Here is a 115343-nt window from a genome sequence, read left to right on the forward strand (position 1 = left end):
GTGGCGCCGGAGCCCGCCGAGGCGGAAGAGGCGGAGGCCGAGAGTGCCGCGCCCAAGGGCCGGACCCGTCGGCGTGCCACCCGTCGCGTGACCGCCCCGGTCGAGGCGCCCGCCGAGGCCGCCGCCGAAGCGGGCGCGCCCGAGGCCGCCGCGCCCGCCGAGACCGCGCCCGCCTCGTCCGCGGACAGCGCCGAGTCCGGCGAGGACGCCGCGCCGCGCCGTGCGCGCCGCCGGTCCACCCGCAAGGCCGCCACCGGTTTCGCCGCACCGGCGCAGACCGCCGCGGCGTCCGACGAGGCGGAGTCGCCCAAGCGCCCGTCGCGTCCCGCGGTCGCTGTGTTCCAGGCACCCGTGTTCGCCGAGCCCCAGTTCCAGACGCCCGAGCGGGCCGCGGCCGAGGCCGCCGCCGAGGCGGCCGGTGCCGAGCCGGCCAAGCCGGTCGAGGAGAGCGCGGAGGCACCGGAGGAGCAGTCCGCCGGATCGCGCCGCCGCCGCAAGCGCCGGGGTGCCGCCGCCGAGGAGGCCGCCGAGGAGCGGGCCACCGCCGCCGTCACCCAGGACGAGCCCCAGGCACCGGCCGACACCGAGTCCGAGCCGGAGGCCGAGCCGGAGCCCGAGTCCGACTCCGACTCCGACTCCGACGAGTCGGGCGAGGACCACGACGACGCCGAGGGCTACGAGGAGTCCGGCTCGCGCCGTCGCCGTCGCCGGGGCGGCCGTCGCCGCCGCCGGGGTGACGCCGCCGACGGCGACCTGACGGACGGCGAGGGCGAGCACACCGCCGCCGATCGGGCCGACCAGGACGCTTCGGACACCGCAGACGACTCGGAGGACGACGCCGAGGAGGGCGAGGAGGCCGCAGGCGAGAGCGGTTCCAGCAGCAGCCGTCGCCGTCGTCGCCGTCGCCGCCGGGCCGGGGACGGCTCCGGAGAGGCCGAGTCGTCCTCCTCCTCCGACGACCCCGAGCGCACCGTCGTCAAGGTCCGCGAGCCGCGGCCCGCGCGGGAGAAGAGCGAGCCGTCCGACGAGGTGCAGTCCATCAAGGGCTCCACCCGTCTGGAGGCCAAGAAGCAGCGCCGCCGAGAAGGCCGCGAGCAGGGCCGCCGGCGCGTGCCGATCATCACCGAGGCCGAGTTCCTGGCCCGCCGCGAGGCCGTCGAGCGCGTCATGGTCGTCCGCCAGCACGGCGAGCGCACCCAGATCGGCGTCCTTGAGGACGGGGTGCTCGTCGAGCACTACGTCAACAAGGAGCAGGCCACCTCGTACGTCGGCAACGTCTACCTCGGCAAGGTGCAGAACGTGCTGCCGTCGATGGAGGCCGCCTTCATCGACATCGGCAAGGGCCGCAACGCCGTCCTGTACGCGGGTGAGGTCAACTTCGAGGCGCTGGGCATGGCGAACGGCCCGCGCCGCATCGAGTCCGCCCTCAAGTCCGGCCAGCCGGTCCTGGTGCAGGTCACCAAGGACCCGATCGGTCACAAGGGCGCCCGCCTGACCAGCCAGGTCTCGCTGCCCGGCCGCTACCTGGTCTACGTGCCCGAGGGCTCGATGACCGGCATCAGCCGCAAGCTGCCCGACACCGAGCGGTCCCGGCTCAAGACGATCCTGAAGAAGATCGTCCCCGAGGACGCGGGTGTCATCGTGCGCACCGCCGCCGAGGGCGCCAGCGAGGACGAGCTGCGCCGCGACGTCGAGCGGCTCCAGGCGCAGTGGGAGGAGATCCAGAAGAAGGCGAAGAGCGGCGGCAGCTCCAACGCGCCCACGCTGCTCTACGGCGAGCCGGACATGACCGTCCGGGTCGTGCGCGACATCTTCAACGAGGACTTCTCCAAGGTCGTCGTCAGCGGTGACGACGCCTGGCAGACCATCCACGGCTACGTGTCCCACGTGGCGCCGGACCTCGCCGAGCGGCTGTCCAGGTGGACCAGTGAGGTCGACGTCTTCGCCACGTACCGGATCGACGAGCAGCTCGCCAAGGCGCTGGACCGCAAGGTCTGGCTGCCCAGCGGTGGTTCGCTGGTGATCGACCGGACCGAGGCGATGGTCGTCATCGACGTCAACACCGGCAAGTTCACCGGTCAGGGCGGCAACCTCGAGGAGACGGTCACCAGGAACAACCTGGAGGCGGCCGAGGAGATCGTGCGCCAGCTGCGCCTGCGCGACCTCGGCGGCATCATCGTCATCGACTTCATCGACATGGTCCTGGAGTCCAACCGGGACCTGGTGCTGCGGCGCCTGCTGGAGTGCCTGGGCCGGGACCGGACCAAGCACCAGGTCGCCGAGGTGACCTCGCTGGGTCTGGTGCAGATGACCCGCAAGCGGGTCGGCCAGGGCCTGCTGGAGTCGTTCTCGGAGACCTGCGTCCACTGCAACGGCCGCGGTGTCATCGTCCACCTCGACCAGCCGGCCTCCGCCGCGGGCGGCGGCGGTGGCAAGCGACGCAAGCGGGCCCGGGCCGGCGGCGAGCAGCCGCACGAGCACGAGGCCGCCGCCGGGGTCGAGACCGGCCCGACGGCGGAGCAGGAGGCGGACGCCGAGTCCGAGTCCGAGGTGGCCGCCGAGGTGGCCGAGCCGGTCGCCCTGCCGGCGCCCGACTTCAGCGCGGACGAGGAGCTGTACAGCAGCGCCGCCGAGGCCGAGGCCGCCGCCACGCGCGGTCGCGGTCGGCGTCGCGCCAGCCGTCGGGCGTCCGCTCCGGCGGGTGCCCCCAGGGGCGCGAAGGGCGAGGCCGAGAAGGCCGGTGCGGTCTCCGAGGCGCCGACGGCGCAGGACGTCACGGTGCAGGAGGAGGTCGAGCGTCCCGTGCGGCGCGAGCCCGCCGCCGAGGTGCTGGCCGAGCCCGCCGCCGTCGAGGACGCCGTCTCCGGCGCCCCCGCACCGGCTCCCGCCGAGACCGCGGCTGCCGTGTCGGAGGAGGCCGCGCCCAAGGGCCGTACCCGCCGCCGGGCCACCCGGAAGGTGTCCGCACCGGCCGGTTCGCCCGAGGGCGCCGAGGCCGCCGTGCTGACGGTCCCGGAGACCACGGTGTCGGAGCAGCCGGAGCAGCCGGAGCAGGCAGCGCAGGCCCCGGCCGCCGCCGAGGTGACCGAGAGCGCCGCCCCGGCCCGTCCGCGGCGCCGTGCGGTGCGCAAGCCCACCACGTCCACCGCGTCCGAGGAGGCGGCCGTCGTGGTCGTCCCGTCGGCCCCGGCGGAGGAAGCGGCCGGGCAGGCCGAGGAAGCGGCCGGGCAGGCCGGGGAGCAGACCGACGCCGAGGCCGCCCCGGCCAAGAAGGCGGCGGCCCGCAAGACGGCCAAGAAGGCGACGGCGAAGAAGGCCGCCACCAAGAAGACCGCGGCCAAGAAGACGACGACCGCGAAGAAGGCCACCGCCAAGAAGGCGGCCAAGACGACGACCGCCAAGAAGGCCACGGCCAAGAAGACGGCGTCGAAGAAGACGGCGGCGGCCGCCGAGCAGGCACCGTCGTCGGTCACGGCCGCCACCGACGAGGGCTGATCCGGCACCTGTCGCGAAACGTGTGGCCCCGCCCGGACGGAAACCGTCCGGCCGGGGCCACACGTTTCCCCGGCCGTCCTCGGGCGCATCATCAACGACAGCCGGGGCGTCCCGGCGAGGAGAGGAGACCACGTGCCGGTACTGACGAGGCTCATCCCCTCGCCGCTCGTCGTGGACGTCCGGCCGGACGCCCTGGACGATCTGGCGAGCGTCTTGGCGGACCAGCGGATCTCGCAGTCCGGGAAGCTGGCCGTGGCGATCAGCGACGGCTCGGGGGCGCGGCTGCGCCGGCGGCTGGAGCCGTCCCTGCCCGGCGCCGACTGGTTCGAGGTCGGCGGCGGCACGCTCGACGACGCGGTGCGGCTGGCCGACGGCATGAAGTCGGGGCGCTACGACGCGGTCGTCGGTCTCGGCGGCGGCAAGGTCATCGACTGCGCCAAGTTCGCCGCGGCCCGGGTGGGCCTGCCCATGGTCGCCGTGGCCACCAACCTGTCCCACGACGGCATCTGCTCCCCGGTGTCCATCCTCGACAACGACGCGGGCCGCGGCTCCTACGGTGTGCCGACGCCCATCGCGCTCGTCGTCGACCTCGCGGTGATCCGCGAGGCCCCGATCCGTTTCGTGCGCTCCGGGATCGGCGACGCCGTCTCCAACGTCTCCGCGGTCGCCGACTGGGAGCTGGCCCACCGGGTGAACGGCGAGAAGGTCGACGGCCTCGCCGCCGCCCTGGCCCGGCAGGCCGGGGAGGCCGTGCTGCGCCACCCGGGCGGCTGTGGGGACGACGCTTTCCTGACCGTGCTGACCGAGGGCCTGGTGCTGTCCGGCATCGCCATGACCATCGCCGGGCACACCCGCCCCTCGTCCGGCGCCTGCCACGAGATCAGCCACGCCCTCGACCTGCTCTACCCCCGGCGCGCCGCCAGCCACGGCGAGCAGGTGGGCATCGGCGCGGCCTTCGCGACGTATCTGCGCGGGGACCGGGAGGGTGCCCTGCTGATGGCCGGCACGCTGCGCCGGCACGGGCTGCCGGTGGTGGCCCGGGAGATCGGTTTCGAGGACGAGGAGTTCGTACGGGCGGTGGGGTTCGCGCCGCAGACCCGGCCGGGCCGGTACACGATCCTGGAGCACCTCGACCTGTCGCCCGCGCGGGCGGGGGAGGCGTACGCCGAGTACGTCGCGTACGTCGCGGCGTGACCGGCCGATCCCGGGGCTCCGGTCCGGCTCCCCGGTCCGGGGCTTTGGGGGCCAGTTTGACCCCTGTCGTGCCGCCCCGTAACCTTGACCGTCGGCGTGTCGACTGACGCGTCACATCCCCGTAAACCTCTTTCCTTCCGGATGCGGGCCCTCGTGGCCCCGGCCGGGAGAGGCTGTCCGTGTGTCACCGGGTGGCTGGACTGCGGGGGTGCCGTTCCGAGCGAGAGAGTGAGATCCGCGTGTACGCCATCGTGCGCAGCGGTGGTCGCCAGCACAAGGTTGCTGTCGGCGACATCGTTGAGGTTGACAAGATTTCCACCGCCCAGGTAGGCGACACGGTCGAGCTCTCGACCCTGCTCGTTGTTGACGGCGACGCTGTGACCAGCGACCCGTGGGTGCTGGCCGGCATCAAGGTCCAGGCCGAGGTCGTGGACCACCACAAGGGCCAGAAGATCGACATTCTGCGCTACAAGAACAAGACCGGCTACCGCCGTCGTCAGGGCCACCGCCAGCAGTACACGGCGATCAAGGTCACTGAGATCCCCGCGGCTGCGAAGTAAGGGACTGAGGAGACATGGCACACAAGAAGGGCGCATCGTCCACCCGGAACGGTCGCGACTCGAATGCCCAGCGGCTCGGCGTGAAGCGCTTCGGCGGTCAGGCCGTCAACGCGGGTGAGATCCTGGTCCGCCAGCGTGGCACCCACTTCCACCCGGGCGCCGGCGTCGGCCGTGGCGGCGACGACACGCTGTTCGCGCTGCAGGCCGGTGCGGTGCAGTTCGGCACCCACCGTGGCCGCAAGGTCGTGAACATCGTCCCGGTCGCCTGATCGGACACTTTCGCGAGGCGGGCCTCACTTCCCCGAGGGGAAGCGGGTCCGCCTTTCGCGTGTTACCCAAGAGACATTCCCGCAGTAGGCAGTAACTGGAGGCACATCCCATGACCACCTTCGTGGACCGCGTCGAACTGCACGTCGCCGCGGGTAACGGAGGCCACGGCTGTGCCTCCGTCCACCGTGAGAAGTTCAAGCCGCTCGGCGGCCCGGACGGCGGCAACGGCGGCCGGGGCGGCGACGTGATCCTCACCGTCGACCAGTCGGTGACCACACTCCTCGACTACCACCACTCGCCGCACCGCAAGGCCACCAACGGCAAGCCCGGCGAGGGCGGCAACCGCTCCGGCAAGGACGGCCAGGACCTGGTCCTGCCCGTGCCCGACGGCACCGTGGTCCTCGACGGCGCGGGCAACGTGCTGGCCGACCTGGTCGGCCACGGCACCTCCTACGTCGCCGCCCAGGGCGGCCGGGGCGGCCTCGGCAACGCGGCACTGGCCTCCGCGCGGCGCAAGGCGCCCGGCTTCGCGCTGCTCGGCGTGCCGGGCGACGTCCAGGACATCCACCTGGAGCTGAAGACCGTCGCCGACGTGGCTCTGGTCGGCTACCCGAGCGCCGGCAAGTCCTCGCTGATCTCCGTGCTGAGCGCGGCCAAGCCGAAGATCGCCGACTACCCCTTCACGACGCTCGTCCCCAACCTGGGCGTGGTGACGGCGGGCGAGACCGTGTACACCGTCGCGGACGTCCCCGGCCTCATCCCCGGCGCCAGCCAGGGCAAGGGCCTGGGCCTGGAGTTCCTGCGGCACGTGGAGCGGTGCAGCGTGCTGGTGCACGTCCTGGACACGGCGACGCTGGAGTCCGAGCGCGACCCGCTCTCCGACCTGGACGTCATCGAGGCCGAGCTGCGCGAGTACGGCGGCCTGGACAACCGGCCCCGGATCGTCGTCCTCAACAAGATCGACGTGCCCGACGGCAAGGACCTCGCCGAGATGGTCCGCCCGGACCTGGAGGCGCGCGGCTACCGCGTCTTCGAGGTGTCGGCCGTGGCCCACATGGGCCTGAAGGAGCTGTCCTTCGCGCTGGCCGAGCTGGTCGCCACGGCGCGCGCCGCCCGGCCCAAGGAGGAGGCCACCCGGATCGTCATCCGGCCCAAGGCCGTGGACGACGCGGGCTTCACCGTCACCCGCGAGGAGGACGGCCTGTTCCGGGTGCGCGGCGAGAAGCCCGAACGCTGGGTGCGCCAGACCGACTTCAACAACGACGAGGCCGTCGGCTACCTCTCCGACCGGCTCAACCGCCTCGGTGTGGAGGAGCGGTTGATGAAGGCGGGCGCCCGCGGCGGCGACGGCGTCGCCATCGGCCCCGAGGACAACGCAGTCGTCTTCGACTGGGAGCCCTCGGTCACGGCGGGCGCCGAGATGCTCGGCCGCCGCGGCGAGGACCACCGCTTCGAGGCGCCCCGCCCGGCCGCCCAGCGGCGCCGGGACCGGGACGCCGAACGGGACGAGGCCCAGCAGGAGTTCGACGGCTTCGAGCCGTTCTAGCCCGGCTTCCCGCTCCTCTCCCGCCCCTTTCCGTCCGCAGGGTTACACAGGTGTGTCAGGGCTGTGATCTGCTCTCCAACATCCCTGTGTACTTTGTGAGAAGGATGTGGCCGCACGTGTGCGGCCAGGGGCGGGGGAGCAGCCTGACCAGCCGCTCCCGGGAGCAGGGAGAAGCCGCAAAGTGAAGATCGCATTCCTCGTTCGGGACCTGTGTCACATGGGGGGCGTGGTCAGCGCCACGCAGAACCTCGCCGGGGCGCTGGCCGAGCGGCACGACGTCGAGATCGTGGCGCTGCGCAAGGTGCGCGACGAGTCGTACTTCCCGCTGGACCCGCGGGTCAGGGTCCGGGCGCTCACCGACATGCGGCCGCACTCCCCGGTGTCCGACGTGGACAATCCGCTGTCCGACAAGTTCCCGCTGATCTACCCGCTCAACGCCGGTGCCAAGACGCCGGTGGTGAGCCGGCTCGCGGAGCTGCGGCTGCTGGAGTACTTCGACACCACCGACGCCGACGTCGTCGTCAGCTCCAGCCCGCGCAACACGATCATGCTGGCGCAGGCGCCCGGTGACTTCCTGAAGGTCACCCAGGAGCACTCGATGCCCGCCATCTACGCCACGGACATCAAGCAGCGCCTCTTCCCGGCCTACCGGCACCTGGACGCCCTGACGGCGCTCACCCCGGAGGAGGTCGCCTCGCTCGCCCGGCAGGTGCCCGCGGTGCGCAACCGCCTGGCCGTGATGCCCAACTGCGTGCCCGCCTCCCCGATCCGCTCCAGCGGCACCAACAAGGTGGTGGTATCCGCCGGTCACCTGACGGACAACAAGAACCACGCCCTGCTGATCGAGGCCTTCGCCAAGGTCCACGCCGTCGCCCCCGAGTGGACCCTGCGCATCTACGGCCACGGTGCCGAGAAGAAGAAGCTGCGGGCCCGCATCGAGGAACTGGGACTGTCCAACAGCATCCTGCTGATGGGCCAGACCTCGCCCGTCACCCCCGAGTTCGGGAAGGCCTCGATCTTCGTCCTGCCCTCCAAGCGGGAGGCGTTCGGCAACGTCCTCGTGGAGGCGATGGCCGCCGGACTGCCCGTCGTCGCCACCGACGCCGACCACGGGCCGCGCAACATCCTCACCGACGGCGAGGACGGGCTGATCGTCCCGCGCGGCGACGTGGAGGCGATGGCCGACGCGATCCGGCGCCTGGTGAAGGACGACGAACTGCGCCTGAAGATGGCCGCCGCCGGCATCCGCAACGCCGAGCGCTTCCACGAGCGGGCCAGCCGCGAACGCTTCGAGGCCATCCTCGAGGAGGCCTTCGCCCGCAAGGAGCTGCCCCGCCACGCCACCGCCCGGGTCGACCGGGAGGGCTCGGTCCACGTCGCCGTGGGCACGCTGCCGCCGAGCGCCGGGCAGGCCGACCTCGTGCTGCGCAAGGGCGGGGCCGGCGGCGAGGAGCACCGCTTCCCGTTCTCCGCCGACGGCGACGCCGTCGTGCCCTGGGACGCCGGGGTGCCGCACGGCACCTGGGAGCTGGCCCTGGCCACGCGCGAGGGCGAGCGCGAGGTGGGGCTGACCACCGACGGCTACGGCTGTGACACCCGGGACCTGCTGGCCGTGGAACTGCCGCGCACGCAGGGGCCGTCCCTCGCGCTGCTGCTGCCGTACATGCACGAGGACGGCGGGCTGCGGCTGCGCAGCGCGCTGCGTGACGTCCACGCCGAGGTCGGCCCGGTCAGGGTGGACGAGCGGACCATCGCCGTACGCGCCGAAGTGTGGGGCGCGCGGCCCGCCGCGGGCGCCGTGGTGGAGGCCGTGCACCGCCGGGACAAGGAGCGGGTGCTGACCTTCCCGCTGCGCGACGAGGGCGACGGCTGGGTGGCCGTGGACGTGGACTGCGCCACCCTGGTGCGCGAGCACGGCGAGGACGACGAGGAGAAGGAAGTCATCTGGGACCTGTCGCTGCGCACCGCGCCCGACGCCCCCCGGGTGCCGCTGGCCAAGCTGGGCACCGACGTACTCCAGCCGATCAACGTGTTCACCTTCCCGCGCCCGGTGATCAGCGAGACCGTGGCCGCCCCGCCGACCGTGCTGACCCGCGCGGTGCGCAAGTCCCGCCGGGCGCTGGGCCAGACGCCCGCCCCGCTGCCGCCCACTCGCCGGCGTACCGAGCTGCGGCCGTACTTCACGGCAGCCTGCCAGCTCGCGGTGAAGACCGTGCGGCTCTGAGCGGGCCGGAGGCGAAAGGGGCGGGCCCGGAGGATCACGATCCTCCGGGCCCGCCCCTTTCGCCTCCGTGGCGGCGGGTCAGCCCTCCCGCGCCTGCTCGATCATCCGGTCCACGACCCGCGCGGACGCGTTGCCGTCGTCCAGGTCGCAGAACAGGTGGTGGAAGCGGTCGAAGCGCTCCTGGTACTCCGCCTGCACATGGTCGATGTCCCGGATCGCGTCGACCAGCTCCTTGGAGTTGTCGATCAGCGGACCGGGGGAGTCCTGCTCGAAGTCGAAGTAGAACCCGCGCAGCGTGTCCCGGTAGTGCTCCAGGTCGTACGTGAAGAACAGCATCGGCCGCTTCAGGTGCGCGTAGTCGAACATCACCGACGAGTAGTCCGTGATCATGATGTCCGCCGCGATGTAGAGGTCGACGATGTCCGGGTACTCCGAGGCGTCCCACACGAACCCGTTGCCCGCGCCCGGCACCGCGTCCACCACGTTGGAGTGGCGGCGGATCAGCAGCACGTGGTCGTCGCCGAGGCGGCGCTGGGCGTCCTCGAGGTCGATGCGCAGGTCGAACAGGTACTGCCCGGCGCTGTGCGACTGGTCGTCGCGCCAGGTCGGCGCGTACAGGACGACCTTCTTGCCGTCGGGCAGGCCGAGCGCCTTCTTCACCCGCGCCGTGATCGCGTCCCGGTCGGCGGAGTACAGGTAGTCGTTGCGGGGGTAGCCCGCCTCCTGGATCTCACCGTCGTAGGAGAACGCCCGCTTCAGGATCGGCGTGCTGAAGCGGTTGGAGGACACCAGCAGGCTCCACTGCTTGGCCTCCAGCGCCAGCTTCTCCTGGTAGCGCCGGTCGAAGTGCAGGGTGTCGATGTCGTGCCCGATCTTCTTCAGCATCGTGCCGTGCCAGGTCTGCACGATCGACTGGCCCGGCCGGCGCACGATCCAGTCGGGAAGGTGGCCGTTGGTGACGATGTAGCGGCTGGAGGCCAGTGCCTCGTACCACTCCTTGCCCCACATGCGGATCTTCTCGACCCCTTCCGGCAGGTTGACCTGGCCGTCACGGACCGCCCACAGGTGCTTCAGGTCCGAGCCGCGCCGCACCAGCTCCTCGTACATCGCGCGCGGGCTGTCCGAGAACTGCTTGCCGTTGTAGCTCAGGTAGAAGACCTGGTCCTTGAGCGGCTGCTGGAACAGCGGCTCGTAGACCGTCCGGCGCAGCTCCTTCTGGCGGTACGGACCGCGCTCCAGGTCGCTCAGCTCGGAACGGGCGTTCAGCTGCGGGAAGTCGCCCCAGCGGTTCTCCAGCCAGTAGCGGCGGCCGTTCAGTTCGGCCTGGACGGGGAACGAGTCCGCGGCCAGGCGGTCGGTCACGAAGGGGACGTCGGGCACGCCCTCCTCGTCGGGCCGCAGGAAGAGGTTCCAGCGGCCGGCCCGCAGCGGGACGTCGCCCGCGCCGCCGAGGCGGGAGGGGTCGAAGGACACCTCGAAGCGTCCGCCGTCGAGCCACCGGGTCTCGACGAAGCGCTCCTCGTAGCGGTTGCGCGGCTTGAGCAGGAAGCGGGAGCCGGACAGCCGCGGGTCGGCGTGGCCGGTGAGAGCGATCTTGCCGTCGCGCACCGTGGCCGTGTCGATCACGGCGCGGCGGGTGCGGCCGGAGAACTTCAGGAACCCGGTGTGGCCCGCCACGACGGCCAGCTCCACCAGGTGCGACTGGGTGCCGAGGGAGGTGGGCAGCGCGAACTCGGCGTCGGCCAGGCCCTCCTGCATCACGGTGCCGAAGCGGCGCTCCGCGCCCGTCGGCCCGGTCGCGACCAGCACCGTGGACCAGGTCCGCTTCTCCGGCTGCGCCTTCTCGTCGACGCCCTCGTGGAAGATCAGCGCCACGTCCGCGACCGGCACCTCGACCGAGAAGGCCTGGCCGGAGCCCGTGCGCTCCACGGTGACGGGGTACTCGAGGGTCTCGGCGCCCTTCTGGTTCTTGACCCGCAGGACCACCTGCTCGTCCGCCGCGAGGGGCTCGCGGATCTCACCGGTGACCTTGATCCGGTCGCCCTCCAGGGCGCGGCCGGTGATCAGGGCGCGGACCTTCTCGATCCGCAGCTTCAGCGCCCCGCGCTCCACGGAGGGCAGCATCCGGAAGTCCGGGCTCAGCCAGTGGTACGGCGGGAAGTTGCAGGCCGCGCCGCCGCTGGAGTGGACCGCGTGGCGCCGCACCAGACCGGAGGCGAAGATGCCCAGGCCCACGTGCCACACGGCCTCCTGCCACTCGCCGCCCTTGCGGAGCCGGGCGGGGTCGATGGTGACCTCCCAGCCGGCCCACTCGTAGTTGTAGCGGTCCTGGCCGGAGTCGGTGGTGACCTCGGGGCGCGGCAGGTTGCGGGCCGGCAGCAGGATGCGGCGGCGGGAGCGGTCCTTGCGCAGCTGGAGCACCTTGACCGAGGCCTTGCGCGTCGGCAGGTCGATCTTGTCGATCCAGGCGTTGCCGGACAGCACCAGCTTGCCGCCGGACCAGCTCACCTCCTGCAGCGGGGCGCGCATGTTGAGGTGCTGGTCGATGCGCAGCGCCCCCTTGGGCAGGTGCAGGTCCGCACCCTCCAGGGAGGGGAAGGAGGCGTACTTGCGGACCAGGCCGCTGACCTCGGGGGTCTCCCGGCGGCGCTGGCCGGCCAGCAGGGCGATCAGCTCCTCCATCTGGTGCTTGCGCACCAGCAGCCACTGCACGCGCAGCTCGGCCGGGAGGTCCATGACGACCTTGGGGTCGATGCTGTCGAGGAAGCGGTTCGCCGAGCGCAGGAACTCGGCCCGGTACTCCGCGTCGCCGTCCGGCACCACGTTGAGGAAGAGCCGCAGGTCGTCGCGGAGGACACGGGTGTCGTACTCGCGCTTGAGGCGGGCGTAGGTCTCGCCGGGCTGCTCGGCGAGGAAGGCGCTGATCTCCATCACGGAGGTGACCCGGTCGCGCACGCCCGCCGGGTCGGTGCGCCGCTGCGTGATCGACGGGGCGGACTCGCCCTCGCGCAGCCGCCAGTAGTAGCAGGGCTCCGAGATGACGTCGACGCTCTCGGCCAGGTAGTGGGCCCGCATGGTGACCGGGGTGTCCTCGTACAGCCGGCCCTCGGGGAAGGCGAAGCCGTGCTTCTCCCAGAAGGTGCGGCGGAAGACCTTGTTGCAGGCGATGCGGTCGGCGACGAGCTTGGCGTAGCGGGATATGTGAGTGCGCAGCCGGGCCTCGCCGGCCAGCATCCGCATCAGCGGCACCTGCCAGGACTTCTCGCCCTTGAGGTGGTAGACGTTCCCGGTGGCGAAGTCCGAGCCGCTCTCGTCGAGGCTGCCGACCATGAGGCGGTAGGCGTCCGGCGGGATCAGGTCGTCGCTGTCGACGAAGGTCAGGAACTCGGACTCGGGCGCGAGGTGGGTCATGCCCGTGTTGCGGGCGGCGCCGAGACCGCCGTTCTCCTTGCGTATGAGCTTGAAGCGCGGGTCGCGGGAGGCGTACTCCTCGGCGATGGCGGCGGAGCCGTCGGGTGAACCGTCGTCCACCATCAGGACCTCGAAGTCGCGGAAGGTCTGTGCCGCGAGCGAGTCGAGACAGGCGGGGAGGTAACGCTCCACGTCGTAGATGGGGACGATGACACTGAGCCGAGGGGCCATGGCTTGGTGGTCTCCTTTCGGGGTCAGGCCCGCTCGACCAGTTCGAGCGCCTGGGCGGGGGTCGGGGCGTGGTGGCGTTCGTCGAACGGGACGATGGGCGGCAGGCTCTCTTCACCGAGGAAGACGCGTCGCACCACCCGTTCGGCTGCGTGTCCGTCGTCGAATTCGCAGAAACGCCGGCGGAAGGTGTCCCGGCGCTCGGTCGTCTCCGGGCTGTCGTACGCGCCGGAGGCGAGCAGCCGCAGCAGCTCCGTCTGCGTGGTGGCCACCGCGCCGGGCGGTTCCTGGAGCAGGTCGAAGTAGGTGCCGCGCACCGCGGAGTAGACGTCCCAGTCGGGGACGTAGCTGATGATCGGGCGGTCGAGCACGGCGTAGTCGAACATCGCCGAGGAGTAGTCCGTGATCAGGGCGTCGGCCGCGAGGTACAGCTCCTCCACCCGGGGGTGCCCGGAGACGTCGATGACGCGGCCGGTGCGGCGCAGTTCGTTGACGTGCGGGGAGTTGCCGTAGAAGTAGTGGCCGCGCACCAGCAGGGTCACGTCGGGGCCGAGTTCGCGGGCGAACCTGCCGAGGTCCAGGGGCGGGGTGAAGCCAGGCTGGTACTCGCGGTGCGTCGGCATGTACAGGAACGCCTTGGTGCCGTCGGCCAGCCCGAGCGCGGCGCGGGCCGCGCGCACCTCCTCGGAGCCGGCGTTGACGAGGACGTCGTTGCGCGGGTAGCCGGTCTCCAGCGTGGTGTACGAGCAGGGGTAGACCCGCTCCCAGATCACGGTCGAGAACTGGTTGGCGCTGATGCTGTAGTCCCAGCGGTCGCACCGCTCCAGGAGCTTCTCGAAGTCCATGTCGGTGGAGGCCGGGTACTTCTGCTGGTCCAGGCCCATCGTCTTCAGCGGCGTGCCGTGGTGGGTCTGCACATGGACCTGGCCCTCGCGCTTGACCACGGAGTCCGCGAAGTTCACGTTGTTCACGAGGTACTTGGCGCGGGCCAGGGCCGCCCAGTACTCGCGCGAGCCCACGCGGACGACCTTCACGCCCTTGGGCACCCGGTCCGCGTTCTCCGCGCGGACCGCCCACACCCGGCGCATGTGCGGTGCCAGCCGGGCCAGTTCGGCGTCGATCGCGGCGGGGTTGCAGGAGACGCTGCGGTTCCAGTAAGCGGAGAACAGCACCAGGTTGTCGTCCAGCGGCAGCCTGAGCTGCGACTGGTAGAAGGCGCCCATCGCGCCGCGCTTGGAGCGGTTGAGCGCGGTGCGGGTGCGGGTCCTGACCCGCTGGCGGAACTTCACCGCGGCCAGGGCGCTCACCATGGTCGTGTAGGCGTCGCGCTCCAGCATCCCGTACTTGTGGCCGCGGCCGCCGCCGGGGCGGGTGAAGCCCTTGGGCACGCGGGCGCGGTAGTCGGCCGAGGCCCGGTGGAAGAACTCCGCGCGCGCGTCCTGCGGCAGGCGGCCCGGACGCTCCAGGATCGTCAGGTAGTGGTCGACCATCTTGCGGAACAACGGGCCGCGCCACTCGCCGAGTTCCTCGTGCGCGTCGAGGTAGTCGAAGACCCGCCGGTACTGGTCGAAGACGTCGAAGTGCTTGCGGCTGACCGTCTTGAGGATGTTTCCGCCCTCGCGCCGCTGCCGGTAGCGCACGCAGACCCGGTCGAGCACGGCGATCCGCTCGGCGCTGATCAGGGAGCAGAAGGTCCAGGGGGCGTCCTCGTAGTACCCGGGCGGGAAGGTGAGCCCGGTCCGGGTGACGAAGTCGCGCCGGTAGGCCTTGTTCCACACGATCTGGAGCAGGTCGAGCAACTGGGGGCGGTCGGCGAGGGAGAAGGCGTCCGGGCCCTCCTCCTTCAGCAGGTCGGCCCGCAGGTTCGGGCGGACCCGGCCGTCCCAGTAGGTGCGCGCGTAGTCGAAGATCAGGATCTCCGGGTCGCCCGTGGCCTCCAGCCGGTCCCGAATGGCCGACAAGGCACCGTCGGACAACGTGTCGTCACTGTCCAGGAACAACACGTAATCACCGGTGGCCTTTTCCAGTCCGGCGTTCCGCGCGCCGCCCAGGCCCACGTTTTCCGTGAGGTGAATCACATGAATCCGGGTGTCCCGTTTCGCGTACTCGTCGAGAATGGCCCCTGACCCGTCCGGCGAGCAGTCGTCGACCGCGATGATCTCGAAGTCCGTGCAGTCCTGCCCGAGTATGGAGTCAAGGCACTCGGGCAGATAGCCCTGCACCTTGTACACGGGGACAACGAGAGAGAGCTTGGGCATCCTTACAACCTGTTCCGAGAACTGACCACGGGACCGCGGGCTGGGACCGGAACGCGCTCCGGACACCGTTCGGGTCTGGAGCGCGCCGCCGCATCAGCGTAAAGGATTCACGCGGAGTTTCCGCGGGCACGGTAGCCGGACACCCGGTGCCCCGCCAGAGCGGGAAATGGCCGGACCGGCCGCCCGAATGGGCCGCGTGGAAGCGGCTGGAGAACTTCCTCACATTCGGTCTCCCTGTCCCCTTTACCGACTTGGGTCGGTTTTCGCCCCATGTGCCGGGCTCGATTTCCACCGGACCGAGGAAGCGGCCGGACACGGTGGCGCGGACCCGGGCCGGTGCCGTCGGCGACCGGCGGTGTGCCGGCCGCCCCTGCCGGAGGGGGTGATTCGTGACCATGCTGTGACAGGTGTGGCGCACACCACCAGCCGCGGACGAGGGCTCAGACGTGGCCGTGCGGCTCCGGGGCCGCGGCGGGGGCGGGGGCGGACGACCGGGCGGGTTCGCGGCGCGGGCCGGGGACGGGAAGCTCCGCGGCGAGCCGCTCCGCCATCCTGGCCCGGTGCCGGCCCGCCGCCGCGCACAGGTCCCGTACCGCTCCCGCGAAGCGCTCCTGGGACGGCGGCTCGGCCGGGCCCAGCAGCCGCAGGGCCAACGCGGCGCGCGCCCCGGCGAGTTCGTCCCGCTCCGGATGGCGCACCGACCTGAGGAGGGCCGGCACCCCGGACGCGTCCGGGGTCAGCACGGTCGCCGCCGTCACCGTCGGGAACGACTTGCGGAACACGTCCTCGGCCAGCGTGCTGGTGTTGGCGACCGCGTACGGCTTGCCGCTCGCCAGGAAGTCGCTGATCACGCTCGACACATCGCTGATCAGCAGGTCGGCCCGGTTGAAGCAGGCGTACAGCGACGGCCGGGCCTCCGTGACGACCTGGTGCTCCCACTCGGGCAGCGACGCCCAGTACGCCTCCTCCCACGCGGCCGCCGCCCGCCGCACCGCAGCGGCCCGTCCGGGCTCCGGCGCGGGCTGTCGCAGCATCCGCTCCGCCTGGTCCGCCGCCGGCCGGAAACCGGCCGCGGTGAGCCGGTCCAGCTCCGCCGCCCGCCGGGCCAGGCCGGTGGCCGCCGACGGGTCCGGCCGGGGCCCGCCCCGCTCCCGGTTCGCCGCCCGCACCAGCTCCCGGATGCGCAGGTCGGCGGCACCGGCCCGCGGGTCCACCGACCCGGTCAGCGGGTGCGGCTTGTACAGCAGCCGTACGCCCGGGTCCGCGAGCAGCGCCCGCACCAGGTTCTCCCCGGCCTCGACCACCGACGTGTTGCCGGGATTGCCGTCCCAGCCCTCCCAGGTCGGCGCGTACAGGACGGTCGTGAACGCCCCGGGCGCGGGCGGCCCCGCGTACGGCCGTACGGCGTCCAGCTGCGGGCGGCCGATCTCCACCACGTCCTTGTCCTCGACGCCGACCTCCGCCTGCGCGTACCGCTCGCGCGCCGCCGGACCCGCCACCCACACCTCGTCGTACGCCTTCGCGTACGGGTTGCACGAGGACAGCTTGTCGCTCTCCCCGTGGTTGACGAAGGCGTGCTTGATGGTCGGGATGCGCAGGACCTGAGAGGTCTTCCCGGAGTTGGAGGGGTGGAGCAGGACGCGGAGCGTCGAGTGCTCCAGGCGCATCAGCGTCGCCACCTTCGGCAGGCACACCACCGGAATGTCGGTGGCCGCGATCCGCTGCACCATGTGCCGCTCCCGCAGCACGATCACCGGCCGCCCGTCCAGCCGCGCCAGCGGCTCCAGCCACATGTTCGCCTGGTACGCCGAGGACGCCCCGCCCGAGAAGTACAGGCCGACCGTCGGCCGGTACCGGGTCAGCCACGCCTCGAACCAGTCGAGCACCTCCTGCTCGCCCGCGGGCCGGCGCCCCGGCAGCAGCCGCAGCAGCAGCGCGCCCAGACCCGTCAGCGCCAGCGCCAGGGACAGCGTGAGCCCGGCCGCCCCGTACGCCGGCGCGTCGGTCGCCACCGTCGTCAGCAGCCCGGCCGTCGCGGGCAGCCCGAAGGCCGCCAGCCGGGGCCCGGGGCGGCGCAGCAGGGCCGGAGGCGCCGGGGTCAGCCGCAGCGCGGACGCGTCGATGTTCCTCGTCACCACGGGCAGCGTCCGGGTGCGCCGGACCAGGACGGACACGGCCTGGATCGCCCAGTGCAGCGCGTAGAAGAAGAGCAGCCCGGCGACGAGCGGCGCGTACGCCCCCTCGCGGTGCTGTTCGCCCAGGCGCAGCAGGCCCACCACGAGCAGCAGGTCGCGCAGCACGTGGCGGACGGTGACGTCGGCGTGCGACTTGGCGAACAGCGACACCATGCCCCGCTGCCACCGGTACAGCGCCCCCTCGGCGGCCAGCGAACCGGCGCTCGCCACGAGCAGCAGCGGCACGTGTGGCAGCAGCGCGCCGAGGGCCTGGGCGGCGAAGGCGGCCGCCAGCACGCCCAGGACCAGCAGCCGCACGGCGGTCCGCCGCCCGGGCAGGCCGAGGCGGAGGCCACGGGAGCGCCGCGGCGGCCGGGGCGGGCGGGGGAGACGGCGGCGGGGCAGGGACAGGGGCACTGCGATCGCTCCAGGCTCGTCGCGCATCGGACAACCGGGTTAACGCGCGGTGACCGCCCGACGACACGCGCGTGTCGGCCCGGGGCCCCGACACGGCGCGGGCCCGGCGGTGTCCGAGCCCCCTGTCCGCACCGTGAACTCCGGTGCGGAGCGTGTTCGCCTTCGCGTAGATTGCCTGGCGAGCGCAGGGATCGGCGCGTGTCGACGGGAGAGGCGGACGGGCCGTGGCAGGGGCAAGGCCGGGGACAGGGCCGGGGGCAAGGCAGGCCGTGGGCGAGGCCCGCAGGATCGTCGTCAAGGTCGGTTCCTCCTCGCTGACCACCGCCGCGGGCGGCCTGGACGCCGACCGGGTCGACGCGCTCGTCGACGTGCTGGCCAAGGTGCGGGGGACCGACAAGGAGATCGTCCTCGTCTCCTCCGGCGCCATCGCCGCCGGGCTCTCCCCCCTCGGCCTGCGCCGCCGCCCGAGGGACCTGGCCCGCCAGCAGGCCGCCGCCAGCGTCGGCCAGGGGCTGCTGGTCGCCCGCTACACCGCGTCCTTCGCCCGCTACGGTGTCCGCGTCGGCCAGGTGCTGCTGACCAGCGACGACATGAGCCGCCGCGCCCACCACCGCAACGCCTCCCGCACCCTGGACAAGCTGCTGGCGATGGGCGCCTTCCCGATCGTCAACGAGAACGACACCGTCGCCACCGACGAGATCCGCTTCGGCGACAACGACCGCCTCGCCGCCCTCGTCGCCCACCTGGTCCGCGCCGACCTGCTGGTGCTGCTGTCCGACGTGGACGGGGTGTACGACGGCGACCCGAGCAGGCCCGGCACCTCGCGGCTGGTCGAGGTGCGGGACATGGCCGACCTCGCGGGCGTCGACATCGGCAGCGCGGGCAAGGCGGGGGTCGGCACCGGGGGCATGGTCACCAAGGTCGAGGCGGCCCGGATCGCCGCCGCCGCCGGCATCCCCGTGGTGCTGACCAGCGCGGTGCACGCGGCCGACGCCCTGACCGGCGGCGACACCGGCACCTACTTCCACGCCACCGGCCGGCGCTCCGCCGACCGGCTGCTGTGGCTCCAGCACGCCTCCACCCCGCAAGGGGCTCTCGTCCTCGACGACGGGGCGGTCCGCGCGGTCGTCGAGGGCCGCAAATCGCTGCTGCCGGCCGGGATCGCGGGCGTCGAGGGCGAGTTCGCCGCGGGCGACCCCGTCGAACTGCGGGACGGCACCGGCCGGGCGGTGGCCCGGGGCGTGGTCAACTTCGACGCCAAGGAGATGCCCCGGCTGATCGGCCGCTCCACCCGGGAACTGGCGCGCGAACTCGGACCCGCGTACGAACGTGAGGTCGTACACAGGGACGATCTGGTGATCCTGCACCCGTAATGGGTCGAAACGTCCCCGAATCGGCGGTGGACGTTCCGCAAAACCGCCCCGCGATCCCGCGCGGCCTGCTCAACTTTCCTCAGGGACAAGCCCGGCCGACCACCGGGCCGAGCCGTGTGCTGAAGGAGGCCGTCGTGAGCGGAGTACGCCCTGGGACGGCGGCACCCCGCGGTGGTACCGCCTCCCGCGGTGGCGCGGGCGCCCGCGGCGGCACGGGCGCGCGCTCCGGCGGCGCCCGGGGCGCGAACCGCGCGGGCGGCGAGGAGCGCGCCCTGACCAGCGTCGCGGCCGGGGACCGCTTCCGTGGCGAGGAGCCCGAGCACACCCCGCGCCTGTGGCACGTCACCCTCAGCGTCTCCGGAGCCCGCGCCCCGCTCACCGAGGTGCGCCGGGCGCTCGAACAGCTCGCGCACGACCACCCCTTCCTGCTGACCAGCCGGTACGCCGACGACCACGCGGAGATCCGCTACTGGGAGGAGGCCCGCGACCTGCACGACGCCGCCGCCGTCGCCCTGCGCCTGTGGGGCGAGCACCGGCAGACCGCGGGGCTGCCGCCCTGGGAGATCGTCGGCCTGGAGGTCATCGACCGGGCCACCTACCACCAGCGCATCGCCGCGGGGTACGGGCCCGCCCCGGCGACGCCCGTCGGGGTCCACCCGTTCTGACCCCTCTCCTGCCCCATCTCGCGGGGTGGAACGCCGGGCGACCGCCCCGACCGCGCGCACTACCCTTCCCCTCATGACCACGCTCTCGCCGTACGACTCGATGTCACCCGTCACCCGGGCCGCCTACCGGGCCAAGTCCGCCGCGGCCGACCTCGCGCCGCTGCCGCGGGCCGCCAAGGACGACGCGCTGCTCGGCGTCGCGGACGCGCTGGAGGTCCGTACGAGCGAGATCGTGGAGGCCAACGCCCAGGACGTGGCCAAGGCCCGCGCCGCCGGGACCAGCGAGGCCATCATCGACCGGCTCGTCCTGACCCCGGAGCGGGTCCGCGCCATCGCCTCCGACGTGCGCGACGTCGTCGCGCTGCCCGACCCGGTCGGCGAGGTCGTGCGCGGTTCCACCCTCCCCAACGGCATCGACCTGCGCCAGGTCCGGGTCCCGCTCGGCGTGGTCGGCATCATCTACGAGGGCCGGCCCAACGTCACGGTCGACGCCGCCGCGCTCTGCCTGAAGTCCGGCAACGCGGTGCTGCTGCGCGGCTCCTCCTCGGCCTACCAGTCGAACACCGCCCTGGTCCGGGTGGTCCGCGACGCCGTGGGCGGGGCCGGGCTGCCCGCCGACGCCGTGCAGCTGGTGCCCGGCGAGAGCCGCGAGAGCGTGCGCGAGCTGATGCGGGCCCGCGGCCTGGTCGACGTGCTCATCCCGCGCGGCGGCGCCTCGCTGATCAGCACGGTCGTCCAGGAGTCCACCGTCCCCGTCATCGAGACCGGCACCGGCAACTGCCACGTCTACGTCGACGCGCAGGCCGACCTCGACATGGCCGTCGACATCCTGATCAACTCCAAGGCCCAGCGCGTCAGCGTCTGCAACGCCGCCGAGACCCTCCTGGTCCACCAGGACATCGCCGCCGAGTTCCTGCCCCGCGCGCTGGCCGCGCTCGCCGAGGCCGGGGTCACCGTGCACGCCGACGAGCGGGTGATGGCCCACGCCAAGGACACCGGCGCGAACGTCGTCGAGGCGACGCCCGAGGACTGGGAGACCGAGTACCTGTCGTACGACATCGCCGCGGCCGTCGTCGACTCCCTGGACCGGGCCGTCGAGCACATCCGGCTGTGGACCTCCGGCCACACCGAGGCCATCGTGACCACCTCGCAGCAGGCCGCCCGGCGCTTCACCCAGCTGGTCGACTCCACCACGGTCGCGGTGAACACCTCCACCCGCTTCACCGACGGCGGCCAGTTCGGCTTCGGCGCCGAGATCGGCATCTCCACGCAGAAGCTGCACGCCCGGGGCCCCATGGGGCTGCCGGAGCTGACCAGCACGAAGTACATCGTCACCGGCGACGGGCACGTACGGCGCTGACGACGGGCGCGCGCCGGGCACACCCCGGGCACACCGCGGGCGCACCGATCGGGGCATCTCACCCACCGGATGAATTTCCCCGCCGTCTGCCCAAAACGACCCCCCAGGTCTACTCTGGACCCGTGCCGGAGGACGTGGGGGGCACGCCGTTCCCGGACGGCTGGGAGCCCGACGACGACCACGACCGCGGGGTGTCGGACGAAGAGTTCGCCTCCGTGGTCTTCGACGAGGCCTTCGTACGGGCGGCCGAGGTGCACGAGCCGTCCGCCGTCGAACGCCTCCTGGCCGCCGCGCAGGCCAGAGCCGAGGCCACCGAGGCGGAAGCGGCCCGCCGCGGCCGCAGCAGAGCCGAGGCCTACGACGACGGATACGGCGATTTCGGCCATGATCCCGACCTCGACGACCCGGACGACGACCGCGACCTCCTCGACCGCCCGTACGGCGCTCCTCCGGCCTCCGGCAAGCAGGTCCGCTGGCACCGCCCCGTCGCCTGGCTGCTCGCGCTGGCGATGGGCATCGGCATGGTGGCGCTGGCCTTCGTGGCCGTCTACCGGGGCGCGTCCTCGGGCGGCGGCACGCAGCGGGTGCCGCCCCCCGCCTCCACCAGCCCGGAGCGCGCCGCGGCCCCCTCGGCCTCCGCCGACTACTCCCAGCCCGCCGTGTCGGTGCTTCCGCGCAGCCCCTGACCTGCCCCAGGGGCGGTGCCAAGCTGTCCCAACTTGACCTGTGGCAGCGCGTTTACGCGACCTTCCGCAGACTCACTCTGAAGGTATGGCAGGGCTTGGCGGTCCGCCCGGAGGAGGAACGCCCGAGGGCGCTCCCGGAGGCGGAGAGGACGAGTACCGATCCGTCGTCTTCGACGAGTCGTTCGTGCGCGCTGCCCGGCTCCAGGAGTTCTCCGCCCAGGAGCGCATCACCGACCACGCTCCCGCCGTGCGCCGCCGGCCGCCCCTGCGCCGGGCCGGACTGTCCCGGCAGGCGCTGATCCTCGTCCTGCTGATCGCCGTCGCCTTCGGCACCGCCGTCTACATGGGTGTACGGCACCCCTACCAGAGCGCGGCCGGGCAGCGGGCCGCCGAGCCGGTGCGGATGACCGTCGTCCCGCTCGCCCCGCGGGACCGGGTGCCCGGCGCCGACGACGCCGCGTTCCTGTACGCGCACAGCCCCGCCGCGCACTTCAGGACCGCGGCCCAGGGCATCCCGGTGCCGGGAGCCCGGCGCACGGCGCACTTCTCCGAGGACCAGGTGTTCAGCGCGCTCACCACCGCGAAGGACTACATCGTCCGCTCGGCGCTCGACCCGGACGTGCTCGGCGGCAAGGAGGTCCGCTCGGTGCGGGTGCTGCTGGACCCGGACCAGCTCCGCCAGTTCGACGAGAGCTTCGAGAAACCCGCCTCGGACGGCCGGCACGCCCCCACCGGGTGGCTGATCCGCTTCGACCCGGCCCGGGCCGAGCTGGCCGACCCCGGAATCAGGGTGGACGGCAGCCTGCGCACCGTGGAGAGCAACGCGTCCACGCTGGAGGTCACCGCCGACCACACCATGGTGTACGCGCTGCGGCCGGCCGGCGACGCCCGCGCCGAGACGTCGCTGTTCACCGTCCGGCGCGAGCTGCACTTCCGCTTCGACCGGGACGCCCTGCGGCTGCACCAGACCCAGCTCGTCGCCTCCTACGTCCAGGCCGGGCCGCTGTCCTGCGCCGACGACTCGGCGAACCACCTCCGCCCGCTGCTGGCCGGGCAGAAGGCCGGGACCGGTGTCCCGGCCGGCACCGACCCGTACACCTCGGACGACGTCGCGGCGCTGTGCGGCAGCCTCGCGGCGGGCGCCCAGCCGAAGGTGTGAGCGGGACGGGGTCAGGCGCCGTCGCGCGGTGAGCCGTCCCGCGGAGACTCCGGGCCGCCGTCAGCGGGCCCCTGAGGCCCCCCGGGCGCCTCGGGCCCTTCGGGCCCCTCCGCCGGTCCGTCCCCGTCCCCGGGCTGCCTGGGCTGGGAGCCCGTGAAGCCGCCGAAGCCCCGGCGCATCCGGTCACCGAGGTCGCCGGCGCCGCCCGCGATGTCGTTGACCAGCTTCATCAGCGGGTCCTTGGAGCTGCGCACGTGCGTGGCGTAGTGGGACGCCGACTCCCGGAAGGAGTCCCGCACCGAGGTGTCCTTGTCCTCGTCGCGCCGCGGGTAGTGGCCGTCCATGGTCCGCTGGTACTCCCGGGACTCCGCCCACTTCTTCAGTTCGGCGGCCCGCACCGTGGTGAAGGGGTGCGAGCGGGGCAGCACGTTCAGGATCTTCAGCACCGAGTCGCGCAGGTCGCCGCCCGCCTCGTACTCCTCGGCCTGCTCCAGGAACGCGTCCACGTTCATCTCGTGCAGGTGGTTGCCGCCCGCGATCTTCATCAGGCCCCGCATGGAGGCCTGTAGGTCCTGGCCGACCAGCAGACCGGCGCGGTCGGCGGACAGCTCCGACTTGCGGAACCACTCGCGCAGCGCGGTCACTATCGCCATGATCGCCACGTTCCCCAGCGGGATCCAGGCGACCCGGACGGCCAGCGAGGTCAGGAAGAGCAGGATGGTCCGGTAGACCGCGTGCCCGGACAGGGCGTGCCCCACCTCGTGCCCGACGACCGCCCGCATCTCCTCCTCGTCGAGCAGCTCGACCAGGCCCGTGGTGACGACGATGATCGGCTCGTCCAGGCCGATGCACATCGCGTTCGGCACCGGGTCCTGGTTGACGTACATCGGCGGGACCTTCTCCAGGTCCAGGATGTAGCAGGCGTCGCGCAGCATGACGTTCAGATGGGCGAACTGCCGGTCCGAGACGCGCACCGAGTCGGACAGGAACAGCAGCCTCAGGCTCCGCTCGGGCAGCAGGCCGCTGAGCGCCTTGAAGACCGTGTCGAAACCGCTCAGCTTGCGCAGCGCCACCAGGGCACTGCGGTCGGCCGGATGCTCGTACGCACGCGAGGAGATCCCGGGGAAGCGCCTGCGCTGCCTGCTCGGCACGTGCTCGTGCCCGTTGTGGTGGCCGTCGGACATCTCTTCCCCCATGCGCGTATGTGTGACCTGGACGTACGGTCTTTGCGAACCCTTGTGCGGCCCTTTGCGCCCCCCGAGCCGGGCCCAGCCTAGGCGGAGATACCGTGGACGGGCAGTACGTCTAAGGAGTCCACGCCATGCAGCACATCCCCCACCCCGACTGGCTCGCCGGGGCCGCGACCGCCGCCGGGCAGCAGGGGCCGGGAAATCTGCTCCGGATCGTCCTGATCGTCATGGTGGTGGGCTGTGTGCTGACCGCGTGGTTCCTGCTGCGGGGGTACAAGCAGAAGGACGACTGAGGAGATCCGAAGGTTCCCCTGACCCGGCACGCCCGGTCGTCCCCCCGTCCCCAACGGCGGAGTCGGCGTGATCGCCCGCGGGGCGCCCGCATACGATGAGCGGACGTCTTGTCCCGCCCACACCGGATAGGTCCTGCCGAAGATGAGCCTTCCCCTCAGCGCCGCCCAGTTCGTCACCCTCGCCGCCGAGGGCGGCGAGGAGCACGGCGGCAACCACGAGAGCCTCAGCCCCTACGTCACCGGCATCGGCGCGTTCGTCATCCTGCTGCTCCTGCTGTGGATCACCACCCGGTTCAACCGCGACCGCTGAGCACGCGGCCGAGTGGGCGCGACCGGGGCGCTCCGGGCGGGCCGGTAGGGTCTGCACGCATGGGAGAGCACGACACGCCTACCGGCCCGGCGCACGCGCCGGCGCGCGGCACGCAGAACGCGGTGCCCGCCCGCGCCACCGGACCGGTCAACGGTCCGGGCGACGGACCGTCGGCGGGCAAGCGGCGCCTGGGCGTCATGGGCGGCACCTTCGACCCGATCCACCACGGCCACCTCGTGGCCGCCAGCGAGGTCGCCGCGCAGTTCCAGCTCGACGAGGTGGTGTTCGTGCCGACCGGGCAGCCGTGGCAGAAGAGCCACCGCGCGGTCTCCGCGGCCGAGGACCGCTATCTGATGACGGTCGTCGCGACCGTCGAGAACCCGCAGTTCTCCGTCAGCCGCATCGACATCGACCGCGGCGGCCCCACCTACACCGTCGACACCCTGCGCGACCTGCGCGCCCTCAACCCGGACGCGGACCTGTTCTTCATCACCGGGGCCGACGCCCTCGCCCAGATCCTCACCTGGCGCGACAGCGAGGAGCTGTTCTCCCTCGCCCACTTCATCGGCGTCACCCGGCCGGGGCACACCCTCACGGACGCCGGACTCCCCAAGGGCGGCGTCTCGCTCGTCGAGGTGCCCGCCCTCGCCATCTCCTCCACGGACTGCCGTGCGAGAGTCGCCAAGGGCGATCCCGTCTGGTACCTGGTGCCCGACGGAGTCGTGCGCTATATCGACAAACGCCACCTGTACCGCGGCGAGTGAGCCGAGAGGGGCACCGGTGAACGACGGATACGACCCGGGACACGGCGACGACCAGTACGAACTCGTCGGCTACGACGAGTACGGCCGCCCCGTGTACCGCCAGGCCCAGGGACAGGAGCAGGGCTACGCCCAGCCCGGCCACCAGCAGCAGTACGACCCGTACGCGCAGCAGCACGGACAGCAGGAACAGCAGTACGGGCAGCAGGGACAGCAGCAGTACGGGCAGCAGGGCTACGGCTACGACCCGTACGCCACGGGCACCCAGCAGCCCGTCCAGCAGCCTTTTCAGCAGCCCTACGACCCCTACGGCTCCCAGGGCGGCTACGACACCGGTCAGCAGCCGGCCCAGCCGCCCGCGCCCGACTACGGCGGCCACGGCGGCCGGCCCGCCGGCCCGCAGCCGCCGTACGACCCGTACGGCCGGGCCGCGACCAGCGGGCCGCAGGCACGGGTCGCCGAGCAGACCGCCCACATCCCGCAGCAGGCGGGCCCGCCCGAGCAGCGGGAGCGCACGGACCACGCCGAGGAGGCCGGACCCGGCGGGGACTACCGCACCGAGCAGTTCGCCTTCGTCGAGGAGCCGACCGGCGACTCCGAGGACGTCATCGACTGGATGAAGTTCACGGAGAACCGCACCGAGCGCCGCGAGGAGGCCCGGCGGCGTGCCCGCTCGCGCGTCGTCGCCCTGGTCATCGTCCTGGCCCTGGTCGCGGTCGGCGGCGTCGGCTACCTCTGGTACGCCGGGAAGCTGCCCGGACTCTCCTCCTCCGACGACAAGACGGGCGACACGGCGACGGCCGGCGCCCAGAAGCGCGACGTGATCGCCGTCCACCTGCACGACACCAAGGGCGGCGGCACCTCCACCGCGCTGCTCGTGAACAACACCACCACCAAGCAGGGCACCGCCGTGCTGGTGCCCAACGCGCTCGCGCTGACCGGCGACGACGGCAGCACCACCACGCTCGCCAAGTCCGTCGACGACGAGGGCCCCGACGCGACCCGCACCGCCCTCGACTCCGCCCTCGGCACCGACATCGAGGGCACCTGGCGCCTGGACACGCCCTACCTCCAGATCCTCGTCGACCTGGTCGGCAACGTCGACGTCGACACCGACGCCGACGTCCCCGACCCGGAGTCCAAGGACAAGGGCGCCGCGCCCCTCGTGCACAAGGGCGCGGGCCAGACCCTCAGCGGCAAGATGGCCGTCGCCTACGCCACCTACCGCGCCAAGGGCGAGGACGCCAACGCCCAGCTGCAACGGTTCGGGCAGGTCATGCAGGGTGTGCTGCGCAAGCTGTCCTCCGACCCGCAGGGCGCGACGACCACCGTCCAGACCCTCGGGATGATCCTCGACCCGCCGCTGACCGAGAAGGACCTCGGCTCCTTCCTCGCGGGGCTCTCCGACCGCGCCAAGGGCGGCGACTTCAAGACCGCGCTGCTGCCCGTCCAGGACGACGGCGGGCTCAGCGCCGAGGCCAGTGACAGCGTCGTCGAGGACGTCCTCGGCGGCACCGCCAAGAGCCCCGACAAGGACGCCGCCGTCAGCGTCTGGGTGCGCAACGCCACCGGCTCCGAGGACCGCACCGGCAAGGCCCGCGTCGTCCTCGTCAACGGCGGCTTCACCTACGTGTCGGGCGGCACCGCCTCCGGCACCGAGGCCACGTCGAAGGTCGTCTACGCCGAGGCCGCCGACAAGGAGAACGCCGTCCAGGTCGCCAAGACCCTGGGCCTGCCCACCGGCGCCGTCTCCCAGGGGAAGGTCTCCGCGAACGCGCGGGTCTCGGTGGTGCTCGGCCAGGACTACAAGCCGGCGTCGTAGGGGGACGTGGCGGCGGACACTCCGTCGCGCGGGCCCGTGTCGGCGGTCGTGAGACCCTTGAGGTCAACCGACCGCCGACCCGAAAGCCAGGCAGTGACCGCGACCGACCGCTCCATCGAACTCATCAACGCCGCCGCCCAGGCCGCGGCCGACAAGCTCGCGCACGACATCATCGCCTACGACGTCAGCGACGTACTGTCGATCACGGACGCCTTCCTGCTGGCCTCCGCGCCCAACGACCGCCAGGTCAAGTCGATCGTCGACGAGATCGAGGAGCGGCTGAACAAGGAGCTCGGCGCCAAGCCGGTGCGCCGCGAGGGCGACCGCGAGGCCCGCTGGGTCCTGCTCGACTACGTCGACATCGTCGTCCACGTCCAGCACAGCGAGGAGCGCGTCTTCTACGCCCTGGAGCGGCTGTGGAAGGACTGCCCCGAGCTGGAGCTGCCCGCCGACGCCAAGGAGACCCGCGGCAAGGCGGAGGAGCACGCGAAGCTCCAGGCCGCCGAGGAGGCGACGCGCACCGACGAGGACTGGCGATGAGCGCCACCGGCGAGGTGACGGCGGGCAGGCCGGGCCGCGGCCGCCGCGTCATCCTGTGGCGGCACGGCCAGACCGCGTGGAACGTGGAGCGCCGCTTCCAGGGCAGCACCGACGTCGAGCTGACCGAGACCGGCGTCGCCCAGGCCCGACGTGCGGCCGGGCTGCTCGTGCACCTGCGCCCCGACGCGATCGTCGCCTCCGACCTCGTGCGCGCCGCGGACACGGCCGCCGAGCTGTCCGTGCTCACCGGCCTCGAGGTGACCCTGGAGGAGGGCCTGCGGGAGACCTACGCGGGTGTCTGGCAGGGTCTGACCCATGAGGAGATCATCGCCCGGCACGGCGACGAGTACGCGGCCTGGAAGCGCGGCGAGCCCGTGCGCCGCGGCGGCGGCGAGCTGGAGACCGAGGTCGCCGACCGCGCCGCCCCCGTGGTGCTCCGGCACGCCGAGAAGCTCCCCGAGGACGGCACCCTGGTGGTGGTCAGCCACGGCGGCACGATCCGTACCACCATCGGCCGCCTGCTCGGCCTGGAACCGCACAGCTGGGAGAGCCTCGGCGGCCTGACCAACTGCTGCTGGTCGGTCCTCGGCGAGGGTGCCCGCGGCTGGCGCCTGCTGGAGCACAACGCCGGCACGCTGCCGGAACCGGTGATCGGCGACGACGTCTGAGCCGACGCCCGGGCCGCGGCCGGTGTGCACGGGACCCGGATTTCACTTTCCGGCAGGTCGCAGGCTAAAGTTCTTCTTGTTCGCCCCGCCGAGCGGAGCGGACGAAGTGAAGGACCATGCGGCCCGGGTCGCGTGGCACCAGGGGCTATAGCTCAGTTGGTAGAGCGCCTGCATGGCATGCAGGAGGTCAGGAGTTCAATTCTCCTTAGCTCCACAACCCACGGACGAATCCCGTCCCCTTCGGGGGGCGGGATTTTTCGTCTCCGCTCGCTTGAGCAACCTGCGTCCCACGGGCGTATACGTCGGTGGGACTCCGTGTCCGGACCGGTACTGAGGCGTCGCTGACCGGGTCGGCCGGGCCGTGGCAGAATCAAACGGCCGGAAGGGGACCGCGGCCCGACGGGAGGGAGTGGCGATGCCTGGGAGCATCCTCGAGGAGGTCGGTCACCTCCTCGGCGGAGCGGTGGCACGGAACACGGTCACCCGTCTCAGCTGCCCTTCCTGCGGTTCCGGTCATGTGGCCCAAGTCCTCGGCGACAACGGCGGGATCTCTTACGTGTGCACGGCCTGCGGCCACAGCTGGAGCTGATCGATGGGTGCACACAGGCGGAAGTGCGACTGGTGCGGCAGCGGCACGCCCATCGTGCGCGACATGGAGCCGGTCAACCCCGACTACCAGTACTGGTGCGAGGAATGCGCGCGGGCGCTGATCATAAAAGGCGACCCCATCGAGACGTACCGCGAGCTTGAGGGCGAGCCGATCTACGGCCGGCTCCTCGAGGAGCACTGCACGCTCAAACGCTTCTACTCGTTCGTGACCGCCTGAGGGCGAGGCGGGACCGCAAGAGGGTAAAACGGGCATAACGGAAACGATTTGGTGTTGTGCCCGGTGGACCGTGTAATGTTGGCGTCGCCGCCGGGGAGACCGGGCGGATGAAGGGCAAGGGGCTATAGCTCAGTTGGTAGAGCGCCTGCATGGCATGCAGGAGGTCAGGAGTTCAATTCTCCTTAGCTCCACAGGGAAACCCCCCGGATCGGCATCCGGGGGGTTTGTTCGTGTCTCAGCGGCCGAGCGCCCGGCGGCCGCGGCCCTGGGACAGCACCGGCAGGTTGCTGCGCGAGGACGGTGCCTGCCCGCGGGTGTCCTCCTCGATGCGCAGCGCCAGCGCCGGACAGCGGCGCACCGCGCGCACCGCCTTGGCCTCGGCGAAACGCGGCACCTCGGCCTGCGCGACGGTCGGGAAGCCGTCGGCGCCGAGCTGGAAGACCTCCGGCAGGATGTCCGCGCACAGCCCGTGGCCCCGGCACAGCGTCCAGTCGACGTAGATCTTCTGGCGGCTGGGGCCGTTGTCCTCCCCGCCGCCCGGGACGCCGGTCGGGTTCCGGCCGCCCTCGAAGAGCGGCAGCACGCCCTCCACGGGCCGTCCGCAGCCGTTGCCGAGGACATGGGCGGCCAGGTCGTCCGTGAACGCCGTGACGGTCGACTCCAGGAACATCGCCGAGCCGTCCGGGTGCGAGCAGGCACCGCGCCGCTTCACGTTCCTCGCGACCTGCTTGACCGCCTCCAGGGCGGCCGGGCCGCCGCCGTTGAGGATGTCCTCCAGGCCGCGCGCGGCGGCCGGCAGACCCAGGTAGCAGGGCCCGCACTGGCCGGCGCTCTCCTCGGCCAGCCACTGCGCCACCCGCAGCGACTCGCCGAGCGGGCAGGTGTCCTGACTGATCGGCAGGATCGCGCCCGCGCCGAGCGAGCCGCCCACCTGCTGAAGCGAGTTGCGGGAGACGATCGCCTCGTCGACGGTCGCCGCGTCGATCCACTTGCCGTGGTAGCCGCCGGTCAGCACGCCCTGCGGCACCGGCGGGGCGCCGGCCAGCTGGAGGACGTAGCGCAGCGGCACGCCCGTCGGGACCTCGATCACCATGGGGCGGGCCACCGCGCCGGAGACGGTGAGCATCACGGTGCCCGGCTCGTCGTACAGCCCCGTGTTGCCGTAGCGCTCGGGGCCGATGCGGGCGGCGATCGCCAGCTGGGCGAAGGTCTCGGCGTTGGACAGCAGGGTCGGCGCGCCGCCGACGCCGCTCCTGGAGGCGCTCACCTTGCGGCCGGGCGGGATCGCCGGACCGCCGTCGATGGAGCGGATCAGCGAGGCCGCCGCGCCGGTGACCATGCGCACCGGATTGCGCTGCACGCGCGCGCGGAGGGCGGACCGGCGGCCGTTGCTCAGCCCGCGTTCGGCGAGGGCGGCCTCCATGGAACGCTGCGTGGACTCGCGGGTGACCCCGATGACCAGCGTGCGGGCGCCCATGGCCTCGGCGCACAGCAGCGCGCCGTCCAGGATCAGGTGCGGGGCGCGGTTGATCAGCACCGTGTCCTTGCGGCAGGCCGGCTCGTCCTCGCTGCCGTTGACGACCACGACCGGGCGTACGCCGCGCTTGATCGCCGCCTCGGCGACCGAGCGCAGCTTCTTGTGGAAGGGGAAGCCCGCGCCGCCGCGGCCCTTCAGGCTGATGCGTTCGGAGAGCTGCGCGAGCTGCTCCCCGCCCATCGGTTCGAGCGGACCGTGCACCTTGAGGTGCATCGGCAGATCCAGGCGCTCGACAAGGTCGAAGCCCGACGTGAGCTGGGGAAGCCCGACCACGCGGACCTCTGGGACGTCGGGCAGGGCCTCGTTCAATTCAAGCCTCCGGAAGGCGTGTTCCAAGGTTCACCGGAACCCGGTGCGTCGAAGTCGTGGACCGACGACGGCACACCGGGGGTTGGTTCGGGGGCGGGACCGCTGTTGTACGTGTCGTCCGGGTAGTACGTGTCGTAGACCGCGTTCGTCTCACGGGTGTCGTACACGTCACTCGATCCGTAGCCCGAGGCGTACTGCGCGGAGTAGCTCGCGGAGGGGGCCGACGGGTCCGCCGTGCCGTAGACCGGGATGGTGTGTCCCGTGTCGTTGAGCGGGTCGTAGAGCGACGGAGGCGCCTCGCCGACCGGGGGCGGCGACGGTACGGGCCAGCTGCCCGAGGTGCTGCCGCTGCCGTCCACGACCGGCATCGCCTCGGTGGGCCGCAGGTCCGACGGCAGCGGGGCGGACGCGGCCGGGTCGGCCGTCAGCGGCCGCCGGCGCGTGCCCGAGGGGCCGGACACGGCGCGGTAGGCCGCCGCGAAGCCACCCGCGGGCTCGGGAGGAGCGAGGCGCTCCGCGGGCTCGTACAGCGGTGCGGACGGGGACGCGCCACGCGTGGGCGACGCCCCGGCGCGCTCGTAGCCCGGCAGGGCCGCGGTGTCCCTCGGCCGGCTCTCCGCCTGCTCCTCGCGGGCGGGCCGCTCCCCGGTCCCGAGGAGGCCGGCGATCCGGTCGGCGACCTTGCGCTTGACCGGCCGGGGCGCCGCGCGCAGCGCCAGGGCCGCCATGACGCCGACCACGGACAGGGCGTACAGGACCACGAAGACCGGCTTGGCCGCGCGACCCGCGTAGAGCCCGTGCAGCAGGGCCAGGCACCACGCCGGGTAGGCCAGCATGTGCATGGCCCGCCAGCGGGCCGCCACGGGGGCCGGGGAGGCGAAGCGGTTGCGCAGGGCTCCGGTGACCCCGACGAAGATCATGAGCATGCTGGCCAGGGTGCCGAAGCCGATGAGGACGGCCCGGCCGCCGAACGCCTCGTCGTCCGTGGCCAGGAGTCCGAACGGGAGGACCGCGGCGACCCAGGTGGTGTGGTCCAGGGCCAGCTTGACCACGATGTGCACCAGCAGGAAGACGACCGAGGCGACCGCGGTGGTCCGGTGCACCGCCTGGGCCAGGATCCGCTGCCGGGTGTCGAGGACGATCCGGTCCTGGGCGAGCAGACCCCAGATCACCGAGCAGCTGAGGAAGACGAGGGAGAGGACGCCGGCGCCGAAGTTCAGGAACTGGGCGAAGGTGTCGTCCATCGTGCTGTCGTTCGTCATGACGACGGACCTCCGCACGTCAGGGACGTGGCGGGAGGCGGCGGGCTGGTGCGGCGAGGGTGGATCGGGGGAGGGTTCATGGGGGCAACTCCGGAGCGGTTCGGGAAAGCGGTCCCGCTGCCGCACTCTAAGTGGCGCCATACCCGTGGGTAGGAGGTTTGAGTTATTGCGTTGTTATCAAATGACAGCGCGCTCGTGCTGGTGTCCCTTAGTGGTCGTTACGCGAAGTAACCTTTGACCTTGGTTCAGGGTCGGCTTCGGTTTCCGGATCCCGGCCCCCGGATTCCGGTCGCCGCGAGGCCGCCCCGGTCCCGTCGCGGCCCGCTCGACGACTGCGGTACCCTGACGCCATGCGTGCCGTACGCCTTCTGCTTAGCGAGCCGCGCTGATCAGTCCCGACCCCGGTCGTAGTCCGGTGGCCGGAATCGGCGCGGCGTCCCCTCCTGTGCGAGGGGATTTTTCATTTCCCGGCAATCGCAGCCGCTGGTCATGAATGTCGCAGCCGCTGGCAGAGACGATCGATGGAGCTTTGAGGATCATGAGCGAGACGAACCCCGCGGCGACCGCCCCCGTGACGGCGGACGCCGCGCCGCACCGCTACACGGCTGCCATGGCCGCCGAGATCGAGGCACGCTGGCAGGACTTCTGGGACGCCGAGGGGACGTACGCCGCGCCGAACCCCAAGGGCGACCTGGCGGGCGACCCGGAGCTGGTCGCCAAGCCCAAGAAGTTCATCATGGACATGTTCCCCTACCCGTCCGGCGCGGGCCTGCACGTCGGTCACCCCCTGGGCTACATCGCCACCGACGTCTTCGCCCGCTTCCAGCGGATGACCGGCCACAACGTCCTGCACACCCTGGGCTTCGACGCCTTCGGCCTGCCCGCCGAGCAGTACGCCGTGCAGACCGGCACGCACCCGCGCGTGTCCACCGAAGCCAACATGAAGAACATGCAGAGCCAGCTGCGCCGGCTGGGTCTGGGCCACGACAAGCGCCGGTCGTTCGCCACGATCGACCCCGAGTACTACAAGTGGACCCAGTGGATCTTCCTGCAGATCTTCAACTCCTGGTACGACGACGAGGCGGGGAAGGCCCGCCCGATCGCCGAGCTGGTCGCCCAGTTCGCCTCCGGTGAGCGGGCCGTCCCGGGTCACCCCGGGCGCGCGTGGAGCACCCTGAGCGAGGCCGAGCGCGCCGACGTCCTGGGCGGGTTCCGCCTGGCCTACGCCTCCGACGCGCCGGTCAACTGGTGCCCCGGACTGGGCACCGTGCTGGCCAACGAGGAGGTCACCGCCGACGGCCGCTCCGAGCGCGGCAACTTCCCCGTCTTCAAGTCCAAGCTGCGCCAGTGGAACATGCGCATCACCGCCTACGCCGACCGGCTGCTGGACGACCTGGACCAGCTGGACTGGCCCGAGGCCATCAAGCTGCAGCAGCGCAACTGGATCGGCCGCTCCGAGGGCGCCCGCGTCGACTTCCCCGTCGACGGCGAGCGCATCACCGTCTTCACCACCCGCCCCGACACCCTGTTCGGCGCGACCTACATGGTGCTGGCGCCCGAGCACCCGCTGGTGGAGAAGTTCACCCCGGACGCCTGGCCCGAGGGCACGCACGACGTGTGGACCGGCGGCCACGCCACCCCGACCGAGGCCGTGGCCGCGTACCGCGCGCAGGCCGCCTCGAAGTCCGACGTCGAGCGGCAGGCCGAGGCCAAGGACAAGACCGGCGTCTTCATCGGCGCGTACGCCACCAACCCGGTCAACGGCGAGCAGGTGCCGGTCTTCATCGCCGACTACGTGCTGATGGGATACGGCACCGGCGCGATCATGGCCGTCCCGGCGGGCGACCAGCGCGACTTCGAGTTCGCCCGCGCCTTCGAGCTGCCGATCCGCTGCATCGTCGAGCCGACCGACGGCCGCGGCACCGACACCTCGACGTGGGAGGACGCCTTCGCCTCCTACGACGCCAAGATCATCAACTCGTCCAGCACCGACTCCTCGGACGACGGCGTCTGCCTGGACGGCCTGTCCGTCGTCGAGGCCAAGGAGCGCATCACCGAGTGGCTGGAGCGCACCGGCGCCGGTGAGGGCACCGTCAACTTCCGCCTGCGCGACTGGCTGTTCAGCCGCCAGCGCTACTGGGGCGAGCCCTTCCCGATCGTCTACGACGAGGACGGCATCGCCCACCCCCTGCCCGAGTCGATGCTGCCGCTGGAGCTGCCCGAGGTCGAGGACTACTCCCCGCGCACCTTCGACCCGGACGACGCCGACACCGAGCCCGAGACCCCGCTGTCCCGCAACGAGGACTGGGTCAACGTCACCCTGGACCTGGGCGACGGACCGAAGAAGTACCGCCGCGAGACCAACACGATGCCCAACTGGGCCGGTTCCTGCTGGTACGAGCTGCGCTACCTGGACCCGCACAACAGCGAGCAGCTGGTCGACCCCGAGATCGAGCAGTACTGGATGGGCCCGCGCGAGGGCCTGCCGCACGGCGGCGTCGACCTGTACGTCGGCGGCGCCGAGCACGCCGTGCTGCACCTGCTGTACGCGCGCTTCTGGTCCAAGGTGCTGTTCGACCTGGGACACGTCTCCTCGGCCGAGCCGTTCCACAAGCTGTTCAACCAGGGCATGATCCAGGCCTACGTCTACCGGGACAGCCGCGGCATCGCCGTGCCGGCCGCCGAGGTGGAGGAGCGTGACGGCGCCTACTACTACCGGGGCGAGAAGGTCTCCCGGCTGCTGGGCAAGATGGGCAAGTCCCTGAAGAACGCCGTCACCCCCGACGAGATCTGCGCCGAGTACGGCGCCGACACGCTGCGCCTGTACGAGATGGCGATGGGCCCGCTGGACGTGTCCCGGCCGTGGGACACCCGCGCGGTGGTCGGCCAGTTCCGGCTGCTGCAGCGGCTGTGGCGCAACGTCGTCGACGAGAACACCGGCGAGCTGTCCGTGGCCGACGTCGCGGAGAGCGACATCGACGCCGACACCCTGCGCGCGCTGCACAAGGCCATCGACGGCGTGCGGCAGGACCTGGAGGGCATGCGGTTCAACACCGCCATCGCCAAGGTCACCGAGCTGAACAACCACCTGACCAAGGCCGGAGGCCCGGTCCCGCGGTCGGTCGCCGAGCGACTGGTGCTGCTGGTCGCGCCGCTGGCCCCGCACGTCGCCGAGGAGCTGTGGCGCAAGCTGGGGCACCAGTCCTCCGTCGTCCACCAGGACTTCCCGGTCGCCGACCCCGCCTACGTCGTCGACGAGACCGTGACCTGCGTCGTCCAGATCAAGGGCAAGGTCAAGGCGCGGCTGGAGGTCGCCCCCTCCATCTCCGAGGACGACCTGGAGAAGGCCGCGCTGGCCGACGAGAAGGTCGTGGCCGCACTGGGCGGTGCGGGGATCCGCAAGGTGATCGTGCGGGCGCCGAAGCTGGTGAACATCGTCCCCGCGTAGGCGTTGACCGGGGCGCCTCGGGCGACCCCTACGGGTCCGGTACGGGCAGGTTCGGGGTTCTTGCGGAACCCTGGGCCTGCCCGCTGCGTTTACCGTGGAAGAGCGGCGCGACCAGTGCCGTGGACCGCCGGTGCGCGGGCCGGACGCCCGAAGGAGGAGCCTCGTGGAAGCAGCGCTCACAGTGTTCGCCCTGCTCTTCCTGCTCGCCGTGGTGCTGGGCGTCTACGCCACGGTGAAGGCCGTCGGCGCCGCCAAGCGCAGTGTGGACCGCGGCATCACCCAGGCCCGGCGCACCGTCGAGGACCACACCCTGCGGGCCAAGTCCCTGGTGCAGGTGGGCCCGGCGGGCGAGCTGGCACAGCTGCGGCTGACCCTGCGCACCTCCATGCGGGCCACGCAGGACGCGCTGCACGCGCGCGTGGCCGAGGACGAGTCCCTCAAGGAGTCCCTCGCCCTCTTCGAGCGGCTCAGCGCGCACGGCTTCGAGCTGGACGGCGAGCTGCGGCGCCTGGAGTCCGAGCCGGACCGTGCCACCCTCGCCGAGCGCCTGCCCGGGCTGCGGGAGCGCACCGAGCGCATCACCCGGTCGGCGGACGCCCTGCGCTGGGCGGCCCGCGACCGCGCCCGCCGCTTCGCGGACGACGACCTCGACTCACTGAGCGCTCAGATCGACGTGGAGGCCGGCGCGCTGCGGCACTGGACGGAGACGGACCCCGGGCCGGGACTGGGGGCGGAGCCGACCACCGCGCCGGCCTCCTGGCCCGAGGCCCCGTCCGCCGACGCCTCGTCCACCGGGCAGACCTGGCCGGACGCTCCGGCGCAAGGACCGGCGCAGGAGCCCGCCCGCCCCGCCATCACCCCGCCCGCCGCGAGCCCCGTGTACCCGTGGCAGAAGAAGCCCCGCCCGGAGAGCACGACCTGAGCGGCCCCGCCGGCCCGGTCCGGCCCTGTGAACGCCCGGTCGTCGGGGCCGGACTGCCGTACGGGCACTACGCCAGGTAACCTCCAGCTCATGTCCCGCCATGTCGCTATCGTCACGGATTCAACGGCCTACCTTCCGGCCCGGACGATGGAGCGGCACGGCATCACCGCGGTACCCCTGACCGTCGTCCTGGGCGACCGGGCCCTGGAAGAGGGCACCGAGATCTCGACCCGCTCCCTGGCCCAGGCGCTGCAGAAACGGCGGCCGGTCACCACCTCGCGCCCCAGCCCCGAACTCTTCGCCGAGACCTACCGCAGGATCGCCGAGTCCGGCGCCGACGGCATCGTCTCCCTGCACCTGTCCGCCGAACTCTCCGGCACCCACGACGCGGCCGTCGTCGCGGCGCGTGAGGCCGCCGTCCCGGTCAGGGTCGTGGACACCGGGATGATCGCGATGGCCCTCGGCTTCTGCGCGCTCGCCGCCGCGGAGACGGCGGAGGCGGGCGGCACGGTCGACGAGGCCGTCACGGCCGCGGAGAAACGCGCCGCGGGCACCTCCGCCTACTTCTACGTCGACACCCTCGACTATCTGCGCCGCGGCGGCCGGATCGGGGCGGCCCAGGCGCTGTTCGGTTCCGCGCTCGCCGTGAAGCCGCTGCTCCAGCTGGCGGGGGGCCGCATCGAACCCCTGGAGAAGGTCCGGACGGCGTCCAAGGCCATCGCCCGGCTGGAGGAGATCGCCGCCGACCGGGCGGGCAGCGCTCCCGTCGACGTCGCCGTCCACCATCTCGCCGCCCCCGACCGGGCGTCGGCGCTGGCGGACCGCCTGCGGGACCGGGTGCCCGGGCTGGCCGACCTGCACGTGAGCGAGGTCGGCGCGGTGATCGGCGCGCACACGGGGCCGGGGCTGCTGGGGGTCGTGGTCTCGTCGCGGTGAGCGCGCGCGGGGGCGTGGCGAGTGGCGTGGCCGGGGCCCGGGATGCGTGTTGCCGGTCACCCGTGAGGGGGCCGGAGTTTTCCACAACCCGTGGGTAGTCCCCGGGAATCGCCCATGATCATCGCGAGGGCGTCGCGGTGCCCGATCCTCGTCGCATGGCTCTTCGATCACGCTCACGCACCACGTCCGCGACCAGTGGCCCGGGCCGCGCCCCGGCCTCCGACGGCCGTCTCGCCCACCGTCGCGCACCCGGCTCCCGCTCCCACGCCCGCCCCCGCTCCCACGCCCGGCACGGCCGCCGGCACCCGCCCCCCGAGGAGCTGCGGCGGAGGGCGGAGGCGCTGTTCGGGGAGCGCGCCGAGCAGGCCGGCCACGAGGATGTGCAGGACGGGCCGGGGAAGGGCCCACCGCCGCCCGGCCCCGTCGGCCCCGGCGGCACGGACACCGGCACGGGCGTGTCCGACGGCACCAGGACGACGTGGCGGGAGCGGACCTGGCAGGCGCTGCGGGAGCGGATGCCGCTGTGGCTGCAGACCCGGTGCGGGCTGGAGCGGCGCAGCGTGGCCGCGCTCTCGGTACTGCTCGTCGTCGCGGCGGTCTTCGCGGTGCAGCACTTCTGGTCCGGTCGCACCCAGCCGGTGGCGGCACCCGAGGTGGTGCGGGAGGCGGCGGCGTACCGGGAGGACAAGCCGGGGCCGACGGCCGGGGACCGTGCGACGACGGGCGAGCACGGGTCCACGGCCGCGTCGGCGACCACGGCCGGACCGGAGATCGTGGTGGACGTCGGCGGCAGGGTCCGCGAGCCGGGCGTCCACAGCCTCCCGGCCGGGTCACGCGTCGCGGACGCCCTGCGAGCCGCCGGCGGGGTGCGGCCCGGCACGAAGACCGACGGGCTCAACCGGGCCCGCTTCCTGGTGGACGGCGAACAGGTGATCGTCGGAGCGCCCGCACCCCCACCGGGAGCGGCCCCCGCTCCGGGTGGGCCGACGGGGGCGGCGGGGCCCGCGGCACCGGTCTCCCTCAACACGGCGACCACCGACCAGCTCGACACCCTCCCGGGCGTCGGCCCGGTCCTCGCCCAGCACATCATCGACTACCGCACCCAGCACGGCGGTTTCCGCTCGGTGGACGAACTGCGCGAGGTCAACGGCATCGGCGAGCGCCGCTTCGCCGACCTGCGGGACCTCGTGCGGCCATGAACACGGACGTGATGCGTGCGGACCGGCCGGACGGGCTGGGCGGGCTGCGAGGGCTGCGCGGGCCGGACGAGGTGGACCGGCCGGACGGGCACGACGGGTCGCATGAGCCCCGTGTCAGGCCCCCGCGCGCCGCCGTGCACGCCGCCTCCGGTCACCGGCTGGGCGCGGCCCACCCCCGGCAGGAGGGTCCCGCTGACCTGCGCCTGGTACCGCCCGCCCTGGCGGCGTGGGCGACGGCGGCACTGGTCCTGGACGTACCGACCGGCTGGACGGTGGGCGTGGTGACGGGCAGCCTCTTCCTGGCCGGGGCGCTGCTGCTGGTGTCGCCGCGCGGACGGTACCGCACACCGGCCGCCGCCGTGTTGCTCTGTGTCGCCGCGTCCGCCACCTCGGCCGCGCTGCACGGCGCGGACCCGCGCCGGGGACCCGTGCCGGAGCTGGCGCGGCGGTACGCCACCGTCACCGCGGAGGTGGAGGTCACGGCCGACCCCCGCCTCACCCGCCCGCGAGTCCGGGGCGACCGTGCCGTGCCGCCCACGGTGCTGATCGAGGCCGACGTGCGGCGGCTGGGCGAGGCGGGCGGGACGGCGGTGACGACCCGGACGCCGGTGCTCGTCCTCGTCGACGTCGGCGAGGGAGGGAAGCGGCCCCGCGCGCGGCCCGCACCCTCCCGCTGGCTGGAGCTCCTGCCGACCACGAGGCTCCGCGTCACCGCACGGCTGTCGCCGCCGAGGAAGGGCGGTGACCGGATCGCCGCGGTGCTGCGGGTACGGGCGGGCCGACAGCCGCCGGAGTCGCCGGCTGAGCCTTCGACGGCGCAACGGCTGGCGGGACGGTTGCGGGCCGGCCTGCGCGAGGCGACCGAGGATCTGTCGGCAGACGCACGGGCGCTGCTGCCGGGGCTGGTGGTGGGGGACACCTCGCGCGTCACGCCGGAGCTGGAGGAGGCGTTCAAGGAGACCGACCTGACCCACACGCTGGCCGTTTCGGGCGCCAACTTCACGATCGTGCTCGCGCTGCTCCTCGGACCGCCGGGCCTGGCCCAGCGCAGCGAGCGCCGGGGACTGGCGCCTCGCCTCGGCCTGCACCTGCGGACGACCGCGCTGCTCGGAGGGGGACTCGCGCTCGCCTTCGTCGTCGTGTGCCGGCCCGACCCGAGCGTGCTGCGGGCGGCGGCCTTCGGGTCCGTCGCCCTGCTCGCCCTGGCCACCGGACGCCGCAGATCACTCGTTCCGGCCCTGGCGACGGCGGTCCTGCTCCTGGTGCTCTACGACCCCTGGCTGGCCCGCAGTTACGGCTTCGTGCTCTCCGTGCTGGCCACGGGGGCGCTGCTCACGATCGCCCCACGATGGAGCGCGGCGTTGCGCCGGCGCCGGGTACCGCCCCGGCTCGCGGAGGCGCTGGCCGCCGCGGGCGCCGCGCAGGCCCTGTGCGCGCCGGTGGTCGTCGTGCTCTCGCAGCGGGTGAGCCTGGTGGGGGTGCCGTGCAACCTGTTGGCGGAGTTCGCGGTGGCCCCGGCCACGGTGCTCGGCTTCGCGGCGCTGGCGACGGCACCAGTGGCCCTGCCACCGGCCAAGGTCCTGGCCTGGTGCGGGGGCTGGCCTGCCGAGTGGATCGCGGGGATCGCCCGCACCGGGGCCGCGCTGCCCGGCGCGGGAGTGGACTGGCCGGGCGGCTGGGCCGGGGCGGCGCTGCTCGCCCTCGCCACGGTGGGCGTGCTGCTGGCCGGCCGGCGTCTGGTGCGGCACCCGTGGTGGTGCGGCGTCTGCGCCCTGCTGCTGATCCTCGTCGTGGTGCAGCCGCCCCCGCTGGCCCGGGTGATCAAGGGTTGGCCCCCGCCGGGCTGGCGGATGGTGATGTGCGACGTGGGCCAGGGCGACGCGCTGGTCCTCGCGGCGGGAGAGGGCACGGCCGTCGTCGTCGACGCGGGCCCCGACCCCGCCCTGGTCGACCACTGCCTGCGCACCCTCGGCATCACCCGCGTACCCCTCGTGCTGCTGACCCACCTGCACGCCGACCACGTGGCCGGGCTGCCCGGGGTGCTGCGGGGCCGTTCGGTGGGCGCGATCGAGACAACCGCCCTCGAAGAGCCCGAGGACCAGGCCGAGTTCGTCCACAGACAGGCAGCGGCCGGGCACATTCCCCTGCGGCACGCGGCCGCCGGAGAACAGCGGCGCTCCGGCCCACTGTCCTGGCAGGTGGTATGGCCCCCGCCGAGCCCACCGGCGACCGTGCCACCGGGCACGGAAGGCGGCCCCAACGACGCCAGCGTCACTCTCCTGGTCCGCACGGCCGGCCTGCGCCTGCTGCTCCTCGGCGACCTGGAGCCCCCGGCCCAGCGGGAGCTGGCCCGCTCCCCTGCGGCGGCGGAGCTTCAGGACGTGGACGTCCTGAAGGTGGCTCACCACGGCTCCGCCCACCAGGACTTCGCGTTCCTGCGGAAGGCCGCCCCCCGTCTGGCGCTCATCAGCTGCGGCGAGGACAACACGTACGGCCACCCGGCCCCCGGCACGGTGGCGGCGCTGCGTGCCCGGGGAGCGACGGTGCTGCGCACGGACCGGGACGGGGCGGTGGCCGTCGCCGGTACGGGGAAGGAGTTGCGGGTGGCGGGGGAGTGAGGACAGGAGGCGGTCGCCACCGCCACGAGCACGCCGTCCGCGTCGGCCGCGCCGGCCGCGCCGGTCCTCAGGGTGCCGCGGGGGATCCGGTATTGGCCGGATCGCGAGTGGTTCCCGTCCCCGCTGTGCTCGGGGAGGCGTAGCCCGGGCGGGCACCGGGAATTTCCAGACCAGCGCGGGAGACGCCACCGTGTCGTGCGGCCGACGCGTCCGGCCACGGTCGGTCACCCCTCGGACCGAAGGAGAAACCATGCCCCGAACCCCCAGGCCGGGTCACCCCGTTGTGCGCCGGTTCGGCGAGGACGATCCGCGGCGCGGCGTCCACCGACGCGGCCGGTCGCGGCCGGAGCGTGTGTGATGGCCACCCCCATGACCGCGGCCGGTTTCCTCAGGGCGCTGAGGGCGGAGGGCCTCACCGTCGTCGAGGTCGGCGACTGGCGCGACCACAACCGCAACCACAAGGGCGCCTGGGGCCCCGTCAACGGCGTGATGATCCACCACACCGTGACCCGGGGCAGCGCCGCCACCGTGGAGATCTGCCGCAAGGGCTACGCGAGCCTGCCCGGCCCCCTCTGCCACGGCGTCATCACCAAGGACGGCCGCGTGCACCTGGTCGGCTACGGCAGGGCCAACCACGCCGGTCTGGGCGACGACGACGTCCTGCGCGCCGTCGTCGCGGAGCAGGCCCTGCCGCGGGACAACGAGGCGAACACCGACGGCAACCGGCACTTCTACGGCTTCGAGTGCGAGAACCTCGGCGACGGCAAGGACCCCTGGCCCGCCGCGCAGCTGGACGCGATCGAGCGGGCCGCGGCGGCCGTGTGCCGCCACCACGGCTGGAGCGAGCGCTCGGTGATCGGCCACCTCGAGTGGCAGCCCGGAAAGATCGATCCGCGCGGGTTCACGATGGCGTCGATGCGCGCCCGGGTCGAAGAACGCCTCAGTCACCCCGCCGGCTGGACACCCGGCGACTCCGAGGAGGAAGACATGCCGCGAGCGATCAGCCGATCCACCGGCGACGACCAGCGGATCACGCCCCGGCAGTGGACGACGCTCAGCGTGAACGGCGTGGACCTGCTGACCGGCGCGTCCCACTACCAGGCCACGGCCTACCTCCGGGCCGTCGTGCCACCCGGCTCCACGCTCCAGGGCCGCTTCTACCACCTCCGCCGGGACGGAAGCCGATGGACCGGCCCCATCGTCGAACGGGTGGGCACCGACGGCAGCAGTTTCCCGGACTTCGGGAACAGCGGCTCGATCGTCGCCGACGAACGGCTGCGCTTCGAGTTCGTCTACTACCCGCCCGACTCCGCCGACCAGGCCCCGATCACGGTCACGGGCGTGAAGGTCCGCGGCCTGTACTGGGAGCGGTGACGAGGCGGGGCACGCGCCCGGTGCACTGATATCGGCCCACACGTGACCACACACGACCACACATGAGCACACGGGGCCACTCCCGCCCACTCCCAGCACATGTGACGGTTTCCCGTGATGTGGTCCCGTGTTGCCCCGAAAGCCACATCGGTGATCGAATGTTTCTCCGTCAACTAGTTTTCGATGTCGTGCAGAGGGTGTCGCAAATGATCGGCCGCTTGCTGGGAAGCCGAACGAAGCGGATGCAACGGACGGGTCCCCTGGCGGCGGTGCGCACCCCGCCGGACGCGGGAGTACTGAGCTGCCGGGTCCTCGACCCCGTCAACGACCCGGTGCCGGGCGCGGAGTTCACGGTCAGCGACGTCATGGGACGCAAGGTGGTCGGCGGCGGTACGGACCCCTTCGGATCGTTCGTGGCGACGGTGCCCGCGGGGGAGTACCGGCTCGCCGTGTCCGCCGAGGGATACACCCCGTACCGCGCCTCCGTGACGGTCGTCCCGGACGCGCTGGCCTCGCTCGGCGACGTGACGCTGCAGGTGGCCCAGCCGCCGGAGCTGCCCGCGCCGGGTGACTGGGAGATCGAGCCGGCGCACTCCTCGATCGCGTTCACCGCGCGGCACATCGGGCTGGCCCGGATCCACGGCCGGTTCAACTCCTTCGCGGGCGCGGTCCGGATCGCCGACGACATGCAGCACTCCGCGATGCACGTCGTGATCGACGCGGCGTCCATCGACACCAACGTGAAGATGCGCGACGACCACCTGCGCTCGGCCGACTTCCTGGACGTGGAGCGGTTTCCGACGCTGGAGTTCTACAGCGACCGGTTCACGCACCGCGGCGGCAACCGGTGGGCCGTCATCGGGGCGCTGTCCCTGCACGGCGTGACGCGCACGGTCACGCTGGAGACCGAGTACCTCGGACTCGGCAACGGCATGGAGGGCGAGACGCGGGCGGCCTGCCGTGCCACCACCGAGCTGCACCGCGACGACTTCACGGTGAGCTGGCAGACGATGCTGGCCCGCGGCATCGCCGTGGTCGGCCCCAGCATCCGCATCGACCTCGACGTGCAGATCGTGCCCAAGAGCTGACCGACAATGGCACCCGTGAGCGACGTGAGACATGTACTGGTGCTGCCCGACCGCGACGCCGCGGAGGAGGCCGCCCAGGAGCTCGGGGACCGCTTCGGGATCGACGAGGAACCGCGGATCCTGAGGGACGCCCTGGCCGGCGAGGACGACGCCGAGGACGCCCAGTGGCTCGTCGTCCTGCGGGACGAGCGGGAAGCGCTGGACCCCGGTGAGCTGGACGCGTTCGCCGGGGAGTGGGAGGGCTGGCGCGAGGAGCCCTAGCGCCCGTCCGGCGTTGTCAGTGGTGCGTGCGATGCTTGTCGCGATGGCCAGGAAGACTGCGAACGACGACCCTCTCGCCCCGGTGACCCTTGCCGTGGGCCAGGAGGACCTCCTGCTCGACCGTGCCGTGCAGGAGGTGGTGGCCGCCGCCAGGGCCGCCGACGCCGACACGGACGTACGCGACCTCACCCCCGACCAGCTGCAGCCCGGCACCCTCGCCGAGCTCACCAGCCCCTCGCTCTTCGCCGAGCGCAAAGTCGTGGTCGTACGCAATGCGCAGGACCTGTCCGCCGACACGGTCAAGGACGTCAAGGCATACCTCGCCGCCCCCGCCGAGGAGATCACCCTCGTCCTGCTGCACGCGGGCGGCGCCAAGGGCAAGGGCGTGCTCGACGCCGGCCGCAAGGCGGGGGCCCGCGAGGTGGCCTGCCCGAAGATGACGAAGCCCGCCGACCGGCTGGCCTTCACGCGCTCCGAGTTCCGTACGGCCGGGCGGTCCGCCACGCCCGAGGCGTGCCAGGCCCTGGTCGACGCGATCGGCAGCGACCTCAGGGAGCTGGCCTCGGCGGTGTCCCAGCTGACCGCCGACGTCGAGGGGACCATCGACGAGGCGGTCGTCGGGCGGTACTACACCGGACGGGCGGAGGCCTCCAGCTTCACCGTCGCCGACCGGGCGGTCGAGGGACGTGCGGCGGAGGCACTGGAGGCGCTGCGCTGGTCGCTGGCGACCGGCGTGGCACCGGTGCTGATCACCAGCGCACTGGCGCAGGGCGTGCGGGCCATCGGCAAGCTCTCCTCGGCCCGCGGCGGACGCCCCGCCGACCTCGCCCGCGAGCTGGGCATGCCGCCCTGGAAGATCGACCGTGTCCGGCAGCAGATGCGCGGCTGGACCCCGGACGGCGTCTCCGTGGCGCTGCGCGCGGTGGCCGAGGCGGACGCGGGGGTGAAGGGCGCCGGGGACGACCCCGAGTACGCCCTGGAGAAGGCCGTGGTGATCGTCGCCCGCGCGGCGCGCTCACGCGGCCGGTCCTGAGCCCGCCCGCTCGGCCTCGCCCCCGGCCTCCGGGACAGACCGAAGGCCCCGGCGTCCGTCCTGGGGAAGGACGGCCACCGGGGCCTTCGGATCAAGCTCGCGGAGACGCGGGGGTGAAGGGCGCCGGGGACGACCCCGAGTACGCCCTGGAGAAGGCCGTGGTGATCGTCGCCCGCGCGGCGCGCTCACGCGGCCGGTCCTGAGCCCGCCCGCTCGGCCTCGCCCCCGGCCTCCGGGACAGACCGAAGGCCCCGGCGTCCGTCCTGGGGAAGGACGGCCACCGGGGCCTTCGGATCAAGCTCGCGGATCCATGCCCGCGTGGCGAACGCAGGCCGCGCATGGACCCTGGGTGCCGGACGGGAGCGGATGAGAGAGGGCCCGCTCTTGGTCCTTCCGGCGATCAGACCAGATAAGGGGTTCAGCCCTTGAGGGCGCCGACCTTCTGCGCCAGCGCCGACTTCTTGTTGGCGGCCTGGTTCTTGTGGATGACGCCCTTGGAGACGGCCTTGTCGAGCTGGCGCGAAGCGACGCGCTGGTACTCGGTGGCCTTCTCGACGTCACCCGCGGCAGCGGCCTCACGGGCCTTGCGGATCGCGGTCTTCAGAGAGGACTTGACGGCCTTGTTGCGCAGCCGGGCCTTCTCGTTGGTCTTGTTCCGCTTGATCTGGGACTTGATGTTCGCCACGAATGAGCCTTTGCAGGTTCAGGCACGAGGCCGCGAGGGTCCCGTGCCGATGATTTCTTGAAGGAGTGCCTCCAGCTGAGAGGGCAAGAGACACAACCACCCACACTACCAGCGGGTCGTGAAGGGTCCCAAACCCATACCGGCTCCCCACCCGTGGGACCATGGAGGCTACGTATCGATCCGACCCGAGACCCGAGACCGCAGACACTGCGGACGCCTCAAGAATCAGGACCCTGCGTGCCCGCGATCCCCAGCCATGTGCCCGAGCCGAGCCGTACCGACCCGGCGCTGATCCGCAACTTCTGCATCATCGCGCACATCGACCACGGCAAGTCCACGCTCGCCGACCGGATGCTCCAGCTGACCGGTGTGGTCGAGCAGCGGCAGATGCGCGCCCAGTACCTCGACCGCATGGACATCGAGCGCGAGCGCGGCATCACGATCAAGTCCCAGGCGGTGCGGTTGCCGTGGGCCCCGACCCATGACAAGGGCGCCACGCACATCCTCAACATGATCGACACCCCGGGGCACGTCGACTTCACCTACGAGGTCTCGCGGTCGCTGGCCGCGTGCGAGGGCACCATCCTCCTCGTCGACGCCGCCCAGGGTATCGAGGCCCAGACCCTCGCCAACCTCTACCTGGCGATGGAGAACGACCTCACGATCATCCCGGTGCTGAACAAGATCGACCTGCCGGCCGCGCAGCCCGAGAAGTTCGCCGAGGAGCTGGCCAACCTGGTCGGCTGCGACCCCGACGACGTCCTCAAGGTCTCCGCCAAGACCGGCCTCGGCGTCGACGCGCTGCTGGACAAGGTCGTCGCCGAGATCCCGGCCCCGGTCGGCGTCAAGGACGCCCCCGCCCGCGCGATGATCTTCGACTCCGTCTACGACTCCTACCGCGGAGTGGTGACGTACGTCCGTGTCATCGACGGCCAGCTCAACAAGCGCGAGCGGATCCGGATGATGTCCACCGGCGCCACGCACGAGCTGCTGGAGATCGGCACCAACTCGCCGGAGATGCTCTCCGCCGACGGCCTCGGCGTCGGCGAGGTGGGCTACTTGATCACCGGTGTGAAGGACGTCCGCCAGTCCAAGGTCGGCGACACCGTCACCAGCATGCACAAGGGCGCCCAGGAGGCGCTCGGCGGCTACAAGGACCCCCGGCCCATGGTCTTCTCCGGCCTGTACCCGCTGGACGGCTCCGACTACCCCGAGCTGCGCGAGGCGCTGGACAAGCTCCAGCTCAACGACGCCGCCCTGGTCTACGAGCCGGAGACCTCCGCCGCCCTCGGCTTCGGCTTCCGCGTCGGCTTCCTCGGCCTGCTCCACCTCGACGTGATCCGCGAGCGGCTGGAGCGCGAGTTCGGACTCGACCTCATCGCCACCGCGCCCAACGTGGTCTACCGCGTGGTCATGGAGGACGGCACCGAGCACACCGTCACCAACCCGAGCGAGTTCCCCGAGGGCAAGATCAACGAGGTCTACGAGCCGGTCGTGCGGGCCACGATCCTCGCGCCGACCGAGTTCATCGGCTCGATCATGGAGCTGTGCCAGACCCGGCGCGGCACCCTGCTCGGCATGGACTACCTCTCCGAGGACCGCGTCGAGATCCGCTACACCCTCCCCCTCGCGGAGATCGTCTTCGACTTCTTCGACCAGCTGAAGTCCAAGACCCGCGGCTACGCCTCGCTGGACTACGAGCCCACCGGCGAGCAGACCTCCAGCCTGGTCAAGGTCGACATCCTGCTGCACGGCGACAAGGTGGACGCCTTCTCGGCCATCACGCACAAGGACGCGGCGTACGCCTACGGCGTGCGTCTCGTCGCCAAGCTGCGCGAGCTGATCCCGCGGCAGGCCTTCGAGGTGCCCATCCAGGCCGCCATCGGCTCCCGGGTGATCGCCCGCGAGACCATCCGCGCCATCCGCAAGGACGTCCTCGCCAAGTGCTACGGCGGTGACATCTCCCGGAAGCGGAAGCTGCTGGAGAAGCAGAAGGAAGGCAAGAAGCGGATGAAGATGGTGGGTTCCGTGGAGGTTCCGCAGGAGGCCTTCATCGCGGTCCTGTCCAGCGATGACAGCGCGGGGTCGGGCAAGGGCAAGAAGTAACCGCCGCGCCGCACGCCGAGTCCGGGCGAAACGGACGTCGAGGGGCCCGTCGTACGAAAGTGCGGCGGGTCCCTTCGCATGTCACGGCCGCGCATCTGTAGGAAGTGACAGGGCGCGGACTCTTACGCGGGGGCCGGTCGCCCTTTACCCTGATGCCTGCCCCTTAGTTACTCGTGAGTTAAACAAGTGACCGGACAACGGTCCGCGCCACTGCCGGAACATCACCTGAACACCGTCCGAGAGTGAACCAGCCACACCTGAGCCAGCCGCAACGAGCCAGCCGCACCGTCGCGGGCCCGGAGGATGTCGTGAGCGACACACAGACACTGATCGAGAACCGTCCGCCCTCCGTGGCGGGACTCTTCCTGGAGCGGGTGGCCGCCACGCCGGACGCCGAGGCGTACCGCTACCCGGTGCCGCCGGCCGCGGGCGAGGGCCCCGACGACTGGAAGTCGCTGACCTGGGCGCAGGCCGCCGAGCGGGTCTACGCGATCGCGGCCGGCCTGATCGAGCTGGGCGTGCAGCCCGAGCAGCGGGTGGCCCTGGCCTCCGCCACCCGGCTGGAGTGGATCCTCGCCGACCTCGGCATCATGTGCGCGGGCGCCGCGACGACCACCGTCTACCCGCAGACCAACGCCGACGAATCGGCGTACATCCTCTCCGACTCCGAGAGCCGGGTGCTGATCGCGGAGGACGCCGCGCAGCTGGCCAAGGCGAAGGAGAAGAAGGCGGAGCTGCCCGACCTCACCCACGTCGTCGTGATCGACCCGGCCGGCGCGGACACCGCCGAGGACTGGGTCCTCACCCTCGACGAACTGGAGCGCAGGGGCGCGGCCCGCCTGGAGAAGGACGCGCAGCTGATCAAGGAGCGGGTCGGCGCGCTCACCAAGGACCAGCTCGCCACCCTCATCTACACCTCCGGCACCACCGGCCGGCCCAAGGGCGTCCGGCTCCCGCACGACTGCTGGTCCTACATGGCCAAGGCGATCGCCGCGACCGGCCTGGTCACCAAGGACGACGTGCAGTACCTGTGGCTGCCGCTCGCGCACGTCTTCGGCAAGGTGCTGACCTCCGGCCAGATCGAGGCCGGTCACGTCACCGCCGTCGACGGCCGGGTCGACAAGATCATCGAGAACCTGCCGGTCGTCCAGCCGACCTACATGGCGGCCGTGCCCCGCATCTTCGAGAAGGTCTACAACGGCGTCGCCGCCAAGGCCCGCGCGGGCGGCGGGGCCAAGTACAAGATCTTCCAGTGGGCCGCCGGCATCGCCCGCGAGTACGCCAAGGTCACCCAGGACAACTTCAAGCGCACCGGCACCGCGAGCGCCCCCGCCGGGCTGCGCACCAAGCACGCCGTCGCCGACAGGCTCGTCTACGCCAAGATCCGCGAGGCCTTCGGCGGCCGCCTGCGCGCCTGCGTCTCGGGCTCGGCCGCCCTCGCGCCGGAGATCGGCTACTTCTTCGCCGGAGCCGGCATCCACATCCTGGAGGGCTACGGCCTCACCGAGTCCTCCGCCGCGTCCTTCGTCAACCCCGGGGAGGCCTACCGCACCGGCACGGTCGGCAAGCCGCTGCCCGGCACCGAGGTGCGCATCGCGGACGACGGCGAGATCCTGCTGCGCGGTCCCGGCATCATGGAGGGCTACCACAAGCTGCCCGAGAAGACCGCCGAGGTCCTGGAGCCGGACGGCTGGTTCCACACCGGCGACATCGGCGAACTGTCGCCCGACGGCTACCTGCGGATCACCGACCGCAAGAAGGACCTCATCAAGACGTCCGGCGGCAAGTACATCGCGCCGGCCGAGGTCGAGGGTCAGTTCAAGGCGGTCTGCCCCTACGTCTCCAACATCCTGGTGCACGGCGCCGACCGGAACTTCTGCACCGCGCTCATCGCCCTCGACGAGGTCGCGATCACCGAGTGGGCGAAGGAGAACGGCCTGGAGGGCAAGCCGTACGCCGAGATCGTCGCGGCGCCCGTGACCGTCGAGATGGTCGACGGCTACGTCAAGCAGCTCAACGAGGGCCTCCAGCGCTGGCAGACCATCAAGAAGTTCCGCCTGCTGCCCCGCGACCTCGACGTCGAACACGGCGAGATCACCCCGAGCCTGAAGCTGAAGCGGCCGGTGGTGGAGCGGGAGTACAAGAACCTGATCGAGGAGATGTACGAGGGCTCGCGCGAGGCGTAGGCCCGGGCCGCGGATGTTCGAAGACGTCCGGTTTCCCGTCGGCTTCCGGCCGTCTTCGAACGTCTGCTTAGCACGGTTCTCACCCATGGCGGCCCACTTCGGTAACTCCGTGCTTATGGACGGGGCCGGTCTGTCACTCTGTCGGCATCGACTGCGAGGAACTCGCACGAACTGCCCGGGGAGACGTCCATGGGGGCCATTCCGACGCAGCGGGAGACCGCCTCCCGCGCCAGCGCGGCGCCCGCGCACGCCGTTGAGGCATCCGCCGAGGGCTTCGAGGAGTGCGCGCGGGCGCGCGTGACCCTGCTCGGCAGCTCCCTGGCGCCGGGCGCGGCCCGCACGATGGCGCGGGCCGCGCTCGCCGACTGGTCCGCGCTCGGCCTGCCCGGCACGGAACAGCTGACGGAGCACCTCGCCGCCGACGCCCTGGTCGTCGTCAGCGAGCTGGTCACCAACGCCGTGGTGCACGCCGGCACCGACGTCGAGGTGGGCCTCCGGATGGAGGCGACGGGCACCCTGGTCGTCGAGGCCACTGACCAGCACCCGTCCCGCGCGCCGAGGAGCACCGACCCCGAGATGCCGCACGATCCCACCGAGTACGGGCGCGGCCTGCGGCTGGTAGCCGCGCTCGCGGAGGCCTGGGGCATCACGTACCGCCCGGGCACCAAGACGGTGTGGGCGCGGTTGTCGGCCGCGGGCGCGGACACCGCGGGACACACCGACGCGTACGCCGGAGGATGCGGGGCGCGACGCGGCGAGGCGCCGGACACGGGGGGCCCGGGGGAGGGGACGGACGGCGCGGACGGCGAAGGCACCGGGGTCTGTGAGGGCGGCGGGGCCGACGAGTCCGGCGAGGACATGCAGGCCGGCCAGGTGAGTTCCGCGGGCCAGGGAGACCAGGTCAGCCAAGGCGGCCGAGACGGCTCGGGGACCTCGGACGCTCCGGGGGCGGACAGCCCCCGGATGTCGGACGGCCCGGCGCCGGGTCCGGGCTGTCGGGCGGCCGTACCCGGCGGTGCATCGGCCGTCCCCGGCCGTGCGGCCGGTTCGGACGAGGATGGCGTCGGTCGTGCGGTCGGCTCGGACGGTCCGGCGCCGGGTCCGGGCTGTCGGGCGGCCGTACCCGGCGGTGCATCGGCCGTCCCCGGCCGTGCGGCCGGTTCGGACGAGGATGGCGTCGGTCGTGCGGTCGGCTCGGACGGTCCGGCGCCGGGCCCGGGCTGTCGGGCGGACGTCCCCAGCCGTGCGGCCGGCCCTGACGCGGGCCGGCGCGCGGACCAACACGCGGACCAAGACGTGGACGCCACCCGTGGCCGTGGGGAGTGCCACGGTCGGTCGGACCAGCCGCGGTGGCCCGACCCGTGGGACGGCACCGCCGGAACCGCCCCGCGCGGCGTACGCGACCGCGAGTGGCTGGGCCGGGGCGCGCTGTCCTTCCTCGCCGAGGCGTCCGACCTCCTGGCCGGGCAGCTCGACGAGGACCTGGTCGCCTCCCTCACCGGCCAGCTGATCGTGCCCCGGCTCGCCGACTGGTGCGGGGTGTGGCTGGAGGACGAGTCCCTGGGCCGGGGCGCCTGGAGCGACGACACCGGGGCGGCCGTGGGCGCCCGGTTGGCCCGTGTGTGGCACGCCGGCGAGGGGCACCTGGACGAGCTGCGTGCCGCCCTCGAGAAGGACCCGCCCCGCCCGCGCGACCCGTGGCGCTCCGGCCCGGTGGGCCACCCGTGGCCCGGTGACGCGCTCGGCCCGGACGGCAGGCACGGCAGCGCGCTCGCCTACCGCCTGGTCGCCGGCGGCAGGCCGCTGGGCACCCTGGTCATCGGACGGGCCGACACCCCGGGCGCCGCCGGTGCCGGCGGCTTCCCCGACGAGATCACCGGCCTGGTCGAGGACCTCAGCCGCCGGGTGGCGCTCGCCATCGGCGCCGCCCGCCAGTACGCCCGGCAGGCCACCATCAGCGCCGTACTCCAGCGCGGTCTGCTGCCCGGTGCCGTCGCGGAGATCCCGGGCGTACGCAGCGCCCTCGTCTACGAACCCCGCGACAAGGGCGGCCCCAGCGGCGACTTCTACGACCTCTTCCCAGCCGGTGACGGCCGCTGGTGCTTCGCGGTGGGCGACGTCCAGGGCAAGGGTCCCGAGGCCGCCGTCGTCATCGGCCTCGCCCGGCCCTGGCTGCGCCTGCTGGCCCGCGAGCAGTACGGCGTCCCCGACGTCCTGGACCGCCTCAACCAGCTCCTCCTCGACGACGCCACCGAGGCCGCCGACGCCGCCGCCCGCGCCCTGGTCGCCGCGGGCGGCCCACCGGTTGCCCCGGGCGACGGACCGCAGACCCGCTTCCTCTCCCTCCTCTACGGCGAGCTGGTCCCCTTCGACGGCGGCGTCCGCTGCACCCTCGCGTCCGCCGGACACCCGCTGCCGCTGCTCCTCGGTCCCGACGGCACGGTGTCCGCCGTCGCGCGCCCGCAGACCCTGCTCGGCGTCGTCGAGGACGCGACGTACGTCAGCGAGTCCTTCGAGCTGCGGTCCGGCGACACCCTGCTGTGCGTCACGGACGGAATCACGGAGCGGCGCAGTGGCTCCCGCCAGTTCGACGACGGCGACGGACTGGCCGTGGCGCTCGCCGGGTGCCGGGGTCTGGACGCCGAGCTGGTCGCCGAGCGCATCAGGCGGCTGGTGCACGAGTTCGGCCCCCGGCCCCCGGAGGACGACCTGGCCCTGCTGGTGCTCCAGGCCGAGTAGCGCGGGGCCGGCCGGGGCGACCGGGTAACCGCGGCCGTACGGGACAATGGAACGCATGCCCTCCGCACTCCCCGACGGCGAGCCCGTCCCCGCCGACGGCGCGCTGCCCGCGTCCGCGCTCGCCGGGGCCGCCGACCGCCCCCTCGGTTTCTACCTGCACGTCCCGTACTGCGCGACCCGCTGCGGCTACTGCGACTTCAACACCTACACCGCCACCGAGCTGCGTGGCACCGGCGGTGTCCTCGCCTCCCGGGACAACTACGCCGACACGCTCGTCGACGAGGTCCGCCTGGCCCGCAAGGTGCTCGGCGACGACCCCCGCGAGGTCCGCACGGTCTTCGTCGGCGGCGGTACGCCCACCCTGCTGGCCGCCGGTGACCTGGTGCGGATGCTGCGCGCGGTGCGCGACGAGTTCGGCCTGGCGCCGGACGCGGAGATCACGACGGAGGCCAACCCGGAGTCGGTCGACCCGGCGTACCTCGCCACCCTCCGCGAGGGCGGCTTCAACCGGATCTCCTTCGGCATGCAGAGCGCCAAGCAGCACGTCCTGAAGATCCTTGACCGCACCCACACCCCCGGCCGCCCCGAGGCGTGCGTCGCCGAGGCCCGCACGGCCGGCTTCGACCACGTCAACCTCGACCTGATCTACGGCACCCCCGGCGAGTCCGACGACGACTGGCGGGCCTCGCTGGACGCCGCGCTCGGCGCCGGACCCGACCACGTCTCGGCGTACGCCCTGATCGTCGAGGAGGGCACCCAGCTCGCCCGGCGCATCCGGCGCGGCGAGGTCCCGATGACCGACGACGACGTGCACGCCGACCGGTACCTGATCGCCGAGGAGACCCTCGCGGCGGCGGGCTACGACTGGTACGAGGTGTCGAACTGGGCCACCTCCGACGCGGGGCGCTGCCTGCACAACGAGCTGTACTGGCGGGGCGCCGACTGGTGGGGCGCGGGACCGGGCGCGCACTCCCACGTGGGGGGCGTGCGGTGGTGGAACGTGAAGCATCCGGGGGCGTACGCGGGCGCGCTGGCGGCGGGGAAGTCGCCGGGCGCGGGGCGCGAGATCCTGACGGACGAGGACCGGCGGGTCGAGCGCATCCTGCTGGAGCTGCGCCTGCGGGAGGGCGTTCCGCTGTCGCTGCTGCGGGAGGCGGGGCTCGCGGCGTCGCGGCGGGCGCTGTCGGAGGGGCTGCTGGAGGAGGGGCCGTACGAGGCGGGGAGCGCGGTGCTGACGCTGCGCGGACGGCTGCTGGCGGACGCGGTGGTGCGGGACCTGGTGGACTGATCACTCGGGGGAGTGAATCGGTGCGGGATGGAGGTTCGGAACCTAGTCTGATTCATAAGCTGCCGCCAAAAGGACGCGGCGGATGTGGAGGGCCACGGAGATGACCGCTGTGGACGAACGTGGGATGACCAAGTACTTCCAGGAACTTGAGCCTCCCGAGGGCGTGAAAGTGGAGCTTCTCCGGGGGGTAATCGTGATGATGGCCAGCCCTGACATCGTGCACAACATGATTGTTGCCGATGTGCAGGACCAGATCCCACGGCAGCGCTGGTCTCGTCTGCAGACCCAGGACGTCGACATTCTCGACGAGGCGAGCGAGCCGGTGCCGGACCTGGTTGTGTTGCGGCGGGAGCTTGTGCCTGCATCAGGTCGCCTGCTGGCCTGCCAGTTGGTCACGATGGTCGTGGAGGTCGTCTCCAAGTCCAGCGTCCACCAGGACTACGTAACCAAGCGCTCGATCTACGCGGCGGGAAAGATCCCCCTCTACCTCGTCCTGGACCCGATCATGGCGCAGTGCGTCCTGCTGACGAAGCCCACCGGCCAGGGTGAGGAGGCCGACTACCTGACTCAGGAGATCGTGAAATTCGGCGACCGACTGCCGCTGGAGGCTCTGGGCGTCGATCTCGACACCAGCGCATTCGGGACGTTCACCGGAGTCAGGCCCCACCGCTACCCGTGACGAAGTCGATCAGCTCCTCCACCCGTCCCAGCAGCTCCGGCTCCAGGTCCTTGTAGGACCTCACCCGCGCCAGGATCGCCTGCCACACCGCGCCCGTGTTCTCCGACGGCCACCCCAGGGCCCGGCACACCCCCGTCTTCCAGTCCTGGCCGTGGGGGACGCGTGGCCAGGCGTCGATGCCGACCGACGACGGCTTCACGGCCTCCCAGATGTCGATGTACGGGTGGCCCACGACCAGCGCGTGCTCGCTCGTCACCGCCTCCGCGATCCGCCACTCCTTCGAACCCGGCACCAGGTGGTCCACCAGGACGCCGAGCCGTGCGTCCGGGCCCGGGGCGAAGTCGGCGACGATCGACGGCAGGTCGTCCACGCCGCCCAGGTACTCCACGACCACGCCCTCGATGCGCAGGTCGTCGCCCCAGACCTTCTCGACCAGCTCGGCGTCGTGCCGCCCCTCGACGTAGATGCGCCCGGCGCGCGCCACCCGTGCCCGCGCGCCGGGGACGGCGACCGAACCGGACGCCGTACGGGAGGGGGCGGAGCGCGCCGGACCGGTGGAGGACGGGCGGACCAGCGTCACCACGCGGCCCTCCAGCAGGAAGCCGCGCGGTTCCATCGGGAACACCCGGTGCTTGCCGAAGCGGTCCTCCAGGGTCACCGTGCCCGCCTCGCAGCCGATCACGGCGCCGCAGAACCCGGTGCCGGGCTCCTCGACCACCAGGCCGGGATCGGCCGGTACCTCGGGGACGGGCTGCGGTTTCTTCCACGGAGGGGTCAGGTCGGCGGAGTACTGGCGCATTCTCCCGACGATACGAGGAACGCCCGCTCCGTGATCAGCGCGACACGCCGAACCGGGCGGCCAGCGCGTCCCGTTGGGCCCGGACGAAGGCCGCGTCCACCACCGCTCCGTGACCGGGTACGTACAGCGCGTCGGCACCGCCCAGCTCCAGCAGCCGGTCCAGGGCGGCCGGCCAGCGCGCCGGTACGGCGTCGGGGCCCGCCTGCGGCTCGCCGGACTCCTCGACCAGGTCGCCGCAGAAGACGACCGCCGGGGCGCCCGGCACCAGCACCGCGAGGTCGTGCCCGGTGTGGCCCGGGCCCACGTCGGCCAGCAGGACCCGCCGTCCACCGCCCAGGTCGAGCCCGCACTCGCCGCGGACCTCGTGCCGGACGGGGACGAGCGCGTCCGCCGCTTCCGCCGCCCGGCGCGCGTCCAGGCCCTCCGCCACCGCGTCCGCGCGCAGCGCCTCCCGCCCCCGTCCGCCCGGCGCGAACAGCGCGCCCGCGCCCGTGGCGCCGTACACCTCCGCGCCCTCGAACGCCGCGGCGCCGAAGACGTGGTCGAAGTGCGGGTGGGTCAGCGCGAGATGTGTCACACGGCGGCCGGCGAGCCGCCGCGCCCCCTCGCGCAGCCGGGCGCCCTCGTCGAGGCTCGACCCCGCGTCCACCATCAGCGCCGCGTCCGCGCCGAGCACCAGCCCCGCCGTGCAGTCCCATCCCGGCAGCCGGCACCGCCCCGCCCCGTCCGCCAGCCGCTCCCAGCCCCGCTCTTCCCAAGTCACCGTCACGGCGACGACGCTAACGGCATCGCCCCGGCCTTGCCGGGGGCGTACCCCACGGCCGTACACTGGGCCGGGGAAGTCTGGCACTCGCGAGCCATGAGTGCCAGGACAGACAGGCCGGAAACGGGCGGACGGACAGCTGGAGGTGCGCGCCGATGCTCAGTGAACGCAGGCTGAAGGTGCTGCGTGCCATCGTCCAGGACTACGTCGGCACCGAGGAGCCGGTCGGTTCCAAGGCCCTCACCGAGCGGCACAACCTCGGTGTCTCCCCGGCCACCGTGCGCAATGACATGGCGGCCCTGGAGGACGAGGGGTTCATCGCCCAGCCGCACACCAGCGCCGGGCGCATCCCGACCGACAAGGGCTACCGGCTCTTCGTCGACAAGCTGGCCGGCGTCAAGCCGATGACCGCGCCCGAGCGGCGTGCCATCCAGAACTTCCTGGAGGGCGCCGTCGACCTCGACGACGTGGTGGCCCGCACGGTGCGGCTGCTCGCGCAGCTCACCCGGCAGGTCGCGGTCGTGCAGTACCCGTCGCTGACCCGCTCGACCGTGCGGCACGTGGAGCTGCTCTCGCTCGCGCCCGCGCGCCTGATGCTGGTGCTGATCACGGACACCGGCCGGGTCGAGCAGCGGATGGTGGACTGCCCGGCGCCGTTCGGCGAGGCTTCGCTGGCCGATCTGCGGGCGCGGCTCAACAGCCGGGTCGCGGGACGCCGTTTCACGGATGTGCCGGCTCTGGTGGAAGATCTGGCGGAGCCCTTCGAGGCCGAGGATCGCGGTACGGTCTCCACCGTGCTCTCCACTCTCCTGGAGACGCTGGTCGAGGAGAACGAGGAGCGGCTGATGATCGGCGGCACCGCCAATCTGACCCGCTTCGGGCACGACTTCCCCTTGGTGATCCGGCCGGTGCTGGAGGCGCTGGAGGAGCAGGTCGTGCTCCTCAAGCTGCTCGGCGAGGCGAAGGATCCGGGCGTGACCGTACGGATCGGTCATGAGAACGCCCACGAAGGACTCAACTCAACGTCCGTCGTGTCGGTCGGCTACGGTTCGGGCGGCGAGGCGGTTGCCAAGCTCGGCGTGGTCGGACCGACCCGCATGGACTACCCGGGAACGATGGGAGCGGTACGCGCAGTGGCACGGTACGTCGGACAGATCCTGGCGGAGTCGTAGGTGGCCACGGACTACTACGCCGTACTCGGCGTGCGCCGCGACGCTTCCCAGGACGAGATCAAGAAGGCGTTCCGGAGGCTCGCCCGCGAGCTGCACCCGGACGTCAACCCCGATCCGAAGACCCAGGAGCGGTTCAAGGAGATCAACGCCGCCTACGAGGTGTTGTCGGACCCGCAGAAGAAGCAGGTCTACGACCTCGGCGGCGACCCCCTCTCGCAGGCCGCCGGCGGTGGTGCGGGCGGCTTCGGCGCGGGCGGCTTCGGGAACTTCTCGGACATCATGGACGCGTTCTTCGGTACGGCGTCGCAGCGCGGGCCGCGCTCGCGCACCCGCCGCGGCCAGGACGCGATGATCCGCATCGAGGTGGAGCTGGACGAGGCCGCGTTCGGTACGACCAAGGACATCCAGGTCGACACCGCGGTCGTCTGCAACACCTGCAACGGCGAGGGTGCGGCGCCGGGCACGTCGGCGCAGACGTGTGACATGTGCCGCGGCCGCGGTGAGGTCTCGCAGGTCACCCGGTCCTTCCTGGGCCAGGTCATGACCTCGCGCCCCTGCCCGCAGTGCCAGGGCTTCGGCACCGTGGTCCCGACCCCGTGCCCGGAGTGCGCGGGCGACGGCCGGGTCCGCTCCCGGCGCACCCTGACCGTGAAGATCCCGGCCGGTGTCGACAACGGCACCCGGATCCAGCTCGCGGGCGAGGGCGAGGTCGGCCCCGGCGGCGGCCCCGCCGGCGACCTGTACGTCGAGATCCACGAGCTGCCGCACTCCACCTTCCAGCGCCGCGGCGACGACCTGCACTGCACGGTCACCATCCCGATGACGGCGGCGGCCCTCGGCACCAAGGTGCCGCTGGAGACCCTCGACGGCATGGAGGAGGTCGACATCCGCCCGGGCACCCAGTCCGGCCAGTCGATCCCGAAGCACGGCCGGGGCGTCACCCACCTGCGCGGCGGCGGCCGCGGCGACCTCATCGTCCACGTCGAGGTCACCACCCCGGGCAAGCTCGACCCCGAACAGGAACGCCTCCTGCGCGAGCTGGCCAAGCTCCGCGGCGAGGAACGCCCGACCGGGCAGTTCCAGCCCGGGCAGCAGGGGCTGTTCTCCCGGCTGAAGGACGCCTTCAACGGGCGCTGACGCGCAGCTCGGCGGGGCGGGTCGGCTGTGCCGGCGCGGGGGCTGCCGGGGTCCGGGGGTTGCCCCCGGGCAGGCACGGTCAGCCGGGGCAGCAGGGGCTGTTCTCCCGGCTGAAGGACGCCTTCAACGGGCGCTGACGCCCTGCCGGGGAAGCGGATGCTTCTGGCGTATGCCGACGGAAGCCCGGATTCGGACTTGTGTGGAGGACGTGACAACATGCCGTCATGTCCTCCGCACTGACCGATCTCTTCCCCTACCCGATCGTGCAGGCGCCCATGGCGGGCGGCGTCTCCGTGCCACGGCTCGCGGCCGCGGTGTCCGAGGCGGGCGGGCTGGGCTTCCTGGCCGCCGGGTACAAGACCGCGGACGGGATGTACCAGGAGATCAAACAGCTGCGGGGGCTGACGAGCCGACCGTTCGGCGTCAACCTCTTCCTCCCGCAGCCGGAGACCCCCGGCGCGGCCACCGGCTCCGCCGGAGCGGCCGACGCCGTGCCCTTCAACGCCGCCGCCGTCGACGTCTACGCCCACCAGCTGGCCGGCGAGGCCGCCTGGTACGAGACGGAGCTGGGCGACCCCGACTGCGGCCGGGACGACGGCTACGACACCAAGCTCGCCGTGCTGCTGGACAACCCCGTACCGGTGGTGTCCTTCCACTTCGGCGTCCCGAGCCGCGAGGTCGTCGACTCCCTGCACCGCGTGGGCACCTTCGCCCTGGTCGGCGCGACCACCGCGGACGAGGCCCGGGCCGTCGAGCAGTCCGGCGCCGACGCGGTGATCGCCCAGGGTGTCGAGGCCGGCGGCCACCAGGGCACCCACCGGGACAACCCGGAGACCGGCGGCGCCGGCACCGGCCTGCTGTCGCTGGTCGCCCAGGTCCGGGAGGCGGTGAACCTGCCGATCGTCGCCGCCGGCGGCATCATGCGCGGCACCCAGATCGCCGCGGTCCTCGCGGCCGGCGCGAGCGCGGCCCAGCTCGGCACCGCGTTCCTCGCCACTCCGGAGTCCGGCGCCCACGACCTGCACAAGCAGGCGCTGACCAACCCGCTGTTCGTCCGCACCGAACTCACCCGGGCCTTCTCCGGCCGCCCCGCCCGCGCCCTGGTCAACCGCTTCCTGCGCGAGCACGGCCCCTACGCCCCGGCCGCCTACCCCGAGGTGCACCACCTCACCGCGCCGGTGCGCAGGGCGGCGGCGAAGGCGGGCGACGCGCAGGGGATGGCACTGTGGGCGGGACAGGGCCACCGGATGGCCCGGGAACTGCCCGCCGGACAGCTGGTGGAGGTGCTGGCGGCCGAACTCGCCGCCGCCGGGACAGCGTTGTCGGGCTATGCGGCGGGAGGCGGCGCACGATGACGGCACCGGTGTTCGTGGCCGACTCCCTGCGGCCGGAGGACCTGCCCGCGGGGGAGTACGTCCTCGGCGGCCCGGAGGGGCGGCACGCCGTCTCCGTGAAGCGCCTGCGGGCGGGCGAGGACGTCGTCCTCACCGACGGGAGGGGCCGCTGGGCCGAGGGCGTCGTGAAGTCCGCCGAGGGCAAGGACCGCCTGGTCGTCACCGTCGTCGGCGGCGTGCGCGAGGAGCCCGCCGAGCAGCCCCGGATCACCGTCGTCCAGGCCCTGCCCAAGGGCGACCGCGGTGAGCTGGCCGTCGAGACGATGACCGAGGTCGGGGTCGACGCCGTCGTGCCCTGGGCGGCGTCCCGGTGCATCACGCAGTGGAAGGGCGAGCGCGGCCTGAAGGCACTCGGCAAGTGGCGGGCGACGGCCCGCGAGGCGGGCAAGCAGTCCCGCCGGGTCCGCTTCCCCGAGGTCGCGGACGCGGCGACGAGCAAGCAGGTTGCCTCACTTCTGGCCGAGGCCGACTTCGCCGCCGTACTCCACGAGAGCGGCGAGGAACCCCTGTCCGGCGTCGAACTCCCCGCCACCGGCGACATCGTGCTCGTCGTCGGCCCCGAAGGGGGCGTGTCCCCCGAGGAGTTGGCGCTGTTCGCCGAGGCCGGTGCGGGGCCCTACCGGCTGGGCCGCAGCGTGCTGCGCACCTCCACCGCGGGCACCGCCGCGACCGCCGTGCTCCTGGCCCGCACCGGCCGCTGGTCCTGACCTGCCCGTCAGCGGTCGACGGCGGCGACCACGGCCGGGAACAGCTCCCAGCCGTCCACCTCCACCGGCCCGCCTCCGTGCCCGGGCAGCAGCCCGCGCCGCCCGGCCTCCTCGACCAGCGCCCGGACGACACCGGGTTCGCGCAGGTTGAGCAGGTGACCGCGGCCGTCGCCCACGCAGCCCTCGAACCAGTGGTCGCCCTCGGTGGTGTACCGGCCGGAGTCCGGGCCGCCCGGCCGGAAGACGAACCGCACCCGGACGCCGTCGCGGTACAGCGTCAGCGCGTCCCGCCAGACGCCGTCGCGGCCCCGTTTCTGCCGGTGGCTCCACAGCCAGGTGGTGTGTTCGTCCACCACGAGCTTGCGCTGCCTGCGGTCGTCGCCCATGGCGTCCACGGTAGTGAGGAGTGGCCGTATGCGCCCTACCGCCGCTCCCGGTGCGGTGGCAGGCTGCCCTCCATGGGGGCTTTGAGACGGATTTGGCGCACGGCTGCGGTGGTCGTCGGCTCGGCCGTCGCCGTCGGCGGTCTCGTCGCGTGCGAACCGGGCGGACTCAGCTCCGCGTCGGTGGCCTACACGACCGACCAGACCGTGACCCGTGAACTGGAGCGGCAGAAGGCGGAGGTGCGCTGGCTCACCTGCACCGCCTCCTTCGGCGACAAGGACGGCACCGCCTCGGCGACCGAGAACACCGTCGCCTCCGTCCACTGCGAGGGCAGGACGGACGCCGGCCAGGACATCACCGTCGACGGCGAGGTGACCCGGGTCGTCAACGGCGCCTGCGTGCGCGGGAACCTGACCGCGAAGGTGGACGGCAAGGAGTGGTTCCGGGTCAAGGGGCTGGGCGACTGCGACGCCACGAGCGCCCCGCCCGCGAACCGGCCCTCCCCCAACGGGCCCGGGCCCACCGTGACCGTCACCCGGACCATCTGGTGCCCGGACGACCCGCACTGCCGGCCGGTGGAGGGCAAGTAGCCCACCGCGGGCCGGTCACGGCGCCCGGTGGCCGGCGGCCGGGAAGTGATCCAAACCTCTGTCGGCGGGCGGCGCCCCTGCATAGGGTATGGGGGTGACTCAGCCCGCAGCGCCTGCCTACCTCCGCTTTCCGCACCCGCACGGCGAGTTGGTCGCCTTCACCGCCGAGGACGACGTGTGGCTCGCCCCGCTCGACGGCGGCCGGGCCTGGCGGGTCAGCGCCGACAACGTGCCGGTGAACCACCCGCGCATCTCGCCCGACGGCACCAAGGTCGCCTGGACCTCCACCCGGGACGGTGCCCCCGAGGTGCACGTCGCGCCCGTCGACGGCGGCCCCGCCAAGCGCCTCACCCACTGGGGCAGCATCAGGACCCAGGTACGCGGCTGGACCGCCGACGGCCGCGTCCTCGCCCTCAGCACCTACGGCCAGGCCAGCCTGCGCCGCAGCTGGGCCCGCGCCGTCCCGCTCGACGGCGGCCCGGCGGCCACCCTGCCGTACGGGCCCGTCGGCGACGTCGCCCAGGGCCCGCACACCGTGCTGCTGTCCGCGCCAATGGGCCGCGAGGCCGCCTGGTGGAAGCGCTACCGGGGCGGCACCGCGGGCAAGCTGTGGATCGACCGGGAGGACGACGGCGAGTTCGTCCGGCTGCACGACGGCCTCGACGGCAACATCGAGTACCCCTTCTGGGTCGGCGACCGGATCGCCTTCCTCTCCGACCACGAGGGCACCGGCGCCCTCTACTCCTCCCTCGCCGACGGCTCCGACCTGCGCCGGCACACGCCCGTCGACGGCTTCTACGCCCGCCACGCCGCGACCGACGGCACCCGCGTCGTCTACTCGTCCGCCGGTGAGCTGTGGACCCTGGACGACCTCGACGGCGCCGAGCCGCGCCGCCTGGACATCCGGCTCGGCGGTGCCCGGGTCGACCTCCAGCCGTACCCGGTCAACGCCGCCCGCTGGTTCGGCTCCGCGTCGCCCGACCACACCGCGCGCGGCAGTGCCGTCGCCGTACGCGGCGGCGTGCACTGGGTCACCCACCGCTCCGGACCGGCCCGCGCGCTCGCGGCCGCCCCAGGTGTGCGCAACCGGCTGCCGCGCACCTTCCGCGCCGAGGGCGAGGAGTGGGTGGTGTGGGTGACGGACGCCGAGGGCGACGACGCCCTGGAGTTCGCGCCCGCCACGGGGCTCGCCCCCGGCGCCACCGCACGGCGCCTGGCCGCCGGACAGCTCGGCCGGGTGCTGAACCTCGCCGTGGCCCCCGACGGCAGCCGCGTCGCCGTCGCCTCGCACGACGGACGGGTCCTGCTCGTCGAGCGCGAGAGCGGCGAGGTCCGCGAGGTCGACCGCAGCGAGGACGGCGACGCCTCCGGCCTGGTCTTCTCCCCCGACTCCGCCTGGCTCGCCTGGTCGCACCCGGGCCCGGAGCCGCTGCGCCAGCTCAAGCTCGCCAACACCACCGACCTGTCGGTGAGCGAGGCGACCCCGCTGCGCTTCAAGGACTACTCGCCGGCCTTCACCCTGGACGGCAAGCACCTCGCCTTCCTCTCCACCCGCTCCTTCGACCCGGTCTACGACGAGCACGTCTTCGACCTGGCCTTCGTCGAGGGCGCCCGGCCCTACCTGATCACGCTCGCCGCGACCACCCCCTCGCCCTTCGGGCCGCAGCGCCACGGCCGCCCCTTCGAGACCCCGGACCGCGAGGAGACCCCCGACAGCGAGGGCACCCCCACCACCCGGATCGACATCGAGGGCCTCGCCGACCGCATCGTGCCCTTCCCGGTCGAGGCCGCCCGCTACTCCCGGCTGCGCGCCGCCAAGGACGGCGTCCTGTGGCTGCGCCACCCGCTCACCGGTGTCCTCGGCGCCTCCCGCGCCACCCCGGAGGACCCCGACCCCAACACCGAGCTGGAGCGGTACGACCTGGCCCAGCAGCGGGTGGAGCACCTCGCGGGCGACGCCGACCACTTCGAGGTCAGCGGCGACGGCAAGCGGGTGCTGCTGTGGACCGACGGCCGGCTCAAGGTCGTGCCCAGCGACCGGCGGGCCTCCGGCGACGAGGACAGCGACACCAACATCACCGTCGACCTGGGCCGGGTCCGGCAGAGAGTCGAACCGGCCGCGGAGTGGCGGCAGATGTTCGACGAGACCGGCCGTATCATGCGGGACCACTTCTGGCGGGCCGACATGAACGGCGTCGACTGGGACGGCGTCCTGGACCGCTACCGGCCCGTCCTCGACCGCGTCGCCACCCACGACGACCTGGTCGACCTCCTGTGGGAGGTGCACGGCGAACTGGGCACCTCGCACGCCTACGTCACCCCCCGCGGCGGCCACGGCTCCGGCGCCCGCCAGGGCCTGCTCGGTGCCGACCTGTCCCGTCACGAGGACGGCACCTGGCGCATCGACCGCGTCCTGCCCTCGGAGACCTCCGACCCCGACGCCCGCTCCCCGCTCGCCGCGCCCGGGGTCGCGGTGCGCGCCGGGGACGCGATCGTCGCGGTCGCCGGGCAGGCGGTCGACCCGGTCACCGGACCCGGACCGCTGCTCGTCGGCACGGCCGGCAAGCCGGTCGAGCTGACCGTCTCCCCGTCCGGCGGCGGAGAGGTGCGGCACGCCGTCGTCGTCCCGCTCGCCGACGAGGAGCCGCTGCGCTACCACGCCTGGGTCGCCGACCGGCGCGCCTACGTCCACGAGAAGTCCGGCGGGCGGCTCGGCTACCTGCACGTCCCGGACATGCAGGCGCCCGGCTGGGCCCAGATCCACCGCGACCTGAGGGTCGAGGTGGCCAGGGAGGGCCTGGTCGTCGACGTCCGGGAGAACCGCGGCGGGCACACCTCCCAGCTGGTGGTGGAGAAGCTGGCCCGGCGCATCGTCGGCTGGGACCTGCCGCGCGGCATGCGGCCGACCAGCTATCCGCAGGACGCGCCCCGCGGGCCGGTCGTCGCCGTGGCCAACGAGTTCTCCGGCTCGGACGGCGACATCGTCAACGCCGCGATCAAGGCGCTGGGGATCGGTCCGGTCGTCGGCGTCCGCACCTGGGGCGGCGTCATCGGCATCGACAGCCGCTACCGGCTGGTCGACGGCACGCTGATCACGCAGCCGAAGTACGCGTTCTGGCTGGAGGGGTACGGCTGGGGCGTGGAGAACCACGGCGTCGATCCGGACGTGGAGGTGCCGCAGCGTCCGCAGGATCACGTGGCCGGCCGCGACCCCCAGCTGGACGAGGCGATCGCGCTGGCGCTGGCCGCACTGGAGGAAACCCCGGCGAAGACGCCGCCGGCGCTGCCCTGACGGCGGGTGGGGGGCGCTTGCCCGCGCCTGCCGGGTGCCTCCCGGGCCGTTCAGGCACCGGGGGAGGCACGATTGCCCGCAGGCCGGGCGGCGGCGGATACGATGCTCCCGAAAGATCACCGGTGTGAGGAGAGCCAATGACGGGCGAGCCACAGGACGACTGTCTGTTCTGCAAGATCGTCGCAGGGCAGATCCCCGCGACGATCGTCCGCGAGACCGAGACCACCGTCGCCTTCCGGGACATCAATCCCCAGGCCCCCACCCACGTCCTGGTGATCCCCAGGGCCCACCACAAGGACGCCGCCGCCCTGGCGGCCGAAGCCCCGCAGCTCGCCGCCGACGTCCTGCGCGAGACCCAGGCCGTCGCCGACGACGAGAAGCTGGACAGCTACCGCACCGTCTTCAACACCGGCAGCGGCGCCGGACAGACCGTCTGGCACGCGCACGCCCACGTGCTCGGCGGACGCGGCCTCGAATGGCCCCCCGGATAGCCGGACCGGAACCGCACGATGTCGGTACGTGAACTCGTCGTCCTCGGCACCGCCAGCCAGGTCCCGACCCGGCACCGCAACCACAACGGCTACCTGCTGCGCTGGGACGGCGAGGGCATCCTGTTCGACCCCGGCGAGGGCACCCAGCGACAGATGCTGCGCGCCGGGGTCGCCGCCCACGACCTGAACCGGATCTGCGTCACGCACTTCCACGGCGACCACAGCCTCGGCCTCGCCGGGGTGATCCAGCGCATCAACCTGGACCGGGTCCCGCACGAGATCACCGCCCACTACCCGCGCTCCGGGCAGCGGTTCTTCGAGCGCCTGCGGTACGCCACCGCCTACCGCGAGACCGTCGCCCTCACCGAGGCCCCGGTCGACACGGACGGCGCCCTCGCGGTCACGCCCGCCTACACCCTGGACGCCCGCAAGCTGTCGCACCCCGTCGAGTCGTACGGCTACCGGCTCACCGAGCCCGACGGCCGCCGCATGCTGCCCGACCGCCTGGCCGCGCACGGGATCAAGGGCCCCGACGTGGGCCGCATCCAGCGTGACGGCTCGCTGGACGGCGTCGCGCTCGACGAGGTCAGCGAGGTCCGGCGGGGTCAGCGGTTCGCGTTCGTCATGGACACCCGGCTCTGCGAGGGCGTGCACGCGCTCGCCGAGGGCTCGGACCTGCTGGTGATCGAGTCCACCTTCCTCGACGAGGACGAGACCCTCGCCACCGACCACGGCCACCTCACCGCCGGCCAGGCCGCGCGGGTGGCCCGGGACGCGGGTGTACGGCACCTGGTCCTCACCCACTTCAGCCAGCGCTACTCCGATCCCGAGGAGTTCGAGCGCCAGGCGCGCGCGGCCGGTTACCAGGGCGAGCTGACCGTGGCCCGCGACCTCACCCGCGTACCGGTTCCGAAACGTCGGTGAAAGCGCCGTACGATGCTCTGATGCCCCTGCCCAAAGCTGAACTGCACCTCCACATCGAAGGCACCCTGGAACCCGAGCTGGCCTTCGCGCTGGCCGCCCGCAACGGCGTGTCCCTGCCGTACGCGGACGAGGACGCGCTGCGCGAGGCGTACCGATTCGAGGACCTCCAGTCCTTCCTGAACCTGTACTACGAACTGATGGCCGTCCTGCGCACCGAGCGCGACTTCGAGGACCTCGCCAACGCCTACCTCGCCCGCGCCGCCGCCCAGGGCGTCCGGCACGCCGAGATCTTCTTCGACCCGCAGGCCCACCTCGCCCGGGGCGTGGAGATGGGCACGGTCGTGGAGGGGCTGTGGCGGGCGCTCGGCAGCAGCCGGGAGAACCACGGCGTCTCCACCCGGCTGATCCTCTGCTTCCTGCGCGACGAGTCCGCCGAGTCGGCGATGGAGACGCTGGACGCCGCGGGGCCCTACCTCGACCGCATCACCGGCGTCGGCTTGGACTCCGCCGAGGTCGGCCACCCGCCGGTCAAGTTCCGCGAGGTGTACGAGGCCGCCGCGGCCCTCGGGCTGCGCCGGGTCGCGCACGCGGGCGAGGAGGGGCCGCCCGCGTACGTCGTCGAGGCCCTCGACGTCCTCGGCGTCGAGCGGATCGACCACGGGCTGCGCTCGGTGGAGGACCCGGCGCTGGTCGAGCGGCTGGTGCGCGAGCGCGTCCCGCTCACCCTGTGCCCGCTGTCCAACGTCCGGCTGCGCACGGTCGACACGCTCGCCGGCCATCCGCTGCCCGCGATGCTCGACGCCGGGCTGATGTGCACGGTCAACTCCGACGACCCGGCCTACTTCGGCGGCTACGCGGGCGACAACTTCGACGCCGTGCGCGAGGCCCTCGGCCTGACCGGGGAGCGGCTGCGGGAGCTGGCCCGCAACTCCTTCCTCGCCTCCTTCCTGGAGGACGAGGAGGAACTGCGGGCGCGCTACCTCGCGGAGGTCGAGGCGTACGAGTTCCCGGCCGCGTAGCGTCCCCGCGCCGGGCTCAGCCCGTCCCGGGCCCCGGTGTGGCCGCCGCCTGCCGGGGTCCCGCCGTGTCGTAGGCGCCCTGGACGGCCATCGCCGGGGCCTGCACGTCGATCTCCACGACCGGCTGCTCCACGGCACCGACCTCGGGCACGGCACCGCTCGGCGTACCCGTGGCGGCGGCGACCAGCGCGGCCGGGGTGCCGCCGCGGCGGCGGATCGCGCCGGGCAGCAGCGGACGGCCCGCGGTGTGCAGCGCGACGGCGGTCATCGGCGCGGCGACCAGCAGCAGGCCGGCGGCCAGAACCATCCCCATGCCCGCGAAACCGGCCTGCGCCGACAGGACACTGCCGGCCAGCGGCCCGGCCGCCGTGCCCAGCGAGGACGCCGAGCCGACGAGCACCGCCCACCGGCCGCGCGGGTCGAGCGAGGCGGCGAGGCCGATCAGGTACGACAGCACGACCGGGTAGCAGGTGTTCCAGGCGATCTCCCCGGCCGCGAAGGTCGCCGGGGTCGTCGCCGAAGCGCTGACCGCGATGCAGCCCGCGATGAGCACCGTGCCGGCGCCGACGGGCATCGCCCGCCCGAGCCGCGGCCCGAGCGCGCCGGCCACCAGGATCCCGACCAGCCCCGCGCCCAGCGCGACGGCGAAGACGATCCCCAGGGTGGCGTCGCCCAGACCGGCCTGCGTCAGCCCGATCCGGCCGCTGACCCCCCACAGGGAGTTCTGGGCCAGGGACCAGCACAGCACCGTGACGGCGAGGACCAGCCCCGAACGGCGGTGGGGGAGCGGGGCGGTGGTGTCGGTGCCGGGCGCGGCCGGGGCGGCGGCCGTGCCGCCCGGCAGACCGGCGGTCAGCGGCCACACCGCCAGCGCGGTCAGGGCGATCGCGGCCAGCGGCAGACCGTGCGCCCGGCCCAGGTGGGGCACCGTCAGGTACACCGCGCCGGCCAGCGCCGACACACTCAGCAGGCCCAGTGTGGAGGCCCGGTGCGGATCGTGCTCGGCCGCGATCCGGGTCGCGGCGACCGTCGTGGCCGTCCCCGATCCGAAACCGCCCACGACCGCGCCGAGGACGACGGCCGGGACGACGGTGGTGAGCGCGGCGGCGCCGTAGCCGAGGACGGCCAGCGCGAGACCGGCCCGGGCCAGCGTGCGGGCGCCGACCCGCTGCACCCGGGAGGCCAGCAGGAAGCCCGCGGTCGCCGAACTCAGCAGCAGCGCGCTGCCGACGGCGCCCGCCTGCGTGGTGGACAGCGCGAGGCCGGTGTCGAGTCTGCCGACGGTGGTGGGCAGCAGATAGGGAGGCAGATACCCGGCCGTGAAAAGGGCGACGAGGGGCCAGGGGGTGGTGCGGGGGGCGAACACGGGCGTTCCCAGGGCATGCGAAAGGACGGTGGGAGGGGAGGGAGCGACGACCGTCGACCGAGAGGGGCGCGCGGGCAATTTGTATCAAGCGCGGGGAGCCGCGAAACAGGCGAGTGGCTGTGATCTGGATCACATAGGTGTTTGGGGGTCCCGAAGCCGGGTAGCAGCGAGCGCTAACGCCAGTGGACCGAGCCGCTCCCGGCCGGAACTGTCGCCTCCAGTTTGGCCCTGATCTCCCGCATCACCGCGACGATCCGCGCCTCGTGATCCGGCGTCAGCCGGGCCACCGGCACCGAGCAGCTGATCGCGTCCAGCGCCGGGACCTCGTAGCGCAGCGCGAAGCCGAAGCCGACGATGCCGGGCACGCCCTCCTCGCGGTCGACGGAGTAGCCGCGCTCCCTGGTCCGGGCGAGGTCGGCCGCCAGGGCCTCCCTGCCGGTGTGCGTGTTCGGGGTGAAGGCCTCGTACGGCCCCTCGGGCAGCTCGGTGTCCGGCCGCTCGGCCAGCAGCGCCTTGCCCAGCGCGCCCACGTGGGCGGGCAGCCGGCGGCCCACGCGGCTGATCGTGCGCAGGTATTCGTGCGACTCCCGGGTCGCCAGGTACGCCACGTCGTGCCCGTCCAGCCGCCCCAGGTGGATGGTCTCGCCCAGCGCCTCGGACGCCTCGTCGAGATACGGCCGCACCGCCCGCACCCGGGGGTCGGAGTCCAGGTAACTGGTGCCGGTGAGCAGGGCGTGGATGCCGATGCCGTAGAGCGAGCCGGTGACGTCGGTGCGGACCCAGCCGCGCGAGATCAGGGTCTGGAGCAGCGCGTACATCGAGCTGCGCGGCACGCCCAGCCCGTCCGCCAGCTCCTGGAGCCGGGCCGGGCGGTCCCCGCGGGCGGCCAGTACCTCCAGCAGTTCCACCGTGCGCGCCGCGGACTTCACCTCGCGGACGCCGCCTGTCGCGCCGCCCGCCGCGCCACCTGTCTCCGACATGCCGCCGATCGTAATCGGACGCCGCCGACCCATTGACGCTCCAGGGTCACCTCTCTAATCTCCATCTTCATACGTGGACGACATCTACATACGGAGACAGGAGACGGTCGAGATGACAAGTGTGGGCACGAGCGGGGACCCCGACACGGGCGCCGGCCCCCGGGCGGCCGTGGTCCGACGGCTGCGCGAGGGAATGGCCCGGAGCGTGCTGTCCTTCCCGCTGACCAGCTTCCGCGACGACGGTTCGCTCGACCCCGGCGGACACCGCGCCTACGTCGCCGAACGGCTCGCCACCGCCCCCGGCGCCGTCTTCCCCGCCTGCGGTACCGGCGAGTTCTTCTCCCTCGACGAGGACGAGTACCGCCAGGTCGTCACCATCACCGTCGAGGAGAGCGCGGGCCGGGTGCCGGTCGTCGCCGGGACCGGCTACGGCTGGGCGCAGGCCCTGCGGTTCGCCCGCATCGCCGAGGAGGCCGGGGCCGATGCCCTCCTCGTCATGCCGCATTACCTCACCGCCGCCCCGCAGGACGGCCTCGTCGCCCAGGTGGAGCGGATCGCCGCCGGCACCCGGCTCCCGCTCATCGTCTACCAGCGCGGCCAGGTCGCCTACACCGCCGAGTCCGTCCGCCGCCTCGCCCGGGTCCCCGGTGTGATCGGCCTCAAGGACGGGCACAGCGACCTCGACCGCCTCCAGCGCACGGTCCTCGCCGCCCCCGAGGACTTCCTCTTCTTCAACGGCGCCGCCACCGCCGAGGTCCAGGCCCGCGCCTACGCCGCCGTCGGCGTCCCCGCCTACTCCTCCGCCGTGCACGCCTTCGCCCCCGAGATCGCGAACGCCTTCCTCGCGGCCCTGCACGGCGGCGACACCGGCACGGTCGACAAGCTGCTGCGCGGCTTCTACGTCCCGCTCGTCGAACTGCGCGACCGCGTCCCCGGATACGCGGTGTCCCTGGTGAAGGCGGCGGCCCGGCTGCGCGGCTGCCCCGTCGGCCCCGTCCGCGCCCCCCTCACCGACCCGTCGCCCGCCGACCTCGCCGAACTCAAGACCCTGCTCACCACCGGACTCGACCTCGTAGGAGCCGCCCTGTGACCCGCGACCTGACCATCACGGCCGTCCACCTGACGCCGATCCTGGTCGCCGACCCGCCCCTGCTCAACACCCAGGGCGTGCACCAGCCGTACACCCCCCGTCTGATCGTCGAGGTGGAGACCGCCGACGGCGTCACCGGCGTCGGCGAGACCTACGGCGACCACAAGTACCTGGAACTGGCCCGCCCGTTCGCCGACAAGCTGGTCGGCCGTCAGGTCTCGGACCTCAACGGCCTGTTCACCCTCGCCGACGAGGTCGCCGTCGACTCCTCCCGGGTCTCCGGGCAGGTGGACGTCGGCGGGCTGCGCGGCGTCCAGACCGCCGACAAGCTGCGCCTGTCCGTCCTCTCCGGCTTCGAGGTCGCCTGCCTCGACGCCCTCGGCAAGGCGCTCGGCCTGCCCGTGCACGCCTTGCTCGGCGGCAAGGTCCGCGACGCCGTGGAGTACAGCGCCTACCTCTTCTACAAGTGGGCCGGTCACCCCGAGGGCGTGGCCGCGGAGAAGGACGACTGGGGCGCCGCCCTCGACCCGGCCGGCGTGGTCGAGCAGGCCCGCCGCTTCACCGAGCGGTACGGCTTCACCTCCTTCAAGCTCAAGGGCGGCGTCTTCCCGCCCGAAGAGGAGATCGCCGCCGTCAAGGCGCTCGCCGAGGCGTTCCCCGGACACCCGCTGCGCCTGGACCCCAACGGCGCCTGGTCCGTGGAGACCTCGCTCAAGGTCGCGGCGGAGCTGGGGGACGTCCTGGAGTACCTGGAGGACCCCGCGCTCGGCACCCCGGCGATGGCCGAGGTCGCCGCGAGGGCCGGGGTGCCGCTCGCGACCAACATGTGCGTGACGACGTTCGCCGAGATCCAGGAGGCGTTCACCAAGGGCGCCGTACAGGTCGTGCTCTCCGACCACCACTACTGGGGCGGACTGCGCAACACGCAGCAACTGGCCGCCGTCTGCCGCACCTTCGGCGTCGGCGTCTCCATGCACTCCAACACCCACCTGGGCATCAGCCTCGCCGCCATGACCCACGTGGCGGCCACCGTGCCGAACCTGCACCACGCCTGCGACTCCCACTACCCCTGGCAGTCCGAGGACGTGCTGACGCGACGGCTCACCTTCGACGGCGGCAAGGTCGCCGTCACCGACGCCCCCGGCCTCGGCGTCGAACTCGACCGTGAGCGCCTGGCGTTCCTCCACCGGCGCTGGCTCGACGACGACGGCACGCTCCGCGACCGCGACGACGCGGCGGCGATGCGGGTCGCCGACCCGGGGTGGGTCACTCCGTCCGTCCCCCGTTGGTGAACCGCCCCCTCCCCCTTCCCCTGCCACGACCGGAGCCGCTCGTGTCCGCAGCAAGTCCCGAGGTGCATTCCCCCGCCGTACAGTCCGCCGTCCGCAAGATCTTCCGACGCGTGGTCCCCCTCTTCTTCGTCATGTTCGTGGCGAACTACATGGACCGCGTCAACCTGGGCTTCGCCCAGGACGAACTCCGCGCCGACGTCGGCCTGTCGGGCGCCGCGTTCGGACTCGGCGCCGGTGTCTTCTTCATCGCGTACGCCATCTTCGAGGTCCCCTCCAACGTGTTGATGGAGCGGTTCGGGCCCAAGGTCTGGCTCACTCGCATCATGATCAGCTGGGGTGTCGTCGCCACCGCGATGGCCTTCGTCAACAGCGTGGAGATGTTCTACGCCCTGCGTTTCCTGCTCGGCGTCGCCGAGGCGGGCTTCTTCCCGGCCGTCATCTACTACTTCAGCCGCTGGCTCCCCGACTCCCACCGGGGCCGGGCCACCTCGGTCTTCCTGATGGGTTCCGGCACCGCCACCGTCATCGTGGGCCCCGTCTCGGGAGCGCTGATGGAGATGCACGGGATCTGGGGACACGCGGGCTGGCAGTGGATGTTCTTCATCGAGGGCGTCTTCTCCGTCGTCCTCGGCTTCGTCGTCTACCGCTTCCTCGACTCGGGCGTCGAGCAGGCGACCTGGCTGACCGACGAGGAGAAGACCGGCCTCGTCGCGGCCATCGACGCCGAGCAGGAGGAACGGGACGCGCGGCGCGGCGGGAAGGCGGCCGAGGTCTCCCGCTGGAAGCTGCTCGCCGACCCCCAGATGCTGCTCTTCCTCTGGATCTACTTCGCCATCAACGTGGCCCTGTACGCGGTGACCTTCTGGCTGCCGTCGATCGTGGACGACATCGGCGGGGTGAGCGACTTCCAGGTGGGACTGCTGACCGCCGTACCGTGGCTGTGCGCGCTGGCCGCGCTGTTCGTCAGCGGCCGTGTCTCCGACCGCATCGGCAGGCGCCGGCCCGTGCTGGTGGTCCTGCTGCTGCTCGGCGGCTGCGGCACCCTGCTGGCCGTGTTCGTCTCGCCCTGGATCGGGCTCGGGGCGCTGTGCCTGGCCGCGATGGGCTTCAAACCGGCCTCCCCGGTCTTCTGGACCATCCCGCAGAGCTACCTCGACGCCCGCGCCGCCGCCCCCGGCATCGCGCTGATCAACTCCATCGGCAACCTCGGCGGGTTCGTCGCCCCCACCGCCTTCGGCATCATCGAGGACACGACCGGCTCGACCAAGGGCGGCCTGGTCGGTCTGACCGTCGTCGGCTTCCTGGCCGCGCTCAGCGTGCTGCTGGTGCGCGGCGGCGGGCGCAACGACCGGGTGCGCACCCGGCCGGCCGGGGCGGCGGCGGCCCCGGCACCGGAGACCACCCCGGGCGCCGCCCGGACCGCGCACCCGGGGCCGGCCACGGCCTGACACCACGCGGCCGGCGCCACCGCACTGTCGGCGGCGTGGTGCACACTGGCGGGGTCCGCACCATGCCAGGGAGCGCACCGTGACAGCGTCCACCGTGTCCACCGACGGGCCCGACGTGACCGACGTGCCCGTCATGCCGGCCGACGAGAGAACGCACCGGCACGTCCCGCCCGAGGGATCGCACCGCCACCCCCAGGCCGATCCCCTCGCCGGCCTGCGCACACCGCAGGACCCGCCCTGGGACGTGTATCTGACCGGCACCGTCTTCCTCGACGTGATCTTCACCGGGCTCGACTCCGCCCCGGTGCGCGGGACCGAGTCCTGGGCCCGGGGGATGGGGTCGAGCCCGGGCGGCATCGCCAACATGGCGACCGCGCTGGCCCGCCTCGGCCTGCGCACCTCGCTGGCCGCCGCGTTCGGCGACGACCACTACGGCGACTACTGCTGGGACGCCCTGTCCCGGGGCGAGGGCATCGACCTGACCCCCTCGCGCACCGTGCCCGGCTGGCACTCGCCCGTGACGGTCTCCATGGCGTACGAGGGGGAGCGCACGATGGTCTCGCACGGCCACGAGCCGCCGCCCGAGGAACCGTCCCCCGACTGCCCGCCCGGCGCCCGCGCCGCCGTCGCCTCCCTCGCACCCGGCGTCAGCGCCCCCTGGATCGCCCGGGCCGCCGCCCGCGGCACCCGCGTCTTCGCCGACGTCGGCTGGGACGACACCGGCGCCTGGGACCTGGCCGCGCTGCCCGACCTGGCCCACTGCGAGGCGTTCCTGCCCAACGCGGAGGAGGCCATGCGCTACACCGGCGCCACCTGCCCCCGCGCCGCCGCGCACGCCCTGACCGAGCACGTGCCGCTCGCCGTGGTCACCCTCGGCGCGGACGGCGCCTACGCGGTCGACCGGCGTACGGGGGAGAGCGCCGAGGTCCCGGCCATCGAGGTCGAGGCCCTGGACCCGACCGGCGCCGGGGACGTGTTCGTCGCCGGGTTCGTCACCGGCACCCTGGCCGGCTGGCCGCTCGCCGACCGCCTGGCCTTCGCCGGGCTGACCGCCGCCCTGTCCGTCCAGGAGTTCGGCGGCTCGCTGTCGGCGCCGGGCTGGTCCGAGATCGCCACCTGGTGGCGCGAGGTCCAGTCCCTGGAGGACCAGGACCCGGCGGCCCTGAGCCGCTACGCGTTCCTGGCCGGTCTGGTCCCGGACGACCTGGTCACACCCGCCCCGTGGCCCCTGCGCCGCGCGGTCCCCACCATCGGCTTCCGCCCCCCGACCGCCTGACGCTCCCCGGCGCGGTACCGCAGCGCGCTCGGAGCCCGGGTGCGCTCAGAACCCCAGCCGCCGCAGCTGCTTGGGGTCGCGCTGCCAGTCCTTGGCGACCTTCACGTGCAGGTCGAGGAAGACCGGAGTGCCGAGCAGCGCCTCGATCTGCTTGCGGGACTTGATGCCGACGTCCTTCAGGCGCTTGCCCTTGGGGCCGATGATGATGCCCTTCTGGCTGGGCCGCTCGATGTAGACGTTGGCGTGGATGTCCAGGAGCGGCTTGTCAGCGGGGCGGTCCTCGCGCGGAAGCATCTCCTCGACCACCACCGCGATGGAGTGCGGCAGCTCGTCGCGTACGCCCTCCAGCGCGGCCTCCCGGATCAGCTCGGCGACCATGACCTGCTCCGGCTCGTCGGTCAGGTCGCCCTCGGGATAGAGCGCCGGGCCCTCGGGCAGCAGCGGGGTCAGAAGGTCGGCCAGCAGGTCCACCTGCTGGTTCCCCGTGGCGGACACCGGGACGATCTCCGCCCAGGTGATCCCCAGCTCCTTGCCCAGCTGGTCGATCGCGATCAGCTGCTCGGCCAGCGTCTTGGAGTCCACCAGGTCGGTCTTGGTGACGATCGCGACCTTCGGGGTCTTCCTGATCCCGGCCAGCTCCTTGGCGATGAAGCGGTCCCCGGGGCCCAGCTTCTCGTTCGCCGGCAGGCAGAAACCGATCACGTCCACCTCGGCCCACGTGGTGCGCACCACGTCGTTCAGCCGCTCGCCCAGCAGCGTGCGCGGCTTGTGCAGCCCCGGGGTGTCCACCAGGATCAGCTGGGCGTCCGCACGGTGCACGATCCCCCGCACCGTGTGCCGGGTGGTCTGCGGGCGGTTGGAGGTGATCGCCACCTTCTGCCCGACCAGAGCGTTCGTGAGGGTGGACTTGCCCGCGTTGGGGCGGCCCACGAAGCAGGCGAAGCCGGCCCGGTGAACAGCCTCGGCCGGTTCTTCGGATGACTGGGTACGAACGCTCATGGCGCCCATTGTCCCTGATCCCCGGAGCCCCGCCGTACCACGGTCGCCCGCCGGGCCCGCGAGCGTCAGCCCGCGCTCACCGTGGCACGGACGGTGCCGTCGGGCGCGGCCACCAGGACCGGCGTCCCGGGCCCGCCCAGGTCCCGCACCGCCGCCCGGTCCTCCTCCGACGCCGACCCCGCCTCGGTCACCACGGCCGCCGCCTCCAGCGACTTCGCGCCGGACGCCACCGCCATCGCCACCGCCGTGCGCAGCGCGCTGAGCCGCAGGGAGTCCAGGGCGACCGTGCCGGCGACATAGGTGCGGCCGGTCTCGTCGCGTACGGCCGCGCCCTCGGGCACGCCGTTGCGGGCGCGGGCCGAGCGGGCCAGGGTGACGATCTTGCGGTCCTCGGGGTCGAGGTCGGGAGTCTCGGTCATGGGGTGAGCATACGGAGCCCCGCCGGGCACCCGCCCGCTCACCCCGCCACCGGGTACATCGCCCCGCGCCGGCCCTCCGGCGAGGCCAGCCACTCCAGCTTCGCCGCGGTGTTCGCCTCGTCCAGCGGCGTGTGCAGCACGATCGTCAGATCCGGCCGCGCCGGCACCTGGAGCGCCGTCGACTCCAGGCTCAGCAGGCCGACCAGTGGATGGTCCAGCTCCTTGCGGATCTGCCCCGCGTCCTCGATGTCCCGCTCCTCCCACAGCGCGGCGAACTCGGCACTGGCCTCCTTGAGGTCCGCCAGCACCTGCTGGAAACCCTCGTCGTCCGGATTGGCCGCGCAGGTCGCGCGGAACTGGGCGACGACCGTGCGCGCGTTGCGCTCCCAGTTGCGGGCGCGGGAGCGGTACAGCGGGTCGGTGAAGTAGTCGATGATGCAGTTCCACGTGGTCTCGGGCCGCATGCCCAGCACCATCGCCGCCGCGTCGTTGTACATCACGCAGTTGTAGTACCGGTCCATGATGTGCGCCGGATACGGCATCCACGTGTCGATCAGCCGCCGCAGCCCCTCGCACATGTCCCGCTTCGCCGGCTCCACCTCGGCGGCGGGCGGGTTCAGCCCCGCCAGCACGTACAGGTGGCGGCGCTCGGCGTTGCTGAGCCGCAGCACGCGGCCGACCGCGTCCAGGACCTGCGGGGAGACGGAGATGTCGCGGCCCTGCTCCAGCCACTGGTACCAGGACGCGCCCACCCCCGCGAGCACGGCCACCTCCTCGCGGCGCAGCCCCGGCGTCCGGCGCCGTGCCCCGCCGTCCGGCAGACCGACCTCGGCCGGGGACACCCGCGCCCGGCGGCTCATCAGGAACTCCCGCAGCTCACTGCGGCGCCGGTCCCGCCCGGCGGTCCCGGCCCTCACGATCACGTCCGGCACGTGCGTACTCCCCCCGTAGCCAACCTGCCTGTGCCTGGTGGTGCCACCACCAGAACAATCCACGTCTCCCCACAACTATTCCGGGGGCCCGAGGCTCATGTCCATGGCGATCGACACCACCCCGACTTCCACCCCGGCCCCCGTGGCGAAGCCGTCCGCTCCCCGGCTCTCGCCCCGCGACCGGCTCGTCCTGTTCGTGCTGTGCGCGGCCCAGTTCATGGTCGCGCTCGACTTCTCCGTCCTGAACGTCGCGCTGCCCGTGCTCGGCGCGGACCTCGGCATGAGCACCTCCGCCCTCCAGTGGGCGGTCACCGCGTTCGCGCTGCCGTCCGGCGGGTTCCTGCTGCTCTTCGGCCGCATGGGCGACCTCTCCGGCCGCCGCCGGCTCTTCCTCGCCGGGCTGGCGCTCTTCGGCGCCGCCTCCGTGCTGGCCACCGTCGCCTGGGACCCGGCCTCCTTCCTCGCCGGACGGGCCCTCCAGGGCCTCGGCGCGGCGGCCATCGTCCCGACCGGCATGTCCCTGCTGACGACGACCTTCCCGGAGGGCCCCGCCCGCGACCGGGCCCTCGGCATCTCCGGCACGCTGCTCTCGCTCGGCTTCACCGTCGGCATGGTGGCCGGCGGCGTCCTGACCGACCTGCTGAGCTGGCGCTCCACGATGGGCCTGCTCGCCCTGTTCGCCCTGATCGTGCTGCCCCTGGCCCCGCGCCTGCTGCCCGAATCGCGGACCCCGCAGCGGCCCCGCCTGGACGTCCCAGGCGCGGTCACCGTCACCGGCGGCCTGCTCTTTCTGATCTACGCCCTGACCACGGCCGCCGAGCACGGCTTCGGCCGCACCGACGTCCTGGTCGCCCTCGTCGCGGGCCTGCTGTTCCTGGCCGCCTTCGTGGCCGTGGAGTCCCGCACCCCGGCGCCGCTGGTCTCGCTGCCGATGCTGCGCCGCCGCACGGTGGCCTGGGGCAACCTGGGCGGACTGGTCACCTTCTCGATGATGTCGACGGTCGTCTTCGTCCTCACCCTGTACCTCCAGGAGATCCTGCACCTGAGCGCCTTCGAGACCGGCCTGGTCTTCGGCGTGCAGGGGGTGCTCTCGGTGGTGGCCGGTTCCTGCGCCCCCCGCGTCATCGGCCGGTTCGGCGCCCGCCGCACCCTGGTCGGCGCGCTCGCCGGGCAGGGCCTGCTGGGGCTGCCGCTGCTGGCGACGGGGGAGGGGCGCTGGTCGGTGGTGCTCGCCACGGCCGCCGTGTCGCTCGCCAGCATGTGCCACCTGGGCGCGATCATCTCCTACGGCCTGACCGTCACCTCCGGCGTCCCCGACGAGGAGCAGGGCCTGGCGACCGGCCTGGTCACCTCGACCCAGCAGGTCGGCATCACCGTCGGCATCCCGCTCCTCGGCGTGCTGGCCACCACCGCCACGGACCTGCGCTCCGGCGTCCACACGGTGCTGGTCCTGGACGCGGCGATCGTGCTGGCGGCCGCCGTACTGATCGCGGTGGGGCTGAGGGTGGCCCGGGCGGGCTCAGGGACGGTCGAGGCGGAGCCGGTCGGCGCGCGGTAGCCCGGCGACGACCAGGTCGTACGAGTCCTCGACGAGCTCCCGGACGACCCGGTCCGGGAGCTCGCCGCCGGGTCCGCCGGCCACCGTCACCGTGTTCCAGTGCCGTTTGTTCATGTGCCAGCCCGGGACGACCAGGCCCGGGTGCTCGCGCCGCAGCCGGATCGCGTCGTCCGGGTCGCACTTGAGGTTGACGGTGAGCGGGCGCCCGTCCAGCGAGGTCAGCGCGAACATCTTCCCCAGCACCTTGAAGACGGAGGTCTCCGGGTTGAAGGGGAAGTCCTCCACCGCGGCGTTGAAGGACAGACACAGGTCGCGCAGCTCTGCGGGGGTCATTCCGGGACCGCCTCCTCGGCCGGCTTCGCCGCGGCGACCGGCTCCACCAGCACCGTCACGATCTTGTTCCGGCGGCCCGCGGCGGCCTCCGCCGTCAGCCGCAGCTCCCGGCCGTCGGGCAGCTCGACGATCGAGGAGGCACCGGCGATCGGGACGCGGCCCAGCGCCTTGGCGAGCAGACCGCCCACCGTCTCCACGTCCTCGTCGTCGAACTCCTCCAGGCCGTACAGCTCGCCCAGGTCGCCGATGTCCAGGCGCGCGGTGACCCGGAAACGGTCGCCGCCCAGCTCCTCGACCGGCGGCAGCTCCCGGTCGTACTCGTCGGTGATCTCGCCGACGATCTCCTCCAGGATGTCCTCGATGGTGACGATGCCGGCCGTGCCGCCGTACTCGTCGATGACGACGGCGACGTGGTTGCGTTCCTTCTGCATCTCGCGCAGCAGGTCACCGGCGTTCTTGGTGTCCGGCACGAAGGACGCCGGGCGCATCGCGGTGGAGACGAGGTCGCTCTCCGCGTCCCGGCTGATGTGCGTCCTGCGCACCAGGTCCTTCAGGTACACGATGCCGACGATGTCGTCCTCGCTGTCGCCGGTCACCGGTATCCGGGAGAAACCGGAGCGCAGCGCGAGGGTGAGGGCCTGCCGGATGGTCTTGTAACGCTCGATGACGACGAGGTCGGTGCGCGGCACCATGACCTCCCGCACCAGCGTGTCGCCCAGCTCGAACACCGAGTGCACCATGCGGCGCTCCTCGGCCTCGATCAGGGACTCCTTCTCGGCGTAGTCCACCAGCGCCCGCAGCTCCGCCTCCGAGGCGAACGGGCCCCGGCGGAAGCCCTTGCCGGGGGTGAGCGCGTTGCCGATGAGGATGAGCAGCGACGGGATCGGGCCCATGATCCGGGCCAGCGGCAGCAGCACGTACGCCGCCGCGGTCGCCGTGTTCAGCGGGTGCTGGCGCCCGATGGTGCGCGGGGACACCCCGACGGCGACGTAGGAGAGCAGCACCATCACCGCGATGGCGACGACCAGCGCCTCGCCGGTGCCGTCGAACTGTCGCAGGCAGGCGTACGTGACCAGCGCGGCGGCCGCCATCTCGCAGGCGACGCGGACCAGCAGCGCCACGTTGAGGTAGCGCGTCGGGTCGGCGGCGACCTGGGCGAGCTTCTCGCCGCCCCGGCGCCCGGACCGGACCGCCTCCTCTGCACGGAAGCTGGAGACCCTCGCGAGCCCCGCCTCCGCGCACGCGGCCAGCCAGGCGACCACCACCAGGGCGACGGCGCCGGCGACGAGCGGGAGGCTCATGAGACCGTCGGGGCCGGGGACGGGCCGGTCAGGCCCCTCTCCGCACGCCAGCCGTCCACGATCGCGGCCTGCAGACCGAACATCTCGGCCTTCTCGTCCGGCTCCTCGTGGTCGTACCCGAGCAGGTGCAGCACCCCGTGGACGGTCAGGAGCTGGAGCTCCTCGTCCATGGAGTGCTGCGTCGGCGCCTCGGTGCCCTGCTTGGCGGCGACCTCCGGGCAGAGCACGATGTCGCCGAGCAGCCCCTGCGGCGGCTCGTCCTCGTCCTTGGACGGCGGGCGCAGCTCGTCCATCGGGAAGGACATCACGTCGGTGGGACCCGGCAGGTCCATCCACTGGATGTGCAGCTGCTCCATGGCGCCGGCGTCCACGACGATCACCGAGAGCTCGGAGAGCGGGTGGATGCGCATCCGCGCGAGCGCGTAGCGGGCGATGTCGAGGATCGCCTGCTCGTCGACCTCGGTTCCGGACTCGTTGTTGACGTCGATCGACATGGTCGTGCTGGTCTACTTCCCCTTGGCCTTGGCACCGTTTCTCGGTGTCCGGCCGCCGTTGTGGCCGCCGTTCTCGGTGCCGTTCCTGCTGTCGTACTGCTCGTAGGCGTCGACGATACGGCCCACCAGCTTGTGCCGGACGACGTCGTGCGACGTGAGCCGGGAGAAGTGGACGTCCTCGACGCCCTCCAGGATCTCCTGGACCTGCCGCAGACCCGACTTCGTGCCGCCCGGCAGGTCGACCTGGGTCACGTCACCCGTGATCACGATCTTCGAGTCGAAGCCGAGCCGGGTGAGGAACATCTTCATCTGCTCGGGGCTGGTGTTCTGGGCCTCGTCCAGGATGATGAAGGCGTCGTTCAGCGTGCGGCCGCGCATGTAGGCCAGCGGCGCGACCTCGATCGTGCCCGCCGCCATCAGCCGCGGGATCGAGTCGGGGTCGAGCATGTCGTGCAGCGCGTCGTACAGCGGGCGCAGATACGGGTCGATCTTCTCGTACAGCGTGCCCGGCAGGAAGCCCAGCCGCTCGCCGGCCTCGACCGCCGGGCGGGTCAGGATGATGCGGTTGACCTGCTTGGACTGCAGGGCCTGCACCGCCTTGGCCATCGCCAGGTAGGTCTTGCCGGTGCCCGCCGGGCCGATGCCGAAGACGATGGTGTGCTTGTCGATGGCGTCGACGTAGCGCTTCTGGTTCAGCGTCTTGGGGCGGATCGTGCGGCCGCGCGAGGACAGGATGTTCTGCGTGAGCACCTCGGCCGGGGTCTCCTGGCCGTCGCTCTCCCCGTTCTCGCTCGCCTTGAGCATGGCGATCGAGCGTTCCACTGCGTCCTCCGTCATCGGCTGCCCGGTGCGCAGCACCAGCATCATCTCGTCGAACACGCGCTGTACCAGGGCGACCTCGTGGGTGTCGCCGACGGCGCTGATCTCATTGCCCCGGACGTGGATGTCGGCCGCCGGGAAGGCCTTCTCGATCACGCGCAGGAGGGAGTCTCCGGAGCCCAGTACGGTCACCATGGGGTGCTGGGCGGGGACGCTGATCTGTGCTCTCGCCTGCCCCGGTGCGGGGGCGTGGCCTGAGGGTGTCTGAGTCATGGGCCGGCGCTCTAGGCCTGCTCGTCCTCCTCTGCGGCGTGCGCCGCGTGACGGGTGTGTCTGCTGACTCCAGCGTACGACTCCCCGCCGACAGCACCGAGGGGTTTATCCGACCGGTACCCGCCGCTGCCCGGAGATCAGATCCCGGAACCAGCCGTACGACGCCTTGGGCGTGCGCGCCAGCGTCGTGAAGTCCACGTGGACCAGTCCGAAGCGGCGGGCGTACCCCTCGGCCCACTCGAAATTGTCCAGGAGCGACCACACGAAGTAACCGCGCACGTCCACGCCCGCCTCGATGGCCCGGTGCAGGGCGCGCACGTGCCCGTCGAGGTAGGTGATCCGGTCCCGGTCGTCGAGACCCTCGTAGGAGCAGCCGTTCTCCGTGATCACGACCGGCGGGAGCCGGTCGCCGTAGCGGTCGCGGAAGCCGGTGAGCAGCTCCGTCAGCCCCTCCGGGACCACGGGCCAGCCGAAGTCCGTCAGCGGCCTGCCCTCGATCCCGCGCACCGAGAAGGGCAGTTCCGCCGGGAGCGTCACCCCGCCGAACTCGATCTCCGCGCCCTGCGGGGCACCCACCCGGGTCGGCGCGTAGTAGTTCATCCCGTACCAGTCCAGCGGCTCGGCGATGATCTCCAGGTCGGCGGCGACGGCTTCCGGCGAGCCGGGCATCAGCTCCCCGACGCCCTCCGGGTACCGCCCGGTGAGGACCGGGTCGGCGAACAGGCGGTTCAGCAGGAGGTCGTAGAAGTCCGCCGCCTCCCGGTCGGCCGGGTCGTCGGAGGCGGACCAGGCCGGCCCGTGCGAGTTGGCGATCCCGACGTCCGTGGCGCCGGACGCGCGCAGGGCCCGTACGGCCAGGCCGTGGGCGAGCAGCTGGTGGTGGGCGGCCGGCAGGGCGTCGAACAGCAGCTTGCGGCCGGGCGCGTGGACGCCCAGGGCGTGGCCGAGCAGGGTGTGCTCGGCGGGCTCGTTCAGGGTGATCCACTTGCCGACCCGGTCGCCGAGGCGCCCCGCGACGAGGGACACGTACTCGGCGAACCGGGCGGCCGTGTCCCGCTCCAGCCAGTCCAGGCCCGCCGGCAGGTCCCAGTGGAAGAGCGTCGGGACCGGGCGCACGCCCGCCGCGCACAGCTCGTCCACCAGGCGGTCGTAGAAGTCCAGGCCGCCGGGGGAGTCCACCCGGGGCCAGGAGACCGAGAAGCGGTACGCGTCCACGCCGAGGCCCGCGAGCAGGGCGACGTCCTCGCGGTAGCGGTGGTAGTGGTCGCAGGCCACCGCCGCCGTCGAGCCGTCCTTCACCCGGCCGGGCTCCGCCGTGAAGGCGTCCCACACGGACGGTCCCCGCAGCTCGGCCGCGCCCTCGATCTGGTGCGCGGACGTGGACACGCCCCACAGGAAGCCGTCCGGGAACCGCGGCATCGCGTCAGTGGCCATGCGCGGATCATCCGTACCCCGGGTAAGGGAAGTCAACGCCCGCGCGCACGTGCGGTGTTACGCCCCCTCCTTCAGCACCCGGGAGATCAGCGCGCGCTGCTCGTCCGTCAGCCGCGGATCGGCCGCGTACACCGTCCTCCCGTCCACGGTGAGCTGGTAGCTGAACCCGTCCGGCACCCCGACCGGCGGGGTGCTCCGGCCGCCGGCGACCGCCCGCTCGGCCAGGGCGTGCCACTCGTCCGCGTCGGGGCGTCCCGCGGTCTCGACCTCCGCGTGGCGTTCGATGCCCGCGAAGCCTCCTGTGCGCCTCACCTGAATCCGCATGGACCCGTGTCTAGTACGGAACTACAGCGTCCGCACCCCCACCTGCTCCCAGGCCTTGCGCACCGCCTCCAGCTCGTCCGCGTCGCCGTAGCGCTCCCGGGCGGCCTTCAGCGTCAGCGTCGCGAAGTCCGTGAACAGGGCGTCCTCGGCCAGCTCGCCGCCGGTCAGCACGTCGTACCAGATCTGCCCGGCCCGCTCCCAGGCATGTCCGCCGAGCGCGGTGGCGAGCAGGTAGAAGGCGTGGTTGGGAATGCCGGAGTTGATGTGCACGCCGCCGTTGTCGCGGCCGGTGCGCACGAAGCCGTCCATCGTCGCGGGCTGCGGGTCCTTGCCGAGCACGTCGTCGTCGTAGGCCGTGCCGGGTGCCTTCATGGAGCGCAGCGCCTCGCCCGTCACGCGCGGGGCGAGCAGCCCGGCGCCGATCAGCCAGTCGGCCTCGGCGGCGGTCTGGCCCTGCGCGTACTGCTTGACGAGGGAGCCGAAGACGTCGGACACCGACTCGTTGAGGGCGCCGGGCTGGCCGTAGTAGGTCAGGTTGGCGGTGTACTGGGTGACGCCGTGGGTCAGCTCGTGGCCGATCACGTCGAGGGCGACGGTGAAGTCGAGGAAGATCTCCCCGTCCCCGTCGCCGAAGACCATCTGCTCGCCGTTCCAGAACGCGTTGTTGTACTCGCGGTCGTAGTGCACGGTCGCGGTCAGGGGCAGGCCGGCGCCGTCGACGGAGCTGCGCCGGTACGCCTTGAGGAAGTGCTCGAAGGTGGCGCCCAGGCCCGCGTAGGCGCGGTTCACGGTGGCGTCCTGGCCGGGCTCCTCGCCCTCGCCGCGCACCTTGCGGCCGGGCAGGTCGGTGCCGTGCCGGGCGTCGTAGACCGTGCGGTGCGGCTGCTCGGCGTCGGCGCCGGCGGGCGGGGCCACGGCGGCGGCGCCGATGACCGTGGTCAGGCCGCGGCGGGTGCGTTCGGCGGCGTCGCGCTGGAGGGTGCGGCGGGCGGGCCCGGCCACCACCGGGTCCTCGTTCCGGGCGAGCCGGTCGAGGACGTGGGGCGGCACGATGGTGCAGAAGACGGGCTGGAAGCCCCCGTATGTCGTCATGTCCGGCACTTTCGCACTGTGTGATCGGGCTGTCACCCCTCGCAACCACGATTGGTGCAAAGCGGGGCCAAGGTGCCCCCGTGGCCCCGCCGGGAGTGGTATACGGCACTTTTTGTCCCGGTTCTCCCCTCGGTCCCGCATACTGATACGGACCCGCGTGACCCGCGTGACTCGGCTAAGGTGCTGGGCATCATGCGATTCGGGCTGCTTCTCCTTAGCTGCCGCGGCGAGGGCCTGTAGAGGCCGACTCCCTCCCCGCGGAGCTTGGTGGTGCCGTCGGCCGTCCTTCCGGACACGCGGACGTCGCGGACACCGCCAAGACCGCGGACATCACGAGGAGCCCACGCCATCATGGCCAACCGCCAGCAGCCCAGCCCCATGCCGACCGCCAAGTACCGAGGCTACGAACAGGTCGACATCGCCGACCGCACCTGGCCGGACCAGCGGATCACCACCGCCCCCCGCTGGCTCTCCACCGACCTGCGCGACGGCAACCAGGCCCTGATCGACCCCATGTCGCCGGTCCGCAAGCGCGCCATGTTCGACCTGCTGGTCAAGATGGGCTACAAGGAGATCGAGGTCGGCTTCCCGGCCTCCGGCCAGACCGACTTCGACTTCGTACGGTCCATCATCGAGGACCCGGACGCCATCCCGGACGACGTCACCATCTCCGTACTGACCCAGGCCCGCGAGGACCTGATCGAGCGCACGGTGGAGTCCCTGAAGGGTGCCAGGCGGGCCACCGTCCACCTGTACAACGCGACCGCCCCGGTCTTCCGCCGGGTCGTCTTCCGCGGCTCCCGCGACGACATCAAGCAGATCGCGGTCGACGGCACCCGCCTGGTCATGGAGTACGCCGAGAAACTGCTGGGCCCGGAGACGGAGTTCGGCTACCAGTACTCGCCGGAGATCTTCACCGACACCGAGCTGGACTTCGCGCTGGAGGTCTGCGAGGCGGTGATGGACACCTACCAGCCCGGTCCCGGCCGCGAGATCATCCTCAACCTGCCCGCCACGGTGGAGCGTTCCACGCCGTCCACGCACGCCGACCGCTTCGAGTGGATGGGCCGCAACCTGTCCCGCCGCGAGCACGTCTGCCTGTCCGTCCACCCGCACAACGACCGCGGCACGGCGGTGGCTGCGGCCGAACTGGCGCTGATGGCCGGCGCCGACCGCATCGAGGGCTGCCTGTTCGGGCAGGGCGAGCGCACCGGCAACGTCGACCTGGTCACCCTGGGCATGAACCTGTTCTCCCAGGGCGTCGACCCGCAGATCGACTTCTCCGACATCGACGAGATCCGTCGCACGTGGGAGTACTGCAACCAGATGGAGGTCCACCCGCGCCACCCGTACGTGGGCGACCTGGTCTACACGTCCTTCTCCGGCTCCCACCAGGACGCCATCAAGAAGGGCTTCGACGCCATGGAGGCCGACGCGAAGGCCAAGGGCGTCACCGTCGACGACATCGAGTGGGCGGTCCCCTACCTGCCGATCGACCCCAAGGACGTCGGCCGCTCCTACGAGGCGGTCATCCGGGTCAACTCGCAGTCGGGCAAGGGCGGCATCGCCTACGTCCTGAAGAACGACCACAGCCTGGACCTGCCGCGCCGGATGCAGATCGAGTTCTCCAAGCTCATCCAGGCCAAGACCGACGCCGAGGGCGGCGAGATCACGCCGACGGCGATCTGGGAGGTCTTCCAGGACGAGTACCTGCCCAACCCGGACAACCCCTGGGGCCGCATCCAGGTGGCCAACGGGCAGACCACGACCGACCGCGACGGCGTCGACACCCTCACCGTCGAGGCCACGGTCGACGGCACCGAGACCACCCTGGTCGGCACCGGCAACGGCCCGATCTCGGCGTTCTTCCACGCGCTGCAGGGCGTCGGCATCGACGTACGGCTGCTGGACTACCAGGAGCACACGATGAGCGAGGGCGCCTCCGCGCAGGCCGCCTCCTACATCGAGTGCGCCATCGGCGACAAGGTGCTGTGGGGCATCGGAATCGACGCGAACACCACGCGCGCCTCGCTGAAGGCCATCGTCTCCGCCGTCAACCGCGCGGCCCGCTGACCAGCCGAATCAGCGGTTTGAGGTCCCGTCCGCCGGAAACCGGTGGGCGGGACCCCGTCATATACCGGCCATATATCTGTGATGGTCACGGAAAGGTCTCGTCCTGGGTACTGACTCCACGTCGGTGATGTGGCTAACATCACGCCAGCGCGACGATGCTGTCGCGCCGTTACGGAGGTGCGACGTGCTGCCTGGACGGGAACGAACCAGCCGAGCTGTCCGGCTGCCACGCATCCTGGGCACCCGCACCGCGTGGACGCCCGTCGGCGACGGCGAGTTCTTCTGCCCCGGCTGCGGCGGCGACCGCAACTACACGCGGCTCACCGGCCGCCGCCGGTTCACCCTGCTCGGCGTGCCCGTGCTGCCCCGCGGCGAGTCCGCGCCCACCGTGGAGTGCGCGGCCTGCCGCCGCCACTACGGCACCGACGTCCTCGACCACCCGACCACCACCCGCTTCTCCGCGATGCTCCGCGACGCCGTCCACACCGTCGCCCTCGCGGTCCTCACCGCGGGCGGCACCTGCTCCCGCACCTCGCTGGAGACCGCGACCGTCGCGGTGCGCGCGGCCGGCTTCGAGGACTGCACCGAGGACCAGCTGAACGCGCTCGTCGAGGCGCTGGAGGCGGACACCGGGCGGGTCCGGGGCGAGCCGTGCGTGCCGGGCCTGGCGATAGAACTGCACGAGGCGCTCGACCCGCTGGCACCGCACCTCGCGGCCGTCGGCCGCGAGTCGATCCTGCTCCAGGGTGCCCGCATCGCCCTGGCCGACGGCCCCTACACCCCCGCCGAACGCGACGCGCTGGCCACCGTCGGCGCGGCCCTGACCATCTGCTCCGACGACGTGGCCCGCCTCCTGGAGTCGGCGGGCACGCCCTCCTAGAGCGGATCAAGGACCCCCGGGGAGGTCCAGCCGCATGATCTGGCGGTGCATGCCCGGGCCGAAGTAGTCCGGACGCAGGCCGCCGTCGGGTTCCTCGGGGCGGAAGCCCAGGGAGCGGTAGAGGAAGATGGCGGCGAGGTTGGCGGGTTCCACGGTGAGGCGGACCACCTGTATGCCGTCGCGGCGCAACCGGCTCAGGACCTCCCGCATCAGCTCCCGGCCCAGCCCGTGGCGGCGCCGGTCCTGGGTCACGCACAGCCCGAGTACCCAGCTGTCCGCGCCGAGCGTCCGGGTGGCGGCCAGCACGTAGCCGCGCAGCCGGCCCGTGCCGTCGTCGAGGACCAGGAAGTGCTCCTCGTACATGTCGAAGAGCTGGCGCAGCAGGAAGCCGGGATAGGCGAAGTCCTGGAAGACCTCCTCGTCCAGCCGCCGCAGCTCCGGCAGGTCCGACTCCCGTGCCGTGCGCAGGTCCAGTGACAGGTCGTCCGGTGGCAGGCCGGGGCGGGTGAGCCGGTCGTGGTGGTCGAGGGAACGTTCCAGCGGTTCGGCGGTCATGCAACCCCCTGGTCAGACTGCGTCAACTCGTGGACACCCGCCCCGCTCACGATCGAGTGACGGACTCATGTGGCGGCCGGTGTCGGCTTCTGGCTAGAGTGAGCGTCCAACTTCCCTCATGCAAGGGCGAGTTCGGGTGTGCGACCATGCGCCCGACGTGCGCCGGGCGGATGAGGATGGCGTATTCACCCACTGTTTCGTAGTGGCCGGGTCACTTACCGTGAACGGTAGTGGGGGTTTGTCCGAATTCGAATGGAACGTGGCAGGGTGACTATGGATCGCAACGCCGACGCGCCTTGGTCGAAGTTCGATCCAGAGGTGTACGTCGACAACAACTACCGGACGCCGCTCGAAGTCGACTTGCTGATCGTCCGGTTGATGCGCGACTACTTCACCCGCTGCTTCGAGGGAACCCCTCCGCGCTCGGTGCGCGGCATCGACGTCGGCGCAGGCGCGAACCTGTACCCCGCCCTGTCCATGCTGCCCTGGTGCGAGAAGCTGCTCCTGCTGGAGTACGCGCGTCCGAACGTCGAATACCTGGAGAAGCAGATCTCCCCGGCCGGTTACGACATCGCCTGGGACCCCTTCTGGGACGTGCTGCGCGAGGCCCCGGCCTACGCCGCCGTGGAGCCCAGGCCACGGGTCGGCGAGGTCGTCCGCGTGGAGCGGGGCAACCTGTTCGACCTGGAGGGCGGGGACCGGCGCTGGTCGCTGGGGACCATGTTCTTCGTCGCCGACTCCATGTCCGAGGCGCCCGAGGAGTTCCACCGGGGCGTGCGCTGCTTCATGAGCGCGCTCGGCGAGGGGGCGCCGTTCGCCGCCGCCTTCATGAAGGAGTCCGTCGGCTACCGCGTCGGCGCACACGACTACCCGGCCTACCGGGTGAACGAGGAAACGGTCGCACTGAGCCTGGAGCCGTTCACCGGGGAGCTGGAGATCCACGATCTGCACCACTCGGTGCGGCCGGGGCACGAGGGAATGCTCCTCGCCCTGGGACGGCGCAATTCGGCGATTGCCGCCCCGTAGGAACGGGGACATGCTCAACGGGGACCATCGCAACGGGGACATGCCGAACACAGGGCAACGAGGTCTGTACGAGGGGTGCGGGGATGCAGATCAAGCCACGCCAGCACCTGCTGGACATCTGGCAGGCCATGGCCCGTCATTCGTTCGACGACGGCAAGCTCGTCCGGGGGGACACCGACGGAATGAGCAGCGTCGCGGACGCCGAGCGCCTGCTCTGCCTGCTGTATCCGGCCACCGAGGTCCCCGCCTTCCGTCTCGACCAGCCGGACACCACCGAACGTGACGTCCTGCGCGCCCTCGAACGGGTCGGCAGCCGGCTGGAGATCCCGCCCAACCTGATCGCCGCGCTGACCCAGTTCATGCGCACCCACACCGGCACCGACGACAGCCCCACCTTCTCCGGCGGCCACTACTTCCGCCCCTCCGAGCCCGGCGGCACGGTCAGCCACGAACAGCGCCAGCTGGGCGTGGTCGACTCCTACTCCATGTCCGTCACGCTCTGCCTGGCCACCCTCGGCTTCCTCAAGGTCTACGAGGGCACCACCACCCGGCCCGAGGTCCTCAAGGCCATCGCCGAACTGCGGGAGGCCACCAACGCCCGGCTGACCTCCGCGATGGTCAGCCTGCTGCGGTCCTTCTCCGTGAACGTCTTCGACGCCGAGTCGGAGCAGGGCAAGCGCCTGATCCAGGTCATCGGCCAGGGCGGACAGTCCGACCGGATCGTCCTCCAGCAGTTCTCCCGCCGGTTACGCCCGCTGCGCGCCACCATCATCGAGAGCCTGTCGCGGGGCATCCAGGTCGACGAGGGCATCCGCGACGAGAGCCAGCTCTTCGAGTGCGGCTGGGCCTGGGGCATCGTCAAGGACGCCCCGAAGATCACCGACCTGACCGTGGACGTCCCCGGCCAGCCCGACGGCATCGCCGACCGGCTGCCCTACGTGTACTTCACCGTCGTCGCCCTCGACGGCATCCAGGACCTGTTCTCCGACCGCACCCTCACCCTCGGCCTGCTCGACGAGGACCAGCAGAAACTCGCCGAGATGCTCCGCCTGCGCTGGGAGCTGAGCCAGCAGTACTGGTCCGCGATCGCCCGCTTCGGCGGCGAGCGCTGGCCCCTGGAGGACCTGCCCTGGCAGACCACCGGCCTGCGCCTGGAGTCCGAGTACTTCTCCCTGACCGTCGCGGCCATCCTGGTCCACGACCTGGTCCGCCGGAAGGCGACCGACGACGACCTCACCCGCACCGTCGCCATCATGGAGCGCCTCGCCGACCGGGGCCGGGTCACCAGCCGCATGACCAAGAACGACCCGACCCTCCTGCTGCACACCCCCGGCGTCACCATGCCGCTCGCCGGGTCCGAGCGCGCCGGCGGCCAACTCCTGTGGCGGATGACCGACTTCTCCGCCCAGCTCCTCAAGCGGATCATCCAGCTCGCCGAACTCTCCAGGAACATCGGCGCCCAGGACCGACTGCTCCGCCTCGCCGAGCAGTCCTTCGAACACCTGTGGAAGCGGCGCATCGACGAGGACGAGGGCGCCGGCCTCTGGGACAACATCCGGGCCGTCTACCCCGAGGCCCAGGACGCCGGACTGCGCATGTCCTGGAGCATCACCGAGCGCGTCACCGAATGCCTCGTCGCCGCCCGCATCCTCTACGAGCAGGAGCCCATCCGCAGCCCCGAACTCGCCGAACTGGCCCGGGAACTGCTCAGCGAGGCCACCCACCTGTTCGGCAGGGAGCAACTGGAGGCGTCCACCGCGGCCGACGGGAGCAGAGCCAGGGCCATGCGGAGCATCGAGAGCCGCCTCGACCACGCCCGCAGCCTCGTCGACGAACGGCCCGCGACCGCCTTCGCCCTGGCCCTGCCCGTGCTCCAGGAACTCGACACCCTGGCCCAGGCCAGGGGCGCCGCCGCCCAGGAGGTGTGAGCGTGCTGGTCTTCGCCGCCTCCGACAAGGGAGGCACCGGACGCTCGGTGACCAGCGCCAACCTGGCCTACCAGCGGGCCCTCACCGGTGACCACGTGGCCTACGTCGACTTCGACTTCGGCTCGCCCACCGCCGCCGCCGTCTTCGACGTGCCCAGCGCCATGCGCGGCACCGAGGAGCACGGCCTGCACTCCTACCTGGAGGGCGAGACCGCCGAACCGGTCCGGATCGACGTCTGGCGGCAGACCGAGCACCCCCTGCTGCGCGCCCGCCCCAACCAGTCCGGCCGCCTGGTCCTCTTCCCCGGCGACGCCGGCGGCGGCGAGTTCGCCACCGGCGAGGAGGCCCTGGAGCGCTGCGTCGACCTGCTGCTCAAGCTCAACGGCGAGTTCGACGTCACCTTCGTCGACCTCAGCGCCGGCCGCAGCTACGCCGTCGACATGGTCCTCGACGCCACCGCCCACCCCCGGATGCGCAACATCCCCTTCCGCTGGCTGGTGTTCCACCGCTGGACCCGCCAGCACGTGATCGCGGCCTCCGGACTCGTCCACGGCGAGCACGGCATCATCGGCGGCGGCGTCGAGCGCGGCCACGACGAGGACGCCCTGCGCGCCGCGATCCGCTTCGTACGGGCCGCCGTGCCCGACCCGGAGTCGCCCCTGTGGTCCCACGGCTCCACCGCCCAGGCCACCTGGATGCAGGCGTGCGACGAGGCGCTGCGCCGGCTCGCCGCCGAACAGCGCATCGGCGACAGCGTCGTCCTCGGCATCGTGCCGCTGGAACCCATCCTCCAGTGGCAGGAGCAGCTGATCACTGAGGAAGACGTCCTCTCCACCCAGATAGCCAACAAGGAGACCCTGGAGGCGCTGGAGGAGATCGCCCGGCGCCTGACGGACGACACCCACTGGGGGCGGCTGTGACGGAGCCCGTGTTCCGCGAGACGGCCGCCGAGCCGCGCACCCAGTCCGTGCCGCTGGCCCACCTCTCCGTGGAGCTGGGCCACCTCTACATGGAGGACTTCGAGGCCGGTCCCGAACGGCTGCGCGCGCACTTCGCCGAAGTACGGCCCTGGGTGGAGGCGGCCCGCACCGCCGCCACCGCCCGGGCCGGCGGCAAGCGGGCCCGGATCAGCACCTGCTTCCTGATCGACGACTACTTCACCCGCTTCTCCACCCCCGCCGAGGTCGTCCCGATGCTCCTCGCCGAGGCCGAGCGGGCCGGACTGACCGTCGACTACCTGGCCCGCGAGTCCGGCTGCGCCGTCACCGGCAAGGTGCCCGTCGCCGAGGCGGTCGCCGCCCGCATCGTCGAGTCGCCGCCGCCCGGCAGCTACGGTCTGCGCCCGCCCGCCGCGCAGACCGGCTGGCTCGCCAACGGCGAACGCAGCCCCGTAGCCCGCGCCCCGCAGGCCATGAAGCGGGCCGTGGCCTGGCAGCCCCCGCACGAGACCGCCGCCCGCCGCCACTCCGTCTTCCTCGACGTCGAGCTGTGGAGCGACGACGCCGACGGGCAGCGCACCTGGTCCTGCCCCTTCCTCGCCGCCGTGTGGCAGCTCGCCCGCCTCGGACTCCTGCGCAACGAGGGCGAGGCCGTCCTCGCCCCCCAGCCGCACACCGCCACCGGCTTCCCCGACAAGTGGGACGAGCTGCCCACCCTGCTCAAGCTCAACGAACGCGCCGACCCCTTCGCCGCCTACCGCACGTGCTCCGTCCTGCCCACCCGCTTCCTCCCCGTCGAGCACGCCGTCCGCGTGATCCTCGACCAGATCGAGGTCGACCCGGGAGCGCTGGCACAGGTCGCCGACCGCTCCGGGAAGGAACGCATGGCCGTCCCCGACTCGGTCGCCGACCGCATCTCCTACGTGTACTACGCGGGGCCCTGACATGGCGCCGCGGCAGAGCACCCCGCCCGCCGTCCTCGCCTGCGGCGAGATCCGCACCTGCCTGCTGCCCGCCCGGCAGGCCCTCGACATCCGTTCCGCCGCCCAGCTCCTCGGCCTGCGCGCCGACGAACGCGTCCTGCTCTCCGAGCGTCCCGGCCTCTACGCGCGTTCCCCCGAGACCCTCACCGGCGTCGACTGCCCCCTGCCCAGCGCCAACGGGGCCCGCGTCCGCGCCGTCGGCACCGTCACCGCGCACGCCTCGCTCACCGAGGGCCGCGTCCTGCAGACCTCCGCGCACTGCCGCCTGCCCGGCACCGGACCCGACCAGCGGCGGCCCTGGGGCGAGTACCTGGTGCGGCCCGGAGTCGTCGAACCGCTCGGCAAGCTCCCCCACGAGGCGGTCGCGCAGGGCGTCCTGGGCGGCCCGCGCCACGGCGACCTGGACGTCGGACTCATCGCCGACGGCCTGCTCACCCGAGTGCTGCGCCACCCCCTGCTCGACCAGCGCCCGCCCTTCCGCTCCCGCCCCACCCGGCTGCGCTGGGCGGCCCTGCCCGCGGCACCCGGCGAAGGCCCCTCGCTGGAGCGGTTCACCCTCGCCGAGGACGAGCTGCGCACCGTACGCCTGCGGGTGCCCGAGGGCACCACCGGCGCCGAACTCGCCGCCCTCTGCGACGACCTCGCCCTGCACGACTGGCTGCTCACCACCGTCGTCCGGATGCTCGACGGCCTCCGCCTCGGCGCCGGAGCCGCCCAGGACGCCGGCGCCGTCGTACGGACGCTGCGCCCGGCCGTCGACCACCTGCTCCACCTGTGGATGCCCGGCGCCCGGGCCGGCCGTGAACTGGCCGCGCTGTGGGACCCCCTGGAGGAGCGGCCCGGCTTCACCCGGCAGTGGCAGGCCCTGGTGCAGCGCATCCGCGACCAGCTCACCCTGCACGCCATTCCCGCGGCGCACCGGGAGGTGGAACCGGCTCCCTGACCGAGCCTCGCCGGTCCGGCACGCGCACCACCGCAGGCCCGTCACCGCACGCACATCCCCGCACGATCCGACGCGTATCCCAACGGGGGGAGAGAGCGAGATGAGCACGGCACAGTCACCCCGGCCCGACGACACACCCCGCACGACCAACCCGATCGACCCGAGGGGGGAGTCCCCCTGGGCCCGCATGCTGCTGGTCGCCCTGGTCGTCGGCGGTCTCTTCTGGAGTGTCGCGGCCCTGCTGGACCCGGACGACGGCACCCTGCGGCAGTTCCTGGCCGCCGTGCTCTGCGCCGCCGCCGCGCTGGCCGTCCAGTACGTCCTCGGCCTGGCCCCGCGCCCGGCTCCGGACCGGCTGGAGGAGCACACCCGGCGGGTGGAGGACGCGCTGGCCGAGAACACCGCCGCCGTGCGCGACGGTCTCAGCCGGTACGACACCGAGCTGAAGTCGGGCCTGACCCGGCACACCGAGGACGTCAAGCAGCTGGTCGAGACCCATGTCACCCAGGCCGACCACCGGACCGCCGAGGCCGCGCGCACACTGGACCCGGTCCGTATCGACAGCGTGCCCGACCTGGCCAAGGGCTTCGCCGACGTCCTGCTGCCCAGCCCGTCCATCCTGCACACCTTCGTCCACATGGAGATGAACCGGGTGGTCGGTCACATGGCGGATCTCACCAACCTGAGCGCCGAGTGCCCCGGCGAGAACCACGACTGGATGCTCACCCTCACCAAGGCGGCCGAGCAGTCCATTCTCGCCACCAGCACCTCCGTCGACCGGGAGTTCTGGACCAGCGAGCCCGCCGGGCGCTACCTCGACGCCCAGCAGGCGGCCATCGACGAACAGGGCGTCGCGGTGCGCCGCCTGTTCCTGCTGGAGAGCGCCCGCGAACTCGACGACCGGCTGCTGCGCCTGTGCGAGGAGCAGGAGCTGCGCCGCATCGACGTCCGCGTGGCGGTCCTGCCGGAACTGCCCCCGCACCTCCAGCGCGGCACCACCAACGACTTCATCCTCTACGACGAGGAGGTGTCGTTCGAGATCGAGCAGGACCTGCGGGACGTCAACGTCCGCACCCGGCTCACCGCGCGCCAGGACTACGTACGGGACCGGCTCAAGCGCTTCAGGGAGCTCTGGGACGCGGGCATGGGCCTGCGCGAACTCGAGGTACGCGTCGACGACGAGGAGGACGGCAACTGGATGGTCGACCGGGCCTGAGGCGCCGCCGTACTCCCCGGGGAGTAACGACGGCCCCGCGTCTCCCCGGGCAGTAGCCGCGGGCTCGCCCTCACGCCCGACGCGTCGGCACCCCGCCGCCGGAAGTCTGGAGACCTACCCAGACACCCACCGGAGGGAGGCCCGTCAGATGGGGGCCACAACGACAGGCGCGGGGCGGCGGCGGGCGGTGCCCTGGCTGGTGCTCGGACTGTGGATCGCCGTGCTGGCGATCGCCTCGCCGTTCGCGGCGAAACTCGGGGACGTGCAGCGCGACCGGGCCGTCGACTACCTGCCGGCGAGCGCCGACTCGACGCAGGTCGCCAAGATCCAGGAGCGGCTGCCGGGCGGCGAGGCCACCGAGATGGTCCTCGTCTACCACCGCGAGGGCGGACTGACCGCCGCCGACCGGGCCACCGCCGCCGGGCAGGTCGCCGAGATCGCGGGCGCGCACGAACTCACCGGCCGCCCGGCGGGCATCCCGTCCGAGGACGGCACCACCCTCATGTACCCGGTGGCCTCCACCGAGCCCGGCACGGACGAGAAGGCCCGCGACGCGCTCGTCAACGACGTACGGGACATCGCCCGAGGGGGCGACGGACTCGGCGTCGAGGTCGGCGGCTCCGGAGCGCTCGCCACCGACGCCTCCGAGGTCTACAACTCCCTCGACGGCCCGCTGCTCTACACCACCGCCGCCGTGGTCGCCCTGCTCCTGATCCTCATCTACCGCAGCCCCTTCCTGTGGCTGGTGCCGCTCGCCGTCGCCGGACTCGCCGACTACCTCTCCATGGGCGTCGCCTACGGTCTCAACCAGACGTTCGGCACCGCCGTCTCCGGCCAGAGCAGCGGCATCATGACCATCCTCGTCTTCGGCGTCGGCACCGACTACGCACTGCTGCTGGTCTCCCGCTACCGCGAGGAACTGCGCCGTATCGAGCGGCCGTACGACGCGATGCTCGCCGCCCTGCGCGGCTGCGGCCCCGCCGTGCTCGCCTCCTCCGGCACCGTCGCCGCCGGACTGCTGTGCCTGCTCGCCGCCGACCTCAACTCCAGCCGCGGCATGGGTCCGCTCGGCACCGTCGGCGTGCTGTGCGCGCTGGCCGCCATGCTGACCCTGCTGCCCGCGCTGCTCGTCCTGCTCGGCCGCCGCGTCTTCTGGCCGCTGGTGCCCCGCTACGGCAGCACCCCCAAGCCCCGCCGCTCGCTGTTCTCGGCGATGGGCAACTCCGCCGAACGCCGGCCCCGCACCGTCCTGGTGGGCGGCGCGGTCCTGCTCGGTGCGCTGGCGCTGGGCGCCTTCGCCCTGCCCGGCAACCTCAAGCAGGAGGACTCCTTCACCACCCGCCCCGACGCGATCGCCGCGATGGAGACCCTCGCCGACGCCTACCCGGAGTCCGGCACCCAGCCGATCAGTGTCATCAGCCCCACCGGCCGTGCCGAGGCCGTGCTCACCGAGATCCGCGCCACCGAGGGCGTCGAGAGCGTCGAGGCGGGGCGCAGTGGCGGCGGCTGGACGGAGCTGACCGTACTGGCCTCCGCGCCGCCCCAGTCGGCCGCCGAGACCGCCACCATCGAGTCCCTGCGCGACAAGCTCGACGGCTCCTACGTCGGCGGCCCCAGCGCCGAGCAGATCGACCTGGAGGACACCAACTCCCGGGACACCGCCATCGTCGTACCGATCGTGCTGCTCTCGGTCCTGCTGATCCTCACGGTGCTGCTGCGCTCGCTGGTCGCGCCGCTGATCCTGGTCGCCGCCGTCGTCGCCGTGTGGGGCGCGGCCCTCGGCATCGGCGGACTCGTCTTCGGGCCCCTCTTCGGCTTCGAGGGCACCGACCCGGGCCTGGGCCTGCTCTCCTTCGTCTTCCTGGTCGCCCTCGGCGTCGACTACGGCATCTTCCTGATGCACCGGATGCGCGAGGAGTCCCTGAACGGCGCCGAACCCACCGAGGCCGCCCTGTCCGCGCTGCGCACCACCGGCGGCGTCATCGCCTCGGCCGGGCTGGTCCTCGCGGCCACCTTCGCCGTGCTCACCAGCATGCCGATGGTGCAGCTGGTCGAGCTGGGCTTCGTCATCGCGGTCGGCGTCCTGCTCGACACCTTCCTCGTCCGCACCTACCTGGTCACCAGCGCGAGCGTCGCCCTGCGGCGCCGGGTGTGGTGGCCGGGGCGGCTGTCGCGGGAGCCGCGGGAACCGGCGCCGACCGGGGAGCGCGAAGCCGTCGGAGTCTGAACCGCCGAACAACCGGAGTGCGCCCCTCCCCTCCCGGAGGGGCGCACCCGCCACGGAGGATGGACGCGTGCAGCCGATCACCACGACAGCGACGACCCGGGGACCGACCGCCGGGCCCCGGCGGGGCGAGCGGATCATCGCCGCGGTCAACCGCGACCCGCGCACCGCCCCGCACGGCACCCGCAACGACGCCGTGCTGGCGGGAGTCCTCCTCCTCGGCGCCGTCTGCCTGGCGCTCTTCACCGACGAGGGCCGTCGCCCGGACGCGCTCGGCTGGACGCTGCTGGTCGCCGTGCACGTGCCGATCGTGTGGCGGCGGCGCCGTCCGCTGCTGGTCCTCGCGGCGTTGATGGTCCTGGTCGTGCCCTACCACGCGATGGAGAACAACCACACCGCCGTAAGCCCCGCCTCCTACGTGGCGCTCTACACGCTGGCCGTCACCGGCCGCCCCCTGCGCACCGTCCTGACCGGCATCGCCGTCCTCACCGTGTCCGTGAGCATCATGCTCACCGTCAACACCCACCAGGCCCTCGAACTGATCCGCATCTCCGGCTGGGTCATCGCCATCCTCTTCTGCGGCATCGACGTCCGCTACTACCGCCAGTACGTCGCCTCCATCGTCGAGCGCGCCGAACGCGCCGAACGCACCCGCGAGGAGGAGGCCCGGCGCCGGGTCGCCGAGGAACGCCTGCGGGTCGCCCGGGACCTGCACGACCTGCTGGCGCACAGCATCACCCTCATCGGCGTGCAGACCTCGGTCGCCGCCCACGTCCTGACCGCCGACCCCGAGCGCCTGGACCGGGCGGCGGTCGCCAAGGCCCTCGACGAGATCGCCGAGACCTGCCGCTCCGCTCGCGCGGAACTGCGCACCACCCTCGAAGTGCTCAGGGCACAGGACGCCGCCGCCGTCCCCGACGCCCGCGGCCCGCTGCCCGGGCTGCGCGGCCTGCCCGACCTCGCTCAGAGCGCCCGGCTCGCCGGAGCACACGTGGACCTGTCGGTGACCGCCGACGACGTTCCGCCCGCGGTCGGGGCCGCCGTCTACCGCATCACGCAGGAGGCGCTGACCAACGTCGTACGCCACGCCGGGCCCAAGCCGTCGGTCCGCGTCGAGGTGCACGCCGAGCCGGGCGCCCTGCGCCTGTCCGTCACGGACGACGGCACCGGACCCGACCCGGCGGGCACCCCCGGCTTCGGCCTGGTCGGCATGCGGGAGCGGGCCCGCAGCGTGGGCGGCACACTCGACGCCGGACCGCGCGAGGACGCCGACGGCTTCGAGGTGACGGCCGTACTGCCGACCCCCGCCACCACCCGGACAACCCTGACCCCGGAGAGAACCGCATGACGATACGCGTGCTGCTGGCGGACGACCAGAACCTCGTCCGTGCGGCGTTCGCCCTGCTGGTGGCGTCGGCCCCCGACATGGAGGTCGTCGGCGAGGCCGGCACCGGCCGCCAGGCCGTGGAGCTGGCCCGCACCGAACGCGCCGACCTCGTCGTCATGGACGTACGCATGCCCGACCTGGACGGCATCGAGGCGACCCGGCTGATCGCCGCCGACGAGGACCTCGCCGGGGTCCGCGTGCTGGTCCTCACCACCTACGACACCGACGAGAACATCGTGGAGGCGCTGCGCGCGGGCGCCTCCGGATTCCTGGTCAAGGACACCAGGCCCGCCGAACTCCTGGACGCCATCCGCACGGTGACCGCGGGCGACGCCCTCCTCTCACCCGGCCCGACGGCCCGCCTGATCGAGCGCTTCCTGCGCAGCCCGTCGGCCCTCCAGGCGGCCGGATCGGGCCCGGACTGCCTGTCGGACCGGGAACGCCAGGTCCTCGCCCTGGTGGCCCGGGGCCTCAACAACACGGAGATCGCCGAGACCCTGGGCCTGAGCCCGCTCACCGCGAAGACCCACGTCAGCCGCATCATGGGCAAGCTAGGGGCGAGGGACCGGGCCCAACTGGTGATCGTGGCCTACGAGTCGGGCCTGGTCACGCCGGGCGCGGGTCAGCCGCAGTAGACGTCCGAGTCCGGCCGCTGCCCGGTCGCCAGGAACCGGGAGACCGTGGCGTCCCCGCATGCGTTGCCGTTGGCCAGGTAGGCGTCGTGCCCGGTGGAGTCCACGGTCACCATGACGGCGCGGCGACCGAGCGCCTCGCGCAGCTTCCGCGCCCCGGTGAGCGGGGTGGCGACGTCCCGCTCGTTCTGGACGAGCAGCACGTTGGACGGCCCGCGGTCGGTGATCCGCACGGGGGCCTCACGGGGCGGGTACGGCCACGCGGCGCACAGCATCGCGTTGCGCGGCATGCCCGCCGTGAGCGGGTACGCGGCCCGGCTCCCGGCGACGTCCTTCTCGTACGAGGCCGCCGAGCGGGGCCAGGCGACGTCGTTGCACAGCACACCCGCTCCGACGGCGGCGACGTTCTGCAGCACCGCCTCGGGCGGCGCCTGCGGGGCGGGCGGCACGGTGCCCCGCTGGGCGGCCAGCATCAGCTTGGCGAGCGTCGGGAACCTGCTGGGGGCATAGAAGCTGTCCAGCATGGTCTGCCGCAGCACATTGCCGTTCAGTTCCGCCGGATTGGCGCCGGGCCACGGGATCGGTTCCCGGTCCAGCCGGGCGGCCAGCCGCAGGAACAGCGGCCTGACGTCGGCGGCCCGTTGCGCCACCCGGTCGGGGTTGTCGGGCCGGGAGGCCCATGCGGCGAACTCCGGGAAGGTGTCCTCGACACCCTGTTCGTGGCCGGCCAGCCAGGCGCGTGCGACGCGGGTGGGATCGGGATCGTCGTTGCTGTCCAGCACGATCCGGTCGGTGCGGTGCGGGAACAGCTGCGCGTACACGGCCCCGACGTACGTCCCGTACGACACGCCCCACGCGGAGATCCTCCGCTCGCCCAGCGCGGCCCGGAGGCGGTCGATGTCGCGGGCCTCGTTGGCGGTGCTCAGGTGCTTGATCAGCTCACCGCCGTTGTGTGCGCAGGCGTCGGCCATGCGCCGGGCGGTGGCCATGTTCCCGTCCACCGAGCCGTCGGGGGCGGGCCAGGGGCGGAGCTTGGAGGTGGCGAGGTCGCCGTATTCCAGCCCGCAGCTGACCGAGGTGGACGGCGCGAGCCCGCGCGGCGCGAATCCGATGAGGTCGTGGCCGTCCCGCACGTCCTGGGGGAGCTTCTGCCCCTTCCCCGAGGGGTCGTTCAGACTCGACCCGCCGGGTCCGCCGGGGATGAGCAGCAGGGCCCCGCGCCGGGCGTCCGGCTTCTCGGCGGGGATGCGGGAGACGGCCATCTCGATGCGGGGGCCGTCGGGGTCGGCGTAGTCCATCGGCACGTCGAGGGTGGCGCACTCCTGCCGGGGGTCGAGGCCGGTGCCCTCGCATGCGGACCAGGTGAGGGCTTCGGGTGTGCTCCCGCCCGCCGCGTAGGCGGTCACCGGTGCGGTGACGCCGAGGAGGGCGGTGGACACGCCGACGATGGCGGCGTTGCGGATGCTTCTGCTTCGCTTGCGCTGCGTCATGCGAGGAGCCTCGCGCAAGCCGATGGCCCGTCACATCCGGGCAGCAGCCCGATATTTACGGGGGTTCTCCCCCTAAGGAGAAGGCGGTGCGGGGTCAGAAGTCGCTCACTTGGTCTCGGAGGTGAGCCAGGCCAGGGAGGCGAGGGTGCTGAGTCCCGGATCACTCAAGCGCCGGACGAGTTGTTCAGACACCCGGTGCGCAGGACTGAACAACAGTCCGCACGAACTCCGCCCAGGCCGCCGACCCCACGACGATCACGGGACCGCCGGCCACCTTGCTGTCCCGGACGGGTATGACCCCCGGGACACCGTGGGCGACCTCGACGCAGTCCTCGCCGCCGCTTCCGCCGCTGTAGCTGCTCTTGCGCCAGCAAGCGTTGGTCAGGTCGTACCCGCGCATTGTCTGTAGCCCTCCGCCGCCGCCTCGATCATGTCCAGGGACGCCTCCAGGGGCAGAGCCGTGACCCTGAGAAGATCGTAATCCGCCTGTACCCGCTTCACTACTGCCGGATCGTCCAGCAGACTGCCCGACAGCACGCCCTCTGTATAGACGGTCGGCGGGGCGTCGTCGAACCCCATGAGCTTCATTGCCTTGCCCATCTGGGGATGGGCTCCGGCGGAGAACGGGAGTACCTGGACCAGGATCTTGCGGTCACGCACCAGATCCGCGACATGCTCCAGTTGCTGGGCCATCACAGCGGGAGAGCCGACCGGGACGCGCAGTACGGCTTCGTGCAGCAGAGCCCAATAGACGGGGCGCGTGACGTCCTTGAGCAGCCGGGTGCGGTCCATGCGGAGACCGACCATCTCCTCGATCCACTCGTCCGCCGACAGCGGGTTGCTGGCCAGGTAGAGCGCGCGGGCGTACCCAGGCGTCTGCAACAGTCCTGGAACCACTGAGGGCGCCCACTCGCAGATACTCGTCGCCAGCCGTTCCAGTTCCGCCGCGTGCGCGAAGTACTCCGTATACGGCTGGTCCTTGATGAGCTTCTTCCACAGTCGCTCGAAAATACCGTCGGTTTGCAGCGCCTCGTCGATCCGCTGGGCCACATCCAACTGCGGTTTCCGAATTGCCTGTTCGAACTGGTCGATGTAGCCGCCCGAGACGAATACCCTTGCTCCCAGCTCGACTTGGGTGATTCCGGCGTCCTCCCGCCGTCGTTTCAGTTCCGTTCCGAAGAACTCCCACGCGGCCTGCCGTGAACCATTGGCCATAACCAACCCCCCTGCGCTGACCTGTACTTGTAGTGCATGTACTCCTGCCGAGTGTAGGCACCTCGCGGCATTCTGGGGGCACGAAGAGTGAAACCGTAAAGCGAAGGGAAAGCGATGGAGGCACGGCACTCGGCGCTCTGCGTCGAAGGAGCGGAGGACACGGTGGAAGAATTGCGCGCGGTGCTCGCGGAGGCAGGAATTGTTCTGCCCTCACTCGGGCTCGACCCGGTGAGTCTCGCGCGGGAGGCACCCTGTCCACTCGTCGAATTGGGCCGGTGTTCCGTGGAGACCGCGCGGCGCCTCGCGGCGGCGCTGCGATGACGACGACGCTGCCCGTCGGGGTCCACGCCGTGGACACCCGTAGTGGCCGGGTCGGGATCGTCATGGGGCACGAGGGGCCGTACGTGCAGTTGCGGCCGTACGGCGGTGGGCGGGAGTGGGACGCCGAGCCGGGTGACGTACGCCACGCCACCCCGTCCGAGCGGCTCAGCGCGGCGACGGCGTACACCAACGCGCGAAGCCGTGGCGAGGTGCCTTGAAGGATGCGCGAGAATGGGCCGCATGAGTCTGTTCCGCGACGACGGCATCGTGCTGCGCACCCAGAAGCTGGGTGAGGCGGACCGGATCATCACGTTGCTCACGCGCGGTCACGGGCGCGTACGCGCCGTGGCGCGCGGGGTGCGGCGCACGAAGTCGAAGTTCGGCGCCCGGCTGGAGCCGTTCTCGCACGTGGACGTGCAGTTCTTCTCGAAGAACAGCGAGCTGGTCGGGCGCGGGCTGCCGCTGTGCACGCAGAGCGAGACGATCGCGCCCTACGGTGGCGGGATCGTCACCGACTACGCGCGGTACACCGCGGGGACCGCCATGCTGGAGACGGCCGAGCGGTTCACCGACCACGAGGGCGAGCCGGCGGTGCAGCAGTACCTGCTGCTGGTCGGCGCGCTCAGGACCCTCGCCCGGGGCGAGCACGCGCCCAACCTGGTGCTCGACGCGTTCCTGCTGCGCTCGCTGGCCGTGAACGGGTACGCCCCGACCTTCGGGGACTGCGCGAAGTGCGGCCTGCCCGGTCCGAACCGGTTCTTCTCGGTCGGCTCCGGCGGCTCCGTCTGCGTGGACTGCCGGGTGCCCGGCAGCGTCGTACCCTCGCCGCAGGCCCTGGAACTGCTCGGAGCGCTGCTTGCGGGAGACTGGGGCACGGCGGACGCGGCCGAGCCGCGGTACGTGAGGGAGGGGAGCGGACTGGTCTCCGCCTATCTGCACTGGCACCTGGAGCGGGGACTGCGCTCCCTGCGGTACGTCGAGAAGTAGGAGAGAACCGATATGGCCGTACGCGGGATTCTGGGGCGGCAGCGCCGGGAGTACAGGACGCCGGAGCCGCACCCGTCCGGCGCGCGGCCGCCGAAGCTCGGTGAGCTGGTCCCGGAGCACGTGGCGATCGTCATGGACGGCAACGGACGCTGGGCCAAGGAGCGCGGGCTGCCGCGCACCGAGGGGCACAAGGTCGGTGCCGAGCAGGTCATGGACGTGCTCCAGGGCGCGATCGAGATGGGCGTGGGGAACATCTCCCTGTACGCCTTCTCCACCGAGAACTGGAAGCGCTCGCCGGAGGAGGTGCGCTTCCTGATGAACTTCAACCGCGACTTCATCCGCAAGTCCCGCGACACCCTCGACGAGCTGGGGGTGCGGGTGCGCTGGGCGGGGCGGATGCCCAAACTGTGGAAGTCGGTGGCCAAGGAGCTCCAGGTCGCGCAGGAGCAGACCAAGGAGAACGACCGGCTCACGCTGTACTTCTGCATGAACTACGGCGGCCGGGCCGAGATCGCCGACGCGGCGCAGGCCCTCGCCGAGGACGTACGGGCCGGGAGGCTCGACCCGTCGAAGGTGAACGAGAAGACGCTCGCGAAGTACCTGTACTACCCGGACATGCCGGACGTGGACCTGTTCCTGCGGCCGAGCGGGGAGCAGCGGACGTCGAACTACCTGATCTGGCAGAGCGCGTACGCGGAGATGGTCTTCCAGGACGTGCTGTGGCCGGACTTCGACCGACGCGACCTGTGGCGGGCCTGCCTGGAGTTCGCCTCCCGCGACCGCCGCTTCGGCGGCGCCATCCCCAACGAGGAGCTCCTCGCCATGGAGGGCCGCAGTACCCAGTGAGCCCCGGGCGGCAAAATCAGCCCGTCCGGCGCTTGAGGACGAGGCCGTTCAGGCCGATACAGGGGCCCGGGGCGCAGCCCCGGCCCCGCCCCGCTCAACCGCCGGAGGCCCCCGCGCAGTCGGCGCAGGTGCCGAAGATCTCCACCGTGTGCGCCACGTTGACGTAGCCGTGCTCCGCGGCGATGGCCTCGGCCCACTTCTCCACCGCGGGGCCCTCCACCTCGACGGCCTTGCCGCAGGCGCGGCAGACCAGGTGGTGGTGATGGTCGCCGGTGGAGCAGCGGCGATAGACCGACTCGCCCTCGGCGGTGCGCAGGACGTCGACCTCGCCGGCGTCGGCGAGGGACTGCAGGGTGCGGTAGACCGTGGTGAGCCCGACCGCGTCGCCCTTGTGCTTGAGCATGTCGTGGAGCTCCTGCGCGCTGCGGAACTCCTCGACCTCCTGAAGGGCGGCCGACACGGCAGCCCGCTGCCGGGTGGCGCGGCCCTTCACGGGCGGTCCAGCGGTGGTCACTGGTTCCTCCTCACGTCTTCGCGGCTTGCCGGGCCATTGTGCCAGCCCGGTTCGCCCGCGGTCAGACGCCGACCTCGTCGGCGGCCCCCCTGGTGGCCGGAATCTTGCACTCCGCCGGATCCGCGGCGGGCTCGGTGGCGGCGAGCGCCCGCGCGCGTCGCCTGGCCAGCGGGGCGGCCAGCACGCTCAGCACGATGAACGCGCCGATGGTGAGCAGCACGATCGTCGCGCCGGGCGGTACGTCCTGGTAGTACGAGGTCACCGTGCCGCCGAGCGTCACGGTCACGCCGAGCGCGACGGCGATCGCGAAGGTGGCGGCGAAGCTGCGGGTGAGCTGCTGCGCGGCGGCCACCGGGACCACCATCAGCGCCGACACGAGCAGCAGCCCGACGACGCGCATCGCGACGGTCACGGTGACCGCCGCCGTGACGGCCGTCAGCAGGTTCAGCGCGCGCACCGGCAGCCCGGTGACCCGGGCGAACTCCTCGTCCTGGCTGACGGCGAACAGCTGGCGGCGCAGGCCGACGGTGACGAGGACCACGAGGGCGGCCAGCACGCAGATCGCGGTGACGTCGGACTCGGAGACCGTCGACAGGGAGCCGAAGAGGTACGAGGTGAGGTTGGCGTTGGAGCCGCCCGGCGCGAGGTTGATGAACATCACGCCGCCCGCCATGCCGCCGTAGAAGAGCATGGCGAGGGCGATGTCGCCGCGGGTCTTGCCGTACCAGCGGATCAGCTCCATGAGGACCGCGCCGAGGACGGAGACCAGGGTCGCCATCCAGACGGGGGACCAGGAGAGCAGGAAGCCGAGGCCGACGCCGGTCATCGCCACGTGGCCGATGCCGTCGCCCATGAGGGCCTGGCGGCGCTGGACCAGATAGATGCCGATGGCCGGGGCGGTGATGCCGACCAGGACGGCGGCGAGCAGCGCCCGCTGCATGAAGGCGTAGTTCAGGATTTCCATGGGTGCCTTCTCAGCTCAGCAGTCCGGTGCGGACCGGCTCGGCGCCGGACGGTGCGTGCGGGTGGACGTGGTCGTGGCCGGGCAGCGCGTGCTGGCCGACCGCCTCGGGCGGCGGGCCGTCGTGCAGCACGCAGCCGTCGCGGAGCACCACGGCCCGGTCGATCAGCGGCTCCAGCGGGCCCAGCTCGTGCAGGACGAGCAGGACGGTGGCGCCGGCCGCGACCTGTTTGCGCAGGGTCGCCGCCAGCACCTCCTGGCTGGCCAGGTCGACGCCGGCCATCGGCTCGTCCATGATCAGCAGTTCGGGTTCGGCGGCGAGCGCGCGGGCGATCAGCACGCGCTGGTGCTGGCCGCCGGAGAGGGCGTTCACCGAGTCCTTGGCGCGGTCCGCCATGCCGACCAGGTCGAGGGCGCGGCGTACGGCCTCGTGGTCCGCCTTGCGCAGGACGCCGAAGCGGGCCCGGGAGAGCCGGCCCGAGGCGACCACCTCGGTCACGGTGGCGGGGACGCCGCCCGCGGCCGTGGTGCGCTGCGGGACGTAGCCCAGGCGCGCCCAGTCGCGGAAGCGGCGCCTGGGGGTGCCGAACAGTTCGATCTCCCCGGCGGTGACCGGCACCTGGCCGATGATCGTGCGCACGGCCGTGGACTTGCCCGAGCCGTTGGCGCCGAGCAGCGCGACCACCTGGCCGCGCCGCACGGTGAGGTCGATGCCGCGCAGGACGGGGCGTGAGCCCAGCTCGGCGCGGACGCCGCGCAGGGATATGACGGACTCGTCGCTCACGATGTCCTCCGTAACGATCGAACTGCGGGTGGTACTGCTTACTTGGCGCCGAGGGCGGTTTCGAGCGCCTTGAGGTTGGACTCCATGACCCCGACGTAGTCCTCGCCCTTGGACTTGTCGGTGATGCCCTCCAGCGGATCGAGGACGTCCGTCTTCAGGCCCGCGTCCTTGGCGAGGGTCTTCGCGGTCTTGTCGGACACCAGTGTCTCGTAGAAGACGGTGGTGACACCGTCGGCCCTGGCCTCCTGCTGGAGCTCCTTGATCCGGGCGGGGCTGGGCTCGCTCTCCGGGTCCAGGCCGTTGATGGCCTCCTGGGTGAGTCCGTAGCGCTCGGCGAGGTAGCCGAAGGCCGCGTGGTTGGTGAAGAAGACCTTGGTGTCGGTCTTCGCCAGGCCGTTCTTGAACGCCGTGTCCAGGCCGCCCAGCTTCTTCGCCAGCGCCTCGGCGTTCTCGCGGTAGTCGGCGGCGTGGTCCGGGTCGGCCTTCTCGAAGGCCTGGGCGACGCCCTCGGCGATCTCGGCGTACTTCACCGGGTCCAGCCACACGTGCGGGTCGAGCGCGTGCTCACCGCCCTCGGAGTGCTCCTCCTCGGCGTGCTCGTCCGTGTGCTCCTCGCCGCCGTGGTCGTGCTCCACGTTCCCGTGGTCTTCCAGCTTCGTCAGCGTGGCCGCGTCGATCTTGGTCTTCACGTCGGACTGGGCGATGGCCTCGTCCACGGCGGGCTGGAGGGACTTCAGGTAGAGCACCGCGTCCGCCTCGCCCATCTGGGCGGTCTGCTTGGCGCTCAGCTCCAGGTCGTGCGGCTCCTGGCCGGGCTCGGTGAGCGTGGTGACGTTCACGTGGTCCCCGCCGATCTGCTCGGCGAGGTACTCCATGGGGTAGAACGACGCGACGACGTCGAACTTGTCGGTATTGCCCGCCGCCGAGCTGTCGCCGGCGCAGGCGGAGAGGGTGCCGAGGCCGAGCGCGGTGGCCGCGGTGACTGCTATGCCGGATATGCGGCGTCGTCGTACGTTCATGACACTCATTTTCAACAAATATGGAAACGGTTGTCAACAAGCACCCGATTCCGCAGATGGGAAGCCCCGATTTGGCCGTGGGGCGGCCCACGCCGGTAACCTGAAGCATTCTCTGGAAGCATCTCGCTTCGTCGCCCGTCGTCGTAATGAAGAGAGCACCGTGGCCGCCGACAAGATCGACACCATCGTCAGCCTGAGCAAGCGCCGTGGCTTCGTATTCCCCTGCAGTGAGATCTACGGCGGTCAGCGCGCCGCCTGGGACTACGGTCCGCTGGGTGTCGAGCTCAAGGAGAACCTCAAGCGCCAGTGGTGGCGCTACATGGTCACCTCGCGCGAGGACGTCGTCGGTCTCGACTCCTCCGTGATCCTGGCCCCCGAGGTCTGGGTGGCCTCCGGTCACGTCGCGACCTTCACGGACCCGCTGACCGAGTGCACCTCCTGCCACAAGCGGTTCCGCGCGGACCACCTGGAGGAGGCGTACGAGGAGAAGAAGGGCCACGCCCCGGAGAACGGTCTGGCCGACCTCAACTGCCCCAACTGCGGCAACAAGGGCACCTTCACCGAGCCCAAGCAGTTCTCCGGCCTGCTCTCCACCCACCTCGGCCCGACCCAGGACAGCGGCTCGGTCGCCTACCTGCGGCCCGAGACCGCCCAGGGCATCTTCACCAACTTCGCCCAGGTGCAGACCACTTCGCGCCGCAAGCCGCCGTTCGGCATCGCCCAGATGGGCAAGTCCTTCCGCAACGAGATCACGCCCGGCAACTTCATCTTCCGCACCCGCGAGTTCGAGCAGATGGAGATGGAGTTCTTCGTCAAGCCGGGCGAGGACGAGAAGTGGCAGGAGTACTGGATGGAGCAGCGCTGGAACTGGTACACGGGCCTCGGTCTCCGCGAGGAGAACATGCGCTGGTACGAGCACCCGGCCGAGAAGCTCTCCCACTACTCCAAGCGCACCGCCGACATCGAGTACCGCTTCTCCTTCGGCGGCAGCGAGTGGGGTGAGCTGGAGGGTGTCGCCAACCGGACCGACTACGACCTCTCCTCGCACGCCAAGGCCTCCGGCCAGGACCTCTCCTACTACGACCAGGAGGCCCAGGAGCGCTGGACGCCGTACGTCATCGAGCCGGCGGCCGGTGTCGGCCGGGCCATGCTCGCCTTCCTGCTCGACGCGTACATCGAGGACGAGGCGCCGAACGCCAAGGGCAAGCTGGAGAAGCGCACCGTGCTCCGCCTCGACCCGCGGCTGTCCCCGGTGAAGGTCGCCGTGCTGCCGCTGTCGCGCAACCCGGAGCTGTCGCCGAAGGCGAAGGGGCTGGCGCAGGCGCTGCGGCAGCACTGGAACATCGAGTTCGACGACGCGGGTGCGATCGGGCGGCGGTACCGGCGTCAGGACGAGATCGGGACGCCGTTCTGCGTGACGGTCGACTTCGACACGCTGGACGACAACGCGGTGACCGTGCGGGAGCGGGACACGATGAAGCAGGAGCGTGTGTCGCTGGACCAGATCGAGGGGTACCTCGCTTCTCGGCTCGTCGGCTGCTGAACGTCCGTTTGCGTTGAGGTACCAGAGGGCTCCGCCCCCTGGACCCCCGGCCTGAGCCCACCCACCACCCGACTCGGTCGGGAGGGGGGTGGGCGTTTCGGCGTTTCGGGGGCCTGGATTACACGTTCAGCCCGGCTCAGCGGCCCTGGAGGGCCTTCACGTTGTCGCCGAAGGTCCAGTTCTTCGAGCCGTCCCAGTTGAGGGACCAGGTCATCAGGCCCTTGAGGGAGCCGTTGTAGTGGTTCCAGGCCTGGGAGACCAGGGACGGTGACATGTGACCGCCGCCCGCGCCGGGCTGGGCGGGCAGGCCCGGGACCTGCTTGTCGTAGGGCACCCGGATCGTCGTGCCCTGGATGACCAGGCCCTTGTTCAGGCAGTCGGTCTGGGCGGTGAAGCCTTGCACGGTGCCGGCCGAGTAGGAGTCGCCGGAACAGCCGTACATGCTGCCGTTGTAGTACTGCATGTTCAGCCACCACAGGCGGCCGTTGTCCGCGTACTTCTTGATGACCGGCAGGTACGCGCCCCAGATCGAGCCGTAGACGACGCTGCCGCCGGTCACGTACGCCGTCTCCGGGGCCATCGTGAGGCCGAAGTTGGCGGGCATGCGGGCCAGGACGCCGTCGATGATGCGGATCAGGTTGGACTGGGAGGCGGAGAGCTGGTTGATGTTGCCGCTGCCGGTCAGGCCGGTCTCGATGTCGATGTCGATGCCGTCGAAGTTGTACTTCTTCAGGATCGGGACGATCGTGTCGACGAAACGGTCCGCGACCGCGGCCGAGTTGAGGTCGATGCCGGCCGTCGCGCCGCCGATGGAGAGCAGGAGCGTCTGCCCGGACGCCTTGGCCGCGCACATCTCGGCGGGCGTCGCGACCTTCACGCCCGCGTCCATGCCGTCCTCCCACAGCGCCGTCCCGTCGGAGAGGATCACCGGGAAGGCCGCGTTGAGGACGTTGTAGCCGTGGGCGGCGATCTGGGGGTTGGTGATCGGGGTCCAGCCGAAGGGCGGGTGGACGCCGTTGGCGGCTCCGTCCCAGTTCTCCCAGTAGCCCTGGAGGACCTTGCCTGCGGGCTTCGACTTCACGGCGCAGGTGTCGGCGGAAGCGCCGGTGGGTGCGGCGGACGCGGTGGCCACGCCCAGGGGGACGAGGACGGTGGCCGCCAGTGCGGCGGCCAGTAGGCGGAACGTGCGGCGGATCATGCCGGGCCTCCCGGTGGGGGTCGGTGAGGGAGAGTCGTTTGTGTCGTAGGCATGACAGTGCTGTGGTCCAGACCTTTCGTCAAGAGGTCTGGACCAAGAAGGGGGCGGTTCGGTCGGCCGTCAGTCGATCGTCCGGGGCAGGCGCAGGCTCAGCAGGCCGGTCAGCGCCACCCCCGCCAGCTGGACCAGCAGCGTCGTCACCAGGGCGTCCCGCATGCCCATCCCCGGGACCAGCGACAGGAACAGCGTGCCCAGGGTGGCCACGCCCAGGGCCAGGGACGCCTGCTGGGTGGTGACCATGACGCCACCGCCCACACCGGCCCGTACGGCGGGCACCTCCGACAGGACCACCCGCAGGATGACCGGGAGCTGGAGCGCCTGGCCCGCCCCCGCGACCGCCGCGCCCGGCAGGAGTTCGACCAGGCCCAGGTCGGGCCAGGAGCGCCACGCGGCCAGCGTCATCAGGGCCAGGCCCACCCCCTGGAGGGCGGCGCCGGTGGGCACGACGCGGGTGCCGTAGCGGGCGACCAGCCGGGGACCGGCGAGCGAGAAGAGGAAGTACACCGCCGCGAGGGGGGCGAGGGTCAGGCCCGCGGCCACCGGTCCCAGGCCCGCGCCCTGCTGCAAGGCCACCGCGATGACGAACATGAAGCCGCTGAAGCAGATCGAGAACGGCACGATGAGCATGAGGCCGCGGCGCAGCGACACGATCGCGAACAGGCTCGGCGGCACCAGGGGCGTACGGCCCGCGCGGTCGGCCCGGCGCTCCACAGCGAAGAAAGCCGCCACCGCGAACGGGAACGCCGCCAGCGACAGCCACGTCCACAGCGGCCAGCCCGCCGCCCGGCCCTCGGTGAGCGGGACCAGCAGGGTCAGGATCGAGGCGGCCAGCAGGAAGGTGCCGGGGACGTCCACCGGCTCGGGGTGCGCGGAGCGGGTCTCCGGGACCGCGCGGGCGGCGAGGAAGAGACCCACGAGGACGACCGGGACGTTCACCAGGAAGACGGAACGCCAGCCGGTGCCCGCGATGTCCGCCGCCACCAGGACGCCGCCCAGGATCTGCCCGGCCACCATCGACAGGCCGGCCGTCGCCCCGTACAGGCCCATGGCCTTCGCGCGCCGGGGACCGGAAGTGGTCGCCTGGATGGTCGCCAGCACCTGCGGCAGCATCGCGGCGGCCGAGGCCCCCTGCGCCACCCGGGCCGCCACCAGCGACCAGGCGTCCGGCGCGAGGCCGCAGGCCAGCGAGGTCAGCCCGAAGGCCGCCATGCCGCCCAGGAACAGGCGGCGTCGGCCGAAGAGGTCGCCGAGCCGGCCGCCGAGGACCAGCAGGACGGCGTACGCCACCCCGTATCCGGCGACGACGAGTTCCAGGACCGCCTCGCTCGCGGACAGGTCCGCGCCGATGGTGGGCAGGGCGACGTTGACGATGAAGAAGTCGACGAGCGGGAGTGCCGCGGCCAGCAGCACCGTGAAGAGTCCGAGACCGCCGAGCGCGGTCGGCGCTTGCGGGGTGGCCGTACGGACGGGACGTGAAGTGATGGTTTCGGTCACGCCGTCGAGCCTGCGACCGTTTCCAGGGTGGTACCAGAGTCTCCTTATCCTGGTAGCAGGAGTACCTGGCAACAGGGTCCGGGACGCGGCACCCTGGAGGCATGACGACGATGACGGGTCAGGAGACGGCGGCGCAGTCCCCGCCCCGGGACACCGGCTCGGAGATCCGGCGGCACGAACTCGCCGCCTTCCTGCGCAGCCGCCGCGAGCGCATCGCCCCCGAGCAGGTCGGGCTGCCCCGCGGCCGCCGACGCCGGACCCCGGGGCTGCGGCGCGAGGAGGTCGCCCAGCTCTCGGCCGTCGGCGTCACCTGGTACACCTGGCTGGAGCAGGCCCGGGACATCCAGGTCTCCGTGCAGGTCCTCGACGCCCTCGCCCGCGCCCTGCTGCTCGACCCCACCGAGCGCGCCCACCTCTTCCAGCTGGCCGGGGCCGTCGACCCGACGCCCGCGAGGGTGTGCCCGGCCATCACACCGGCGGTGCGCGCCCTGCTGGAGCAGTTCGAGCCGTACCCCGCCTGTGTGCAGAACAGCCGGTACGACATCCTCGCGTACAACCGGACCTACGGGCTGCTGCTGTGCGACCTGGAGGCGGTGCCGCCCGAGGACCGCAACTGCATGATCCTCTGCTTCACCAACCAGGAGTGGCGGTCCTCGATCCCCCACCTGGAGGAGACCCAGCGGCTGATGGCGGCGCGGTTCCGCGCCACGATGGCCGGTCATCTCGCCGAGCCCGCCTGGAAGATGCTGCTCAAGCGGCTGCGCACCCAGTCGCCGGACTTCCGCGAGGCCTGGGAGCGGTACGAGGTCGACGCGCAGCGCGGCAAGCGCAAGGAGTTCCTCAACCGGCACGTCGGCCGGATCCGCGTCGACCACGCCGACCTGTGGCTCGGACCGGAACCGGGGCCCCGGATGGTGACGTACGCACCGGCCGACGAGGTCTCCCGGGAGCGGCTGGAGAAGCTGCACGCGATCGCTCTGGAGCGCGGGCCGACATCGTCCGGGTGAGTGCCCGAAGTGCGGGAACCCGCAGATGTGCGGAAGGTGATGTTCCCAGGGTTTCCACGGCCCGGGGGCCGGGGTTCCCACAGCACGGACAGGGCGAGGACGAAGAGTCATGGCTGAGCAGAAGTCGGCGCGGACGCTTCCGCGGCCGTTGCACGCGGCCGTTTCGGCGGTGCGGAAGGTGCCGGGTGCCGGGACGGTGGGCAGGGCCGCCGAGGGCACGCTGGACAGGATCGGGGCGGTGTCGCCGCGCGGGCGGCGCGTGCTCGTCTACACGGGCGCCGGGGTGCTGGGCGTCGCCGGACTGGTGGAGTGGCCGGTGGCGGTCACCGGAGCCGCGGTGGCCTGGCTGACGCAGCCGCGCGGGCAGAACCGGAACGGGACCGCGGGCAAGGGCGGCGACGCCGGGGAGACCCGGGGCACCGCGGACACGAAGAGCGCCCGGACGCAGGCCCGGAAGACCACCGCCCGGGCGGATACGGCGAAGACGGCTGCGAAGAAGACGGGTACGACGGCCACGGGTACGGCCGAGACGGGTGGGACGAAGGCGGCAGCGGCGAAGACCACCGCGGGCAGGACGGCGAAGACGGCCGCGGCGAAGCGGACCACCGGCGCCAAGAAGGCCGCCGCCAAGTCCACGGCGGCCAGGTCCACGGCGAGCAAGTCCGCCGCGAGCAAGTCCACCGCGGCCAAGTCCGCCGCCGCGAAGAAGACCTCCGCCAAGAAGACCGCCTCCCCCGCTCGGGCCAAGAGCCAGTCGGGGACCAAGGCGTCCTCCAGCCGGCCCTCCGCCGCCCGCGGGGGCCGCAGCCGCAAGACGGCCACCGCGTCGCGCACCCGCACGTCCGGCTGAGGGAGGCTGAGGGAGAGCGATGGCCGGCGGACTGCTGACCCGTTCCCAGGACGCCGTCACGGGGCTGGTGCTGGCCGGACCCCGGCTGCTCGCGCGCGGCACCGCGCCCGCCGTGGGCGCCGCCGCCGGAGCAGCGGCGGGCACCGCACGCGCGGGTGTGCGCGGCGCCGACTTCGCCGCGCGGGCCGCGCGGGTGGCCCGCGCCGCGCTGCCCGGCGGGTCACGGGACTGGCGGGCCGGACCCCGGGCGCACCTCGCGCTGCGGCCGGCCGCGACGGACCGGGTGCGCCGCGCGGGCGGTACGGAGCGGGTGGGGCGGCGGGTGGCGGCGGCACTGGCCGAGCACCCGGACGTCCTGCTCGCCTACTGGGACACCGGCCTCGCCAGACTGGTGGTGACCGCGACCGAGGACACGCTCACCGACCGCGTCGTGGACCACGCCACCGAACTCGCCGAACGCCACGGACTCACCCGGGCGGACCAGGCCGCCCCCGCCGGCCCGGACGACCCGGCGGACGAGCCGGACCACCCCGGCGACCCGGCCCCGGTGCGGGTCGCGGCGACCGCGCTCGGCGCCGACGTGCTGGGCATCGCCGCCGCCGTGACCGGCGCCCGGCTGCGGCTGCCGCCCTCGCCCCGGCTGGTCACCGCCGTGGCGACACTGCTGCGCGAGAACCCGGCCTTCCGCGCCTGGCTGCGCGAGCGGCTCGGCGACCACCGGATGGACGTGGCCCTGGCCGCCGCCAACGCCGTCGTCCACGGCGCCGGGCAGAGCCCCACCTCGCTGGTGCTCGACGGAGCGCTGCGCGTGTGCCAGTTGACGGAGGCGGTGGCGCGCGGGGCCGCCTTCGAGGTCGTGCACGACCAGCTGTGCGTCCCCGGCCGGGACAGCCTGCCCGCCGCACCCGCCCTGCGTCCGCCGCCGCGCACCTCCCCGGCCCAGGACTACGCCGCCCACGCCTCGGCGGGCAGCGTGGCGGGCGCCGCCGCGACCCTGCTGGTCAAGCACGACGTGGCCGAGGCGGCGGAGGCGGTGCTCGCCGGTTCGCCGAAGGCCGCGCGCTACG

At 72.4% G+C, this 115343-nt stretch carries 95 protein-coding genes, 2 tRNA genes and 1 pseudogene (1 of these 98 running past the window's edge); 66 read left to right on the top strand and 32 right to left on the bottom strand.

Going from position 1 to position 115343, the window contains the following annotated elements; genetic code table 11:
* The 6 genes from ACZ6IM_RS02540 to ACZ6IM_RS02565 form a co-directional block, all read left to right on the top strand.
* A partial coding sequence (locus ACZ6IM_RS02540) for an Rne/Rng family ribonuclease (RefSeq protein WP_469553913.1) occupies window positions 1-3495 on the top strand: 3495 nt, incomplete at its 5' end.
* 132 nt (window positions 3496-3627) lie between these two features.
* Window positions 3628-4689, top strand: a complete 1062-nt coding sequence (locus ACZ6IM_RS02545) for an iron-containing alcohol dehydrogenase family protein (protein ID WP_469553915.1) — start codon at window positions 3628-3630, stop codon at window positions 4687-4689.
* 239 nt (window positions 4690-4928) lie between these two features.
* Window positions 4929-5249 (top strand): 50S ribosomal protein L21, encoded by a 321-nt coding sequence (gene rplU, locus ACZ6IM_RS02550; RefSeq protein ID WP_007449531.1) that lies wholly within the window; start codon window positions 4929-4931, stop codon window positions 5247-5249.
* A gap of 14 nt (window positions 5250-5263) precedes the next feature.
* Entirely contained in the window at window positions 5264-5518 is a 255-nt protein-coding gene (gene rpmA / locus ACZ6IM_RS02555) for a 50S ribosomal protein L27 (protein WP_003976205.1), read from the top strand.
* Window positions 5519-5628: 110 nt separating this feature from the next.
* Window positions 5629-7065 carry a GTPase ObgE gene (obgE, locus tag ACZ6IM_RS02560; RefSeq protein ID WP_052838162.1) on the top strand — a complete coding sequence of 479 codons (1437 nt, stop codon included), beginning with the start codon at window positions 5629-5631 and terminating at the stop codon, window positions 7063-7065.
* A gap of 181 nt (window positions 7066-7246) precedes the next feature.
* Window positions 7247-9289: a glycosyltransferase family 4 protein gene (locus tag ACZ6IM_RS02565; RefSeq protein WP_469553917.1), complete on the top strand. Its 2043-nt coding sequence runs from the start codon at window positions 7247-7249 to the stop codon at window positions 9287-9289.
* 78 nt (window positions 9290-9367) lie between these two features.
* Here the strand turns inward: ACZ6IM_RS02565 and ACZ6IM_RS02570 are convergent, their stop codons facing one another.
* The 3 genes from ACZ6IM_RS02570 to ACZ6IM_RS02580 form a co-directional block, all read right to left on the bottom strand.
* Window positions 9368-12931 carry a bifunctional glycosyltransferase/CDP-glycerol:glycerophosphate glycerophosphotransferase gene (locus tag ACZ6IM_RS02570; RefSeq protein WP_052838164.1) on the bottom strand — a complete coding sequence of 1188 codons (3564 nt, stop codon included), beginning with the start codon at window positions 12929-12931 and terminating at the stop codon, window positions 9368-9370.
* A gap of 23 nt (window positions 12932-12954) precedes the next feature.
* Window positions 12955-15186, bottom strand: coding sequence for a bifunctional glycosyltransferase/CDP-glycerol:glycerophosphate glycerophosphotransferase (locus ACZ6IM_RS02575; RefSeq protein WP_052838165.1), 2232 nt, complete (start codon window positions 15184-15186; stop codon window positions 12955-12957).
* Between the two features lie 440 nt (window positions 15187-15626).
* The gene (locus tag ACZ6IM_RS02580) at window positions 15627-17804 is read right to left on the bottom strand and encodes a hypothetical protein (protein WP_469553919.1); all 2178 of its coding nucleotides are present in this window, start codon (window positions 17802-17804) and stop codon (window positions 15627-15629) included.
* Between the two features lie 242 nt (window positions 17805-18046).
* Between ACZ6IM_RS02580 and proB the strand changes: the two genes are divergently transcribed.
* The 5 genes from proB (at window position 18047) to ACZ6IM_RS02605 (ending at window position 23020) form a co-directional block, all read left to right on the top strand.
* A complete protein-coding gene (gene proB / locus ACZ6IM_RS02585) occupies window positions 18047-19150 on the top strand; it encodes a glutamate 5-kinase (RefSeq protein ID WP_052838166.1) in 1104 nt (367 codons plus the stop codon).
* A 134-nt stretch (window positions 19151-19284) separates the two neighbouring features.
* Window positions 19285-19815: a hypothetical protein gene (locus ACZ6IM_RS02590; RefSeq protein ID WP_469553921.1), complete on the top strand. Its 531-nt coding sequence runs from the start codon at window positions 19285-19287 to the stop codon at window positions 19813-19815.
* 73 nt (window positions 19816-19888) lie between these two features.
* Window positions 19889-21175, top strand: coding sequence for a glutamate-5-semialdehyde dehydrogenase (locus tag ACZ6IM_RS02595; protein WP_052838168.1), 1287 nt, complete (start codon window positions 19889-19891; stop codon window positions 21173-21175).
* Between the two features lie 122 nt (window positions 21176-21297).
* On the top strand, window positions 21298-21861 hold the full coding sequence (locus ACZ6IM_RS02600; RefSeq protein ID WP_469553923.1) for an SCO2584 family spore wall biosynthesis protein: 564 nt from the start codon (window positions 21298-21300) through the stop codon (window positions 21859-21861).
* Between the two features lie 85 nt (window positions 21862-21946).
* Window positions 21947-23020 carry an SCO2583 family membrane protein gene (locus ACZ6IM_RS02605; protein ID WP_052838170.1) on the top strand — a complete coding sequence of 358 codons (1074 nt, stop codon included), beginning with the start codon at window positions 21947-21949 and terminating at the stop codon, window positions 23018-23020.
* 11 nt (window positions 23021-23031) lie between these two features.
* Here ACZ6IM_RS02605 and ACZ6IM_RS02610 read toward each other — a convergent pair whose 3' ends face one another.
* Window positions 23032-24204 (bottom strand): M48 family metallopeptidase, encoded by a 1173-nt coding sequence (locus ACZ6IM_RS02610; RefSeq protein ID WP_469554244.1) that lies wholly within the window; start codon window positions 24202-24204, stop codon window positions 23032-23034.
* 137 nt (window positions 24205-24341) lie between these two features.
* Here ACZ6IM_RS02610 and ACZ6IM_RS02615 point away from each other — a divergent pair, with 137 nt between their 5' ends.
* The 9 genes from ACZ6IM_RS02615 (at window position 24342) to ACZ6IM_RS02655 (ending at window position 29621) form a co-directional block, all read left to right on the top strand.
* Window positions 24342-24503 (top strand): hypothetical protein, encoded by a 162-nt coding sequence (locus tag ACZ6IM_RS02615; RefSeq protein WP_052838172.1) that lies wholly within the window; start codon window positions 24342-24344, stop codon window positions 24501-24503.
* A gap of 142 nt (window positions 24504-24645) precedes the next feature.
* Window positions 24646-24813 carry a hypothetical protein gene (locus ACZ6IM_RS02620; protein WP_003976223.1) on the top strand — a complete coding sequence of 56 codons (168 nt, stop codon included), beginning with the start codon at window positions 24646-24648 and terminating at the stop codon, window positions 24811-24813.
* Between the two features lie 59 nt (window positions 24814-24872).
* Window positions 24873-25577, top strand: a complete 705-nt coding sequence (gene nadD / locus ACZ6IM_RS02625; RefSeq protein ID WP_052838173.1) for a nicotinate-nucleotide adenylyltransferase — start codon at window positions 24873-24875, stop codon at window positions 25575-25577.
* A gap of 16 nt (window positions 25578-25593) precedes the next feature.
* The gene (locus tag ACZ6IM_RS02630; protein WP_469553926.1) at window positions 25594-27396 is read left to right on the top strand and encodes an LCP family protein; all 1803 of its coding nucleotides are present in this window, start codon (window positions 25594-25596) and stop codon (window positions 27394-27396) included.
* Window positions 27397-27489: 93 nt separating this feature from the next.
* Complete coding sequence (gene rsfS / locus ACZ6IM_RS02635) at window positions 27490-27936, top strand: ribosome silencing factor (protein ID WP_052838175.1); 447 nt, start codon at window positions 27490-27492, stop codon at window positions 27934-27936.
* The gene (locus ACZ6IM_RS02640) at window positions 27933-28604 is read left to right on the top strand and encodes a histidine phosphatase family protein (protein WP_052838176.1); all 672 of its coding nucleotides are present in this window, start codon (window positions 27933-27935) and stop codon (window positions 28602-28604) included. Before rsfS ends, ACZ6IM_RS02640 begins: the two co-directional genes overlap by 4 nt.
* 141 nt (window positions 28605-28745) lie before the next feature.
* Window positions 28746-28818 (top strand) — tRNA-Ala (locus tag ACZ6IM_RS02645).
* A gap of 378 nt (window positions 28819-29196) precedes the next feature.
* Window positions 29197-29430, top strand: coding sequence for a hypothetical protein (locus ACZ6IM_RS02650; RefSeq protein WP_003976229.1), 234 nt, complete (start codon window positions 29197-29199; stop codon window positions 29428-29430).
* Between the two features lie 118 nt (window positions 29431-29548).
* Window positions 29549-29621: transfer RNA gene (locus ACZ6IM_RS02655), tRNA-Ala, on the top strand.
* Between the two features lie 44 nt (window positions 29622-29665).
* On the opposite strand, the gene ACZ6IM_RS02660 is transcribed toward ACZ6IM_RS02655, so the two are convergent.
* Window positions 29666-31276 (bottom strand): NADH-ubiquinone oxidoreductase-F iron-sulfur binding region domain-containing protein, encoded by a 1611-nt coding sequence (locus tag ACZ6IM_RS02660; RefSeq protein ID WP_052838177.1) that lies wholly within the window; start codon window positions 31274-31276, stop codon window positions 29666-29668.
* Window positions 31273-32538: a hypothetical protein gene (locus tag ACZ6IM_RS02665; protein WP_052838178.1), complete on the bottom strand. Its 1266-nt coding sequence runs from the start codon at window positions 32536-32538 to the stop codon at window positions 31273-31275. Before ACZ6IM_RS02665 ends, ACZ6IM_RS02660 begins: the two co-directional genes overlap by 4 nt.
* 538 nt (window positions 32539-33076) lie before the next feature.
* Between ACZ6IM_RS02665 and leuS the strand changes: the two genes are divergently transcribed.
* From leuS to holA, 9 genes and pseudogenes are all read left to right on the top strand, one after another.
* Window positions 33077-35986, top strand: a complete 2910-nt coding sequence (gene leuS, locus ACZ6IM_RS02670; RefSeq protein ID WP_469553929.1) for a leucine--tRNA ligase — start codon at window positions 33077-33079, stop codon at window positions 35984-35986.
* 163 nt (window positions 35987-36149) lie between these two features.
* On the top strand, window positions 36150-36908 hold the full coding sequence (locus tag ACZ6IM_RS02675; RefSeq protein WP_469553931.1) for a hypothetical protein: 759 nt from the start codon (window positions 36150-36152) through the stop codon (window positions 36906-36908).
* A gap of 90 nt (window positions 36909-36998) precedes the next feature.
* A complete protein-coding gene (locus ACZ6IM_RS02680; protein ID WP_469553933.1) occupies window positions 36999-37844 on the top strand; it encodes a DegV family protein in 846 nt (281 codons plus the stop codon).
* A 155-nt stretch (window positions 37845-37999) separates the two neighbouring features.
* Window positions 38000-39043, top strand: coding sequence for a ComEA family DNA-binding protein (locus ACZ6IM_RS02685; protein ID WP_469553935.1), 1044 nt, complete (start codon window positions 38000-38002; stop codon window positions 39041-39043).
* Window positions 39040-41661: a ComEC/Rec2 family competence protein gene (locus tag ACZ6IM_RS02690; protein WP_469553937.1), complete on the top strand. Its 2622-nt coding sequence runs from the start codon at window positions 39040-39042 to the stop codon at window positions 41659-41661. The genes ACZ6IM_RS02685 and ACZ6IM_RS02690 overlap by 4 nt, the downstream gene beginning before the upstream one ends.
* Before the next feature lie 357 nt (window positions 41662-42018).
* A pseudogene (locus ACZ6IM_RS02695) lies at window positions 42019-42603 on the top strand (N-acetylmuramoyl-L-alanine amidase); the annotation flags it as partial.
* A gap of 638 nt (window positions 42604-43241) precedes the next feature.
* Entirely contained in the window at window positions 43242-44123 is an 882-nt protein-coding gene (locus tag ACZ6IM_RS02700) for a YceI family protein (protein WP_469553939.1), read from the top strand.
* Window positions 44124-44138: 15 nt separating this feature from the next.
* Entirely contained in the window at window positions 44139-44384 is a 246-nt protein-coding gene (locus ACZ6IM_RS02705; RefSeq protein WP_052838296.1) for a hypothetical protein, read from the top strand.
* A gap of 43 nt (window positions 44385-44427) precedes the next feature.
* Window positions 44428-45417: a DNA polymerase III subunit delta gene (holA, locus tag ACZ6IM_RS02710; RefSeq protein ID WP_469553941.1), complete on the top strand. Its 990-nt coding sequence runs from the start codon at window positions 44428-44430 to the stop codon at window positions 45415-45417.
* A gap of 418 nt (window positions 45418-45835) precedes the next feature.
* Here the strand turns inward: holA and rpsT are convergent, their stop codons facing one another.
* Window positions 45836-46102: a 30S ribosomal protein S20 gene (gene rpsT / locus ACZ6IM_RS02715; RefSeq protein WP_030180898.1), complete on the bottom strand. Its 267-nt coding sequence runs from the start codon at window positions 46100-46102 to the stop codon at window positions 45836-45838.
* Between the two features lie 237 nt (window positions 46103-46339).
* Here rpsT and lepA point away from each other — a divergent pair, with 237 nt between their 5' ends.
* The 5 genes from lepA to ACZ6IM_RS02740 all read left to right on the top strand — a co-directional run bounded on the left by lepA (window position 46340) and on the right by ACZ6IM_RS02740 (window position 55100).
* Window positions 46340-48208, top strand: coding sequence for a translation elongation factor 4 (lepA, locus tag ACZ6IM_RS02720; protein ID WP_052838203.1), 1869 nt, complete (start codon window positions 46340-46342; stop codon window positions 48206-48208).
* A gap of 308 nt (window positions 48209-48516) precedes the next feature.
* Window positions 48517-50394, top strand: a complete 1878-nt coding sequence (locus ACZ6IM_RS02725) for an AMP-dependent synthetase/ligase (RefSeq protein ID WP_052838204.1) — start codon at window positions 48517-48519, stop codon at window positions 50392-50394.
* A 189-nt stretch (window positions 50395-50583) separates the two neighbouring features.
* Complete coding sequence (locus ACZ6IM_RS02730) at window positions 50584-53133, top strand: SpoIIE family protein phosphatase (RefSeq protein WP_469553944.1); 2550 nt, start codon at window positions 50584-50586, stop codon at window positions 53131-53133.
* Window positions 53134-53188: 55 nt separating this feature from the next.
* On the top strand, window positions 53189-54421 hold the full coding sequence (hemW, locus tag ACZ6IM_RS02735) for a radical SAM family heme chaperone HemW (RefSeq protein WP_469553945.1): 1233 nt from the start codon (window positions 53189-53191) through the stop codon (window positions 54419-54421).
* 82 nt (window positions 54422-54503) lie between these two features.
* Window positions 54504-55100 carry a Uma2 family endonuclease gene (locus ACZ6IM_RS02740; RefSeq protein WP_052838207.1) on the top strand — a complete coding sequence of 199 codons (597 nt, stop codon included), beginning with the start codon at window positions 54504-54506 and terminating at the stop codon, window positions 55098-55100.
* Here the strand turns inward: ACZ6IM_RS02740 and ACZ6IM_RS02745 are convergent.
* The gene (locus ACZ6IM_RS02745) at window positions 55078-55899 is read right to left on the bottom strand and encodes a DUF3097 domain-containing protein (RefSeq protein WP_469553947.1); all 822 of its coding nucleotides are present in this window, start codon (window positions 55897-55899) and stop codon (window positions 55078-55080) included. The genes ACZ6IM_RS02740 and ACZ6IM_RS02745 overlap by 23 nt on opposite strands.
* Window positions 55900-55933: 34 nt before the next feature.
* Window positions 55934-56668: an MBL fold metallo-hydrolase gene (locus tag ACZ6IM_RS02750; RefSeq protein WP_052838209.1), complete on the bottom strand. Its 735-nt coding sequence runs from the start codon at window positions 56666-56668 to the stop codon at window positions 55934-55936.
* Window positions 56669-56817: 149 nt separating this feature from the next.
* Here ACZ6IM_RS02750 and hrcA point away from each other — a divergent pair, with 149 nt between their 5' ends.
* From hrcA to ACZ6IM_RS02770, 4 genes are all read left to right on the top strand, one after another.
* A complete protein-coding gene (hrcA, locus tag ACZ6IM_RS02755) occupies window positions 56818-57834 on the top strand; it encodes a heat-inducible transcriptional repressor HrcA (RefSeq protein WP_052838210.1) in 1017 nt (338 codons plus the stop codon).
* Window positions 57835-58971 carry a molecular chaperone DnaJ gene (gene dnaJ, locus ACZ6IM_RS02760; RefSeq protein WP_003976250.1) on the top strand — a complete coding sequence of 379 codons (1137 nt, stop codon included), beginning with the start codon at window positions 57835-57837 and terminating at the stop codon, window positions 58969-58971.
* A 224-nt stretch (window positions 58972-59195) separates the two neighbouring features.
* Window positions 59196-60326: a nitronate monooxygenase gene (locus ACZ6IM_RS02765; protein WP_052838211.1), complete on the top strand. Its 1131-nt coding sequence runs from the start codon at window positions 59196-59198 to the stop codon at window positions 60324-60326.
* Window positions 60323-61072, top strand: a complete 750-nt coding sequence (locus tag ACZ6IM_RS02770) for a 16S rRNA (uracil(1498)-N(3))-methyltransferase (protein WP_052838212.1) — start codon at window positions 60323-60325, stop codon at window positions 61070-61072. Before ACZ6IM_RS02765 ends, ACZ6IM_RS02770 begins: the two co-directional genes overlap by 4 nt.
* Window positions 61073-61080: 8 nt before the next feature.
* On the opposite strand, the gene ACZ6IM_RS02775 is transcribed toward ACZ6IM_RS02770, so the two are convergent.
* Entirely contained in the window at window positions 61081-61458 is a 378-nt protein-coding gene (locus ACZ6IM_RS02775) for a hypothetical protein (RefSeq protein WP_469553951.1), read from the bottom strand.
* A 72-nt stretch (window positions 61459-61530) separates the two neighbouring features.
* Here ACZ6IM_RS02775 and ACZ6IM_RS02780 point away from each other — a divergent pair, with 72 nt between their 5' ends.
* The 5 genes from ACZ6IM_RS02780 (at window position 61531) to ACZ6IM_RS02800 (ending at window position 67772) form a co-directional block, all read left to right on the top strand.
* Complete coding sequence (locus ACZ6IM_RS02780) at window positions 61531-62046, top strand: hypothetical protein (protein WP_052838213.1); 516 nt, start codon at window positions 61531-61533, stop codon at window positions 62044-62046.
* 88 nt (window positions 62047-62134) lie between these two features.
* Window positions 62135-65338: a S41 family peptidase gene (locus ACZ6IM_RS02785; RefSeq protein ID WP_052838214.1), complete on the top strand. Its 3204-nt coding sequence runs from the start codon at window positions 62135-62137 to the stop codon at window positions 65336-65338.
* 137 nt (window positions 65339-65475) lie between these two features.
* Window positions 65476-65829: a histidine triad nucleotide-binding protein gene (locus ACZ6IM_RS02790; protein ID WP_052838215.1), complete on the top strand. Its 354-nt coding sequence runs from the start codon at window positions 65476-65478 to the stop codon at window positions 65827-65829.
* An 18-nt stretch (window positions 65830-65847) separates the two neighbouring features.
* Window positions 65848-66753, top strand: coding sequence for a ribonuclease Z (locus ACZ6IM_RS02795; RefSeq protein WP_052838216.1), 906 nt, complete (start codon window positions 65848-65850; stop codon window positions 66751-66753).
* 20 nt (window positions 66754-66773) lie between these two features.
* Window positions 66774-67772 (top strand): adenosine deaminase, encoded by a 999-nt coding sequence (locus ACZ6IM_RS02800; RefSeq protein WP_052838217.1) that lies wholly within the window; start codon window positions 66774-66776, stop codon window positions 67770-67772.
* Window positions 67773-67788: 16 nt separating this feature from the next.
* On the opposite strand, the gene ACZ6IM_RS02805 is transcribed toward ACZ6IM_RS02800, so the two are convergent.
* Together ACZ6IM_RS02805 and ACZ6IM_RS02810 are read right to left on the bottom strand one after the other, a co-directional pair.
* The gene (locus ACZ6IM_RS02805; protein ID WP_052838218.1) at window positions 67789-69138 is read right to left on the bottom strand and encodes an MFS transporter; all 1350 of its coding nucleotides are present in this window, start codon (window positions 69136-69138) and stop codon (window positions 67789-67791) included.
* 173 nt (window positions 69139-69311) lie between these two features.
* Window positions 69312-70118 (bottom strand): IclR family transcriptional regulator, encoded by an 807-nt coding sequence (locus tag ACZ6IM_RS02810; protein WP_052838299.1) that lies wholly within the window; start codon window positions 70116-70118, stop codon window positions 69312-69314.
* Window positions 70119-70230: 112 nt separating this feature from the next.
* On the opposite strand from ACZ6IM_RS02810, the gene ACZ6IM_RS02815 reads away from it, so the two are divergent.
* From ACZ6IM_RS02815 to ACZ6IM_RS02830, 4 genes are all read left to right on the top strand, one after another.
* The gene (locus ACZ6IM_RS02815; protein WP_052838219.1) at window positions 70231-71208 is read left to right on the top strand and encodes a 5-dehydro-4-deoxyglucarate dehydratase; all 978 of its coding nucleotides are present in this window, start codon (window positions 70231-70233) and stop codon (window positions 71206-71208) included.
* Window positions 71205-72500 (top strand): glucarate dehydratase family protein, encoded by a 1296-nt coding sequence (locus ACZ6IM_RS02820; RefSeq protein ID WP_052838220.1) that lies wholly within the window; start codon window positions 71205-71207, stop codon window positions 72498-72500. The genes ACZ6IM_RS02815 and ACZ6IM_RS02820 overlap by 4 nt, the downstream gene beginning before the upstream one ends.
* A 62-nt stretch (window positions 72501-72562) precedes the next feature.
* A complete protein-coding gene (locus ACZ6IM_RS02825) occupies window positions 72563-73948 on the top strand; it encodes an MFS transporter (RefSeq protein WP_469554245.1) in 1386 nt (461 codons plus the stop codon).
* Window positions 73949-74081: 133 nt separating this feature from the next.
* Window positions 74082-75224 (top strand): carbohydrate kinase family protein, encoded by a 1143-nt coding sequence (locus ACZ6IM_RS02830; RefSeq protein WP_469554247.1) that lies wholly within the window; start codon window positions 74082-74084, stop codon window positions 75222-75224.
* 45 nt (window positions 75225-75269) lie between these two features.
* Here ACZ6IM_RS02830 and era read toward each other — a convergent pair whose 3' ends face one another.
* The 3 genes from era to ACZ6IM_RS02845 all read right to left on the bottom strand — a co-directional run bounded on the left by era (window position 75270) and on the right by ACZ6IM_RS02845 (window position 77574).
* Complete coding sequence (gene era, locus ACZ6IM_RS02835; protein ID WP_052838301.1) at window positions 75270-76223, bottom strand: GTPase Era; 954 nt, start codon at window positions 76221-76223, stop codon at window positions 75270-75272.
* A 65-nt stretch (window positions 76224-76288) separates the two neighbouring features.
* Window positions 76289-76642: a cytidine deaminase gene (locus ACZ6IM_RS02840; RefSeq protein WP_469553955.1), complete on the bottom strand. Its 354-nt coding sequence runs from the start codon at window positions 76640-76642 to the stop codon at window positions 76289-76291.
* Window positions 76643-76680: 38 nt separating this feature from the next.
* Entirely contained in the window at window positions 76681-77574 is an 894-nt protein-coding gene (locus tag ACZ6IM_RS02845) for a helix-turn-helix transcriptional regulator (RefSeq protein ID WP_469553957.1), read from the bottom strand.
* A gap of 103 nt (window positions 77575-77677) precedes the next feature.
* On the opposite strand from ACZ6IM_RS02845, the gene ACZ6IM_RS02850 reads away from it, so the two are divergent.
* Window positions 77678-79132 carry an MFS transporter gene (locus ACZ6IM_RS02850; RefSeq protein ID WP_469553958.1) on the top strand — a complete coding sequence of 485 codons (1455 nt, stop codon included), beginning with the start codon at window positions 77678-77680 and terminating at the stop codon, window positions 79130-79132.
* On the opposite strand, the gene ACZ6IM_RS02855 is transcribed toward ACZ6IM_RS02850, so the two are convergent.
* From ACZ6IM_RS02855 to ACZ6IM_RS02885, 7 genes are all read right to left on the bottom strand, one after another.
* On the bottom strand, window positions 79094-79465 hold the full coding sequence (locus ACZ6IM_RS02855) for an MmcQ/YjbR family DNA-binding protein (protein ID WP_052838223.1): 372 nt from the start codon (window positions 79463-79465) through the stop codon (window positions 79094-79096). The genes ACZ6IM_RS02850 and ACZ6IM_RS02855 overlap by 39 nt on opposite strands.
* A complete protein-coding gene (locus ACZ6IM_RS02860) occupies window positions 79462-80766 on the bottom strand; it encodes a hemolysin family protein (RefSeq protein WP_052838224.1) in 1305 nt (434 codons plus the stop codon). Before ACZ6IM_RS02860 ends, ACZ6IM_RS02855 begins: the two co-directional genes overlap by 4 nt.
* A complete protein-coding gene (gene ybeY, locus ACZ6IM_RS02865; RefSeq protein WP_052838225.1) occupies window positions 80763-81260 on the bottom strand; it encodes an rRNA maturation RNase YbeY in 498 nt (165 codons plus the stop codon). Before ybeY ends, ACZ6IM_RS02860 begins: the two co-directional genes overlap by 4 nt.
* Window positions 81261-81272: 12 nt before the next feature.
* A complete protein-coding gene (locus tag ACZ6IM_RS02870) occupies window positions 81273-82352 on the bottom strand; it encodes a PhoH family protein (protein WP_469553961.1) in 1080 nt (359 codons plus the stop codon).
* A 105-nt stretch (window positions 82353-82457) separates the two neighbouring features.
* The gene (locus ACZ6IM_RS02875; protein WP_052838227.1) at window positions 82458-83786 is read right to left on the bottom strand and encodes a GH1 family beta-glucosidase; all 1329 of its coding nucleotides are present in this window, start codon (window positions 83784-83786) and stop codon (window positions 82458-82460) included.
* A gap of 57 nt (window positions 83787-83843) precedes the next feature.
* A complete protein-coding gene (locus ACZ6IM_RS02880) occupies window positions 83844-84110 on the bottom strand; it encodes a protealysin inhibitor emfourin (protein WP_052838228.1) in 267 nt (88 codons plus the stop codon).
* A gap of 21 nt (window positions 84111-84131) precedes the next feature.
* Entirely contained in the window at window positions 84132-85202 is a 1071-nt protein-coding gene (locus tag ACZ6IM_RS02885; protein ID WP_052838229.1) for a M4 family metallopeptidase, read from the bottom strand.
* Window positions 85203-85553: 351 nt separating this feature from the next.
* On the opposite strand from ACZ6IM_RS02885, the gene leuA reads away from it, so the two are divergent.
* Both leuA and ACZ6IM_RS02895 read left to right on the top strand, forming a co-directional pair.
* Window positions 85554-87275 (top strand): 2-isopropylmalate synthase, encoded by a 1722-nt coding sequence (gene leuA / locus ACZ6IM_RS02890; protein ID WP_052838230.1) that lies wholly within the window; start codon window positions 85554-85556, stop codon window positions 87273-87275.
* 184 nt (window positions 87276-87459) lie between these two features.
* A complete protein-coding gene (locus ACZ6IM_RS02895; protein WP_052838231.1) occupies window positions 87460-88155 on the top strand; it encodes a TerB family tellurite resistance protein in 696 nt (231 codons plus the stop codon).
* Window positions 88156-88161: 6 nt separating this feature from the next.
* On the opposite strand, the gene ACZ6IM_RS02900 is transcribed toward ACZ6IM_RS02895, so the two are convergent.
* The gene (locus ACZ6IM_RS02900; RefSeq protein ID WP_052838232.1) at window positions 88162-88710 is read right to left on the bottom strand and encodes a GNAT family N-acetyltransferase; all 549 of its coding nucleotides are present in this window, start codon (window positions 88708-88710) and stop codon (window positions 88162-88164) included.
* A 252-nt stretch (window positions 88711-88962) separates the two neighbouring features.
* Here ACZ6IM_RS02900 and ACZ6IM_RS02905 point away from each other — a divergent pair, with 252 nt between their 5' ends.
* From ACZ6IM_RS02905 to ACZ6IM_RS02945, 9 genes are all read left to right on the top strand, one after another.
* Window positions 88963-89736: an SCO2525 family SAM-dependent methyltransferase gene (locus ACZ6IM_RS02905; RefSeq protein WP_052838233.1), complete on the top strand. Its 774-nt coding sequence runs from the start codon at window positions 88963-88965 to the stop codon at window positions 89734-89736.
* Between the two features lie 83 nt (window positions 89737-89819).
* Entirely contained in the window at window positions 89820-91664 is a 1845-nt protein-coding gene (locus tag ACZ6IM_RS02910) for an SCO2524 family protein (protein WP_052838234.1), read from the top strand.
* Window positions 91665-91666: 2 nt separating this feature from the next.
* Entirely contained in the window at window positions 91667-92584 is a 918-nt protein-coding gene (locus tag ACZ6IM_RS02915) for an SCO2523 family variant P-loop protein (RefSeq protein WP_052838235.1), read from the top strand.
* Window positions 92581-93546, top strand: a complete 966-nt coding sequence (locus ACZ6IM_RS02920) for an SCO2522 family protein (RefSeq protein ID WP_052838236.1) — start codon at window positions 92581-92583, stop codon at window positions 93544-93546. The genes ACZ6IM_RS02915 and ACZ6IM_RS02920 overlap by 4 nt, the downstream gene beginning before the upstream one ends.
* 1 nt (window position 93547) lies before the next feature.
* On the top strand, window positions 93548-94528 hold the full coding sequence (locus ACZ6IM_RS02925; protein ID WP_052838237.1) for an SCO2521 family protein: 981 nt from the start codon (window positions 93548-93550) through the stop codon (window positions 94526-94528).
* Window positions 94529-94628: 100 nt separating this feature from the next.
* On the top strand, window positions 94629-95744 hold the full coding sequence (locus ACZ6IM_RS02930; protein WP_052838238.1) for a hypothetical protein: 1116 nt from the start codon (window positions 94629-94631) through the stop codon (window positions 95742-95744).
* Between the two features lie 148 nt (window positions 95745-95892).
* On the top strand, window positions 95893-97971 hold the full coding sequence (locus ACZ6IM_RS02935) for an MMPL family transporter (RefSeq protein WP_052838239.1): 2079 nt from the start codon (window positions 95893-95895) through the stop codon (window positions 97969-97971).
* A 67-nt stretch (window positions 97972-98038) separates the two neighbouring features.
* A complete protein-coding gene (locus tag ACZ6IM_RS02940) occupies window positions 98039-99316 on the top strand; it encodes a sensor histidine kinase (RefSeq protein ID WP_052838240.1) in 1278 nt (425 codons plus the stop codon).
* On the top strand, window positions 99313-99990 hold the full coding sequence (locus ACZ6IM_RS02945; protein ID WP_052838241.1) for a response regulator transcription factor: 678 nt from the start codon (window positions 99313-99315) through the stop codon (window positions 99988-99990). The genes ACZ6IM_RS02940 and ACZ6IM_RS02945 overlap by 4 nt, the downstream gene beginning before the upstream one ends.
* On the opposite strand, the gene ACZ6IM_RS02950 is transcribed toward ACZ6IM_RS02945, so the two are convergent.
* The 3 genes from ACZ6IM_RS02950 to ACZ6IM_RS02960 all read right to left on the bottom strand — a co-directional run bounded on the left by ACZ6IM_RS02950 (window position 99978) and on the right by ACZ6IM_RS02960 (window position 102692).
* On the bottom strand, window positions 99978-101477 hold the full coding sequence (locus ACZ6IM_RS02950) for an alpha/beta hydrolase (protein WP_469553965.1): 1500 nt from the start codon (window positions 101475-101477) through the stop codon (window positions 99978-99980). The genes ACZ6IM_RS02945 and ACZ6IM_RS02950 overlap by 13 nt on opposite strands.
* A gap of 184 nt (window positions 101478-101661) precedes the next feature.
* The gene (locus tag ACZ6IM_RS02955) at window positions 101662-101877 is read right to left on the bottom strand and encodes a DUF397 domain-containing protein (RefSeq protein WP_052838243.1); all 216 of its coding nucleotides are present in this window, start codon (window positions 101875-101877) and stop codon (window positions 101662-101664) included.
* Window positions 101859-102692 (bottom strand): helix-turn-helix domain-containing protein, encoded by an 834-nt coding sequence (locus tag ACZ6IM_RS02960; RefSeq protein WP_052838244.1) that lies wholly within the window; start codon window positions 102690-102692, stop codon window positions 101859-101861. The genes ACZ6IM_RS02955 and ACZ6IM_RS02960 overlap by 19 nt, the downstream gene beginning before the upstream one ends.
* 317 nt (window positions 102693-103009) lie before the next feature.
* Between ACZ6IM_RS02960 and ACZ6IM_RS02965 the strand changes: the two genes are divergently transcribed.
* From ACZ6IM_RS02965 to ACZ6IM_RS02975, 3 genes are read left to right on the top strand one after another with little or no spacing between them, the layout of a single operon-like run.
* Window positions 103010-103231, top strand: a complete 222-nt coding sequence (locus tag ACZ6IM_RS02965) for a hypothetical protein (RefSeq protein ID WP_052838246.1) — start codon at window positions 103010-103012, stop codon at window positions 103229-103231.
* Between the two features lie 22 nt (window positions 103232-103253).
* Entirely contained in the window at window positions 103254-104000 is a 747-nt protein-coding gene (gene recO, locus ACZ6IM_RS02970) for a DNA repair protein RecO (protein WP_030181046.1), read from the top strand.
* 12 nt (window positions 104001-104012) lie between these two features.
* Window positions 104013-104846, top strand: a complete 834-nt coding sequence (locus ACZ6IM_RS02975; protein ID WP_052838247.1) for an isoprenyl transferase — start codon at window positions 104013-104015, stop codon at window positions 104844-104846.
* A 94-nt stretch (window positions 104847-104940) separates the two neighbouring features.
* Here ACZ6IM_RS02975 and ACZ6IM_RS02980 read toward each other — a convergent pair whose 3' ends face one another.
* From ACZ6IM_RS02980 to ACZ6IM_RS02995, 4 genes are all read right to left on the bottom strand, one after another.
* Complete coding sequence (locus tag ACZ6IM_RS02980; RefSeq protein WP_007449657.1) at window positions 104941-105360, bottom strand: Fur family transcriptional regulator; 420 nt, start codon at window positions 105358-105360, stop codon at window positions 104941-104943.
* Between the two features lie 61 nt (window positions 105361-105421).
* Entirely contained in the window at window positions 105422-106324 is a 903-nt protein-coding gene (locus ACZ6IM_RS02985; RefSeq protein WP_052838248.1) for a metal ABC transporter permease, read from the bottom strand.
* Window positions 106325-106334: 10 nt separating this feature from the next.
* The gene (locus tag ACZ6IM_RS02990; RefSeq protein WP_052838249.1) at window positions 106335-107105 is read right to left on the bottom strand and encodes a metal ABC transporter ATP-binding protein; all 771 of its coding nucleotides are present in this window, start codon (window positions 107103-107105) and stop codon (window positions 106335-106337) included.
* A gap of 38 nt (window positions 107106-107143) precedes the next feature.
* Window positions 107144-108124: a zinc ABC transporter substrate-binding protein gene (locus tag ACZ6IM_RS02995; protein ID WP_469553969.1), complete on the bottom strand. Its 981-nt coding sequence runs from the start codon at window positions 108122-108124 to the stop codon at window positions 107144-107146.
* Between the two features lie 160 nt (window positions 108125-108284).
* Here ACZ6IM_RS02995 and ACZ6IM_RS03000 point away from each other — a divergent pair, with 160 nt between their 5' ends.
* Window positions 108285-109667, top strand: a complete 1383-nt coding sequence (locus tag ACZ6IM_RS03000; protein ID WP_052838251.1) for a glycine--tRNA ligase — start codon at window positions 108285-108287, stop codon at window positions 109665-109667.
* Window positions 109668-109803: 136 nt separating this feature from the next.
* Here ACZ6IM_RS03000 and ACZ6IM_RS03005 read toward each other — a convergent pair whose 3' ends face one another.
* Together ACZ6IM_RS03005 and ACZ6IM_RS03010 are read right to left on the bottom strand one after the other, a co-directional pair.
* Window positions 109804-110865 (bottom strand): chitinase, encoded by a 1062-nt coding sequence (locus ACZ6IM_RS03005; protein ID WP_469553971.1) that lies wholly within the window; start codon window positions 110863-110865, stop codon window positions 109804-109806.
* 120 nt (window positions 110866-110985) lie between these two features.
* Window positions 110986-112419 carry an MFS transporter gene (locus ACZ6IM_RS03010; RefSeq protein WP_052838253.1) on the bottom strand — a complete coding sequence of 478 codons (1434 nt, stop codon included), beginning with the start codon at window positions 112417-112419 and terminating at the stop codon, window positions 110986-110988.
* Between the two features lie 110 nt (window positions 112420-112529).
* Between ACZ6IM_RS03010 and ACZ6IM_RS03015 the strand changes: the two genes are divergently transcribed.
* The 3 genes from ACZ6IM_RS03015 to ACZ6IM_RS03025 form a co-directional block, all read left to right on the top strand.
* Entirely contained in the window at window positions 112530-113426 is an 897-nt protein-coding gene (locus ACZ6IM_RS03015; RefSeq protein ID WP_052838305.1) for an MmyB family transcriptional regulator, read from the top strand.
* A gap of 109 nt (window positions 113427-113535) precedes the next feature.
* The gene (locus ACZ6IM_RS03020; RefSeq protein ID WP_469553973.1) at window positions 113536-114276 is read left to right on the top strand and encodes a hypothetical protein; all 741 of its coding nucleotides are present in this window, start codon (window positions 113536-113538) and stop codon (window positions 114274-114276) included.
* Window positions 114277-114295: 19 nt separating this feature from the next.
* A protein-coding gene (locus ACZ6IM_RS03025) for a cation-translocating P-type ATPase (protein ID WP_469553974.1) crosses the window boundary here: on the top strand, window positions 114296-115343 show its 5' end (the start). 3419 nt of this gene lie beyond the right edge of the window; only the first 1048 of its 4467 coding nucleotides appear in the window; it begins with the start codon at window positions 114296-114298; its stop codon lies off the right edge, out of view.

It is taken from the genome of Streptomyces sp. NPDC042336, from assembly GCF_055581985.1.

What these genes read in the sequence shown, in the direction of transcription:
- rpmA (WP_003976205.1), top strand. Translation starts at nt 5,264, where the DNA reads ATGGCACACAAGAAGGGCGCATCGTCCACCCGGAACGGTCGCGACTCG.
- obgE (WP_052838162.1), top strand. Translation starts at nt 5,629, where the DNA reads ATGACCACCTTCGTGGACCGCGTCGAACTGCACGTCGCCGCGGGTAAC.
- ACZ6IM_RS02570 (WP_052838164.1), bottom strand. Translation starts at nt 12,931, where the DNA reads ATGGCCCCTCGGCTCAGTGTCATCGTCCCCATCTACGACGTGGAGCGT.
- ACZ6IM_RS02575 (WP_052838165.1), bottom strand. Translation starts at nt 15,186, where the DNA reads ATGCCCAAGCTCTCTCTCGTTGTCCCCGTGTACAAGGTGCAGGGCTAT.
- ACZ6IM_RS02580 (WP_469553919.1), bottom strand. Translation starts at nt 17,804, where the DNA reads ATGCGCGACGAGCCTGGAGCGATCGCAGTGCCCCTGTCCCTGCCCCGC.
- ACZ6IM_RS02595 (WP_052838168.1), top strand. Translation starts at nt 19,889, where the DNA reads ATGACCACGCTCTCGCCGTACGACTCGATGTCACCCGTCACCCGGGCC.
- ACZ6IM_RS02605 (WP_052838170.1), top strand. Translation starts at nt 21,947, where the DNA reads ATGGCAGGGCTTGGCGGTCCGCCCGGAGGAGGAACGCCCGAGGGCGCT.
- ACZ6IM_RS02610 (WP_469554244.1), bottom strand. Translation starts at nt 24,204, where the DNA reads ATGTCCGACGGCCACCACAACGGGCACGAGCACGTGCCGAGCAGGCAG.
- ACZ6IM_RS02615 (WP_052838172.1), top strand. Translation starts at nt 24,342, where the DNA reads ATGCAGCACATCCCCCACCCCGACTGGCTCGCCGGGGCCGCGACCGCC.
- ACZ6IM_RS02620 (WP_003976223.1), top strand. Translation starts at nt 24,646, where the DNA reads ATGAGCCTTCCCCTCAGCGCCGCCCAGTTCGTCACCCTCGCCGCCGAG.
- nadD (WP_052838173.1), top strand. Translation starts at nt 24,873, where the DNA reads ATGGGAGAGCACGACACGCCTACCGGCCCGGCGCACGCGCCGGCGCGC.
- ACZ6IM_RS02640 (WP_052838176.1), top strand. Translation starts at nt 27,933, where the DNA reads ATGAGCGCCACCGGCGAGGTGACGGCGGGCAGGCCGGGCCGCGGCCGC.
- ACZ6IM_RS02650 (WP_003976229.1), top strand. Translation starts at nt 29,197, where the DNA reads ATGGGTGCACACAGGCGGAAGTGCGACTGGTGCGGCAGCGGCACGCCC.
- ACZ6IM_RS02665 (WP_052838178.1), bottom strand. Translation starts at nt 32,538, where the DNA reads ATGACGAACGACAGCACGATGGACGACACCTTCGCCCAGTTCCTGAAC.
- leuS (WP_469553929.1), top strand. Translation starts at nt 33,077, where the DNA reads ATGAGCGAGACGAACCCCGCGGCGACCGCCCCCGTGACGGCGGACGCC.
- ACZ6IM_RS02680 (WP_469553933.1), top strand. Translation starts at nt 36,999, where the DNA reads ATGTCCCGCCATGTCGCTATCGTCACGGATTCAACGGCCTACCTTCCG.
- ACZ6IM_RS02685 (WP_469553935.1), top strand. Translation starts at nt 38,000, where the DNA reads ATGGCTCTTCGATCACGCTCACGCACCACGTCCGCGACCAGTGGCCCG.
- ACZ6IM_RS02690 (WP_469553937.1), top strand. Translation starts at nt 39,040, where the DNA reads ATGAACACGGACGTGATGCGTGCGGACCGGCCGGACGGGCTGGGCGGG.
- ACZ6IM_RS02700 (WP_469553939.1), top strand. Translation starts at nt 43,242, where the DNA reads ATGATCGGCCGCTTGCTGGGAAGCCGAACGAAGCGGATGCAACGGACG.
- holA (WP_469553941.1), top strand. Translation starts at nt 44,428, where the DNA reads ATGGCCAGGAAGACTGCGAACGACGACCCTCTCGCCCCGGTGACCCTT.
- ACZ6IM_RS02730 (WP_469553944.1), top strand. Translation starts at nt 50,584, where the DNA reads ATGGGGGCCATTCCGACGCAGCGGGAGACCGCCTCCCGCGCCAGCGCG.
- hemW (WP_469553945.1), top strand. Translation starts at nt 53,189, where the DNA reads ATGCCCTCCGCACTCCCCGACGGCGAGCCCGTCCCCGCCGACGGCGCG.
- ACZ6IM_RS02740 (WP_052838207.1), top strand. Translation starts at nt 54,504, where the DNA reads ATGTGGAGGGCCACGGAGATGACCGCTGTGGACGAACGTGGGATGACC.
- ACZ6IM_RS02745 (WP_469553947.1), bottom strand. Translation starts at nt 55,899, where the DNA reads ATGCGCCAGTACTCCGCCGACCTGACCCCTCCGTGGAAGAAACCGCAG.
- hrcA (WP_052838210.1), top strand. Translation starts at nt 56,818, where the DNA reads ATGCTCAGTGAACGCAGGCTGAAGGTGCTGCGTGCCATCGTCCAGGAC.
- ACZ6IM_RS02765 (WP_052838211.1), top strand. Translation starts at nt 59,196, where the DNA reads ATGTCCTCCGCACTGACCGATCTCTTCCCCTACCCGATCGTGCAGGCG.
- ACZ6IM_RS02770 (WP_052838212.1), top strand. Translation starts at nt 60,323, where the DNA reads ATGACGGCACCGGTGTTCGTGGCCGACTCCCTGCGGCCGGAGGACCTG.
- ACZ6IM_RS02775 (WP_469553951.1), bottom strand. Translation starts at nt 61,458, where the DNA reads ATGGGCGACGACCGCAGGCAGCGCAAGCTCGTGGTGGACGAACACACC.
- ACZ6IM_RS02780 (WP_052838213.1), top strand. Translation starts at nt 61,531, where the DNA reads ATGGGGGCTTTGAGACGGATTTGGCGCACGGCTGCGGTGGTCGTCGGC.
- ACZ6IM_RS02785 (WP_052838214.1), top strand. Translation starts at nt 62,135, where the DNA reads ATGGGGGTGACTCAGCCCGCAGCGCCTGCCTACCTCCGCTTTCCGCAC.
- ACZ6IM_RS02790 (WP_052838215.1), top strand. Translation starts at nt 65,476, where the DNA reads ATGACGGGCGAGCCACAGGACGACTGTCTGTTCTGCAAGATCGTCGCA.
- ACZ6IM_RS02795 (WP_052838216.1), top strand. Translation starts at nt 65,848, where the DNA reads ATGTCGGTACGTGAACTCGTCGTCCTCGGCACCGCCAGCCAGGTCCCG.
- ACZ6IM_RS02800 (WP_052838217.1), top strand. Translation starts at nt 66,774, where the DNA reads ATGCCCCTGCCCAAAGCTGAACTGCACCTCCACATCGAAGGCACCCTG.
- ACZ6IM_RS02810 (WP_052838299.1), bottom strand. Translation starts at nt 70,118, where the DNA reads ATGTCGGAGACAGGTGGCGCGGCGGGCGGCGCGACAGGCGGCGTCCGC.
- ACZ6IM_RS02815 (WP_052838219.1), top strand. Translation starts at nt 70,231, where the DNA reads ATGACAAGTGTGGGCACGAGCGGGGACCCCGACACGGGCGCCGGCCCC.
- ACZ6IM_RS02830 (WP_469554247.1), top strand. Translation starts at nt 74,082, where the DNA reads ATGCCGGCCGACGAGAGAACGCACCGGCACGTCCCGCCCGAGGGATCG.
- era (WP_052838301.1), bottom strand. Translation starts at nt 76,223, where the DNA reads ATGAGCGTTCGTACCCAGTCATCCGAAGAACCGGCCGAGGCTGTTCAC.
- ACZ6IM_RS02840 (WP_469553955.1), bottom strand. Translation starts at nt 76,642, where the DNA reads ATGACCGAGACTCCCGACCTCGACCCCGAGGACCGCAAGATCGTCACC.
- ACZ6IM_RS02850 (WP_469553958.1), top strand. Translation starts at nt 77,678, where the DNA reads ATGGCGATCGACACCACCCCGACTTCCACCCCGGCCCCCGTGGCGAAG.
- ACZ6IM_RS02855 (WP_052838223.1), bottom strand. Translation starts at nt 79,465, where the DNA reads ATGACCCCCGCAGAGCTGCGCGACCTGTGTCTGTCCTTCAACGCCGCG.
- ACZ6IM_RS02860 (WP_052838224.1), bottom strand. Translation starts at nt 80,766, where the DNA reads ATGAGCCTCCCGCTCGTCGCCGGCGCCGTCGCCCTGGTGGTGGTCGCC.
- ybeY (WP_052838225.1), bottom strand. Translation starts at nt 81,260, where the DNA reads ATGTCGATCGACGTCAACAACGAGTCCGGAACCGAGGTCGACGAGCAG.
- ACZ6IM_RS02870 (WP_469553961.1), bottom strand. Translation starts at nt 82,352, where the DNA reads ATGACTCAGACACCCTCAGGCCACGCCCCCGCACCGGGGCAGGCGAGA.
- ACZ6IM_RS02875 (WP_052838227.1), bottom strand. Translation starts at nt 83,786, where the DNA reads ATGGCCACTGACGCGATGCCGCGGTTCCCGGACGGCTTCCTGTGGGGC.
- ACZ6IM_RS02880 (WP_052838228.1), bottom strand. Translation starts at nt 84,110, where the DNA reads ATGCGGATTCAGGTGAGGCGCACAGGAGGCTTCGCGGGCATCGAACGC.
- ACZ6IM_RS02885 (WP_052838229.1), bottom strand. Translation starts at nt 85,202, where the DNA reads ATGACGACATACGGGGGCTTCCAGCCCGTCTTCTGCACCATCGTGCCG.
- leuA (WP_052838230.1), top strand. Translation starts at nt 85,554, where the DNA reads ATGGCCAACCGCCAGCAGCCCAGCCCCATGCCGACCGCCAAGTACCGA.
- ACZ6IM_RS02900 (WP_052838232.1), bottom strand. Translation starts at nt 88,710, where the DNA reads ATGACCGCCGAACCGCTGGAACGTTCCCTCGACCACCACGACCGGCTC.
- ACZ6IM_RS02905 (WP_052838233.1), top strand. Translation starts at nt 88,963, where the DNA reads ATGGAACGTGGCAGGGTGACTATGGATCGCAACGCCGACGCGCCTTGG.
- ACZ6IM_RS02910 (WP_052838234.1), top strand. Translation starts at nt 89,820, where the DNA reads ATGCAGATCAAGCCACGCCAGCACCTGCTGGACATCTGGCAGGCCATG.
- ACZ6IM_RS02925 (WP_052838237.1), top strand. Translation starts at nt 93,548, where the DNA reads ATGGCGCCGCGGCAGAGCACCCCGCCCGCCGTCCTCGCCTGCGGCGAG.
- ACZ6IM_RS02930 (WP_052838238.1), top strand. Translation starts at nt 94,629, where the DNA reads ATGAGCACGGCACAGTCACCCCGGCCCGACGACACACCCCGCACGACC.
- ACZ6IM_RS02935 (WP_052838239.1), top strand. Translation starts at nt 95,893, where the DNA reads ATGGGGGCCACAACGACAGGCGCGGGGCGGCGGCGGGCGGTGCCCTGG.
- ACZ6IM_RS02945 (WP_052838241.1), top strand. Translation starts at nt 99,313, where the DNA reads ATGACGATACGCGTGCTGCTGGCGGACGACCAGAACCTCGTCCGTGCG.
- ACZ6IM_RS02950 (WP_469553965.1), bottom strand. Translation starts at nt 101,477, where the DNA reads ATGACGCAGCGCAAGCGAAGCAGAAGCATCCGCAACGCCGCCATCGTC.
- ACZ6IM_RS02955 (WP_052838243.1), bottom strand. Translation starts at nt 101,877, where the DNA reads ATGCGCGGGTACGACCTGACCAACGCTTGCTGGCGCAAGAGCAGCTAC.
- ACZ6IM_RS02960 (WP_052838244.1), bottom strand. Translation starts at nt 102,692, where the DNA reads ATGGCCAATGGTTCACGGCAGGCCGCGTGGGAGTTCTTCGGAACGGAA.
- ACZ6IM_RS02965 (WP_052838246.1), top strand. Translation starts at nt 103,010, where the DNA reads ATGACGACGACGCTGCCCGTCGGGGTCCACGCCGTGGACACCCGTAGT.
- recO (WP_030181046.1), top strand. Translation starts at nt 103,254, where the DNA reads ATGAGTCTGTTCCGCGACGACGGCATCGTGCTGCGCACCCAGAAGCTG.
- ACZ6IM_RS02975 (WP_052838247.1), top strand. Translation starts at nt 104,013, where the DNA reads ATGGCCGTACGCGGGATTCTGGGGCGGCAGCGCCGGGAGTACAGGACG.
- ACZ6IM_RS02985 (WP_052838248.1), bottom strand. Translation starts at nt 106,324, where the DNA reads ATGGAAATCCTGAACTACGCCTTCATGCAGCGGGCGCTGCTCGCCGCC.
- ACZ6IM_RS02995 (WP_469553969.1), bottom strand. Translation starts at nt 108,124, where the DNA reads ATGAACGTACGACGACGCCGCATATCCGGCATAGCAGTCACCGCGGCC.
- ACZ6IM_RS03005 (WP_469553971.1), bottom strand. Translation starts at nt 110,865, where the DNA reads ATGATCCGCCGCACGTTCCGCCTACTGGCCGCCGCACTGGCGGCCACC.
- ACZ6IM_RS03015 (WP_052838305.1), top strand. Translation starts at nt 112,530, where the DNA reads ATGACGGGTCAGGAGACGGCGGCGCAGTCCCCGCCCCGGGACACCGGC.
- ACZ6IM_RS03020 (WP_469553973.1), top strand. Translation starts at nt 113,536, where the DNA reads ATGGCTGAGCAGAAGTCGGCGCGGACGCTTCCGCGGCCGTTGCACGCG.